Genomic DNA, 85,779 nt, shown 5'->3' on the forward strand with positions numbered 1-85,779 from the left:
CCAGCGACTTGTGGTAAATGTGTTACGGTAATAACTTGTGTTGATTCTCCAAGTTGCCTTAATAACTGCCCAACTTTAGCTGCAGTTGGTCCACTAATACCGACATCAATTTCATCAAAAATTAATGCTGGGGTATCCATTTTTTGCGCTGTTAGTACTTGAATTGCTAAGGCAATACGTGACAGTTCACCACCGGATGCAACTTTAGATAGCGGTTGTAAAACTTGACCTGCATTGGTGCTAACTAAAAAAGTAACTTGATCCGCCCCATTTTCACTTAGTCGATTTTCATCAAAAGTGATATCTATACTTAATTGCCCATTTGGCATAGAAAGTTCATGCATGATTATCGTTACCTTCTTAGCTAATGTTTTGCTTACTGTTACTCGTTTTTGGTGTAATTTAGTGGCAAGCTCTAGCGCAATTTTATGGTATTTGTTAATGTCTGCTTTTAACAGTTCTCCTTGTTCATCTTGTTGATTAATTTTTTTAAATTCATTAAGTAAATTTTGATGTAATTCTGGTAATGTCTCTGGTGCGATATGATGTTTGCGTGCTAAAGCAATTTGTTTCGATAACCGTTGTTCAAGTTTCATGACGTGCGCTGGGTCGATCTCTAAACTCTCGCTGTAGTGACGAAGTTCATAACTGGCTTCTTTTATTTGAATTGCTGCCTCTTCAAGCATATTAAGAATATTATTTAATGTTGGATCAAGATGGGATAACAGTTGCACACTGTTTTTAACGCTGCCAAGTAAATTAGTAACATTATATTCATCAGCTTCATCTAATATCATGATTGATTGTTGGCTGAGGTTAATCAATTGTTCACTATTAGATAACCGTTTATATTCTTCATCGATTTGTTGGTATTCACCTTCAATCGGCGAAAATTCGTTTAATTCTTTTAATTGATATTGTAAAAGTTGCAGATGAGCCTCACGATCTTGTCGTGTGGTTTCATATTGCTGATAAGCTTGGCAGGCGGTTTTCCAATGCTTATGGGCTTGGTGCATTTGCGCAAGTAGAGTTGGCTCATTCATATAATCATTCAACAATAGTTGCTGGTGGTCACTGCGTAATAGCCGTTGATGTTCATGTTGTCCATGAATTTGGATTAGCATTTGTCCTATATCTTTAAGTTGAGAGATGGGTACGGCTCGACCATTGATAAATGCTTTAGAACGACCATCTTGATTAATTACACGGCGTAAGATGCATTCATTACCTTCATCAAGTTGATTTTCTATCAACCATGCATATGCACCTGGCGTATCATCAAGTATAAAACTTGCTGAAATATCTACACGATCTGCCCCATTGCGAATAGATGAGGCATCAGAACGATTTCCTAAACATAGTCCTAGAGCATCAATCGCAATGGATTTCCCTGCTCCTGTTTCCCCCGTAATTGCAGTCATTCCTGTTGCAAAATCAACTAACAATTGATCGACAATAGCAAAATTATTAATAGTAAGTTGAGTTATCATAACAATTAAATAAATACATGTAGCTGATTAAAATTAAGACGAGTATATCAATAAAAACACTGTAAATAAATACAGTTTTTCAAATAAAATATTGATTTTTTTACTGTACCAGATGGAATTGTTGTGTTATCTAGATTTTATCTATTTTCAATGCTTATTTATATTGTTGAATAAATAAGCATATAGATAATAGTGAATGATTAATTAAAGACAAAGAAATTAAACAAGCCATGTATCAGAAAAATATTAATGGCTTTGATCGATAGTTAATAAAATAATGAACTAATTATTTCATAAATTAATTGTAGATTTAAAAATACAAGAGAAATGGTTGCTATCCAACCTAACATAATGGTTATTTTACTATTGACAAATTCCTTCATGATTTTTTTATTTGAGGTGACTAAAATTAAAGGGATCATTGATATTGGTAAGGCAATACTTAAAAAGACTTGGGTATAGATTAATAAATTCTCAACAATATTTTCTTTATCTCCCCAGATATAAATACATAAAATTACAGGAGTAACCGCTAATCCCCGACTAACTATTCGTCTGGCCCAGAGAGGAATAGATAAATGAATAAATCCTTCCATGACTATTTGTCCTGTTAATGTGCCTGTGATTGTTGCATTTTGACCTGATGCAAGTAAAGCTAATGCAAATAAAGTTGCCATCATTGAGCTTGCCACAGGACCAACCATATGAGGATCTTTCAAAGCATCATAAAGTTGGGTAAATCGACCAAGATCGTCGGGATTATTGCCATAAAAAAGGGATGCTCCAAGAATTAATAACAGACAATTTATGATAAATGAAAATGACAATTGTATATTTGAATCAATCGTTGCATATTTAATCGCCTCTTTTAGGCTCACTCTGTTTTGTCTATTGTATTTTCTTGTTTGAACGATAGATGAATGCAGATACAAATTATGTGGCATAACAGTTGCACCAACAATACCAAGTGCAATAACTAAGGCTGAATCATGTCCTTTGATTGAGGCAGTAAAAATATCCCTCCTAGGGATAAATCCATTTATAATATCACTAAGTTCGGGAGAAGCTCTTAAAACTTCATAAACGAAAATGATAAAGATTGTCGCAATTAAGCAAAAGACGATGGCTTCAATTTTCCTGAAACCAAATCTCATTAAAATTAAAAGGATAGCTACATCAAAAACCGTTAATAACACTCCGATTAATAATGGAATATCAAATAAAAGATTTAAGGCTACTGCGCTGCCAATGACTTCGGCAATTTCTGTGGCAATGATAGCTAATTCAGTCGAAAACCATAAACACAAAGATACTTTTTTTCCAACCATTGATTTCGTTGCTTGAGCAAGATCCATGCCTGTCACCACGCCTATTTTCACACACATTGCCTGAAGAAGCATTGCAATTAAGCTAGAAATGAGTATTACAGATAGTAATAAATAGCTATAAAGCGCACCACCTTGAATTGACGTGATCCAGTTTCCTGGATCCATATAACCAACCGCAACTAAAGCACCCGGACCAGAAAAAGCCCACAGTTTTCGGAGAAAACCCGCATTAGGATTGGGGATATGAATGGTATTATTGATCTCTTCTAAACTTACTGTGGATATTTTTAACATAATTCAACCTCTAAACTAACATAGTGGCATTATATATGGTAATGAGAATCATTATCAATTGAAAATAATTATTTCTGTAATGTGTATTATTTAGACTTAAAATTATATATTATTTATTTTATTTGAGTTTATATTTTGGTATGGCTATACCTATTATGATTGATTAAAATAGATACTATTTCATTTTTCAAAATTATATCAAAACAGGGTCATTTGTTTTCAACAAACAAAAAATTGTACAATGTATCCTATAGGTTTTAAGTAGAACTTATTTTATCTAATTTATTATGTATTCTCATTTAAAATTCTATTAAATAACTATTAAATATAGTAAGGAATCGCTCAAATGTTTGGAAATAAAATAAATCGTCAAATTATTATTTGGACTACTCTGATTGGTGGATTCATTAGCGCACTGGTTAAATGGGGTTCTGAAGTTAATATGCCTCCTCGTGTTCCTGGGGAAATTTCACCACCTGCGGCACACATTGATGCATGGCTCGGTTGGTTAGGCATTAATTCTCATTCACTTGATTATGTTTACCAAACGGCAATCGTTTCGGGCGCAGTAACACTTTATCACTGGTTGTTTAGTTTTGCCTTTGCCTTCGTTTATGTATTTATTGCCTACTTCTGGAATAATATTCGATTATGGTATGGTGCATTTTATGGCATTATCATTACCGTTATGATGCACGGTTTTTTAATCCCGCTATTAGGTTTTCGTCATCCCGCTTATGATCCGCAAGGCACCGTTGGTTGGTTATGGAACCTAAATGGTTATGAACTTTGGAGTGAAATTTTAGGGCATATCTATTGGGGTGTATCGATCGAAATCTGTATGATCGCTGTGCTTGCTCATTTTTCAAGACCAATCCGTGGCGAATGGCGCCAGTAGTTAATTTATTAATTTTCATCTGTTTCAATCCTTCTGTTGAAAAACAGAGGGATTTTTTTATACCTTTTGATATAGTTAAAAACTATATCTTTTGATAAAAAACTAGAATTATTCAATAACATTTTTTTTTGCTATCTTTTTAACCACTAAAGAAAAATGCTAAATAAAGGAAAAGAAAATGAATACTGCAGTTATTGGATATCCTCGTGTTGGTAAACTTCGTGAGCTTAAATTTGCAACCGAAGCTTATTTTAAAGGTAACAAAACCCAAGCTGAATTATTAAATGAAGCAAAAGCCCTACGTGCTGAACATCTACAACAACAAGCATCACATAAAATTGCTTTAATCTCATCTAATGACTTTTCATTTTATGATGCAGTATTAGATACGGCCTGTTTACTGAATGTTATCCCGAAACGTTATCAAGATTTAGGCTTACCTGAACTCGATCGTTATTTTGCCATGGCGCGTGGTTATCAAGGTGAAAAAGGTGATGTGCGAGCGCTGGCAATGAAAAAATGGTTTAACACTAATTACCACTACTTAGTGCCAGAAATTGAAGATTCACTACAAATAAAACTAGCCAGTACCAAACCTTTTGACGAATATCAAGAAGCCAAAGCATTAGGTATTCAAACCAAACCGGTTGTGATTGGCGCATTAACCTTTTTCAAATTAGCACAGTATTTAGGTAATAAACAGCTAGTTGATTTTAAAGCCGATATTATTAAAGCCTATCAAGAAATTATTCAGAAATTTACTGCACTTGGTGCGCAGTGGATACAAATTGATGAGCCAATTTTAGTGACGGATTTAACTCATGAAGATATCGCTCTATTCAATGAGCTTTATCAGTCAATTTTATCCGTTAAAGGTACAACCAAAGTGGTTTTACAAACTTACTTTGGCGATGTGCGTGATTGTTACCAACAATTAGTGGCGTTACCATTTGACGGTATCGGACTTGATTTTGTTGAAGGTAAACAATCCTTAGCATTACTTGAAAGTCATGGTTTCCCAGCTGATAAAGTGTTATTTGCTGGTGTGGTAAATGGTAAAAATATTTGGAAAAATAATTATAAAAAAACATTGGAATTAGTCGCAAAAATTAAGCAAAAAGCGGCAAACATTGTGATTAATACTTCCTGTTCGTTACTGCATGTACCTTATACATTACAAAACGAAACTAAATTAACGATTCAACAACGAGCTTATTTTGCTTTTGCCCAAGAAAAACTACAAGAGTTAGCTGAACTGGGTGAATTAGTCAAAGACTCGAATTTTGAAAATAGTCCGGCTTACAAAGCAAATCAAACCCTATTTACGCGTGAGCGTGAAGGAGCAAATCAAGCGGTACGTCAAAAAGTTTCGGCTTTAAAAGCGTCTGATTTTACTCGTCTACCGGAATTTTCAGTACGTGAAGCAGCACAGAAAAAAGCCTTTAATTTGCCATTATTACCTACAACAACGATTGGTTCATTTCCGCAAACACCTGATGTACGTTTAAACCGTGCAAAATTCAAGAAAGGTGAAATTTGCTTAAATGAATATACCGAGTTTAACAAACAAAAAATTGCAGAATGCATCAAGCTTCAAGAACAGATTGGTATTGATGTGTTAGTTCACGGCGAATTTGAACGTAATGACATGGTTGAGTATTTTGGTGAAAGCTTAAATGGTTTTGTCTTTACTGAAAAAGCATGGGTGCAATCTTATGGTACTCGTTGTGTTAAGCCGCCAATTGTATGGGGTGATATTTCACGCTCTAAACCAATTACCGTTGAATATTCACAATATGCACAAAGCCTAACTGACAAACCCGTTAAAGGTATGCTAACTGGCCCAGTGACGATCCTTAACTGGTCGTTCCCTCGTGAAGATATTTCACAAAAAGAGTCTGTATTCCAAATTGGTTTAGCAATCAGTGATGAAGTGTTAGATCTTGAAGCGGCCGGCATTAAAGTCATCCAAATTGATGAAGCGGCGTTAAAAGAGAAATTACCATTACGTAAAGCTGATTGGAATAGTGAATATCTGGATTGGGCTATTCCGGCATTTAGACTAGTGCACAGCAAAGTACAAGCTGATACACAAATTCATACACATATGTGTTATAGCGAATTTGCTGACATTATCAAAGATATCGATGCTATGGATGCTGATGTGATTTCATTTGAAGCATCACGTTCTAATCTACAATTGATTGATGTGCTTAAAGCCAATAATTTTAAAACTGAAGTTGGACCGGGTGTTTATGATATCCATTCACCACGTGTACCACCGGTTGCTGAAATCAAAGCAACAATTGAGAAGTTACTGGCAAAAATTGACAAGCAAAAACTTTGGATTAATCCGGATTGTGGTTTAAAAACTCGTGGTGAGAAAGAAGTTGTTGCAAGTTTAGAACATTTAGTTCAAGCAACATTAGAAGTTCGAAAAACACTTAATTAACAGCGTTAATTAATTTGCTTTACCTTAATTTCCGCCGCCGATTTTGGCGGCGGAAATGTCAGTAAGGATAATAGTAATCACACCAATGGATGATACAGATGAAAACAAATTTACTCTTTAATAAAAAAACCGTGTTCTCTTTTGAAGTTTTTCCCCCTAAAAAAACGTCACCTTTAGAGACAATCTATAGCACATTGCGTGAACTTGGTTACTTCAAACCTGATTTTATCAGTGTTACTTATGGCGCTGGTGGTAGTTTGAATGGTCAAACGACAATTGATATCGCCCACGCTGTCAAACATACTTATGGCATTGAAAGTGTTGCCCATTTGCCGGGAATTAATTTTGATAAAGCAGAAATGCAGAAAATTCTTCATGATCTTAAATGTGCCGGTATCGATAATGTGCTTGCTTTGCGTGGTGATATTAGCCCGACAGTTACACCTAAAGATGATTTTCGCTATGCCAGCGAGCTAGTTTCATTTATTAAAGAAAATGGTGATTTTAATGTGATTGGGGCCTGTTATCCTGAAGGACATCTTGAAGCATCAACGCTAAAACAAGATTTAATACATTTAAAAGAAAAGGTGAGTGCCGGAACAGATCAACTCATATCACAGCTATTTTTTGATAATGACTATTTTTATACTTTCTTAGACAAAGCGCGTGATATGGGGATTAATGTACCAATTGAAGCAGGGATTATGCCGGTAACGAACAAAAACCAAATTGAACGTATGGTATCGATGTGTGGCGTAAATCTACCGAAGAAATTCAAACAGATGATGGAGAAATACGAGCATCACCCTGATGCGTTCCGTGACGCCGGTATTGCTTATGCTATCGATCAGATTGTTGATTTAGTTTCACAAAATGTTGACGGTATCCATTTGTACACCATGAATAATAGCTATATCGCTAGAAGAATTAGTGAAGCGGTATCAACGCTACTTGCAGTACCAAAGTCAGAATAGTTTTATTAAGAATAATTTAAAATAGATTTTAGAAGAATTGGTTGCGGGGGCTGGATTTGAACCAACGACCTTCGGGTTATGAGCCCGACGAGCTACCAAGCTGCTCCACCCCGCGTCAAAGAGGTGGCTATATTATAGTAATAAAATAATAAAGCAATACCCTTCTAGCCTAAACGGCCTATTTTTACACATTCCTTAACAAATAAGGATGATTTTTGTACGAAACGGTATACACTCCTCAATATTTTTTACATTAATTATCGTTGATTATGCTCAAACTCTCCTAACTAGATAAAATAGTTCAAAAGAAAAAGAAATATTTTTTCAGGTGAATAAGAGATCTTATTTGTACGACACCGTAAACCAGATTAGTGAAAAGAGACGAGTTTTACTCGTCTCTATTGATAAAGTGCCTGTAATGGTTTCACGCTATGAGCTGGATCATAATCAAGCGCCGACGTTGTGGCATAAGCCGCATTCATCGTGGTATCGTAATGAACTTTATATTGAATAGCACTACGGCGTAGGATTTTCGATGCCTCAATAGCAGCCCGTCCAGATGTGGTATTGAGAATATAGCTATATTCGCCATTTTTAATATGGTCATGAATATTGGGGCGCCCTTCGTTCTCTTTTTTGACCATTTGGCAGGGTATGCCTGCTTGTTGTAATGCCTTAGCGGTGCCAAAAGTAGCATCAATACTAAAGCCATGCGCAATTAATCGTTTAGCTATCGCTAACAAGCGAGTTTTGTCTTGATCACGAACAGATAGCAAAGCTTTTCCCGATTTTTTCATACTTGATAAGCTACCAAGTTGTGCTTTGGCAAAGGCTTCGGCAAAGGTATTACCAATTCCCATCACTTCACCGGTTGAACGCATTTCAGGCCCCAAAATTGGGTCAACGCCACTAAATTTATTAAACGGTAATACCACCTCTTTTACTGAGTAATAAGGCGGTATGACTTCTTTGGTGATATTTTGTTTAGCCAGTGATTGCCCGGTCATAACTCGTGCAGCGATTTTCGCTAATGGCAAACCGGTAGCTTTCGACACAAATGGCACGGTGCGAGCAGCTCGAGGGTTGATTTCAATCAAATAAATTTGGTTATCTTTGACGGCAAATTGTCCATTCATAAGCCCTTTTACATTAAGTTCTAACGCTAATTGTTTAGCTTGCTTGCGCAATTGGTCTAAAATTTCTGGGCTTAAAGTATACGTTGGTAATGAACAAGCAGAATCACCCGAGTGAATACCCGCTTGTTCAATATGCTCCATAATGCCGCCAATTACGATTTGCTCGCCGTCGGCAATGACATCAATATCAACTTCAATAGCATCATCTAAAAAGTGATCAAGTAGTACTGGAGCATTATTCGATTCACTGACTGCGGTTTTAAAATAACGTCTTAAATCTTGCTCGTTATACACAATTTCCATTGCTCGACCACCAAGCACATAAGACGGTCTGACCACTAATGGATAGCCAATTTGTTCGGCTTTAATCACCGCATCTTCAATATCGGTAACCGTTGCATTAACTGGCTGTTTTAACTTTAACTTATCGACAATCGACTGAAAACGTTTGCGATCTTCAGCTTGATCTATCGCATCTGGCGAGGTACCAATAATCGGTAGCCCAGCGACTTCAAGCGCTCTGGCTAATTTTAATGGTGTTTGCCCGCCGTATTGTACGATTACGCCATTTGGTTTTTCCACATGAGCAATTTCAAGCACATCTTCCAGTGTGACTGGCTCAAAGTAGAGTCGATCTGAGGTATCATAATCGGTAGATACCGTTTCCGGATTACAGTTAACCATAATTGTTTCATAACCGTCTTCACGGAGCGCCAGCGCGGCATGTACACAACAGTAATCAAACTCAATACCTTGCCCAATCCGATTCGGTCCACCGCCTAATATCATAATCTTAGGGCGAATGAATTGTGGTTTAGCTTCGCATTCTTGTTCATAGGTTGAGTAAAGATAAGCTGTATCGGTCGAGAACTCCGCCGCGCAGGTATCAACTCGTTTATATACAGGATGAATATCGTATTGGTTTCGTCGATCACGAACGTCTTGTTCTTCAACATTCAGCAGTTTAGCAATACGTAAATCTGAAAAACCTTTGCGCTTAAGTTGCCATAACGATTCTGAATTCAGGCGAGCGAATGATTGCGATTTCAGTTGGTTTTCAAGGTTGATAAGTTCTTCAATCTGCACTAAAAACCAGCGATCGATATTCGTTAATGTGAAAATTTCATCTAAACTAAAGCCGGCTCGAAAAGCGTCAGCAATATACCAAATTCGTTCAGCGCCAACTTCTTGCAGTTCATAACGTATTTTGCTGAGATTTTTTTCATCATCATAATTGTCAATTTTCGGATCAAAACCACACGCACCGACTTCAAGCCCTCGTAGCGCTTTTTGTAATGATTCTTGAAAAGTCCGCCCAATAGCCATCACTTCACCCACTGATTTCATTTGGGTTGTTAGACGATCATTACACCCAGCAAACTTTTCGAAATTAAAGCGGGGTATTTTTGTCACCACATAGTCGATCGAAGGCTCAAATGACGCTGGCGTTTTACCTCCGGTAATATCATTAGATAGCTCATCAAGGGTATAGCCGACCGCAAGTTTGGCCGCAATTTTTGCGATTGGAAAACCGGTTGCTTTAGATGCTAATGCTGATGAACGTGATACCCTTGGATTCATTTCAATCACAATCAAGCGTCCGGTTTTAGGATCAACCGAAAATTGTACATTCGAACCACCTGTTTCAACGCCAATTTCACGAAGTACCGCTATCGATGCGTTACGCATGATTTGATACTCTTTATCCGTTAATGTTTGAGCTGGCGCAACGGTAATGGAATCCCCGGTATGAATGCCCATAGGGTCAACATTTTCAATCGAACAGACGATGATACAGTTATCATTTTTATCTCGTACCACTTCCATTTCGTACTCTTTCCAACCAATTAATGACTCATCAATGAGGAGTTCATTGGTGGGCGACAGATCAAGTCCTCGGGTACAAATTTCATCAAATTCTTGAGTGTTATAAGCAATCCCGCCACCGGTTCCCCCCATAGTAAAAGAAGGGCGGATAATGCAAGGAAAGCCAACTTGTTCAAGTACGGCATAAGCCTCTTTTAATGAGTGAGCAATGCCGGAACGGGCAGTATCAAGACCAATTTTTTTCATGGCTTGATCAAAACGTTTGCGATCTTCAGCTTTATCAATTGCATCAGCTGTGGCGCCGATCATCTCGACATTAAATTGTTTTAAAATGCCTCTTTTATCCAGTTCTAACGCACAATTGAGCGCTGTTTGTCCGCCCATGGTGGGCAAAATGGCATCGGGTCTTTCTTGTTCAATAATTTTACTCACCGTTGTCCAATCAATCGGCTCAATATAGGTGGCATCCGCCATTTCTGGATCGGTCATAATGGTGGCAGGGTTAGAATTGACTAAAATAACCCGATAACCTTCTTCACGCAGAGCCTTACAAGCTTGAGCGCCGGAATAATCAAATTCACAGGCTTGACCAATAACAATTGGGCCGGCGCCAATAATGAGAATGCTATGAATATCTGTTCGCTTAGGCATGTTATTGCTCCTGCTTATAAATTTTAATTAATTCGATAAAGTGATCAAATAGTGGGGCGGCATCGTGAGGCCCGGGACTCGCTTCGGGGTGACCTTGAAAGCTAAAAGCCGGTTTTTGATTATGATGAATACCTTGTAGCGAACCGTCGAACAGTGATTTATGCGTCACACGTAAGTGAGTCGGTAAACTCATTTCATCAACGGCAAAACCATGATTTTGGGCGGTAATCATGACTCGATTATTTTCAAGATCCTTAACCGGATGATTGCCACCATGGTGACCAAACTTCATTTTGACGGTTTTAGCGCCACATGCAAGAGCTAACAATTGATGACCTAAACAGATGCCAAATACTGGAATATCTGTCGTTAAAAACTGTTTTATAGCATCAATGGCATAAGTACAAGGTGCCGGATCACCTGGACCATTTGATAGGAATATACCGTCAGGATTTAATGCTAATACCTCCTGCGCAGAGGTTTTGGCCGGAACAATGGTCAATTTACAACCCCGTTCAACTAACATCCGTAAGATATTACGTTTTACGCCAAAATCATAAGCCACAACATGATAAGTCAAAGCGTTTTTTGCCGCTGGCTGTACTTGTTCTCTTGTCCATACACCTTGTGTCCACAAATAGCTTTTTGTACAGGTGACTTTTTGGGCTAAGTCCAGCCCAGATAATCCTTTAAAATCGATCGCCATTTGTTTAGCGGTATCGGCTTTTTCAAGTAAAGTCTTTCTATCGTTTGCGGTGATAATCACACCATGCTGAGCCCCTTTTTCACGCAAAATTCGAGTTAAACGGCGAGTATCGATATCGGCAATGGCAATAACATTATGCTGTTTTAAATAGCTCGATAGATCGAGCTCATTGCGATAATTGCTGGCTAATAGTGGTAAATCACGAATAATCAGCCCTTTTGCATAAACTTGATTAGATTCAGCATCGGCATTGTTAGTGCCGACATTACCTATATGGGGGTAAGTTAACGTGACCAATTGCTCGCAATAGGAAGGGTCGGTGAGTATTTCTTGATAACCGGTCATTGAGGTATTAAAAACAACCTCACCAACAGTTTCTCCATCAGCACCGATTGATTTACCGATAAATTGTGAACCGTCTTGTAATATAAGGAGGGCATAAGTTTGCATGATTAAAAAGACCTTTTGAATAAGTCGTCATTATTTATGAATAAAAATTCAATTTTACTTGTTTGTGAAGATACAGTAATTGGCATTTTATTACACTTTTTTATACAAAAAAAGCAATATTATAAAAATAATTTTAATGATTAAGTCTAATTTTTGAGATTTTCATAAAGAGAAGATAAAATGTGAGGGTTATTTTAATACTTAACTTGTATTTGCATAATTATTCAAATAGAATCGTGTAAATATTTACGATACTAGGAGCCATATTATGTACGGTTTTTATCAACGTCACTTTTTACGCTTACTTGATTTTACTCCTGATGAAATCAATCAATTAATAAATTTGGCTATTGAACTAAAACAAGCAAAGCAGCAAGGAAATGAAGAAAAATATTTAACGGGTAAAAATATTGTGCTTATTTTTGAAAAAGACTCCACCCGTACTCGCTGTGCATTCGAAGTTGGTGCTTTTGATCAAGGCGCACAAGTCACCTATTTAGGGCCAAGTGGTAGCCAAATTGGACATAAAGAGTCGATTGCCGACACAGCAAGAGTACTGGGTCGCATGTATGACGGGATTGAGTATCGAGGTTATGGGCAAAATATTGTTGAAACTTTAGCAAAATATGCCGGTGTGCCGGTTTGGAATGGTTTAACGACTGAAGCGCATCCAACGCAAATTTTAGCAGATTTTATGACCATGAAAGAGCATATCGGTGAGCGCCCACTTAATAGCGTTAAATTTGCTTATTTAGGCGATGCCCATAATAACATGAGCAATTCGTTAATGGAAGGCGCAGCCTTGATGGGTATGGAGATCCGACTCGTGGCGCCCAAAGCGTGCCAACCTGAATCAGAGCTTGTTCAAAAGTGCCAAGAGATAGCTAAAACAACAGGCGCTAAAATCGTTTTAACTGAAGATGTCGCTGAAGGTGTGAAAGGTGTTGATTTTCTTTATACCGATGTATGGGTTTCCATGGGCGAACCGAAAGAAGTGTGGGATGAGCGAGTGAAATTATTAACCCCATACCAAGTCAATCAAAATGTAGTCAAATTAACAGAGAATCCAAATGTTAAATTTATGCATTGCTTACCGGCTTTCCATGATATGAATACCACAGTAGGTCAACAAATGGCTGCCCAGTACGGTTTGAAAAATGGCTTAGAAGTGACAAATGAAGTCTTTGAATCTAAACATAGCATCGTTTTTGATGAAGCCGAAAACCGCCTGCACACGATCAAAGCAGTAATGGTTGCAACCTTAGCTAAAGACTAATAATATAGCTAAATATTATTAGTGCTAGCTAGAGTTAGCTAAGCAAACTTTTTGCCGACCTCAAGTCGGCATAATTTTATCAACCGATTATCATCAGAATGACGAAACAAGCACGCAATAAAGATTTTAAAAAATGCCTAAAACTCACTAATCCAATTCATTTTTTAGCGGTCGGATTGGGCAGTGGGCTATCACCCATTATGCCTGGTACTATGGGATCATTAATGGCGATACCACTGTGGCTTTTATTTTGGGGTTTACAACCGGTTTTATATTGGGTTTTTATTTTAGTGACGTTTGTGTTTGGTTGTTATCTTTGCCAAAAAACGTCGGATGATACCCATACTCATGATTCGGGTCATATTGTTTGGGATGAATTTGTCGGTATGTGGATAACGCTGTATTTCATTCCTCAATTTTCAATACTATGGGTGACGATTGCTTTTGTCGCATTTAGATTGTTTGATATGGCAAAACCCTGGCCTATTCGTTGGTTTGATAAGCGTGTGCCGGGCGGTTTTGGTATTATGGTCGATGATGTAATAGCAGCTATCTTTTCATCCATGACAGTTCACGTGATGGCATTGTTAATAAAAATATGATTTGTGGTGCCAATTTTAAAAACTTCTCTAAATAGGATCGCTTTTATATCCTACTTGAGTAGTGAGTGAAAACATTAATTAAAACATTTTTTGTGACCAGCCCAATTTAGTCGAAAGATTATTAAAATAGTCGTAATCTTTAGAGTGAATTAAATTAAATTCATATAAAGAACGGCGGATAATGACATCTTGCGAAGGCTTTACTGGTAAAATAATTTGGCTATCACAAGCAACATTTAAATCCAGAGCAGTAGTTGGAAATTTTAAATGAATAGGATTGTCTCCTTTTATCACTAATGGTCGGACCGCTAATGAATGTGGAAACATCGGCGTAATTATTAAGGCGTCTAGATGTGGTGCTAAAATAGGTCCTCCTGCTGATAGAGAATAAGCAGTAGAGCCCGTAGGTGTTGCTATAATTAACCCATCAGCGCGCTGTGAAAAAGCATTGCGCTCATTAATATATACATCATAATCAATCATATGGGCGACAGTATTAGGGGTGATGACAATCTCATTTACAGCAAAACCCGAGTTAATCATTTTGCCATTATCATAGATAGAGACTTCCAGTAAAAAACGAGGATCATCGTCATACTCACCGGCAATAACAGGGCTTAATTGTTCTATTACTTGTTCGTGAGAAATATCGGTTAAAAAGCCTAAATTGCCACGATTAACGCCAATTACTTTGATTTTATAGTGGGATAAATATCGTGCTGATCGTAACATATTGCCATCACCACCAACCACAATAGCCAAATCAGCTTGTTCACCAATTGTTTCTAATGAGGCATAATGACTCACTGGAAATTGGATATATTCGGCTAATCTATCTTCGACTAATACATGAATACCGAGTTTAATCAGCCAATCATAAAGCACTTGATGAGTTTCAATTGCTTCTAATTTACGTGGAAGTCCAATTAGGCCAATACATTTAAATGGTGTGTCCATAAAATATCCTTGCTTTATTTTTCATAAACACCTGTATTTTTTTCGGTAAAAAATAAAAAAATACATATCAATCTACTCATAAGCTTGTAATAATAAAAATTGTCCCCATAATAACCGTTATTCATTAAGTTTTCGACTACATTTGGAGTACCTTATGACAGAACAAGATAAAAATATGTCAGAAAATGATGCTAACATTGACACACAAACAGAAGAAATAACAGAACAACAAGCGTCAGATCAACCAGATTTTGAAGCGCAATTGAAAGCAAAAGATGTCCGAATTGCCGAGCTTGAACAAGCGTTACAATTAGCTAAAAAAAATGAAAGTGAAGCCATGATTCGTGCACGAGCTGAAATTGATAATGTCCGAAAACGTGTTGAGCAAGATGTCGATAAAGCTCGTAAGTTTGCTTTGGAAAAGTTTTCAAATGAACTATTGCCAGTTATCGATAATTTAGAACGTGCATTATTATCTACAGATAAAAATAATCCGGAACATCAAGCAACAGTTGAAGGATTAGAACTGACATTAAAATCATTCTTAGATACGGTCAAAAAATTCGGTATTGAAGTAGTCAGCACTGAAGATTCGCAATTAAATCCTGATGTTCACCAAGCCATTAGTATGGTTGAATCACCGGAACATCAATCAGGACAAATCGTTAATACTATCCAAAAAGGTTATACTTTAAATGGTCGGTTGATTCGCCCTGCGATGGTTATTGTTGCTAAATAATATCGTTGCTATACATTTGGTAGATGGTTTAACCGCCATTTATGGCGGTTAATTTTATTTATTACGTTGTTCTTCGCGCGTCAGTTTTTTCATCTTTTGTTCAATTCGTTGACGTTTTAATGGTGAAAGGTAATCCACAAATAATTTACCTTTTAAATGATCCATTTCGTGTTGGATACAGATTGCAAGTAGTTCATCGGCATCAATCTCATAAGGATTGCCATTACGATCAAGTGCTTTGATTTTAATTTTCTCCGCTCTTGGTACAAACCCACGACAATCCGGTATTGATAGGCAACCCTCCTCAATTCCTGTTTCTCCTTCTTTACTGATTACTTCAGGATTAATAATCACATAAAGTTGGCTTTTATCTTCAGATACATCAATCACAATAATTTGCTCATGAATATCTACTTGAGTTGATGCAAGGCCAATGCCTTTTTCGGCATACATAGTTTCAATCATATTATCTATGATTGTTTGTAACTCTGGTGAAAATTCGGTGACAGGTTTAGCAACTTTGCGGAGTCGCTCATCAGGGAAACGTAATACCGGTAAAATAGCCATAAATTCTTCGATTTACTCCTCAAAAATTAGGTTTGTTCAGTTTGTTAATCATTGTAAACATTTATCATGTCGTTGAATAGCCCTTGTTGGCTATTAGTAGTATTTATCTTATCGATTCAAAATATTAAATTTATCTAACAAGAGTGCAAAAAGTTATAATGAGTAAATATGAATTCTTATTGCGAATTTCAATGCTTGGACAAGGAAAGCTTGCTATATTAAAAAAAATTAGCCAGCTTTTTGAGTCAGGCTTACCTAATAAAATTAACAATCTTCCATTTTTACTTGAAAAATTAGCATTATCTGAAGCTCAACAAGCCAATTTTTTAGCGACTTCTTATTTACATTTTGAACCAATACTTGAGTGGTTAGATACATCTTATCCTAAAAAGGATTTGATTGCTTATTGTGATTTAGATTATCCAGTACTACTTAAGCAGATCAGTTCACCACCGCTATTTTTATTTGTTATGGGAAACCAGAAGCTATTACATTCCCCACAAATTGCTATGGTCGGTAGCCGTGAGTTTAGTGAATATGGCGCACAATGGGGTCGATATTTTGCTGGTGAATTAGCTATTAACGGCTTAACAGTCACTAGCGGACTAGCTCTGGGTTTGGATGCGATTTGTCATCGCGGTGCACTGGAGGTGTCAGGGCATACTATTGCAGTTTTGGGAAGTGGGCTTGCTCAGATTGCGCCGCGCTCAAATTTAAATTTAGCAAATGATATATTGGCTCAAGATGGTGCAATTGTGTCTGAATTTTTACCGTTTGAAAAAGCAAGAGCAGAATATTTTCCTCGACGTAACCGAATTATTAGTGGACTAAGTTTGGGTACTTTTGTCGTTGAAGCTTCAGAAAAAAGTGGCTCACTAATTACTGCCCGTTATGCACTTGAGCAAAATCGTGATGTATTTGCTTTGCCTGGTGATATTGATAATCAAAACTGTAGTGGAACGCATTATTTAATAAAGCAAGGAGCTTATTTAGTAACTGAGCCAATTGATATTTTAGAGCATTATAGTCGTTATTTATCAACAATTCATCGACAAGAACATAATCATGATGAGCACGATAACAGTATTTTATATCCTGAAATTTTTTCTGTAATTCATCATCAACCTATTGCTGTTGATACGATTGCAGCTTTGGTTGATTTAACGATTCCTGAACTTACTAGTAAATTATTAGATATGGAAATAGCAGGATTGATTATGACTGTAACTGGGGGATATATTCGCAAGCGAACGATCAAATAATGTATAAATTATTGTCAAAAAGTTTGAGGTAATGGGTGCGTTTGAGTATAAAGCCGCCGATATTTATCGGCGGTAAGAATAAATAATTATTCTTCAATTTCTAGTGCAATTTCAGACAAAATAATGCCAGTATTATCGGCATAAATAAAATCACCCGAAAAGAAGGTTACGCCACCAAAGTTAACCCGAATATCCACTTCGCCAATCCCTTGATTTTCAGCACCTACAGGAATTGCGGTAAGCGCTTGAATACCAATTTCAGCTTCTGCCAGATAATCAACTTGACGGACGGCACCATAGACAATAATTCCTTCCCATTGATTTTGTATAGCAATGTCAATTAATTCCGCATCAATTAACGCACGACGTACTGAACCACCGCCATCTATTACCAGAATTTTACCCGTACCGTCAGATTGTAGCGTTTCAAAGAGTAAACCGTTATCCTCAAAACATTTGACTGTCACAATTTGACCAGAAAAAGATGTCACGCCACCAAAATTACTAAATATAGGTTCCACTACGTTAACATCTTCTGGGTAGTAATCGCAAAGAATTGAAGTATCAAACTCCATTGTCAAGTCTCCTTTTGCTGTCGTATTTTAATACTATTAGTATAACGCTAACATCGAGTAAAACGATATTAAATTTAAATAAACGTGAACTAACTCATAATTATTCCCAAACAATAAAGTAAATTAATCAATAAAGCAAGTTTGACCATCTGTAATAGTAAAGGGAAGGCATCTTTTGCTGTTTTAAATTGAAAAACAGCATAAATATGTCTAATCAACCAAGGTAGACTGAACATAAATAGCCACCCCCAATAAGTTTGCAAGTAACTATAAGTGAACAAGCTAAATGAGCATATTGCGATCATCAATAGTAGCAGATGATAAAAGCGTCCAATCTCTTTACCAATTAATACTACTAGTGTTCGTTTATGATTCATTCTGTCGCTATCGATATCACGAAGATTATTGATATTTAATACAGCAACGGATAATAATCCACAGCCTAAAGCTGGTAAAATCATCGGCATTGATAATGCGTTAGTTTGTAAGTAATAGCTTCCTATTACACTAATTAGACCAAAAAAGATAAGTACAGATAGGTCTCCAAGACCTATATAACCATAAGGTTTTTTACCTACTGTATAAGTTATTGCTGCAATAATAGATAATAATCCTAATAATATAAAACTGAATAATTCATAAATATTATTACAAGCAAAAATAATTAAAATTAGTCCAAATAAAATACATAAAAAAATATTAATCCATAATGCTTTTTTTAATTGATTAAGCGTAATTAAACCTAGCTGTAAACCTCGTTTATGTCCAGCTAAATTCTGTTTATCACTGCCTTTAATGACATCGCCATAATCATTGGCTAGATTCGATAAAATTTGCAGTAACGATGCGGTAATCATCGATAATAACATAACCAATGGATCAAAAGATCCTTGCCAATATGCAAGTGCATTGCCCATCAAAATAGCGCAAAGTGATAAAACTAATGTTTTTGGGCGTAAACTAATAATCCATGGATAATATTTATTGGGCATACGACATATTACTTATTTTAAAAATTAAGCATTTATCATATCAGTAATCGATAATATATTCACGTTTTAGCATTAACTAATTGACAGTTTATTATTAACTTTTTAGTTTTTGTGGCGTAAAAAATTCTTCAGCTTTTTTAAATATCCTCTGACTTTTCCTTCTCGTAGTGCCGCAATAAAAAAGCCAAGTGAACCATACATTACACCGAGAAAGAGAATCATAAATATATTAGATACATTATCTAGCAGACCTAAACCCATCTGATTTACACCTGCAATCATATTCGTTGCCCATGTTGATGGTAGCATTCTCGATACTGTTTGAACCCATAAAGGCATAGCATCAAGTGGCCATATGGTACCAGATAAGTAAAATACTGGTGTTGTTAAAAATGCTAAAGTTAAATAGATCATCTCAGTTCGACGCAAACATTCAGTGAGCAATTTGCTTAAACCCAAAATTCCTAATAATAGAGGAAATGTCATGATAATGATTTCAGGTATGCTTGCTAATTGTCGATAGCCAAGTAGCCATGGCCATAATCCAAATAAGACGATAGACAAAAATAACCATATTGGAATAATCCCACATAAACTTCCGAATATAACAATCCTTGGTGGCTTGCCTTGTGGCAAGGAGTGTAAAGTGATATTGGTTCTCGTTGAGGCAATTAAAAAGGAGTGTTGCAGCAACATGACTAATAGTCCAGGAAAGGTTATCGCCGCAAAACTGATACCTGCATTATAAAGCGGCATCGTTTGCCCTTTTATTGGCGATAAAATGATATTAATCTGCGGATCAGAAAAACCACCATTACGCATTACCCGAGTATTATATTCGGTTAATATTTGTTGATATATTCCCTTAATATCGACTTGTATCAGACCATTAGCTAAACGGCTAGAGGCATCACCATAAGCAGGAATTGTTACCTCTTCACCGTTTAAAAGACGTTTTTCAAAATTTCTTGGAATGGTAAATACCGCAAATAATTTACGACTGTTAATATCATCATAAGCTTCTAATGAATTTTCATAAGTAACTACATCGATTTTAGAACTGGTATTCAAAGAACGAATTAAACTTCGACTCGTAGCAGTATGATCTTGATCGACTATGGCAACGGGTAAATTAGTGATAGTACCATTAAGATAAACTAAACTCATTAACGAGACAGACAATAACATCAATAACCACATTGGTCGCATTAGCATATAGAAAAACATTTTTACAGCTGAAGAAAAAAATAGCTTAAGCATCCAATATTGCCTCTTACTGTGAATGTAAACGCTTGACTAAACGTTTTCTAACTAACACTGTAATTATTATTGGATAGATCATCAAAATACTACAGGTTTTTAATACGGATAGATAACTTGAATGCCGTAAAAAGAGATCAAACAATTTATTGAGTGCATAGGTTAAAGGCTCAAGTGACGAAATAAATCTTGCTATCCAAGGCATCGACAATTCAGGCACCACGACACCTGAATAAGTTAATGCAAGTCCCACCAATACCCCAATATAGGTATAGGCATCTAATACTGTTTTGGTAAATGTATAAAGTAAAATACCAATACTTTGTGCTGCAATCACATAAAAGAAAACCACCATCATCATAGCGAATGGCGAACCAGATACGCGCGCATCAGAAAATAAAACCAGCATTGCTATTTCAAACATCAATAACATGGTATACCAGATGGTATAAGGAGCGAGTTTACCTAATACAAATGGATAATTAGGTCGAGTTCGTTTAGGTAATTGCGATAGAATATGAATTGTTGTAGTAACCACAAATAATTGTAATAGATGCACTACCGCAGAGAACTGCTGGAAGTACATAGAGTTACCACTGGCATTAAATAACCCATCATAATTGAAATTAACTTGTGCAAGTTTGGGCACAGGCAAACCAATACTGGTTGCCATGGTGGTTCGATATTGGGTATTTAATGATGCAATTAATCCCGAATAATCCATTATTGAATATAAACCTGCACTATAATATAGTGCATTATAATAAAGCATTGGTGTTGGTTGGCGACCAGCTAACACATCGGCTTCAAAATTAGGTGGTATATAAAGAACGGCATAAATCTTGGCTTTCTCTAAATCATGCTCAGCCATTTTTAGCTGATTATCATAATTAATCAGATTTGCATGTGCACCAGCGTTCAGATCCCGTACTATTTCACGAGATAAAGTACTTTTATCTTGATCAACATAGCCTACAGGTAGATCAAATAGTACACCTTTATGAAAGATACTACTAATTAAAACAAAAATAATTAGCGGTAAAATCCACATTAACCAATGGAAAGTAAATCGCTTAAATATAACTGGTATTTCATCGTTAAAAGCATTTTTAAAGCGATGCCAGAAGTCTAAAATTAGTTGTCTATTTTCCATAATGTACTCATACCTGCGCGTAAGCCTTCTACAGGTTTAGTTGGATAAAGTCTAATTTCAAACGTTTTTAAATCAAAATCACCTGTCGCACGAGTTGCACGTTTTGTTGCATAATCACCCATTGGTGAAATAAAACGAACTTCCGCTTCCACTTCTTTATTACCAAGAGCTGGAACTTCCAACTTAATATGATCACCCTTGTGAATATTAGGCATAATATTTTCACGAATATTAAACACAAAATAAGCTTGTGGTAATCGAATAACGGTTAATAGTGGGCTATTAGCATTGAATAATTCTCCCACTTCAGCTGGAATCGAACCTATCTCTCCATCTACTGGAGCTTTAACTTGTAAGTCATCAAATTGGATCTGTAATTGCTTAAGTTGTTCTTCAGCTTCTTTCAATTTGGCATCATAGATTTGTCGTTGTTCAACACGGTCACCATTTCGAGCTTGATCTAAATTGGCTTGGGCTGACAAAACTTGTTGATAAGCTGCATCACGAGTTTTCAGCGCACTATCTAATATTGATTGTGATACAAAACCTTTTGCCGAAATGGCTTTATTACGATTGTACTCTTTTGAAGCATTGTCATAAGCTACTTTAGCTTGTTCCAATAACGCTTCATAATATCGGATACTTTCTTCACGTGTACCATGCTCAGATAGTGCTACTTGTGCTTGTGCTTGATCTCGTGCTGCTTCTGCCGCTCGAACTTGTGCTAAAAGCTCCGGACTATCAAGCGTAATTAAGACATCATTTTGTTTGACATCATCGCCACGATTGACATGAATAACTTGCACTCGCCCCTTTGCTTTTGAGGAAATGCTGACATTAGGCGCATCAACTTCGCCTTGCAAAAGAAGCTCTCTATTATGAGCACGGATTAAGATCGTCATCGAAATTAATATAACAATCAATGCTATAACAATAAAAATTTTTTTATTCATAAATTTGTTTTGAGTGACAATTGTAAGATAAGGCCTAAAGAACTAGGATAATTGTATGCAATAAAGAATTAACATACGTCATCAATGATATACTATATCATACGATATAGTATTTTATTCAAACAATCAAAGCTAAATTTTTATTCCAAAATAAAGATTACATGGAATAATTTACAACTATATTGGTCTACATTCTATTTCACCCTTAAATAAATTTCAATAATTCTAAACCACCATTTTAATAGATTTTATTTATGAATGTTATCAGTCAAAAGAAATAGATAAAAACCTACTTATTTAGTATGATATTATGTAATTGAAATAATAAGGCTTGATATATGCAAAAAATAATTATTATTGGTGGTGGTGCCGGCGGTTTAGAACTCGCTACTGACCTAGGTGATAAGTTAGGCAAAACGGACAAAGCTCAAATTACCTTAATTGATAAAAACAGTTATCATTTATGGAAACCATTATTACATGAAGTAGCAACGGGTGTACTTGATGAGCAAGTTGATAATATTTATTATGCATCTCAAGGACAACAGCATAATTTTGAATTTATCCAAGGTACCTTTACTGACCTTAATCGGGACCAAAAACAAATCACGATTATCAATCATCTAGATGAATCATTAGCTATTGATTATGACATTTTAGTGATTGCCATTGGTAGTACTTCTAACGATTTTGGTACACCTGGTGTTAAAGAACACTGTATCTTCTTAGACGATCAAAATGCAGCGATTCGCTTGCGAGAAACCTTAGTTAATAAATTTACCAGTTTTTGTTCAATCATCGATAATGATCAAAGCACGGATGAAGACAAAATTCGGATTGCTATCGTTGGTGGTGGTGCAACTGGCGTTGAGTTAGCTTCTGAACTACCACATATGGTGCAAGCCTTTGGTGCCTGCGGTCGTAATAAGATGTGTTCCGATCTTCTAGATGTATCGGTTATTGAAGCAACAGATCGTATTTTACCAGCCCTCCCAGAAAAGACCGCGGCAAGTATTACTAAAACACTTGAAAAACAAGGTATCCATGTATTAACCAAGACCATGATTACTAAGGCTGAAAGTGATGGATTTTATCCAAAAGAAGGTGATACTATCAAAGCCGATATTATGATCTGGACTGCGGGTGTAAAAGCACCTGATTATTTGAAAGAAATTGCTGGGTTAGAGTCAAGTCGTTCAAATCAATTGGTGGTAAAACCAACATTGCAAACCTCTCGTGATGACAATATTTTTGTTATCGGCGATTGTGCTTACGCTATGCAAGACAATGGTCATGCTTCACCACCTACTGCTCAAGCCGCACATCAAATGGCAAAAATTTGTTACGAGAACATTATCAACATGCTCGATAATACACCATTAAAATCATTTAAATATACCGATAATGGCACAATCATTTCTTTACATGATACCGCGCAAGGTGTAGTTAAAATAGCCGGAAAAAGTGAAATGAGTGTTAAAGGATGGTTTGCGCTAATTATTCATCGAATGTTATATCGAATGCATCAAGCAAGTTTGTTAGGTATTTTCAAAACGATTCGTTTTGCTCGAGCCAGTAAATTTATGTACAAAACAAAATCGACATCCATTTTCTGCAATCGGGATTAGTTATTCAAAATACGATTTACAGCCTCTAAAACTTTTTAAGTGGCTGTTTTAGATTATATTAATATCGTAATCGATTAAATTTTATAGGTAGCAATTGAAGCGTTTTATTTTTGGTTTATCATTCGCTACCTACACTTCTTTAACAAATGATCAATCACCAAATTGGTTATATTATTTTTCAATTATCTCAATCAAACCAAACCAAAGCCTGAGCAAGCAACCAACTCACCTTATAACTATATGGAGATCATTTTTATTAAAAATGGTAAACTTCATGTTTTAAAGCAGCAAGTAAAGTTATTTAGATACAAGTTAGATAATTGGATAAATCTTTTAAAAAATCATACTTCATCACAGTAAGAGATCATTAATTTAAAAACGACTCACCCAAAAATTTGAAAACAAACCATACAATATTTGATTTGATGGGACTATAGTTATATTTACTTTTCAGAATTAGTTTAGAAAATTTATAATAAAGTATTTAAATTTAAAATTGTTTAAGTATAAACAATTAAAAATTTTTAACTTTTTATCACTATTTTAAAAAAATTAAAAGAGTACTATGGTAATAAAGAACCTATCAAGAATCGTAATTTCACTCTTAATTCACCATTATTAATCACTGTTGATAAGCGATAAGCACTAATAATTGATTTTAGCATTGCAGTAATTTTTTTATTGGTGCAAAGCTTTTACGATATAAATGGTTAACGCCATATTGTTCAATTGCGCTTAAATGGTCTTTTGTTGGATAACCCTTATGCTTGGCTAAACCATACTGCGGGTATAATCTATCAAGTTCGACCATTTCACGATCCCGAGTAACTTTAGCTAAAATTGATGCAGCACTGATTTCAGCAACTAATAGATCACCTTTAACGACTGATTGAGTTTGAATACCAAATTTAGGGCAACGATTACCATCGACTAAAACATAATTGGGTTTGATTTTTAAGCCAGACACCGCTCGCTGCATAGCCAGCATAGTGGCATGTAAAATATTTAATTGATCGATTTCAGCCACAGATGCTCTGGCAACACACCAAGCTAATGCATTGTCTTTTATTACTTCAAATAACTGTTCACGTTTTTTTTCAGTAAGTTTTTTTGAGTCTGTTAAACCAACGATAGGTTTAGTTGGATCTAAAATAACTGCTGCAGTAACAACATCGCCACATAACGGTCCTCTTCCAACTTCATCGACACCGGCTATTAACGTGGTATCAGGGTAAGTAAATTCCAATAACAATATAAATCCTCTAGCAGAGTTATTTTCAAACATTAATTCTTTAAAACATCTAATACTGCTTGTGCAGCTTGTTCATCAGCATTACAACGAATTTGTTTATGCAATGTGAGAAATGCATTTTTAACTTCTGTATTATCCCCTTCTAAAAAAGGGATAATATGATTGGCGATATTTTCTGGTGTGCAGTTATGCTGTAATAATTCAGGTACAAGCTCTTTACCCGCTAAAATATTAGGTAAAGAAACATAAGGCGTTTTGATTATTTTGTTAGCTAACCAAAAAGTGAAAGCTTTCATTTTATAACCTACCACCATTGGGCATTTGGCTAACATACATTCTAATGCTGCTGTTCCTGATGCCAATATAGCGGCATTACTTGAAATCATTGCTTCACGCGCTTGACCGTCTAATAGTTGTACTTTAAGATTGGGGGCGATTTTGGCTTTGATTTCTTCAAACTCTTTACGCCTTTTGGCATTTACTAAAGGTACCACAATATGCAAATTAGGATAACGCTGGCGTAATAATTGTGCCGCTTTTAGAAATGGTTCTGAAAGCAAAGAGACCTCAGCATGACGACTTCCTGGCAATAAAGCTAAACAAAGACAATCAAGAGGAATGCCTAATTGCTGACGCATTGTTTTTTGATCTGGATTTAGTGGGATATCATCAGCCATTTTATGACCAATAAAACGGCACGGAACATCAAATTTATCATAAAACGCTTTTTCAAACGGCAAGAAAGCTAAGATAAGGTTAGTATTACGTTTTATTTTAAAAACTCGTTTTTGCTTCCACGCCCAAACCGAAGGACTTACATAATGAATGGTTTTAATGCCAGCTTGTTTAAGTTTTCCTTCTAATGAAAGATTAAAATCAGGGGCATCAATACCGATAAAAATATCAGGTTTTAGCTCAATAAGTCGTTTAGTGATATCGCGACGAATAGCTAAAATACGACGTAGTCGACCTAATACTTCAATGACCCCCATAACCGAGAGTTCATCCATTTCGTACCAAGCTTTACATCCTTCAGCCTGCATTTGTGGTCCAGCAATTCCAATAAATTCAATATTGGGATAGTATTTTTTGAGTGCACGAATTAAACCAGCACCCAGAATGTCGCCAGAGGTTTCCCCAGCGACTAATGCAATTGTTAATGGTTTATTTATCATTAACGGATAATGCCACGAGTTGAACGTGAAAAGAAATCAATAAATAATTGAGCTTCAGGATATTGTTTCGCTATGGTTTCAATTTCTACTTTGGCATCGTCTAATGTTAAGCCATTTCGATAAAGAACTTTATAACTATTACGAATCGCTTGCAAAGCCTCTTTACTAAATCCTCGGCGTTTTAAACCTTCATAATTTACGCCGTGTGGGCTTGCATGATTACCTTGGGCAATAATATAAGGTGGCACATCTTGAGCAACACCAGAGCATCCACCAACCATAACATGTGAACCAATAACACAAAATTGATGTACAGCAGTCATACCACCTATAATTACATAATCATCTAATTGGACATGCCCACCAAGCGTTGCATTATTGGCTAAAATACAATTATTACCAATAACACAATCATGAGCAACATGTGCATTAATCATAAATAAATTATCATTGCCAATACGCGTTAATTCACCACCTTGTAAAGTGCCACGGTGAATGGTTACACTTTCGCGAATCATGTTGCGATCACCAATTTCAGTGCGCGTTGGTTCACCACGATATTTTAAATCTTGGTTAACTTCGCCTATTGAAGTAAATTGATAAATTTGATTTTCTTTACCAATTTTAGTGTGACCATTGATGACTACATGTGATTTTAAAAAAGTCCCATCACCAATTTCAACATTCTCACCAACAAAGCAAAAAGGCCCAATTTTAACATTATTGCCAATATTAGCCCCTTTTTCTATTACTGAACTTGGATGTATTTCCGTTGCCATAGCCTTTCCTTAATACTGTTTCTGGGATATTTAAAATCAATATTATTTACGAGCACACATCATTTCGGCTTCGCAAACTAAATTACCATCAACAGTGGCAACACCATGGAATAAAGCAATGCCTCGACGTTCTTTGATATATTCAACGTCTAATACGAGTTGATCGCCTGGCACAACAGGGCGTTTAAAACGCGCTTTATCAATTGAAGCAAAGTAATAAAGCTGTCCGGGAGACAGTTCTTCAATACTTTTGAAGGCCAAAATACCAGTTGCTTGCGCCATCGCTTCTAAAATTAATACACCGGGTAAAATAGGTTTAGTGGGAAAATGACCCTGAAAAAATGGTTCATTTACAGTAACATTTTTTATCGCTTTTAATGTTTTACCTTTTTCATAATTGATTACACGGTCAACCATTAAAAATGGATAACGATGAGGTAATAAACTGATAATTTCTTCAATATCAAGGGTATTAAGTTCGGTAGTCAAAATAGCTATCCTTTTACATTATTTGCTATAAATTGTACTCATTATAACTGAGGATGCGGCTTTCACTCAAGAATGATTTGAATAGTGCTTTTCTTTTATACGAATCTGCTTATGCTATGTTATTATAATTTATTTACATAAATGATTTGTAAATACTATATTATCTTACATTAAATCATTTATAATAATTTGAATAATAAATTGAGATATAAAAGTTTCTAACTCGGAGAAGTAGTATGAAATCATTGATTAAAATGACATTAGTAAGTAGTGCAATCGTATTAGCATTGGTTGGGTGTGATGATAAAAAAAATACAACTGATAACAATGCTAGCACCAATAAAGTGACCATTTCAACTGATGCACAAAAAGAGGCTTATGCATTAGGTTCTTCATTTGCTTCATACATGGCGACAAATTTAGAGCAAAATGAAATTAATCCAGATAAAGAATATTTAATTAGTGGTTTTAATGAAACTTTCCGCGGTGCTTCTCAACTTTCAAAAGATGAAGTTAAAGATGTTTTAGAAGCATTTGGTAAACGTATTCAAGAAGAAAGCAAAGCTCGTTTTGAAAAAGAAAAAACGGAAAACACCGCTGCTGGTGATAAATTCCGTGAAGAATTTGCTAAACAAAAAGATGTTAAACAAACTAAATCAGGATTACTTTATCAAGTTATTAAAGAAGGTTCGAATCGCCATCCAAAAGCTGATGATACTGTTATTGTTCATTATACCGGTACTTTGACAGATGGTCGTAAATTCGATAGTTCTTATGACCGAGGTGAAACTGCAACTTTCCCTCTTAATGCCGTAATTAAAGGTTGGACTGAAGGAATTCAATTAATTGGTGTTGGTGGTAAAATCAAACTTGTTGTACCACCAGATTTAGCTTATGGAGATCAAAGCTTTCCGGGTCAAGATGATAAAGTTGGGATTCAACCAGCATCAACATTAGTGTTTGAAGTTGAATTACTTGGTATTGACGGCGATAACAATGATAAAGCTGAACAATCAAAACCCGATCAAAATAAAGTCAATGATAACGCAAAATAAAATTTAACTGATTGATTTTGAAAGATTCATTAAGTTATACACTTGTTATTATGGGTCCTGCATATGGGACCCAATCTGCTTATTGTGCCTATCAATTTGCACAAACTTTGCTATCTAGAACTTCCCATACGATTAAAAATATCTTTTTTTATGCAGATGGTATTTATAATGGTAATCGGTTTACCGATCCTGCTAGTGATGAATTTGATTTAGTTACGGCATGGCAAACGCTAGCCAAAGAATATTCTTTAACGTTAACTATTTGTGTTGCCGCCGCTCAAAGACGAGGAATTATTGAAAAAAATCTTGCGGATAATTTCCAGTTAACAGGTCTTGGTGAATTAAGTGTATCTATTGCCGAAACAGATCGAACTATTCAATTTTAGTACTAAGGCTATCAAATGAAAAAAGTTGCAATTATTATTAGTTCTCCACCTCATGGTAATGCTAAAGGTCGAGAAGCGTTGGATATTGCGTTGGCTGCATCGGCAATTAATCATATTTCTGTCTTTTTTGTTGATGATGGTGTATTTCATCTGTTACCTAACCAATCTCCAGAACAAATTTTAATGCGTGATTATATTGCGACATTAAATATGCTTGAACTTTATGATATTGAAGATGTGTATGTCTGCAAATCTTCACTTAATGCGAGAAACCTTGCTAAGGTAACACATAATATTGCTTGTAAAGTTATTAATAACCAATCATTAAACCAATTATTAACTATTCAAGAAGTAATTTTAACATTCTAATTTTTATACTTAAACATATACATAACCTGAAATTTTTTTACATATAAGATTTATAAATAGTGATATTCAATGGATTAGGGTTAATGTTATTTTTATGAGATTGAAAAGGAATGAAATAAAAAATCCACGTATTTTTGACTATATAAAAACGTGGATTTTTTTATCAATATAATTTTATTAATTTTTTACTATACTAATTTTTTCATATGATCGGCGATGTTTTCAGCTTGCTGACCAACTACAATTTGTACACCTGTTTTCCCTAATTTAATTACTGCCATAGCACCAAGGGCTTTTGCTGATTCTTCATCAACGAGATCTGTGTCTTTCACACTTAAACGTAATCGTGTAATACAAGAATCAATATTCGTTAGGTTTTCTTTACCACCAACAATGACTAAATATTGTTCTGCAAGTGCCGATACATCACCAACCGCTTCTTTAGGTGAGGTGTTTTCAGTTGATGGATTAGTTTCCACATCGTCTTCACGACCCGGTGTTTTTAAATTGAATTTGACAATCACAAAACGGAAAACTACATAGTAAACAACAAAGAACACTAGACCTTGAAGAATTAGCATATACCAATGTACAGCTAATGGATTACGTGATTGCAGTAACATATCAAGTAAACCTGCGCTAAATGCAAAACCTGAAATCCATTGTAAACTAGCAGCAATAAACAAAGAAATACCCGTTAAAATAGCATGTATTACATAAAGTACTGGAGCTACAAACATAAAGGCAAATTCTAACGGTTCAGTAATACCTGTAAAAAAAGCTGCGAAAGAAGCAGCTAACATAATCGAAGCCGTTTTTTCTTTATTTCCTTTTTTTGCTGTATGGTACATAGCTAATGCTGCTCCTGGTAAACCAAACATCATAATTGGGAAGAAGCCAGCTTGATAACGACCAGTAATGCCTGCAATTGCTTTACCGCTATCAATGGCATTTTGTCCAGCTAAGAAGTTAGGGATATCATTAATATCAGCAACGTTAAACCAGAATACTGAATTAAGTGCATGATGCAAACCAATAGGAATAAGTAGACGATTAAAAAAGCCATAGATACCTGCACCAATTGCTCCTAATCCTTTAATTTCATTACCAAATGCAACTAAGGCTTGATAAATATTTGGCCAAATGTAAAGCATTACAAAAGCAACAAATAGCATTACAAATGAAACAAGGATAGGTACCAGACGTTTACCACTAAAAAATGCAAGCGCTCTATGTAACTCAATATTACTAAAACGGTTATATATTTCAGAAGAAATTACACCGACTAAAATACCAATAAATTGGTTTTGATTAATTTTATTAAAAGCTTTAGAAACGTTATCAATTGGTGTGTTAGTTAATAATGATACTGAATCTGGAGATAGTAATGTTGTGATGACTAAAAAACCAACTAAGCCACTTAGTGCAGCAGCGCCATCTTTATCTTTAGACATGCCATATGCGATACCAATGGCAAATAGTATCGCCATATTATCGATAATTGCACCACCAGATTTAATTAAAAAAGCAGCAACAATACTATTTTGTCCCCATCCTTGAGGATCAATCCAGTATCCAATGCCGAGTAGTATTGCAGCCGCAGGTAAAACTGCTACAGGCACCATAAGCGAGCGCCCGATACGTTGCAAATAAGCTAAAATTCCCATAAGTTTACCTCATATAATTTTGGGGGAAATCTTAAAGATGATATTATCATCTTTAAGTGAATATAAATGATTCAGTACTATTTCACTCTATATTATTTTACTTCGCAAATTAATTATGTGTTTAATGTGACTTATGTCACGATTTTTTTTGATTAATTTAGTTAATATAGTAAAATACTATTAACATATTTTACTTATAAAAAAAAGAAGTTATTTTATTATATCAAAAGAGGTATTATCTCATGAGGCTTATTCCTTTACAAAATGCACAAGAAGTTGGTGCTTGGGTGGCACAGCGCATTGTGAACAAAATTAATGATTTCAAACCGACAGCGGATCGTCCGTTTGTTTTAGGATTACCAACAGGAAGCTCACCGTTGGTCATGTATCAACAACTTATTAAACAATATAAAGCAGGTAAGGTAAGTTTTAAACATGTGGTTACGTTTAATATGGATGAATACGTAGGACTTCCTGAAGATCATCCAGAAAGTTATCACACATTTATGTATGAAAATTTCTTTAACCATATTGATATTGATAAAAACAACATCCATATATTAAATGGTAATGCAGTAGATATTGACGAAGAATGCCGTCAGTATGAAGAGAAAATTAAAACTTATGGTAAAATCAATGTGTTCGTTGGTGGCGTTGGTCAAGATGGACATATTGCTTTTAACGAACCAGGTTCTTCACTTTGCTCTCGTACTCGAATTAAAACATTAACCGAAGATACACGAATTGCTAACTCTCGTTTTTTTGATAATGATGTTAATCAAGTGCCAAAACATGCACTGACTATTGGCGTTGCAACGTTAATGGATGCACAAGAAGTGATTTTATTAGTTTGTGGTCATAACAAGAGTTTAGCACTGCAGGCTGGAGTTGAAGGATCAGTTAATCACCTTTGGACTGTCACTGCGTTACAAATGCATCCAGCATCCCTTATTGTTTGTGATGAGCCAAGTACTGATGATCTTAAAGTAAAAACCTTAAAATATTTTAAACAAATGGAAGCTGATAATCTAAAAGTGACCGTTTTATAAAGGATAAATCAATGTACGCATTAACAAATTGTCGTATCTATACAGGTTATGAAATTCTTGAAAATCACGCCGTTATTATCGACGGCGATAAGATTACCAAAATCTGTAAACAAGACGAACTATCTGCAAGTATCACTATTGAAGATTTACAAAATGCTATTGTTGCGCCTGGGTTTATTGATATTCAAGTCAATGGTTGTGGTGGCGTGCAATTTAATGAAACACTCGATGCATTAAGTATTGAAACATTAGAAAAAATGCAAGCGACTAATCTTGCTTATGGATGTACGAGCTATTTACCGACTTTAATTACATCGACGGATGAATTCATGATAAAAGCGGTAAATGTGATGCGTGAATATTTAATTAAACACCCTAATCAAGCACTTGGTTTACATCTTGAAGGACCCTATATTAATCCTGAAAAGAAAGGTATCCATGATGAAAATATCATCCGTCAACCATCGCAAGAAATGATCGACTTTCTTTGTGATAATGCTGATGTTATTAAAATTATTACTCTAGCACCAGAAAAAGTTGAAAATAATTTTATTAAACAACTGGTTAACGCAGGAATTCATGTATCGGTAGGTCATTCCAATGGTCATTATGATGATTGTCGACGAGGTTTTAATGCTGGTATTCGTCTAGGCACGCATTTATTCAATGCTATGCCTTATATCACTGGGCGAGAACCCGGTGTAGTGGGTGCAATTTATGATGAATCTGATGTTTATGTTGGCATTATTGCCGATGGGCAACATGTTAGCTGGGCAAATATTCGAAATAGTCATAAAATCAAACAAGATCACTTGATTTTAATTACTGATGCTATGTTATTAGCTGGTTCGAATTTATCCTCAGGAGTATTTGCAGGCAAAACCATTTATTATAAAGACGGTCGTTGTGTTGATGAAAAAGGTACATTAGGGGGATCAGCTTTAACGATGATTGATGCAGTGAAAAATGCAGTCGAACATGTTGGTATTGCATTGGATGAGGCATTAAGAATGGCAACGCTTTATCCTGCTAAAGCAATCGGTGTTGATAAAACTCTTGGTAGCGTTAGCGAAGGTAAAATAGCCAACTTAGTTGTTTTTGACCGTAACTTTACTATTATTAAAACGGTTGTTAATGGAGAGATCAACAGCTAAAATATAAGATAATTAATGAAATATTGAGATATCATATGACCTTTAATTATCTAAACTTAGTTGGAAATGCTGATCTTATCAAACAGCTAAATTATGCCATGATTTATCGTTTGATTGTTCAGCATGCTCCTATTTCTCGTATTCAATTGGCTGAAATTAGCCATTTAGCGCCAGCCAGCATTACTAAAATTACTCGCCAATTGATTAAGAAAAAACTGATTAGAGAGGTTGATGCACAACAATCAACGGGAGGTCGTCCTGCCGTTTCAATTGAAGCTAAATTCAACTATTATCAGACTATTGCTGTTCAGCTCAGCCGTTCACATGTAACAATTGAGCTTTATGATATTGGTGGTAATTGTTTAGCATCGAGTGTATGTCCATTAACGCACTTCACTCAGGAATTTACGCAAAAATATTTGATTGGATTAATTGAGCAATTTATCCAAGATAACAGTAAAAGAATTAAAAATCTTATAGCAATATCCGTAGTTCTTCCTGGATTGATTGATTCTGTACATGGTATTGTTCGTTATACTCCTCATATTCAAGTTAAAGAATGGTCATTAGCTGAAGAACTACAAAAACAATTCAATGTTTCAATCTTTTTAGGGAATGATATTCAAAGTTTAGCTTTAGCTGAAAGTTATTTTGGTACGACACAAAATGTGGATGATTCTATTCTCATTCGTGTCCATCGGGGGGTCGGATCAGGTGTTATTGTTAATCAACAATTACTGACAAATCATAATCAAAGTGGTTGTGAAGTTGGTCATATTCAAGTTGATGCGTTAGGTGATCGATGCCACTGTGGTAATTTTGGTTGCTTAGAAAATCGTGTAGTCAATGATGCTATTGAACATCGTGCAAAACAGATGATTGAACAAGGCTACCCAACCAGATTATCTCGGGACGAATGTAATATAGCTAATATTTGTCATTATGCAAATCAAGGTGATGAACTGGCAATAAAGTTAGTCAAAGATGCTGGTGAGAATCTTGGTCGTGCGGTTGCAATGATGGTAAATATTTTTAATCCGCAACGAATTGTGTTAGCGGGTGAATTAACTAAATCACCAGAAGTATTGTTAAATGCGGTAAACAGCGCATTAAATGCACAAAGTTTAGAGGAATTAAGAAAAAATCTTACTATCAATTGTTCATCACTTGATGACCGATCCGCAATTGGTGCATTTGCATTAGTACAACAAGCATTATTCAACGGTTCGCTCTTGATGTTGTTGTTAGAAAACACTGTGACAATCTAGTACATGTTTAATATAAAAAAGCCCATTAATTGGGCTTTTTTGTTAATTAAGCTAAAATACGAAGCATTCTTCTTAATGGTTCAGCCGCACCCCATAATAATTGATCACCAACAGTAAAGGCTGATAAATAATCTTTACCCATATTAAGTTTACGTAAACGCCCAACAGGTGTAGTTAATGTACCTGTAACAGCAGCAGGAGTCAGCTCACGCATTGAAAGATCTCGATCGTTTGGAATAACTTTAACCCAATCATTATGCGCAGCAAGTAATTTTTCAACTTCTGGAACACTGATGTCTTTTTTAAGCTTAATCGTAAACGATTGACTATGACAACGTAATGCACCAATACGAACACAAAGACCGTCAACTGGAATAATCTGGCTAGTATTTAAAATTTTATTGGTTTCAGCTTGGCCTTTCCATTCTTCTTTACTTTGACCATTGTCTAAAGCTTTATCAATCCAAGGAATTAAACTACCGGCTAATGGGACCCCAAAATTATCGGTTGGTAGGCTGCCATCTCGCATTTTTTGGGTAACTTTGCGTTCAATATCTAAAATAGATGAGCGAGGATCTTGAAGCTCTTTAGCTACTTCAGCATTAAGCATTCCCATTTGTGTTAATAACTCCCGCATATGGCGAGCTCCACCGCCAGAAGCGGCTTGGTAAGTCGAAACGGATATCCAATCAACTAAATTTTCAGCAAACAGCCCACCTAATGACATTAACATCAAACTTACCGTACAGTTCCCACCAACAAAGGTTTTGATACCTCTATCTAACGCTTTATGAATATTAGCTTTATTGACTGGATCAAGAACAATAATAGCCTCATCTTCCATTCGTAGAGTTGAAGCTGCATCAATCCAATAACCTTGCCAGCCCGTTGCACGCAATTTTTTATAAATTTCAGAAGTATAATCACCACCTTGGCAAGTCACAATCATATCTAATGATTTTAATGCATCAATATTATCTGCGCTTTGTAATGTTCCTGTTTTACCGTTAAAAGTAGGTGCAGCTTGACCAGCTTGTGATGTAGAAAAGAAAACAGGATTGATATAATCAAAATCATGTTCTTCAACCATACGTTGCATAAGAACAGAACCAACCATTCCACGCCAACCAACAAAACCAACATTTTTCATAGTTTATTTCCAATAAGTAGATGTTATATAGGTAAAGATTATCTACTATTAAAACAAAATATTGCCATAAAACAAGTAAGATAAGAATTATTTTTATAGGCACTGATAGGATAACGTGGTGTTATATACGTTAAGTTTAATTTAAATTGATTTATTCATGAATAAAGGCAAATCATATTTTTATTGCTTATAAAAAATTGATCTGCCTTTTCACAACAAGTTTTATGCTTTACTGTCAAATAGAATGTTTAAAAGTCCTCATCTTGGATATTATTGTTCATTATTGAAGCAATATTATACCGCTCAATGCCTTGTACCGATGCTTCAATGATTTCTGATAATAAGTCATTTAGACTAATTTCATCAGTTCTTAGCATAAAAGTTGTTAACAACATTGGTATATTAACACCAGTTATTACCTCTAAATTTTGGTGATCAGCCATTTGCTTAACCAATGTATTAAATGGTGTGCCACCTTTTAAATCAACTAAGCATAAAATTTGTGGACATTGCTTCGATAACAGCTTAATTTGATGCTCAATTTGCTGTTGAAAGTCATCTAATGATTGTCCCATTGAGAACGATACAGCTTCACATAGAGTTTGTTTACCACAGATCATTTCTGCTGATTCAACTAGGCTTTTAGCTGATGAACCATGGGTACTTACTAATACAGCAATCATTGTTAAGGTACTCCTTTAGTAATCAAGGCAACGATAATAACGACGAATCGTCATAGGATGACGATTTAAATATTCAACATAAGCATCAATACGATTATTAATGGTACGGAAGACAAACGGTGAAAGATTTCCACGATATTTTTCTGATATACCAGGTAATTCATAGTCTTTAGTATCGATTATGGTGTAATTACCACAGATTTGAGGTAAGAATTTAGCTACTCTTTCACTTAATGAGCGCTGTGTATCTTCACCAACATAAACAGTGACTGCTGTATCACGATCAATGACTTCTAACGTACCATGGAAAAATTCTGCTGATTCAATGGATTTTGAGCGTAACCAATGTTGTTCCTCCCAATAACACATAGCATGAGAATACGTTGCTCCCCATTGATTACCCGCACCAACAAAATAGTGCATAGTGTCGTTATGGTGTTTTTCAGCAACTTCTCGCCCAAATTTATCGGCTTTTTTGGCAACAGCAACAATATTTTTAGCAAAATGTTGATCCATTTCTTGATAAAACTCATCATAGTCAGGGAACTCACCGGCTAAATACATTAAACGATCAGCTGTCATAAAGAATTTTAATTGTTCATTCATTGGGTAAGTAATAACATGATGTGCCATTTTCCCTAATGGGGTATCGGCTTTATCCATAAAAGCTAATACGGTTGACCCAACTTCTTTTTGAATTTTTTCAATAGCTGCAACGACTTCCTGTGTGGTACCCGTGACAGATGAAATAATGATCAATGTGTCTTTAGTGATACGTTTGTTTCCTGTTACTAGATATTCAGCCGCATGTTGAACAAACGTTTCAATGGCTGTTTTTTCTTTCATATGAACAACTGCTTGCATTGATGATGCATACGTACCACCAATACCTAACCAGCAAACATTACTATAACCACGATCGTGGATTTTATCAATAAATTCATTAATTTGTGGTCTTAATGCTAAAGCACCATTCATGCTGTCTAATTCTTTCTTTTCGTCATATTTTCTCATTTTTAAATCCTCTTAATTTTAGAACTAGTTATTTCATCAAATTCTGGATAGGCCGATTTTTCAAGATTATGACCTTTTAATCTTGAAACTTGGTAACTTAATAGATGAATAGGAACAGTCATAAATAATGATGCGTATAGTTCATCTATATCAACATTAAGGCACAAGTCCTCTTCTTTAAGATTGTTACTACTATTGGCGTAAATGGTTGAAATATTTTTAACATGTTTATTTAAAAAGACTTTTAATAATTTCGCTCTCTGATCTAACTGACCATGGGGTTCAAGAAACACAATATGATCATCTTCATGTAATCCTAAATATGGACCATGCATGTATTCTTCGAGTTCTTTACCAAAAGCTGTATTGCGTACTGTTTCCGTAAATTTTGTTTCCGCTTCTCTAGCAACTCCATAAGTTGCACCATAACCAATAAATATCACTCTTTTAGCATGATAAAATTGATGTTGGCATTGATTAACCCATACTTGGGATTGTTCAATGACTTTAGGAAGTAAATGAGTAACTTTCTGAAATTGCTCTATATAGTGGTTAAATTGAACATCACTAACACTGTCATTTTTTTGAGCAATTACTAGAGAGATCAATATTAAATCTAGAATGGTTACGCTATAACCAGCACTGACATAAGGCATCTCCTCAACTGGAATTCCCATAGATAAGACATGATGACTAATTTTATACAGTGGGCTATTGGAATTGCTGGTAAGCGTATAGATGGTTTGGTTGTTTTTTATAAATTGTTCTACTAAATGAATGATTGAATAACTTTCTCCACCTTGCGAAACAGCAATATACAAAGTATTAGGATCACGGTAATGTAAATAATTAGCAGCGATAGAAGGATCTTCAATATAAACAGGTATCTTTAAGATTTTACTCATTAAAGGTCTTGCACCATAAGCTGCGTTGGAACTTGAACCTGTTGCAAATATAACAATTGAGCTAAGTTGTTTAATTTTACTCAGGTCAATATTTTGGGTGAATAGTGCTTGATAATTATCTAAAATGTTCTGATAATATTCAGGCTCTAAGGCAACATAATCAGCGATACTTTTCATTTTTTCTCCTTATTATCCTAATAATCCACTCCAAGCTCCAAAAATACCGATACCCGCTATAAGTAATAAAATCCAATGCGCTTTAAGCCCTTTTTTGTCTAATAAAAAGATGAATAAGGTAAATAACAGAGGTAATATTTGTGGCACAATACCATTAAAAATATCCTGTAATGATGTTGCATCGTCGCCTGATCCTATTGTTAGTGGCATATTTAATGTCACCATCGTTGCTACCATGGCACCAACAACAGATAGCCCCAAGATAGAAGCACCATACGATAATTTATCCATTAAACCAGTCTTTTGAACCTTTTCAATAAAAGAGGCACCAATGTTATAACCAATGAATAGACCAAAATAGCGAGCTAAAACAGCAGGAATATTGAAAATTAATAGAAACAAAAGTGGACCTAAAATATTACCTTGTATTGCTAATGAAGTACCAATACCAGTGGCTATAACCCGTAAGGTTCCCCAGAAAAATGAATCGCCCAAACCACTTAGTGGTCCCATTAATGCAACTTTAACATCATTAATTGAACTTTCATCAAAATCGTTATTCAAGGCATTTTGCTCTTCCATTGCAATAGAAATACCTAACGGAAAGGTAACTAACCAAGGTGTAACGTTATAAAACTCTAGATGTCTTTGATAAGCTTTGGTTAATTGTTCTGGTTTTTGACTATAGATTTTTTCTAAAGCAGGGCGGATTGCAAAAGAATAACCTAAATTCATTTGTCGCTCATAATTCCATGACCATTCGGCGGTAAAAGAACGCCAAAAGGTTCGCATTAAATCGTTTCTAGTTAATCGTTTAGAATTCTTCATTTTCATAGTTGATCTCCTGTCCTACTAAAGCACTGCCTGAAAGATTATTAACTTCTTGATTGTCTGAGGTTATTGATTTTTTGCCGGTAAAGGAAGAATAACCAGTAAGAATCAATGCCATACACGCACCAAAAATGGCAACACCAGTAACAGGTACTTTCATATATACTGCTACAGCAAAACCAAGAATAAAGAATGTTGCATTGGTTTTTTTTATCATAATTTTCATTAGCATAGCAAAACCAAATGCAGGTAATAAGCCAGTTGCGATGCCTAAACCATTAATAACAAACTCAGGAATAACTTCAAGCAAGTTTTTAATTGCTTCACTACCAAATAGATAAGAAAGCCCGACCACTAATCCAATTGGTAGGTTAATGGAAAAGAAACCACCCAAGATATTCATCCGATCAACGCCTTTACCATTTCCTTCACTAGCATACTTATCTGCTTTATGAACAAAGTAAGGTAAAATAAACAAGAAACATAAATTCTTAACTACTAGTACCAGAGAAGCAATTGGAATTCCCAAAGTTAGGGCAACAGCCGTACTTTTACCTGCACCAATAGCGAAAGCTGTTCCTAGAACACTACCTGATATAATTTCTGGCGGGATAGATGCCCCAATGGAAAATGAACCAACAAAGGCTAATTCTAACGTTGCTCCTATAATAATACCTTGGGTGATATCTCCCATTACTAGTCCCGCTAAAGTACAGGTAACTAAAGGTCTCGATAACATTGATGAACCTAAAAAGTATTCACCATTAGCTAACATAGCAATCAAGGCCAAAATAATTGCTGTAATAACAATACTCATTTTGTATTCCTTTTTGTCTATTTTTCGAATTTCTGCTTAGATTCATTTGGTATTTGTTGTATATATACTTCAACACCATCTCGTTGTAATTTAGCTAATAGATCTGCTTCTAAATTGGTTAAATTTATTGTTTTAGAGTAATTCTTCGTTCCGTCACGGGGTTTAGTTCCTCCTAAATTAAGACTAGTTATTTTTCCTTGAATGCCTCGGATTAATTTTTCAGCATCAGCCACGGACTCAACTACAATTAACATTTGATATTTATCCGTTACGCCAGAGTTAATCGCCTCAATACTGTCATCAACAGACTTCATTACTAATTTTGCGTTGTCAGGCTTAGCTAAACGAATTGCTGATTTACGCAGTTCATCACCCGCAACAGCATCATTGGCAACTAAAATTGTATTAGCGCCAACATTTTCAAACCATGAAACAACGACCTGACCGTGAACTAAACGGTGATCAACACGTAATAATTTAATCATTGGGTTACCTCCTAAGTGAAATCGACCACATATTTAGTATTACTAGCAAACTTATATTCAATAGCTATCGGTTCTCTATTAATATCAAAATAGTGATTAGAAATTTTAAATAATGGATCGTTAATGTTGCATCGTAACTGTTTTGCCAATTCAGCATTTGCCGCAATAAGCTGCAAATCCTGCTCTAATTTATCGACCTTTTTTTTGCCAGAATTAGTGATTTCGAGGGCTGATAAAACTTTGATGATAGATATTTGGAAATCGGGAAAATTATTAAGAGGTAAGAGAAAAATTTCTTTAACTGCACTGTTTTTTGCAATTTCTAAAAAACTAACGTAATAGATGAGCTCGGAGGGTTTTATTTTTAATAACAGACTATAGTAACTTCCTGCTTGTCTTAAATAGGTATCTTTAATAATTTTTTTATGATTTTGGTAAACAAAGGGTTTAATAATTCCAGTCATTTCTAAAATATTTTGGGTAGATAAGGTTGGTGCAACAAATAAACCAACTCCTTTTTTCCTAACCACCATATTTTTATCAACCAGCAGATCAATTGCTTTTCGAACAGTTGTTCTACTGACATTATAATCCTTTTGCAATTGCCCTTCAGGGGGTAATTTAGATCCAACTCTATAATGTCCAGTATTTATCTTATCCATAAAATGAGTGGCTATTTTTTCAAATAACTTCATTGATGCGTTACCTCATAATTGAAGATATTTTTAGCCGATAAATGATACCGAAATCGATTGCCAACTAAATACTGATCGGTGTGTTCAAATGGTTCGAAATGATTATCAAAACTATAGCTTGATACTTTATAAATTGGTGTACCTTCAGCAACTTGTAAATGTTTTGCTTTATCATCAGTTGCTGCTTCATAAGTAATCTCTTCTCTACCGTGGTTTGGGGTAAAATGGTAATGTTCTTTTAAAAATTGATAAAGAGAAATACCATTTAAATCTATCTGATTTAAATCTTTAAATTTTAGCGATGATAAATATGTAATTTCATAAGAAAGGGGATCTTGGTTTAAAAAGCGTTGTCGAATAATTCTAATTAACGGATCATTTGAACCAAAGAATGCTCTTAATTCAGCAGGCATTTTAATTATTTGGTTGGAAAGTACTTTTATTTTGATTTGTATATCATCATGTTTTTGGACCTCTTCACTAAATGAAGACATCTTCAGCATATTAATTTCAAAAATTTTATGGCATGGTAAGTTTTTATCATTTTGAAAAACATATCCTTCTATCGCTAAATCATTCAATGCGTTGCGTACAGTAGTTCGACTGACACCAAAGTATTTGGCAAGTCCTCTTTCTGTCGATTGATCGCTAATTATGTTGAGATTGGCTCGAATTTTTTCTTCAACATCTGTTTTTGCCGCAATATCACGATATTCCAAAGGTCACACTCCATTTGTGGGCTTTTTTATCCATCAGATATATCTTAATCCATATAAGATTGTTTAAAAAATATTAAAAAAAATACATGTTGTCAATTTTGAGTACCAAAATTGATATAGAGATCACATTTTTTATCGTAATCTAATAAAATTATTCAGATAAAGTGAATTGCGCTAATTAATCTATTTAATTCAGAGGATTAATTTTAATTAATGAAAAGCGATTATGTATAAATGAGGGAATAAAACGATAAACAGATAATAAAAAAGCCTACTCAATTGAGCAGGCTTTTTTTTTAAATTGGTCGGCGAGAGAGGATTCGAACCTCCGACCCACTGGTCCCAAACCAGTTGCGCTACCAAGCTGCGCTACTCGCCGTTAGATTTTTTCTATAAAATGGGGTGGCTAATGGGATTCGAACCCACGACAACTGGAATCACAATCCAGGGCTCTACCAACTGAGCTATAGCCACCATAGAAGTAGGACGAGATATTACGCATAAAAAATAACATTGTCCAGTATAATTTTTCAAAAATGTTCTGACTGCTTATATTAAAAGCGTTAAAAGCTTAATATTTTATCATTACTGATGTGATTAAGCTTTATGTGACATAATATTAATGATTTGTGTGTCGGTTGCTTTCATACTATTGCTAACAATGGCTCCAAGATTATCAATTGAAGCCTCGACGCTATCACAAACTATCCCTTCTTTACCTGTCACTCGAATACGATTTAATGCCATTAAAACAGCTTTAAAACTCGAAGATACCGAAGTTGACACTTTCATTGCACAACTATTGGAGGCTCCATCACAAATAATACCAGATAAATCACCAATCATACTACAAATAGCCATATCTACTGGTTCATATTGTCCTTTACCAAGTAACCATGCCATACCAGCGGCAGAGCCCATTGCTGCGGTTGATGCAGCACAAAGTGCCGATAAAGGCGGGAATTTACTATGAATATAAATTGCAATAGTATGAGATAAAATGAGTGCTCTAGCCAATTGTTCTGTTGTTGCTTTTAAATAATCGGCAACCACCACCACGGGCATAGTTGCGGTAATACCTTGATTTCCAGAACCAGAATTGCTCATCGCAGGTAAAGTTGCACCACCCATTCGAGCATCGGATGCTGCAGTTGTGCGAATAATCACTTTAGATAACAGGTCATCAGCCAACAAGCCAGTTTTTGTTTGTTCATTTAGTGTAGCGGCAATACTTAAGCCATAATCTCGCCTTAATCCTTCTTGAGATAATGCATCGTTTAATTCAGCAGAATGTAAAATAAATTCGATATCATCAAAATTACAGCGTGTTGCAAATTCATATATCTGTTTGACTGACATCTGAGTTATGATTGAATCTTTTTTAGACTCGTCTTGTGTTTTATTCTCTGCTTTGAAAATGATTTCACCATTTTTTTCTATTAACACTATGTTTGTGTGTGATTTTTCGATACATACTCTAACATGATCGGTCTTAGTGTAAATATTGGCTTCAGAATAAATAGCTGCATTATTATTAGCAATGTGTACAGTGACTTTTTGCTCTTTAAGTAGCGTTTTAGCTTGGTTAATTTGTTTCGGTGTAATTTTTTTTAGTACTTCAAGACCTGCTTTGGCATCACCACCTATTGCGCCAATAGCTGCTGCAATAGGTAACCCAACCATCCCTGTACCAGGCACTGTCACTGCCATACCATTTTTCATTAAATTTGGTGAAACATAAGCATCAATGTGACGGATACTGTTTTTATCAATATATTTAGTAGCAACCGCTGATGCCAAAGCAAGAGATATGGGCTCTGTACAACCTAATGCAGGTAAAACTTCATGTTTCACTAATTGAATTAATTTTTTCCACACTACTTGTTGTTCCATTTTTTATCTCCATATCATTGCACTATGATAAATAGTGCTAGATGGTAAAACATTTTATAAAAGATAAATATAATAGTTAGTTTAAATTTTAATGTTAAGATTGCAAAGTAAATAATTAAATATGTTGCACTGGAATAAATAAAGTTTATTATTTAAATTATTTTTAGCAAAAAATTATGTTAATCTTTTTAAAAAAATATGTTGCAATTTTAGCATGAATCTAAACTTTTATTTGGTTAAACAGTGAATTAAATAATCAAGAATTGTTCAAAATATGTAATATTTTAGTAAAATTACCTGACTTTTTTTTTATTATTGTAATAATGTAACTACATAAAATTAAATAATAATGGCGATATATGATAAATATTTTGTTAATTGATGATGATGTCGAATTATCACAGATGCTTAGTGAATATCTAACCAATGAAGGTTTTAATATCAAAAGTGTTTATTTGGGTAAAGATGCTATTGATGAAGCATTATCGGGGAAATATCGTGCTGCAATTCTAGATGTTATGTTGCCTGATATTAATGGTATTGACGTTCTTAAAAGTATACGTCAACAGTGTAATATGCCCGTTATCATGTTAACAGCTAAAGGCGACAATATTGATCGTGTGTTAGGTTTAGAATTAGGCGCAGACGATTATATCCCTAAGCCGTGTTATCCTCGTGAACTACTAGCCAGATTACGCGCAGTATTGCGTCGTTTTGATGAACGAACAGTTGAGTTAGTGGATGATAAAAAATACCATTTTAATGGCTTGACATTAGATTTACCTCAACGATTATGTACATGGAATGGACAAGTTATTGACTTAACATCGACTGAATTTAATTTATTAGTTTTACTCGTAAAAAATAGTGAACGAGTTGTGACTAAAGAAGAATTATCTGAAGTTGGACTTGGTCGCGCTAGAGAGCTTTATGATCGTAGTGTTGATGTCCATATCAGTAATATTCGTCAAAAATTATATCAAGTTGCCCAAAATGACGTGACAATTGAAACCATCAGAGCTGTAGGTTATCGTATTCGTTAATGACAGTAGGTTTGCTATGAATCGTCGATTATTTTGGAAAATACTTGTTATATTTTGTGTGATGTTTTTTCTTACCTTTCAGTTAACATGGATTGCTTTTTCGCTCTATGTAGAAGACAAAAATAGACAAGTTCTCAATCATATGCCGACTAAAGTCGATATGATTGCGCAATTATTGCATGTGGCTGGTGAAGAAGATACACTTAATTTTATTGCACATTTACCCGAACGAGAGCGAGTATTGCTGTCAATAAAATTGGTTTCTCCTCAAAATGATCAAGTTAATATCCTAAATGATGAATTAGAATCTCCGAATTATATGTACCAACGTTCGGCCGTTGCTCCTGATGGAACACTGTATTCTGTTTCGTTTAAAAAAGAAGAAATAAATACTCAGTTCCAAAAAATACTGTTTAATATGCCAATGCCTATTACACTAACGGGAGTTTTAGTTGGACTCACGTTAAGTCTTACTTTAGCCTGGAATTTAACTAAACCAATGCGGTTATTAAGACAGGGTTTTTTTCGAGTATCACAAGGTGATCTTTCGGTTCGATTATTTGATAAATTAGAATATCGGCATGATGAGATAAGCGAAGTAGGTAAAGATTTTGATATGATGGTTGAACAACTCAATATCTTAATCTCAGATCGTCAAGCATTGTTGCATGATGTATCGCACGAACTTAGAACGCCGCTGGCGCGTTTGCAGTTAGCTATTGGGCTTGCTCAGCAGAATAAACAAAATATCGATACTTGTTTAGCAAGAATTGAGCTGGAATCCGAACGATTAGATCAGTTAATTGGCGAAATATTAAAATATTCCCGTTCCGAAATGAACAATCGTAATGATGAATATTTTGACTTGAAAGATTTATTAAGTGTAGTGATCAATGACGCTAACTATGAAGCAAATCATCAATCAATTGATGTGCATTTTATCCCTTCAACCATTAATCATTCGATAGTCAAAGGCAATTCAGAACAGATACGTCGCGCGATTGAAAATATTATTCGTAATGCGATTCGCTTTTCACAATCTGGGCAAGCTATTGAGGTCTCGTTAAAAGAAACGAACAAATATTTACAAATAGAAGTTAAAGATCGCGGACCAGGTGTTGAATGGAATAAATTATCCAGTATTTTTGAACCATTTGTTCGTATTCAGTCACCACAACTTGGTAAGGGTTATGGATTGGGATTAGCTATTGCTCGAAAAACCGTCGTTATGCACAACGGTACTATTAAAGCAGCTAATCGAGAAGGAGGTGGACTTGTTGTGACTATATATTTACCGTATTGGCGTAAATTACAAACAATTGCACCTAGTAACACTCGCTATTAACGGACAATACGTATTCTTTAATTAAGTCCCGTAATTTAATTTTATCATGCCCTGTAAAGGTCAGGGTTTGGATAATTTTATTCGGTTCACTGTCTAATATCTGTTTATACTGAGCAATATATTGACTGGCAATAGGTTGGTATGACCAATGCCACTCTTCAGGAAGATAGCCACCTTTACGACCTTCGTTAAAGGCTTGGCAAAAACCGTACTTAGGCATATTTTCTTGCAACCATTTATAGAGAATAATGCCTTTTTTATCCTGCCTAAAAAAATCGGATGACACACTAGTGATATCAATGTCTGTACCCCAATGGTGTCTCGAAGTACCAGGCATTGATGAAAATTTTAAAATTTCCGTTGCAATGTTTTGTGGATCATTGATTTTTTTTAACAATGCATCCCATTTACGTTGCCAAATGCCATTTTGATACGTGTAATTACGAGTTGCACTTACCACAATAAAAGGAATATCTGGATGTCTCTTCTTAAAATCATTATAAGCTTTGATTAGTTGCTCTGTAGGCTCTTTTTGTAGATACATTCCGTTTTTGTTAACAGGTAAAACGGTTGAATCTAATGATATAAAATCTCTGTCTTTTTTTTCGTCAAATTGCCCTGTAAGTTTATTTAATGGAATTGAATGTGCCATAGTGATTGTCAAATCTAAAAATAGAGTTAATATCAATATAATATTGAGAATTAATTTTAATTTTATTGTTTTTATTATCATTTTGAGTTTCTATAATATTCTATTAGCCAGATAAGGTGAAAACCAGTATAATCCTTTCCCTAAAAATTGAAATAGCCATAATGTGTAAAAACGAGGCCTTATGTTAAAATCTGCTACATCTAACACGTCTGTAATTAATTCAGATGCTGCTAATACAATTAATGTTCATTCAACACAAGAAAAAATAAATCTACTCAATTTTACGCGTCAGCAATTGCGTGATTTTTTTATATCGCTTGGGGAAAAGCCCTTTAGAGCTGATCAAGTGATGAAATGGATCTATCATTTTGGGATAGATGATTTTGATCTGATGACCGACATCAACAAAAAGCTCCGTGAACAACTAAAAAAATTAGCTGAAATTAAAGCGCCTAAAATTGCTCTTGAACAGCGATCATCGGATGGTACCATTAAATGGGCATTAGATGTGGGTAATAATCAGATGATTGAATCGGTTTATATCCCTGAACGTGATCGAGCAACTTTGTGCGTATCATCACAAGTGGGCTGTGCGCTGGAATGCAAATTTTGTTCAACTGCTCAGCAAGGTTTTAATCGCAATTTAACCGTTTCTGAAATTATTGGTCAGGTTTGGCGAGCATCAAATGCGATTGGTGTCACAGGCAAATTAGCCGATCGGCCGATCACGAATGTTGTTATGATGGGTATGGGTGAACCTTTACTTAATTTATCTAATGTTGCACCAGCCATGGAAATCATGTTAGATGATTTTGGTTATGGTTTATCAAAAAGACGCGTCACACTTTCAACCTCTGGTGTAGTACCGGCATTAGATAAATTGGCAGGAATGATTGATGTTGCCTTAGCGATTTCACTTCATGCTCCAAATGATGAAATCCGCAGTGAAATTATGCCAATCAACCAAAAATATAATATGGCCATGCTGCGTGATTCAATTTTACGTTATCTATCAACATCAAATGCTAATCACGGTAAGGTGACAATCGAATACGTTTTACTCAATCAAATCAATGATAGTGTTGAACATGCGCATGAGCTGGCAAAGTTCTTAAAAAATGTGCCAAGTAAAATCAATTTAATTCCATGGAATCCATTCCCTGGCGCACCTTATTCTCGTTGTTCAAATACCCGAATTGATCGCTTTATGAAAACATTAATGGGGTATGGATTTACGGTTATTGTTCGCAAAACCCGCGGTGATGATATTGATGCCGCTTGCGGGCAGCTTGCTGGTGAAGTGGTTGATCGAACTAAACGAACCTTGTATAAAAAGCAAAACCTTGTTCAGAAAACAGCATAAATCTTCTAATATAAAAAAGGAAGTGTAAATGAAAAGATCGTTAATAGTGTTCAGCTGTTTTTCTATGCTAATGCTTGCAGGTTGTCAAACTAATAATAGAGAAGAGTTTGACCCAGAAACTGCTGCATTAGCAAGAATGCGATTAGGGTTAGGTTATTTAGCTAAAGCCAATGAATCCGAAGATAATATTAAGGCTGCACATTATAATCTAAAATTAGCTTCCCAGTATTCGCCCAATAATCCACAAGTGATGCTAGCAATGGCAATGTTTGATCAGCATGTTGGCGAGTATAACGAAGCAGAAATGATCTACAAACGTATTACATTAATGCAACCTGGTAATGGTTTATATCATGTTCATTATGGTTCTTTTTTATGTGGTAGAGATCGTTATCAAGAAGCCCAAAAACAATTTAAACAAAGCCTAGATCTCGACAAACATCATTGGAAAGCTGATGCCTACGAGCAGTATGGTTATTGTGCGATTCAAAATGGCGATACAAAAACAGCAGATCTTATGTTCAAGCAACTTTTTGAATATGATTCAAGTCGCCGAAGTAGTGTAATAAAAACAGCGGAAATTTATAAAAACAAAGGCGATGAAAGTGTCTCTAACTATCTGTTATTAATATCCAAAAAAATAAATTACAAGAATTAGAATAAATATCATTAGAAGCAAGAGTAACAATCATGAGTTTTTGGGCTATTTTATTACTAGCATTAGCCATGTCGACGGATGCATTTGCGGTAGCGATTTGTCGTGGCGTATCGCTCAAATCAACACCGTTTTTAGGGGCATTAAAAGTGGGGATCTTATTTGGCATTGTTGAAGCCATTACCCCAATACTAGGCTGGTTAATTGGCTATATTGCCTTGCAATATATCGAAAAATGGGATCATTGGGTAGTGTTTATTATCATGTTATTTTTAGGTATAAACATGATTTATAACAGCCTAACATCATTAGATGAAAACGATCAGGAAGAAGAACTAGTATCAGCAAATAATAAAAAATCTTTTTTTATGTTAATCTTTACCGCTATATCAACTAGCATTGATGCATTTGCCGTTGGGGTCGGTTTAGCAATGGCGAATGTTAATATCTATTTTACGGCATCAATGATTGGGTTAGCAACGTGTGTGATGGTGACAACAGGTCTATTACTAGGAAAAAAATTAGGCTGTGTTGTAGGCAAAAACGCGGAGCTTTTAGGCGGATTAGTGCTGATTACAATTGGTATAATTACACTTTATCAACATTTAACAACCTAATTTTAATATGTTATAAAAAATTTCTTTAGGTATAAAAAAACCACTCACATATCGGAGTGGTTTTTATTAGGAGAAACAGCAGAATTACATCATTCCGCCCATTCCACCCATGCCGCCCATACCTGCAGCAGCACCTAAATCAGCTTTATCATCTTTAGGTAAATCAGTAACCATACATTCAGTTGTGATCATAAGACCCGCAACAGATGCCGCATATTGTAATGCGCTACGCGTTACTTTAGTTGGATCTAAGATACCCATTGCGATCATATCGCCGTACTCTTCAGTTGAAGCATTGTAACCATAGTTACCTTTGCCACCTTTAACTGCGTTAACCACAACCGATGCTTCTTCACCACAGTTAGTCACGATTTGACGTAATGGCGCTTCCATTGCACGAAGGGCAACTTTAATACCAACGTTTTGATCTTCGTTTGCACCTTTAAGGTCTAAAATTGCAGATGCAGCACGAACTAACGCAACACCACCACCGGCAACCACACCTTCTTCAACCGCTGCGCGAGTAGCATGTAATGCATCTTCAACACGTGCTTTTTTCTCTTTCATTTCAACTTCAGTTGCTGCACCAACTTTAATTACTGCAACACCACCAGCTAATTTAGCTACACGTTCTTGAAGTTTTTCTTTATCGTAATCAGAAGTTGATTCTTCGATTTGTTTACGAATTTGTTCAACACGTGCACTGATTAAAGACTCTTCACCCACACCATCGATGATAGTGGTATTGTCTTTATTGATAACAACACGTTTAGCTTGACCTAGGTCTTCTAAAGTAGCTTTTTCAAGCTCTAAACCGATTTCTTCTGAAATTACCGTACCAGCTGTTAAAATCGCGATGTCTTGTAACATAGCTTTACGACGATCACCAAAGCCAGGTGCTTTAACTGCGGCAACTTTAACAATACCACGCATAGTATTCACAACTAAAGTGGCTAATGCTTCGCCTTCAACATCTTCAGCAATGATTAGTAGTGATTTACCTGCTTTAGCCACTGCTTCTAATACTGGTAATAATTCACGGATGTTAGAGATTTTTTTATCCGCTAATAAAATGTATGGGCTATCTAATTCAACAGTAGCTGTTTCTGGTTTATTGATGAAATATGGTGATAAATAACCACGATCAAATTGCATACCTTCAACAACATCAAGCTCGTCTTGTAAACCAGTACCATCTTCAACAGTGATAACACCTTCTTTACCCACTTTTTCCATTGCTTGAGCAATTAAAGTACCCACAGTTTCATCTGAGTTAGCAGAGATTGTACCTACTTGAGCAATCGCTTTAGAGTCTGCACAAGGTGAAGATAATTTTTTAAGCTCTTCAACTGCTGCAACAACTGCTTTATCGATACCACGTTTTAAATCCATTGGATTCATGCCAGCCGCAACCGCTTTTAAACCTTCGTTAACAATTGCTTGCGCAAGGACTGTTGCGGTAGTTGTACCGTCACCAGCGGCATCGTTTGCTTTTGAAGCCACTTCTTTAACCATTTGTGCACCCATGTTTTCGAATTTGTCTTCTAATTCGATTTCACGAGCAACTGACACACCATCTTTAGTAATAGTTGGTGCACCAAATGATTTATCTAATACTACATTACGTCCTTTTGGACCTAAAGTGACTTTAACTGCATCAGCTAATACATTCACACCCTTAAGCATTTTAGTACGGGCATCATTACCAAATTTTACATCTTTAGCTGCCATTTTGTATTTCTCCTAAATTCTGTCTATAAATTAAATTATTTGCCAATTACGCTTGAACAATGGCTAAAATATCGCTTTCAGATAAGATAAGTACTTCTTCATTATCAATTTTTTCTGTTTTAACGCCATATCCTTCATTGAAAATTACGATATCACCAACTTTAACATCGAGTGGTTGAACTTGACCATTTTCCAAAATGCGACCATTACCAACCGCTAAAACTTCACCACGTGTTGATTTACCCGCAGCTGAGCCTGTTAAAACAATACCGCCAGCTGATTTTGATTCTACTTCTTTGCGTTTAATGATCACACGATCATGCAATGGACGAATTTTCATTAGTTATCTCCTAGCACTAATTTAAATTAAATAATTATTAACAATAAATCATAAAATTATGATCTATATAATATAGTGAACATTACATGGGGTTTATTTTAAATTCTTCAAGATAATAAAATTAAAAAATTTTCTAATTGATTAATTATTAATCATCTTTACGCTCAAATTCCCCCTCAATTACATCATTAAGTTGCACATTGCTGCTAGAAGAAAATGAGCGAACTTTGAAAGGAAATTTTTTAACAATAAAGCGAACAATATAATCTTGAATGCGTGGAATTAACAAAATCGCGCCAAGCATATCGGTTAAAAAACCCGGAATTAGCAATAAAAAACCCGCAAAGAGTAAGGACACGCTCTTAATAATTTCATCTTTAGGGCTTTGATGATTAGCAATTTTTTGTTGCATAATACTTAGGTTATTTAAACCCTGCTTTTTAATTAAAGAAAACCCAATAATCGAAGTGGCAATAATGCCAATTAAAGCAAGAAAAACACCTATTGAATCTGCAACGTTTATAAAGAAACTGAGTTCAAAATAAGCATAGATAAAAAAAATAATAAATCCAAAGACTCGCATATAAAATTCCTCTAAATATAGAGTGATATTATGTCATAATAAGTTATTAATATAGTGATAACTAGTTAAATTTCAACCAAACAGTAGAGTTTTTTTAAAATATCTTATAAAAAGGATTGACGGATAATCGGGAATCGTGTTTAATACACCTCCATTGTTGCCCGGATAGCTCAGTCGGTAGAGCAGGGGATTGAAAATCCCCGTGTCCGTGGTTCGATTCCGCGTCCGGGCACCAATTCTAAAAGAACACCAGCGAAAGCTGGTTTTTTTGTGTCTGAAATTCCGCTAAATATATTCTCTATCTTTTTTAAGCATTTTCGTTGTAATACCAGTGATAGTTATGATGCTAGATAGCTTGCTTTTATAAATCAATTAAAAAAGTATATGAATTAAGAACTGTCTTGAGCTGATTATAAACTCCAAATAATAGATTTTGTTTGTAATATGATAGTTTGAAAGATTGTGTAACGACGATTTACAATCGTTGTATCGTAATACAATGGCACATCTAAGATCTGCTTAAAGAATATTTGCTTGAACTGTTTTTTTATACCCAAAACCTCGACACTCTCATCACCCTCCACACCTATATATCTATTTTTGTTATAACTAAATGCAAAATAATCGTTTTCGCATCTCACCATAATTTGGTCTAATTATTTCATATTTTTATCATTACTAATCCAATACATTAGTCGTGTAGCGTGAGGTGTCGAGTGAAAAATTTACCTTTTTTTCAAAAGTTATATAGGCATGGGATCAGCTTAATCTTATTGGCAATTTGCACTTTTATACATCAAGCGCAAGCAATTGAATTACTCAATGTCTCTTATGATCCCACGCGAGAACTTTATAAAACATATAATCAGGCTTTTATCGAGTATTGGCAGCAGCAAACCGGTGAACGGTTGACGATAAATAATTCGCATGGTGGGTCTGGTAAACAGGCGCGTTCGGTCATTGATGGTTTGCAAGCTGATGTGGTTACCCTTGCTTTAGCGAGTGATATTGATGCATTAAATCGTTATCAAACTAACATATCACCTGATTGGCAAGCTAGGTTGCCAAATAATAGTGCGCCTTACCATTCAACTATTGTTTTTTTAGTGCGTAAAGGTAACCCAAAACAGATTTATGATTGGGGTGATCTCATAAAAGATGATGTTGAGGTAATAACACCCAATCCCAAAACCTCGGGTGGGGCTCGTTGGAATTTTTTGGCGGCTTGGGCTTATGCTAAAAGTACCTATGGTAACGATGAACAAGCTCAAGATTTTGTCACCAAATTATATCAACATGTTCCGGTTTTAGACACTGGTGCCAGAGGCGCAACCATTAGCTTTGTACAGCGAGGCTTAGGTGATGTTTTAATTTCTTGGGAAAATGAGGCTTATTTGGCGTTAAGAGAGCAAGGTGGCGAACAATTAGAAATTATTATGCCCTCATTATCCATTTTAGCTGAGCCGACTGTGGCTTTAGTCGATAAAGTTGTTGATAGCAAAGGTACACGTAAGCAAGCGCAAGCTTATTTGGAATACTTATATAGCGAGCCGGCACAACATATTATTGCCAAGCATTTTTATCGTCCTGTTAATCCTGATGTCCTTAAACAATATGCTGATCAGTTTCCTACTATTAAGTTAGTTACGGTTGATAACGATTTTGGTGGATGGCAAACAGTGCAAAAAAAATTTTTTAGTGATGGGGCCATCTTTGATGCAATTTATGCTGAGATAAACTAATTACTGCTTATTCTGGCGATGTTAAGTGTGTGCTCACTTAGCTTTGCGGTATAAAGGTGAATGTTATGAAAGTTGCAAGCATTAAACAACAACGGATCATCCCAGGTTTTAACTTAACGTTAGGTTATACTTTAACCTTTCTTAGTTTGATTGTGCTTATTCCGTTATTAGGTTTGTTTCTTTATTCAACAAAGCTGTCTTTTGAGGAGTGGCATCGGTTATTAGTCAGCAAACAGTTTTTATTGGCATTAACGCTTTCATTAAGTACCGCATTTATCAGCGCCGGTTTAAACAGCTTTATTGGTTTATTATTGGCTTGGGTACTGGTACGTTATCGATTTCCGGGACGGAAGATAATGGATATCTGTATTGATATCCCGTTTGCCTTACCAACAGCCGTTGCTGGCATTGCGTTAACCGCAATTTATGCCAAAAATGGGCCAATTGGGCAATGGTTCAGTTTTAAAATTGCTTATACCCCCATTGGCATTACCTTAGCGCTGTTATTTGTTACATTGCCGTTTGTTGTGCGTACTTTACAACCGGTAATGGCTGATTTACCACGTGAACAAGAAGAAGCGGCGAGTTTGCTTGGTGCATCGCCTAGGCAAATTTTTATGCATATTATTTTACCGGCCATTTTACCTGCTTGGCTAACGGGGTTTACCCTCGCTTTTGCTCGTGCTATTGGCGAATATGGTTCAGTGGTCTTTATTGCCGGTAATATTCCATTTAAGACCGAAATATTACCGTTATTAATTGTCTCAAAACTTGACCAATATGCTTATGATGCCGCTGCCGCGATTGGTGTAACGATGTTACTGATTGCTTTTGTATTGTTATTAATTATGAACAGTTTACAGCGAAAACTTAACCGTAAGATTAATAAAAACCATTAATATAAGATTATGCAGATATTACAATCAATAACAGAAAAAAAGAGAGTAACCCGTTTACAGCTATTGCTAATCTTATTGGCGGTATTGCTGTTTTTCGGACTTTTGGTGTTGCCGCTGGTTGTGGTGCTCGCGCAGGGGCTAGCTAATGGTGTAAATGCATTTTGGCAAGTGATTATTGAGCCAGATACCTTATCCGCTTTTAAATTAACACTGATTGCCGTTGGTGTAGCGGTGCCATTAAATGTGATATTTGGTGTATGTGCAGCTTGGGTCATAACTAAATATCAGTTCAAAGGCAAACAAATATTAGTCACATTAATTGATTTACCGTTCTCGATTTCCCCCATTGTGGCAGGTTTAATCTATGTATTGCTATTTGGCGCACAAAGTGCGTTGTATCCGTTTTTGCAGGCGTGGAATATTCAAATTGTCTATGCGATTCCAGGAATTATCTTAGCAACGATTTTTGTATCCGTTCCTTTTGTGGCAAGAGAACTCATTCCGATAATGGCGCTACAAGGTACTCATGAAGAAGAGGCCGCCAGCGTCCTTGGTGCAAATGGCTGGCAAATTTTTTTCCACATTACTTTACCCAATATTAAATGGGCCTTAATGCATGGTGTTGTTCTTTGCACCGCTCGCTCACTCGGTGAGTTTGGCGCGGTATCGGTTGTTTCTGGGCATATTCGTGGTTACACCAATACCTTACCGCTTCATGTTGAGATTTTATACAATGAATACAATATTGTTGCTGCATTCAGTGTCGCTATTTTGCTATTAATGATGTCGCTTGCGTTACTCTTGATTCGTCAATGGATTGAAAGGCGCTTAGCCAATGAATGTCATTACGGGAACTAAGAGGTAGATATGAGTATTACACTACACAATATCAATAAAAGTTTTGAACACGTTAATGTCTTAGAAAATATCAATTTCAGCATAAAACAAGGTGAATTAGTTGCACTATTAGGCCCATCTGGTTGTGGAAAAACAACTTTACTGCGCATTATAGCCGGTTTAGAAACAGCCAGTTCAGGACAAATCTATTTTGCTGATAGGGAAGTAACAAAGCTGAGCGCCAAGCAACGAGATATTGGTTTTGTCTTTCAAAATTACGCGTTATTTCGGCATATGAATGTAGCTGAAAATGTGGCATTTGGACTAAAAATGAAACCAAGATCAGTACGATTAAATAAAACAGCAATTGATGAACGCGTTAATCAATTACTCGAATTAGTGCAACTTGACCATTTTGCCAAACGTTATCCAGACCAACTGTCAGGTGGTCAGCGTCAGCGAGTTGCGTTAGCGCGTGCGTTGGCTTCGAAACCTAATGTATTGTTGCTTGATGAACCCTTTAGTGCTTTAGATGCTAAAGTCCGTAAAGATTTAAGACGTTGGTTACGTGATTTTCATCATGAACTCAATGTTACCAGCATCTTTGTTACCCATGATCAAGAAGAAGCACTGGAAGTTGCTGATAGAATAATTTTAATGAATCAAGGTCACATCGAGCAAATAGGTACCCCTGCCGAAGTCTATAAGCAACCCAAAACCGCCTTTGTTGCGCATTTTCTAGGGGATGTTAACCTTTTATATGGTTACATTGAAAATAATACATTAATTATTGGTGATTTTCACAAAGATATGAGGGAACAAGGTACCTGGTCTGATCAGTCTGCTCTTGCTTATGTTCGACCTCACGAAATCAGTATTGCTAAAATGGCCCGAAAAAATGATATCCAAGGAGAAGTTGTACGTATACATACGGCTGGTCCAACCGTCTTTCTGGAAATTGCTGTAGCCGGACAACCAAAGCATATTGATGTATCTATTAGCTATCGACAATATGAACAACAGCAAGTTGAAATTGGTGATACTGTCTACTGGCAACCCTCACTCGTTAATATTTTTATGCAAGATGAGCTATTAGAGTTTATGATTTAAGGAGAATGATTCCTATAAATTAAATCTGATAATCAAGTATTTTAGAGTGTGATTGCTCAAATAATGCATGGCTTTTGATGTCTTCCAGTGATAGTTCTTGATTGCATAATTGGATAAAGCGCCAAATATAATTGCGTTGTAATTTATGTCGCTTTAATCCGAGCCATGTAATATGTGACTCAAACAGATGTTTCGCATCCAATTCAACTAAATTGATATCATGATCAGGGTTATACATTTTATTGCCTAAAATACCAATCCCTAATCCTAACTCAACATAGGTTTTAATAACATCAGGCTCTTGAACATTGAGCGAGATATTGGGCGTTAATCCAGTAGCTGAAAAGGCTTTATCGATACTGTTACGAGGAAAGATTCCTTGACGATAAGTGATGATAGGTAACGGTTGCAACATATCTAATGTCACTTTATCGGCTTTAGTCAAAGGGTGATCTTTGGGGGTAACTATCGAGTAATGCCAGCGATAAAAAGGGTAGGTAGCAAGTGAATTGTTATCCACTCTTTCATTATCAATACCGATATCCGCTTCGCCGGAAAGGAGCTGGGAGATAATTTCACTGGATGAACCCTGATTGATAATGATATGGACTTTAGGAAAAAGCATTCTAAAAGATTTTATAATGTTCGGAAGAATATAACGAGCCTGCGAATGAGTGGTCGCTATCACTAATGAACCTTCATCAGTATTAGAAAAAATGGTTGATAACCGCTGAATATTATTAATTTCATTTAAAATGCGCTCGGCAATAACCACCAATTCCAAACCAGGTTCAGTCATATTAATCAGCCGTTTACCTTGGCGAATAAAAAGATCAATATTCAGCTCCTCTTCGAGCTCTTTGATATGACGGCTTACTCCTGACTGAGATGTATATAAAGAATTTGCGACTTCGGTTAAATTATAATTACAACGCGCAGCTTCCCGAATAATCCTTAATTGTTGTAAGTTCATAGCGATCTTTCCAGTAAAAATTACTTTATTTTCATTGATATAGTTTTATTATTTATGTGTAATTTGCTGTATATAATTAATAACGCGTATTAAAAAGTAAATTATTTAAAAATTTCAGACCGCCAGCGAACATAAGCAATATCCTAAAATAGGTTATAGGTATTTTATCTCATTTATAAATTATGTTTATTCCTAATTTTATTAATAAAATTACGTGTTTCGATAAGTAATTTCAGTATAAAAGAACGTATAAAAAAGACAAATATGATAAAGTAATAACCATATGAATTATGGCTATATATGCCTACAGTCAATAAACATAGTTTAAAATTATCAATCAACAACTTTTATACTCATCTCAATTCGCCTCCTGATAAAAATCAATTGCTGAATTGAGTACCGGTTTCACAATCTCATGACGAATAACAAAATCACCAAATCCTTCTTCTTTATTACGATGAATGGACCATGCGGCAATAAGTGGTTCGAGTGCTAATAAAATCTCTTCTACATTCACGTTTTCTTTGTATAACCGCGGAATTCGTGTGCCTTCTCGATTACCGCCGAGATATAAATTGTAGCGCCCCGGTGCTTTACCCACCATGCCCACTTCCGCCAACATGGCTCTGGCGCAACCGTTAGGGCAACCGGTTACACGCAAAATAATATAATCATCGGATAAGTGATGCTGAGTTAACATCTGTTCTATTTTAGTTACAAACGTCGGTAAAAACCGTTCTGCTTCAGCCATAGCAAGTGGGCAAGTTGGGTAAGACACACAGGCCATGGAATATTTACGTTGTAATGTGACAGTATCGTCAAGCAAACCATATTGTCGTGCAATTTGTTCAATGGCTGCTTTTTGTTCTGCTGGCACGTTAGCAATAATTAAGTTTTGATTGGCGGTTATACGCAGATCACCTTGATGAATTTTGGCAATTTCTGCAACGCCGGTTTTTAATGGTTTATTGGGATAATCAAGTAACCGACCATTTTCAATAAATAACGTTAAATGCCAGTTATCATCAATACCTTTATACCAACCAAATTGATCACCACGTTGACTGAATTTATAAGGTTTACTACTTAGAAATTTACTTCCAGCACGTAGTTCAACCTCTTTTTTGAAGTTTTCCACGCCAACGCGTTCAAGCGTATATTTGGTTTTGGCATTTTTGCGATTATGGCGGTTGCCCCAGTCACGTTGGGTGGTCACAACGGCCTCAGCAAACGTCAGTACTTTTTCGACAGGAATAAAACCAAAATCGTCGGCTTTGCGTGGGTAAGTTGTTTTATCACCATGCGTCATTGCCAAACCACCACCAACTAATACATTAAAGCCGATCAGTTCGCCTTTTTCTGCGATCGCCACAAAGCTAAGATCATTAGCATGAACATCCACATCATTAATCGGGGGGATGACAACGGCAGTTTTAAATTTACGCGGTAAATAAGTCGAACTTAAAATTGGCTCACTATCGGGGGTAGAAAGCTTTTCACCATCCAGCCATATTTCAACGTAAGCACGGGTTTTCGGTAAAAGATGTTCTGAGATTTTACTTGCCCAATGATAAGCTTGTTGATGAACTTTTGATTCCACAGGATTTGAAGTACATAAAACGTTACGATTCACATCACCGGCCGTGGCGATCGAATCCAGTCCTATCTTATGCAACAGCTGATGAGCAGATTTAAGGCTGCGTTTAAACAGTCCGTGAAATTGGAAAGTTTGTCGAGTCGTGAGTCGAATACTGCCATATTTTGTTGCTTCAGTAGCAAATTTATCGATAGTCAGCCACTGTTTCGGGGTGATGATACCACCGGGCAGGCGGCAACGTAACATCATGGAGATCAGTGGCTCGAGTTTTTGTTCTGTGCGTTCTTTACGAATATCGCGATCATCTTGCTGATACATGCCATGTAAGCGAATTAGCTGAGAATTATCGCTGTTAAAGCCACCCGTTAAACCGTTATTAAGATCATCAACGATAGTGCCTCGCAAATAATTACTTTCTCGCTTAAATCGTTCAGAATCCGATAAAGGCAGATCAGAGACATCATTTTGTGGCGGTGTTAAATTGACGGTTTGAGTCAGGGTAACGGTTTTAGATTTATTGTTGCTCATATTACATCACTCGATAAATTAAAATTAGTTGTGGTATCTGTTTATCATTAGTAAACATCTCGTTGATAGCGTTTTTGACTTCTTAATTCATCCAAATAACTGATAGCTTGTTCTTGACGATATTGTGCTTGAGTCATTAAAATTTGTTGAAGCGCTAAATCAACCGCTTTTGCCATACGTTTAGCATCCCCACAAACATAGATAAAGGCACCTTCTTGTAGCCATTGCCAAATATTACTGGCTTGAGCCATTAATTTATCTTGTACATAGATTTTCTCGGCTTGATCTCGTGACCAAGCAAGATCGATGTGAGTTAACAGACCTTCTTTAACATAGCTCTGCCATTCCACTTGATAGAGAAAATCGGATATAAAATGTGGATTACCAAAGAATAACCAATTCTTACCGGTAGCACCTTGACTCGCACGCTGTTGTAAGAACGCCCGAAACGGGGCAATGCCTGTACCGGCAGCAATCATAATGATTGGTGCATGAGTATCATCAGGTAATCGGAAATTATCATTATGCTCAATAAAAATTTTGACTTGATCTTGATCAGCAATTTGATTTGCTAAGAATCCAGATGCGCCGCCCATACGGATCTTATCGTCGACCTGATAACGCACTACATTCACGGTAAGATGAACTTCTGAGCCAACTTCATCTTGCGCAGAAGCAATGGAATAGAAACGCGGAGTAAGAGGTCGAAGCAATTCAACAAAAGTCTGTGCCGCTATCTTGCCACGATAGCGGTTAAGCATATCAACCAGTGGTAATGTTTGACTCATTTCCAATAAGGCTTCTCGATCCCCCATTAAGGTAAGAAGTTCGGGGTGTTGAACGGCTTGAGCGTATTTTTCAATAATGATCGGCGTATTTTGAGTCAATTCAACATATTCAGTCAGAACCGTTTTTAAAGCGATCTGTTGTCCATGATGTTCAACTGGCATTTCACCTGCAAGCTGGGTGATACTTAGTATCTCCTCCACAAGTTCATTACTATTTTGATACCAAACACCTACCGCATCACCAGGTTGATAATGAAGATCCGAATCGGACAGGTCAAGCTCAATATGACGAATATCGCGATCTGAATCGCATGAGGTGATTTTTTGATTAACGTTAACGGCGGCAATAAATGGATTATCGCGGTGATAAAGGCTACTGTTAACGGCTATACTGGTTGAATTTTCTGTTGGCGATTGTGTGTTTGATGGTTGTAATTGACTAAGTTTATCAATCACTGCCTGTCGCCAAGTGGTACTTACGGTTTGAAAATCTGTATCAGCATCTACGCGTACTAGCAGGCGCTGAGCCTCTAATTCAGCGAATCGTTGATCAAAGTCTTTAGCGGCTTGACAAAATTTTGGATAAGAAGCGTCGCCTAAGCCAAAAACCGCAAACTGTAAATGAGTTAATTTAGGCGCTTTAGCGGCAAACAGATATTTATAGAGTGACAGCGCTTCTTCCGGTGGCTCACCCTCACCTTGGGTTGAGGTCACCAATATTAATATCTCTTCCTGACTGAGTTTTTTAGCTTTATATTCTCCTGCCGGCAGATGAGTCACCACAATACCCAAACGTTCAATATCCTGACTTAACTCGTTAGCGACTCGGCGGGCATTACCGGTTTGTGATGCCGATAGGATTGTGACTTTTTTCGGTTGCTCCGCTTGTGTCATATTGGAGGGGAGGGTGGTACTCGGTAAAGCTTGTTCGATGGAACTTTTTTCTGCCACTCCCCATAAATAACCCGATAACCAAGCTAGCTGCTTATCGTTGCAATTTTTAATAATTTTTTTTAACTCATCACAATTAAAAGGAAAATGTTGTGTACTCATATGATGACCTTATCTGATAGCGTTTAGGCTATCGTTAAATTGCTATTGGCTCGCAACCTTAACGAGTTAGGGTAAATCTAACCAATATTGTTTTACTCATCTTCTGTTGGTAAAGTCCAATGTGGATCGATCCTAAAAATCAAAAAGTTATTTTATGTAAACCGCACTCTCTACCTTGTGGTCCTTTGGTTGGATCGACGTAGTCCATTTCGTTAGGCAAATTAAGCTTTTCGATATAATTCTGCATATCTTGACTTGTCCAATCGAGTAGTGGGGCGATCTTAAATAAATTGTCCCCTGCTTTTGTTACAATATTGAGTTCTTGCCTTAGCGCAGATTGTTCACGGCGTAGTGCAGTAAACCACAATGTGGGTTTGAGTGTGGACAAAGCACGGTTAAACGGTTCAATTTTAACAATTTGTGTAAACTCGGTGTGTTCCGGCGTATCAAGTTCAGGTAGCCCACCATATCGCACATTTAAATAAGCGGTCGTCCTTTGTGGGACAAAAATATGCAGATTAAGATTAAGTTGCTTAGTAATTTCATTGGCTACGCGATAAGTTGCATTGGTGGCATAGCCGTTATCGACCCAAACAACCTTAATATTTGGATCGATTTGGGTAACAAGGTGCAAAAGTACGGTCTCATAAGGGCCAAAATGGGTACTGATAATACTTTTAACGGGAATATCTTGTTGTTTTTTCAGTGCCCATTCAATAATGGTTAACGGTGACTGATTTTGCAATTTTTGGTTAACTTTAGTTAAATCTAGCATGGCTTTTCCCTTTATTGATTTATGAATGATTAACTATTTAACAGATTACTGATTTACCCATTGATATAACTCAGCAACGACTTCTGGTCGGCTAAATGTTTCTGGTATCGGCTCTTTGGCTTGTAAACGTCGTCTGACCTCTGTGCCTGAAATAAGAACGCGATCAGCACTACCGTGTGGACAAGTTTTCGTTGATGCCATACCGTCACATTTATGGCAATAAAATGTCCAGTCAATCTTAATTGGCTTAATGAGTAAATCGTCATCCTGCAAATGGCTAAAGATCTCTTGTGCAGCAAACGGTGAGTAAAAATCCCCAACCCCAGCATGATCGCGGCCTACGATAAGATGACTACAACCATAATTTTGTCTAAAAAGGGCATGCAGTAACGCCTCTTTCGGCCCAGCGTAGCGCATATCTAAAGGGTAACCGGAATGAATAACGGAATCTGGCACAAAGTAATTGTGAATTAAACTATTAATTGCTTTAAGACGAATGTTGGTCGGTACATCGCCGGGTTTTAAGTTACCAAATAATGAATGGATAAGCACACCATCAAAAAGTTCTAACACGGTTTTAACTAAATATTCGTGTGAACGATGCATTGGATTACGAGTTTGAAAGGCCGCTATTTTTTTCCAACCTAATTGATTAAAGCGTTCCCGTGTCTGTTGTGGCGTTAAAGCATATTGACCAAACTGTGCTTTAAAGCCATTATCGTGCAGAACCCGGACTTTACCACCTAAATTAACCGGTGGTTGAGCCATCAGCATTGCAACACCAGGATGACTTGGATCTGTCGTTGTAAACACCTGATTAGCTTCATATTGTTTATCTGGACGATAAATACTATCCACATTCAAAATACCGATTATCTGCCCATCTGGTGTTTTTAAAGCGATTTCATCACCTAATTTTAGGGTATCAGCTTGAGCATCGGTCACCGATACGGTTATGGGAATTGGCCAAAAAACCCCGTTCGCTAAATGCATATTATCGCACACGCTACGCCAGTCCTCTTCTCGCATAAAGCCATACAGAGGTGTAAAACCCCCGACGCCTAACATCACTAAATCCCCTGTTTCACGACTGGATAAGGTGATGGCTGGTAAATTTTTTGCATATTGTTGCAGGGCTAGCCGTTCATCGTCATTAACCTGTAAAGGTTGTAAACTGTCACTAGCATGAGGCGCGATCAATCCCATAATGATTCCTTACCTATCTCGTTATTTTTATTATGTCTAATTAAAAGCGATTATCGACAAATAAGGAAATATCAATTTTATATACCATTATGCGATTTGTGCATATTCATTGGTTAACGTTGATTGAAGATGCTATCACTACAATAAGATGAAAGTTATCGGGAGCCCAAAGCTAAAGTGTTATAATCAATTTGTCTGCATCAAGTTGACTGTACTCAACAAAATAAAAGTATTGTTAAATTTCAATATATATTTTTTATTCTCTTTTCCGATAACAAATTGTGATGTTGAGAGTTTTGTGCTAGTTTCATTATTCATTACTGGCTATGCCATCGTTATTGCTCAATCCAAGGTTTACTTATGTCAAATTCATCTGCAAAAAAAGTGGCGTTTGCTGCTTTTATTGGTACTACTATTGAATGGTATGATTTTTATATCTATGCGTTAGCATCGGTATTGATTTTTGGTCAGCTATTTTTTCCGTCTGATAACGAGTTTGTACAAATTTTAGGGGCATTTGCTACCTTTGCAGTAGGTTTTTTATCCCGTCCTTTCGGTGCGATGTTATTTGGGCATATTGGTGATCGCTTAGGGCGCAAAAAGTCGTTAATTATTACGTTAGTGTTAATGGGCGTAGCCACAACCTGTGTCGGGTTATTGCCCTCTTACCAACAAGCTGGAGTGATATCGCCAATTTTATTGGTTGCATTGCGAATTTTACAAGGTGTTGCCGTTGGTGGTGAGTGGGGGGGTGCCGTGTTGATGACGAATGAACATGCGCCGAAAGGATTGAAAAACTTCTTTTCATCCTTTGCTCAGTGGGGAAGCCCAGCAGGCAATATTTTAGCATTACTGGTTTTTTCTTATATTATTCGTTTACCTGTTAATGAACTGATTGATAGTGGTTATTGGCGTATTCCTTTTTTAGCCAGTGCGATTTTGTTAATTATTGGCATTATTGCTAGAGTGACGTTAACCGAATCGCCGGTTTTTGTTGAAGCATCTAAAAAACAAGCAGACTTAAAGCAAGAGTCAGCACCGATTATTGAAGTATTTAAAAAAGCATTGCCATTATTAATATTAGCGATTGGTGCTAATGTGCTGTCATTTAGCGGTATCTTTTCCAATACCTTAATGATTGGTTATACGACTTTGGTACTTGGTGTCGAAAAATCAGTGATAGTTGATGCACTGTTTTGGATTGCTATTGTCCATTTTGTTGCTCAACCGTTTATCTCTTATTGGTCTGAAAAATTCTCGGCAACTCGCTTTTTGATTTGTACAGCAATGTTGGCAATGGCATCGGTATTCTTGTTATTCCCGATTATAAATTCAGGCACAAAAACCAGTTTTATTATTGGGATTTCGTTAAATGTGATTTGTTACAGCGGTTTTTATGGTGTGATAGCTGGGTATTTAAGTCGTATTTTCCCTGCCAGAATGCGCTATACCGGGTTATCAATGAGTTATCAAGGATGTGCGGCTATTTTTGGTAGCTTAATTCCGATGATAGGGGGTTATGTTATTTATACCTTCAAAAGTTTTTGGTTACCATTAGCCTTGTTTTATTGCGGTTTAGCACTGATATCCATTATCTGCATCTACTTGTTAAGCAAATATCGTTATTATGATGAATAATAAGGTCTATATATGAAAACTGTTTTATCAATTCAGTCCAATGTTGTTTATGGTTATGCCGGTAATAAAGTGGCGACACTAGCGATGCAATTGCAAGGTGTCGAAGTGATGCCAATTCACACCGTTCAGTTATCGAGTAATACGGTTTATCCACATTATGACGGCATTGTGCTGGGCGCTCAGCAAATCACTCGAATCGTCAATAGTTTAGAAAAAATTGGTGTATTGTCATCCATTGATGCCATTATTTCGGGCTATATTGGACTTGCCGAACAAGGTGAAGAGATCCTTGAAGCCGTAAAAAAGATTAAATTTTATAATCCTAATGCGATTTATGTTTGCGATCCGGTGATGGGGGGCGACATCAATAAAGGCAGTTCCTTGCCACAAAATATTATTGATTTCTTCACTAAGCAAGCAATCAAATACGCTGACTATATCACACCAAATTTATTGGAGTTACAGATATTATCGAATCTGGAAATCAAAACCTTTAACGATGTGCTTAACGCGATAAAAACACTGCAAAATAAGCCGATTCAAGCCATATTGGTTAAAAATCTGCTGCATGCCGGTAAAACGACGGAATTATTTGAAATGATTTTAGCCACACCATCGCAAAGCTATCATCTGGCTCGACCATTATATGATTTTCCACACCGTCCATTAGGCGTTGGCGATTTAATTTGTAGTCTGTTTACTGCCCATTTAGTCAATGGGAAATCCCAATTAACCGCCTTTGAACTGGCCGCCAATGCCGCCAATCACGTGCTTGACATCACCAAACAACAAAATGCCCGAGAGCTGGCGATTATTGATGCTCAGCAGTGGATTAAACAGCCGGATTTGAAGTATCGTGCGACACCGCTAGCATTATAAGGCAATTCAGATCGGTATTATCGTTATTGGTGATAATCATTTTAGCTGCAAAATTTAAATAGTTTATTCTTGGCACAGAAAATGCATTCCTCAAAATGTTACGGTTAACAATTGAGGAACATCTAAAATGTGGAAAAGATACCCAATATTAATAAGTTTATTGCTTATTAGTCATTTATCTGGCGCTGTTGATATACCGCTATCAGAGACAGGAAAGTACTGTGATACCCCTTCGCGTTGTCTTAACCCGATAACGACCAATGTTATGGTAACGTCCCCCAATTATTTAGCGACTCAAGCTGGAATTGATGTATTACGCAAAGGAGGCAATGCGGTTGATGCAGCGATTGCCGTAGCCTCAACGCTTGCTGTTGTTTATCCTCAAATGAATACCATTGGTGGCGATAACTTTTGGTTAATTTACAACGCTAAAATCAAAGAACTAAAAGGGCTAAATGCCAGCGGTCGTTCTGGTAGTTTGGCCACGATAGACTATTATAAAAATCAAGGTTTCCATAAAATTCCGTCGCGAGGCTATCTGGCAGCCAATACCGTTCCAGGGGTGGTTTCCGGTTGGGATGAGGCGTACCAATATGCCTCTAAAAATATGAAAAATGCACTACCGTGGCACACGTTATTCGCATCAGCAATTGATTATGCCGAACATGGATTTTCGGTTTCACCTAGCTTAAATTATTGGACAACAATCAATATTGATCCAAAAGACAAAGAGTTTCGGGAGTTACAGCGTTTTTCGGAGTTTAAAAAAGTATTCTTAAAAGACGATGGGCAAGCTTACCAAATTGGCGAAATCCTTAAACAACCCGATTTAGCTAACACATTAAAAACCATAGCAAATGAAGGAGCTAAGGAATTTTATCAGGGTGATATTGCTAAAAATATTGTCAACGATCTGCAAAGCCATGGTGGTGTATTGACTTTAGATGATTTTGCTAAGCATCGTGCTACATGGGTAGCCCCGATCCATGTTAATTATCGACAATATACCGCCTATAATCTACCACCCAATACACAAGGTATGGCATCGTTAGAGATTCTAAATATACTCAATAATTTTGATATAAAATCCTTGGGTGAAGGTAGCGTTGATTATTACCATTTAATAATTGAAGCAACAAAACAAGCATTTGCTGATCGAGATAAATATCTTACTGATCCCGATTTTAATCAGATTCCGCTTGATCTCTTATTATCTACCCAACATGGTCAGCAACAAGCAAAACAGATTGATATGCAAAAGGCACGTGTAGAGACAAAGCCATTAGATCCTAAAGGTGATACCGTTTGGTTTGGTGTTGTTGATGCAGAAGGAAATGCGGTATCTATTATTCAAAGTATTTATCATGATTTTGGTTCTGGCATTGTTGCTAAAGATACAGGAATTTTATTGCAAAATCGTGGTAGTTTTTTCTCCTTAGATCCTAACCATATTAATCGTTTAGAGCCAAATAAACGCACCTTTCATACGTTAAATCCAGCCATGCTTTTAAAAGATAATAAACCTTATCTGGTTTATGGCACCATGGGCGGAGAAGGACAACCACAAACGCAAGCGGCAATTGTGACACGAATTGTTGATTATGGCATGACACCACAAGATGCCATTAATGCACCAAGATGGTTACATGGCCGCACATGGGGTGCATCATCCAATAATCTTAAAGTGGAAGGGCGCATACCTAACGATGTAATTCATTCCCTCAAATTACGTGGGCATGATGTGCAAATTGTTGATGATTACACCGATACCATGGGTCATGCCGGTGCCATTCTTATCGATACCAATCATCATCTACTAATGGGCGCCACCGACCCGAGAGGGGATGGTTTAGCGGCTGGGTATTGATACTATTTGGGTAATGAATTGATAGCGGTTAAATAAAGTTGCTCAATGCAGAAAAATCCCTTTTAAACTATAACATTATATAATCTTGTTAAGGTTTCCACCGTTAAATGTTGGAAGCCTTAAACGAGATAATGGTATAGACTCCTCAATAATTTTTACAGAATTTAATTTTAATAAGCAACAACTATTAGCTTGATATTATTTGCTATAAACAAGTTGTTGTGAGTTTTTTGCTTTATTTATTAATCTCTTTGTCTGATTTATACTTAATCAGTTTTATAATGCTAATAAATTAATCTTACAAATATTAGGAATCTGTAATAAGAAGTTTTATTATTAATTGTCGAGCATGATTCTAGTACAATATTATCATTTAATATGAGAGTTTTTGAATGGAAACCAATTTAATAAAAGCTATTTTATACTTAGTAAAATCGCCAGTATCTCAAATACTGCAAATGAATAGTGGAAGAAATAGAATAAATAATCAAGGTAAAGGACTTGAAGAATTTATTATTGATCTCTTTTGTGGAACTGTTGGTGAAATAGATGAACAACTACGTATTAGAAGGCGAAATGAATTGTTTAGTTATCTAGGGAATCAAAATAATCCGCCTGACGCCATGATATATGCTGGTGATGCGATCGAAATTAAAAAAATTGAAACTACAAATGCTGCTATTGCTTTGAATTCGTCTTATCCAAAAGCGAAATTATTTTCAAATAGTCCAATGCTTGTCAAATCTTGTGTTTCTTGTGAGGATTGGATTGAAAAAGATATGATTTATGCAATAGGTCAGATAAATAATCAGAATTTACTTCATTCCTTATGCTTTGTTTATGGCGTAGATTATGCGGCCAGTTTAGATATTTACGAAAGAATTAAATTAAAAATTAAACAAGGAATTCTAACCATAGAGGGTGTTGAATTTTCTGAAACAAAAGAATTAGGTAGAGTAAATAAAGTCGACCCTTTAGGAATTACAAATTTAAGAATTCGTGGTATGTGGCATATTGATAACCCTATTAAGGTATTTAATTATATTTATGAACCTCAAAAAAGTGCTTCTTTCAACATGATGGCACTAATTAATATTGAAAAATATTTAACATTTAGTGATGAAGATCGCAATGAATTAGAAAAAAATGAAAAAGAATTAGAAAATCTAGTGATAAAAGACGTAAAGATTAAATGTCCAGATAATCCAGCAAAACTTAAAGATGCTAAACTAATCACCTTTTTCTTATAGTCAAAAGAGTCGTATATATGAATATTATTTCTTTATTTTCGGGAGCTGGCGGACTTGATTTAGGTTTCAAAAATGCAGGTTTTCAAATAGTTGTTGCTAACGAATATGATAAATCCATTTGGGAAACTTATGAAAAAAACCACTCTACACCATTAATTAAAGGTGACATTCGAAATATAAACTCAGATATTTTTTTAAAAAATACAAATAAAATTGATGGAATCATTGGCGGTCCACCATGTCAAAGTTGGTCTGAAGCTGGTGCACTCAGGGGAATTAGAGACGAAAGAGGAAAATTATTTTTTGAATTTATTCGACTTTTAGAGGATTTACAACCTAAATTTTTTGTTGCTGAAAATGTTTCTGGGATGATGTCAAAAAGACATTTAGAAGCCGTTCAAAATATAATTTATTTATTTGATCAAGCAGGATTAGGTTATGATGTTTCTATTCAAACATTAAATGCCAGTGATTACGGTGTTCCACAAGACCGAAAACGTGTATTTTATGTTGGTTTTAGGAAAGATCTTGAAGTTAAATTTGAATTTCCAACACCTTTAAAAACAAAAGTATCATTGAAAGATTCTATTTTTGATTTACAAAATTCTGCTGTTCCCGCATTAGAAAAAAATAAATCTCATGGGGATAAATTATCTATACTAAATCATGAATATTTTACGGGTGATTTTTCAACAATCTTTATGTCTCGTAACAGAGTAAGGACATGGGATCAGCAGAGTTTTACTATTCAAGCTGGAGCTCGGCATGCGCCTATCCATCCTCAAGCCCCGATTATGATTAATGTCGGTAAAGATAAATTTCAATTTGTTGAAGGTAAGGAAAAATTATATCGACGATTGTCAGTTAGGGAGTGTGCAAGAATTCAAACTTTTCCTGATGATTTTAAATTTTATTATAACTCACTTGCCGATGCGTATAAAATGATTGGAAATGCTGTACCAGTAAAGTTAGCAGAAGCTGTAGCTAATCAAATTAAAGTATTTTTACGGTAAATAAAAATTTTTCTTAAATTCTGTGTTCTTTTAGTAACAATTCGAAATAACACAGAAAATAAGAATCTTTATCAAAAATTAATTTATTTATGTAATCCTCTCCACTGCCTTCACCGTTATCCCCAAATCTTAGCAAATTCATCAACCGAAACTCCTTTTCCAACAATGCATTAATCAATATTTTCTTTTCAGACTTTGCTCTAACTTGCCCATAAGATTAGTACTGCGAAAGCTAATATAGGGTTTAGGAGTGATGATTAGGTGGTCGATTAGGTCGATGTTTAAAATACGACCGACTGGAATTAGGCGATCAGTAATATCTTTATCCGCTTCGGATAGTGGAGGATGATACTGGGATTTTATTGCAAAATCGTGGTAGTTTTTTCTCGTTAGATCCTAACCATATTAATCGTTTAGAGCCAAATAAACGCACCTTTCATACGTTAAATCCAGCCATGCTTTTAAAAGATAATAAACCTTATCTGGTTTATGGCACCATGGGCGGAGAAGGACAACCACAAACGCAAGCGGCAATTGTGACACGAATTGTTGATTTTGGCATGACACCACAAGATGCCATTAATGCACCAAGATGGTTACATGGCCGCACATGGGGTGCATCTTCCAATAATCTTAAAGTGGAAGGGCGCATACCTAACGATGTAATTCATTCCCTCAAATTACGTGGGCATGATGTGCAAATTGTTGATGATTACACCGATACCATGGGTCATGCCGGTGCCATTCGTATCGATACCAATCATCATCGACTAATAGGCGCAACCGACCCGAGAGGGGATGGTTTAGCGGCTGGGTATTGATACTATTTGGCGAGTGAGTTTATCTTTATAATATAATAGGACTGCCGAATATCACAAACAAGGTTGTACTTAAGATGTGATGATAAAAACAATGGCTATATGATTTAACACAGCAAATTGATTAATGAAATAGGGTTTTTGTGTTATTGAATAATAAAGAGCTACATTACTATCATTTAAAGTTGAACGATTAATTTAAATAAAATTTCAATCTGTTAAGAAGGAAGTTATTCCTCAGTTGGATCTGACTTTATTAAGAGGAACTTTCCTTTCTATAATCGTTGTAAATTACTACTAAAGATAAAACTAGAGTTAATAAAACAAACTTCTAGTTTTATCTTTAGTAATTATAGTTTTGTTAAAAATTTTAAATTTAAGGCATTTTATTTATTTTTGGTGATTTTAGTATGCTAACTAAATCAATTATCCACCAAATAAAAAGTCCAATTAATATAAGAATACCGATTATTATAGGGATAGTAATAAAGCCAATTATTGTTAATACAAGCATTAAAATACCTGTTCCGACTTTACCTAAATACATCCTATAAACACCAAATGTACCGAAGAAAAACCACAATAAAAGAGTTACAACGACAGAACGGTTACTCCCTACAAACTCAGATTTAGTTTCCATGAAAATTCCTTTTTTTAATTAGATGATTAAAAAAATACAAATAAAAGAATAAAAATTTATTGATTGTGTAGCGCAAAAAATAACTACGCAACAATTTTATTTTTAATGCTGTAAACAGTTAATACTATGAAAAAATATTCGATTTTATTGCAATTTTAAACTCTACTTCATTATTTTCCTGTAGTAGTATTATACAGGAAAGTGGATGAATTCTATACGCTGATTATTTATTTGTAAAGGATAAATTGATGAATTTTATTTAAATCTTAAAAGGTGTTATTGATGGTCAACCTTGGCAGATTGATATTCAAAAGCAGCAGATCATTTTGGGTGATGATTTGTATTTTTCAATCCAAATATTGGGAAGGTTTTCCTATGCTTCCGAAACTTTGTTTTGGGCTTGGGCAAGTGTTAACACACTATTTGCTTGCTAAAGATTAGCACGTGACTTTTAATGACGGTTCGAAGCTAATTGCAGTAAAAGAAAAACATCAAATCACTGCTGAATCTGATCATTTATCGCAATGAGTTAAACTCAATGGCTAGAGGGCTCACTCGTGCTAATTCAAAGTAAAATAGACAAATAGGGTGATTAAATGGACAAAAAAGCAAAAAAGATTCTGTTTCAAACCTATTGGAAAAATGGCTGGAAAGACAGAAAGGAGATAAAAACAGAGCCGAGCGACTTCGCGTATGCGAAAGAAAAAGGATTAATGTTTGATCCCATTACCATATCACACGATGATTGTGTCAATAAAATCATAGACATCGTCTCCACAATCACACTTGAACACGTTGCCAAAGCATTTTTGAGCAGCTTATCAACGCGACGACTTGATTGGCGCTCAGGTATTGCGTCATACTTTATCGCCAAATTAATGACAGCGCATCAATATACGCCAGTCGTGTCTGGTCAATCTTATCAAGATGGCCAAATGATTCATTCATCCTATACGTGTCAGGTCTGCCGTGATCTCAAATATGGCATGATAGGTAATGAAAACTACGTCAAAGCAGATTTAAATATCTTAAACTTTGAACGAATAAAGTGGGGAGGAGTGCGTCATGGTGATTTACTTTATACCTACTTTGATCTCATGCAATTCTCTAAACAGGCAATCTCTGAACCGACCAAAGATGATATAGCTATTTTAAAAGGGATATTAGCCATTATTGCATCCTGTCAGCAAGATGATTACCCGGGTTCACTGAGTGATAAACTGACGGATGTACCTAACTTTAAATCCAATCAGGATGAACGTAACACCATTATTGAGATTTTGGCTTGTGTGGGGATTTTACAACCCGCTTCTTATGAGCGCCCAACAAGGGGAAAACACGATTGGGTATATGCCACTTATTGGCGTGGTCAGGATAAATACAATCAACAAATGGTGAAGCAATTATTTGGTCTTTAATGCGTAATCTCTAATTTGCTCTAGGGGCTGTTGAATCTCATCCCAACTCAGCCCACCAAATATTTTTTCAGCCTGTCGGCATCATTACTATTCTGTTTTTTGGTTCTCGAAATCGCAAAAAGCTATATTTAACAATGATTGGTCAAAGCAGATAGTTTTTTTCATATTGTGTAGTGAGTGATAAGCCCAACAGCGACGAGAAACAGATTTACCATTAAAGATCAAATCAAAGCAACGGCACATGTTGAATGTCGAAAAGATGCTAATGTGATTAATGAAATCCCAATGGCAAACAAAGATATTGATGCAGTGATGACCGCACAAAATGAATTAGTTGAGATAGTGCAATCAATTAAGGTACTGGTGTGTGTGAAGAGGTAAAAATTATCGAGGCGCGATCCTCAATATTTATTTAATCTTTACTACTATCAACATTAAATTGCCAAACTTACTAAGCGTCGTAATTGCATTAGTTTTCTCTTCAATAAGATTCTTACAGATCCTCCCTTTAGGTTATTGCAATGGGGTTCGCCTTGAAAGCCGCCGTGCAATATTTAAGTTCAGGTGTTCAGGCGAACGAAGGTTTCCAACGAAACCCTCCGGCTTCCTATTCCACTATGCGTGGGGCGTAAGGGCGAATATTTGATAGATTTGGGGGAATTAGTTGGCTTATATGTTAATGGGCTTGTTATTTTTTGCGAGTTGGATCATAGATTTTACTAAATAAAATTGTGATTAATATCACAAATATTTTATTGAGTTCTAAAAATCTGACAAACAAATACAAAAAAAACTGATATTATTCTTCTTATATATGGTTTTATATCTTAAATAAGGATTGTTTTGAGAACGCAACTACAAGAATTAATTAAGGAAACATTATCAAAAAAATATCAATTGCCAAATGAGAGTCTTGGTTTAGATCAACCAAATATTAGTAATCATAATGATCATGTTTTTATCTGCCATTCAAATGAAAAACTAATAGATCTCATTTATAATTCGATTATTGATTATTCATTTAATCAATTCGAAATTAATAAGTATTCATATGAAAATCTTTTAGATAAGGCTATACAGAAAAAAATTAAGTATTCACCAGATCAGGATCTAGATACAAAGATAAGGTATGGTTTTTATGGTGAAGTTTTGCTGTACTCAGTTTTATATTATTTTTTCCAAGCAAAGCCTATTATATCAAGAGGTTATTTTTATAGTCCTCTTGCAAAAGCGGAAACGTCAGGTTATGACTCCTATCATTTAGCCGAACATAAGGATAATATTTATTTATGGTTTGGAGAAGTTAAATTTAGAGAATCACTAGCTTCATGCGTGAAAAGCGCCTTAAAGGGATTAAATAAAGCTCTTTCAGATGATTATTTATCAACAAATGTTTTAGAATTTGATGATTATAGTGAAAAGTTTAGTATAAAAGGTTCTAAAATTGAAGCTATTCTTAATAGCTGGCGAGATAATCCTTCTATTAAAATTATTGATGAAATAAAGAAATACAATATGACGCTTGTTTATCCTATCTTATTAATTTATTCAGATAAAAAATCTAATTTTGAACAAAAAATCATTAAAGCAATTGATTGTATTAATAAAAATTCTAAGGATAAAAAATTTTCATTATCGATTGATTATAAATTATTTTTTATATTAATGCCTTTAGATCAAATAAAGCAGATTAAACAAAAGGTGATTGAATGTATCGAATCGAGAAAACCGCTAATTTAATAAAAAGTCTTAATGGCTATAGGGCTAAAAAGTTAAAAGCATACGATTTTATTACAGAAGTGTGTAATTACTTTGATTATATTAAAGATGAACAACTGTCATCATCTGATTTAGAATTTCTGAAATATATATCCAATGCTGCTGGTATACCACATTATTATGATTTGTTAGAAAAATTTAATCATGATAATAAATTATCAGATATAAGCCTTAATACACTATCCTCTCTATTGTATGAATCGTCATTATATATTGATGAAAATATTAAAGTACATAAATATCAGCAAGAAATATTAAATCAATTTTTAACAGATAAAACAAACCGTTATTTTCTATCTGCAACTACATCTTTTGGAAAAACTTTTTTAGTATATGAAATAATACGTAAACTTAAATATAAAAATGTTGCACTAATATTTCCAACAATAGCGCTTTTGTCTGAAAATTATGAAAAATTGATTTCAGATTCTCAGTATAATTATTTTAGTAACTTTTCTATTCATACTCTTAGCGATGTCCCTATGTTAGGTGATCAAAACCTATTTATCTATACACCCGAACGATATTTATCTTTTATTGATAAACATAGAAATTTTTCATTAGATTTTGTTTTTATTGATGAAATATATAAAATCGATAATGAATATTTGATTGATTCAGAGAATAAAGAAAACGAAAGAGATATAGCTTATCGTATTGCTTTACATGAAATTTTGCCTAAAACGAGTGATATTTTATTAGTTGGTCCCTATATTGAATTTCCAGAAGAGAAAAATAACAATATTAATCAATCGTTTAATATTTTTTTAAAAGAGAATAGGTTTAAAGTAATTGATTTTAATAAATATGAAATAGTCTCAAAGAAAATAATTTCATTGACAAATGGGTTAAATAAAATTGCTGAAGAATTAGAAATAACCATAAAAAGTACGGATAAAAGTAATGAAAAAGTATGCTCTATTATAGCTTCTATTTTATATATTCAAGAAAATGCTCTTTTATATACCAGTGGTCCCGCAAAAGCAGAAAAAACAATCAATAACCTTTTGAAATTATCATCTTTTCAAAAAAATAATCACAAATCAAAGAGGTTACAAAGATTTATTTTACATTTAGAAAAAAATTATAATTTAAGAGATAAAGAAAATAATACTTGGATATTAATTAAAGCGTTAAAAAATAAAATAGGTATTCATCATGGCCATATTCCTAAATATATCCAAAAAGAAATTGTTGATCTTTTTAATGAAGGCTCATTGAATGTATTGATATCAACGACAACAATTACTGAAGGGGTTAATACTTCTGCAAAAAATCTTGTTGTTTTAAGTGCCTATAAAGGAAAAAAAACATTAAAATCATTTGATGCAAAAAATATCGTTGGTAGAGCTGGACGGTTTTTACATCACTATAGTGGTAGAGTATTAATTTTATCACCAGAATTTGAGGATATTCTAAAAAGTAAGGGAGATGTTATAAAGTACAAAAACTATGATGAAGAAGCTAGAAAAGATGATATAGATTTATTTATAACTGATAATAAATTTTTAAATTTGCATGAGAAAATGCGTAAATTAAAAATTTTAGCAGAATTAAAAAATGAAAATATTCCAAATGAAATTATATCGATGTTCAAGGCTATGTCTTATCAAGATAAATTATATATTTATAAACGAATTAAAAAATTAAATACTTTAGAAACGAAAAATATAAAGCTACTAATTCAATATATTAATTCTCCAAAATTAAATATCCATTATGATGGATTAAAAACTATTTTATATATAATAAAACCTATTATAACTAACCCTCAACTGAAACGTATTGTAGAAACAGAAACTAAAATAGAGTCTGGTACTTACCCTATTATTACGTATATGTTATCTGCCTACATTAATAATGGTTTTTTAGGATGTGTAAAATATCAGTTAGAGAAGAGGAGCAAGCAGATTGATGAAGCTATTAGAATAACGGCTGATGTAATCTTTAACCAATTTAAATATCAGTTAGTTAAATATTTAGGAGTGTTTAATATCATGTATAAATATCATCAAACAACTTTAAACAACACAAATATAGATGAAGAACATGGTATTGATAAACTTTTAATTAAACTTGAATATAATGCACTTACCGAAAAAGGCAGATTAGCAAGTGATTACGGTGCACCACAAAAAATCATTGAATATTATGAAAAGGAAGAAAATAAGAATATTAGAAATAATTTTGATGAATTTGAGAAAGAAAAGTTTGAACAAATATCAAAAATATTAGATTAATATTTTTAATATGGTCAGGAAATTGGTATATTACTATGTCGTTGATACAATTTATAATGAAAAAATACTGATTTTATCTCATACAAATATTGTATTTCTCAATTGATTATCTATTTAATTTTTATAAACAATCGTATCAACAGCTTTATTTTCTCTAGATCGCTAATATAATATATAGCTTATAGAATAAATATTAAACTTATATATAATAATTTATATTTTCTGTTCTTTTTCTGCACCTGCAATAGTAACTTTAAATCCTTTTTGAGTTAAATTCTGATATGTATCTGCCAAATTTACTTTGCTAAAAAATGGTAAATTATTTTTTAATGTTGAAGAATTCTCTCCTAAAATTAAAAGTATGACTTCAACACCATCACTTTTGAATTGGTTAATGGGAATAATTTCTTTTAATTTTGGAAAAGAAATTTTTAATTCTTTAGAAACAGCTTTTCTAAATTCTTTATCCCCTAATAAGACCTCTGATGAGACTTTAGCTTGGGAAAATAAATGGCTTAATCCTGCTGAACCACCTTTTCGATGTTTTACATGGATAAACTTCTTATCTTTAGTCAATAAATCACACACTTCAATTGGAGTTGTAGTTCTATTACTTTTTATTAATCTTTTATCTAATAAATAACAATCAAGTTCTTTGGCGGTTCTTTTATTGTATTCTTGTTCTGCCTCAAGTTTTGGTTTATTACCATTTGACCAGTCGTACACAGTAGGAAATTGAAGTTCTGATATATCGATTTGATTCAATACACTATTAATTCTTTTTATAAAATTATTATCAATTTCATACCATTGTCCAGAAAAAAGAACAAAAGTCTTACTTCCTTTTTTATGTTCAAAATAAATACAATTATAAATTGGATATTCTGTTTCATTTTCATTTATATCAAAAACATGAAGCCGATCTCGTTTAATTGATTTTATATTAACCGCTGATGGATCAATATTATCAAGATATTCTTTTGTTTCAATTGTGGGTTTAATTATGTGTTTTGATCTGGTAAAGCTAAACCCATATACAGAATCCCATTGAATTATCTCAGGAATTGTAATCATAATCTCCGTAGATTTTTGTTGTATATTTTCTAGTAATTTGTTATCGAGGGCGTCTACACGTGTTTTTTCTTTTATTTTTCTTATATTGTCAACCCACGAAAACTCAACTTTATATGAGTCATTATTATAATGTGTAAATAATTTTGTAACTAAATTGGGAATTTCTTCTATGTTTATCTCGACACTAAAAGAATAAACGGCATCTCCTCCTGATATATTTTTAAAATTAATACCTTTTTTAGCAGTGCCTGTAACTGCACGTAAAACATCTTTTGATATATCTATACCGAATGCGGTAACACCAGAATTTCTTGATGCTTGAGATCTCTTTTGGATAGATTGGTCATCTAATGTATGTAAATCAATACTTCGTAAACTATCATGTTTAAGTGTGTTTAAAGCAGTTTTGATACCAAAATCTTGTACAAAATATTTTGTATCAATTAAAAAAAGTCCATATCCGAATGTAAAAGCAATAATGACATCTTGGTTTTTTATAAATAAAACTGCCGAGCTAGATCTGTTCATTAATTCATCTAGCGATTTTCCTGTAATATTTTCTGTAAATTTATGCCATTCTGGTTTCTTGTCGGTTGAGATTTTGACGTAAAACTTACCATCTAATTTATATTTATCATCTAAATCATAGCTATTTATTTTGATTTCTGTTTTAAGAAAATTACTGAAATCTAATGTATTGTATTTTTTTTCTACTAGCATAGCATTAAGACATAGATATGGCTTATTTATTTTAGAGGCATTATTCATGACAATTCTACTTCCTTTTTGTGTCGATATTTATATCTGTTCTGATTATCTGTTTTTATTTATAATTCTTTTTGATTTTAGGCTAGTTAGATCGCAAAACTTAAATTAAAAACATAAAAAATGCGAGTTACTTCACATTTTATAAATCTAATTATTCTTTAATTTTAACTATTTTTCTTTTTCAAAATCTTTTGAACCTCTTTTACACCAATTTTCATGATGATCGCAATTTGTTCAACGGATACTTCTTTTTGGACTAAAGCTTGAACCAATCGTTCTTTTTGTTCTCTTTCTTTTTTCTCTCCCAATTTTGCTATCTTCGCTTTGCTGTTAGCTACCGCCAACTTCTCTTTAGCAATCAACTTTTCTTCCTTACGGATGCGTTCAACCACTTGATAAGTTGGGACGTATTTTAGGCTTTGTTCTAACTCATCCATAAGCTTAGTACTGCGAAAGCTGATATAGGTTTTTGGGGTGATGATTAGGTGGTCGATTAGATTGATATTTAGAATACGGCCAACTTGAATGAGGCGATCAGTGATATCTTTATCCGCCTCGGACGGCATCAGCGATCCTGATGGATGGTTGTGAACTAATATCACGCGTGAGGCGTTTTTCATTACCGCAACACGAAATACATTCATCGGTTCAACGTCGACCGATTTATAACTGCCAAGCGCAATCAGTTCGATGTACAGAATATAACCAGCTTGATTCATCCCAATCATCCAAAGATGTTCTTTTTCTTGGTCGATTTGGTTATCACGCAATAACACACGTTGCATAATGCTGTAGACATCGTCTGTGCCTTCAATATAGCGTTTGTCATGCTTAGTCAGTTTAATATCCATCGTATCACCTTGTAAAATCAGTTAAAAAATAATATAGCATATTCTGTTTAGGCTGGGCAGTCGTTAATTAAACAATTCCAAGAGTTTACTTTTTAGGTTATAGTGTTTGTAAAAATTATTGAGGAGTCTATACCGTTATAAGGAGCGTAATAATGTATCATGCAATTTTACCGAGTAAGCAACAGCCTGCTGCTGAGCGATTTTTGCAACAGTTGCCCAATTTCGTTGCAGCAAATCCTTTATACCAGCGCCTTAAACCGACATCATTGCTGATTGATATTGCTCCGTACACCTTAACGGCTCAGCCCCACAGTTTTATTGCAGCTCAGTTCAACCTGTCACCACGAGCAGCTCGTAGACGGGATAATGTTATTCGGCAATTGCTGGAACAGCATGAGCCTGACCTTTATCAAGCGGTATTAGACCTTGAGCAAACCACCCCTAACCAGGTCAGTCAGCAAGCGCAAGCATTTAAATCATGGCTTAAAGATTTGCTCAGTACATCCGTCATGCCTTGCGATTATTGCCAATCACCTCTGACGGTTCGTATTGGTCACCGCCTTAATTTTCGTTGCCGAAGCTGTCGACATACGTTTAATCCGCTCAAAAAATATCAATTAAATCATTTATCTCATTGCGAACTGTGGTTGCCTTTTGTTGACTTATTGCTACAAGGTGAAACCCTTAAAACCGCCAATCAACAATTAGGGATTAGCCCCAATACCGCTGCTAAATGGCAGTCCTGTTTTCTGTGGATAATGGAAAAGCAAGGGTTTTCCATATTGGCGAATTATTGCCGAGTAAAGCGACGCCAACGTTATCGGGTGGGCAATCACAATTTTGTGTGATCGCTCATGTCTATCGACAAAGGTAATGAACGCTTTTTTAGTTAAGTTAATAATCACATTGAACAGAGTAGCTTGTCACATAATATCCCTTATAAATCACTTCTTATTGGTAATAAATCCGCATCGCGCAATCTTAAATCAATCCGATTGATTGTTTTCACATCTTCGGTGTTTTCAATACTTGGTAAATGATCAAGCGATACAATCACAGTTCCCACCTGTTTATCGTCTTTATCAATCGGGATCACTTGATGGGCTTCGGGATAGTCGCTAGCTTTTAAGGGACTTGGAATATAAGCAATTAACGAGACACCAATCCGTTTTACAAATAGTGCATTCACTTTCGAAAAGGTCTGCATCAAATCGATTTCAATATAGCTATCGGTAAAGACTTTTGCCAGCTCGGTAACAAAAAACGTGATTTGTTTTAAAATTTGAGGCTCGTTGGGTTCAGTGAAAAAAAAGTCAATATTAGATTGAACAAACGAGTTATCTAAGGATTTAGATGCACTATAACTAATTAATTTTCCAAAGGTATTGTGTTCACCATCAATAAATGAAATGAGCGTATCACCCTCTTTATCGATTTTTTTGTGAGCGAAAGAGAGTTTTTTTAAACCAAACTCAGTAAAACCATCGGGACTATGGACTAACGCCTCGGGTTTTACTTTCACCGTATTTTTGAGCAAATACCAAGTCATTTTGGGGTCAAAACAGTGTTGATAAACCTTTAAGGCCTTTTCCAAACGGTGACAAAAATCAGCATAGGTAACTAATGTCACTTTAGGTAAATAGATAAGTATTCGAAACTGAACATTTAATATCTCTCGCATAAAATATCCTCTATAACTAGGGTAAGGGAACCCAAGTACGCCCATGGTGTCATAAAAATCCAACAACATTTTGCAGGAGGATTAAAATCGCATACCCTATTTTGCCGTGCTGCTTGATCTATTAATCTTTTGTAATAATTTGAAGCCCATTTATTTAACACAGGCTTTCCTAACCCTTTTTGAAATAAAAAATCATAACGCGCTTTAACCTCTAAAAATAGACAAAACCGCGGAAGCCATCCATCAAAATCCACTGGCGGATCACCCGGCCCCTGAAAATAGACCCACTCAGGAATTAAATTTGATTTTTCTTCCCTCTAACTCAGAATAAATAGTTTACATGTCTGTATACAATGGCAATAGATCTAACTCACGTAGCCGAATATCAACTCGATTTACCGCTTTAATATCATCTGCATTTTCTTCATCAAAAAAATGAGGCATCGTTACCACCAGCGTTCCGGTTACCAGTCCATCCTCATTTTTGACACTTACCACATCCGACGACTCGGGCACCATTTCGTGCGTTAATTGAGTCTTGGGTAGGTATATCATCCAGCCTGCAGATAGTCTGTCGGGAAAAACAGCTTTTTGGGGTAAATAATTTCCATTAACCATAATATAGGCACTATTAAATTTCTGAACTAAGGCTAAAATAAACGCAGTGACTGTTTGAGATTTAGTAATCGTTATATCTATTGTAAAACTTAAATAAATTTTAAGGAAAAATCTTTTCTCAAAAGTTTTCTCATATAAAAAATAACTTAGAGCTGCCTCTTCAGTATCTTTATCCCAAACAGCCAAATCAAAACTATTATGTTCTTTTTTATACCCAAGAGTCAGCTTTTTCAAACCAACTTCGGTTATACCATTTTCATCAAATATCTGATAAATGGATGATTTTTTCTTAGAGGCGCCACATAAGTACCAATTTTCACTTTTATGAAGATAGTTATGCTGGATTTTTAATATCTGTTCAATTTGCGCAATACACACAGAGAGTGGTAAATAGGCTTCAGGTTTAAAATACATCTCAACAGCTAATTCTTTTTTCATAATGGCTTCCTAATAGAAAGATAATGGAACAAAAATAGACAAAACCGCGGAAGCCATCCATCAAAATCCACTGGCGGATCACCCGGTCCCTGAAAATAGACCCACTCAGGAATTAAATTTGATTTTTCTTCCCTCTAATTCAGAATAAATAGTTTACATGTCTGTATACAATGGCAATAGATCTAACTCACGTAGCCGAATATCAACTCGATTTACCGCTTTAATATCATCTGCATTTTCTTTATCAAAAAAATGAGGCATCGTTACCACCAGCGTTCCGGTTACCAATCCATCCTCATTTTTGACACTTACCACATCCGACGACTCGGGCACCATTTCGTGCGTTAATTGAGCCTTGGGTAGGTATATCATCCAGCCTGCAGATAGTCTGTCGGGAAAAACAGCTTTTTGGGGTAAATAATTTCCATTAACCATAATATAGGCACTATTAAATTTCTGAACTAAGGCTAAAATAAATGCAGTGACTGTTTGAGATTTAGTAATCGTTATATCTATTGTAAAACTTAAATAAATTTTAAGGAAAAATCTTTTCTCAAAAGTTTTCTCATATAAAAAATAACTTAGAGCTGCCTCTTCAGTATCTTTATCCCAAATCGCTTCACTAAAAGAATTCTTATTTTTCTTATATTTTTGAGTTAATTTTTCCAATCCAACTTTAGTTACGCCATTTTTATTAAATAGCTGATAAATGGATGACTTTTTCTTAGAGGCACCACATAAGTACCAATTTTCACTTTTATGAAGATAGTTATGCTGGATTTTTAATATCTGTTCAATTTGCGCAATACACACAGAGAGTGGTAAATAGGCTTCAGGTTTAAGATACATCTCAACAGTTAATTGTTTTTTCATAATGGTTTCCTAATAAAAAGATAATGGAACAAAAATAGACAACAAATGTGGAAAATCACGCTTTACCATTTCAAAGTGAAGATACGCTTTTGGTGTCATCCACACCCAACAACATTTTGCAGGAGGATTAAAATCGCAAACCCTATTTTGCCGTGCTGCTTGATCTATTAATCTTTCGTAATAACCTAGAGCCCAATTATTTAACTCAGGGTCTCCTAACCCTTTTTGAAATAAAAAATCATAACGCGCTTTAACCTCTAAAAATAGACAAAACCGCGGAAGCCATCCATCAAAATCCACTGGCGGATCACCCGGTCCCTGAAAATAGACCCACTCAGGAATTAAATTTGATTTTTTATTACCTTCCTCAATGTACCACTCAACATCACAAATCGCTGATTGATAATCGAGTGACAGTAAGCTCATACCTCGACGTATTGGTTTTAACTTAACCCGCTTATAGGTATCGGGTGGGCAATCACAATTTTGCGAGGTTACTAATGTCGTTATAAGTGCTAAGGTTTCTGCTCGTAGCCGTGCTTTTTCATCATAGCTAATTCGACTGTACTCTTGTTCAAGGCCAATTGATTGCGAATGCAGCTCTCGTTCAATAATTTCGTCTATTGAAGCGTCAGCACTGTAGTTAAATAAATCGCTTTGTGTAGTTTCACCGCTTTTTGAAGAATCCGTTTCAGAACTATTAGGCCAAGTTGGCTTTGAATCAGTCCTAGTACCGGATTCTTTATTCATTGTTTGATCTGCATAAATAATCGCTGCACCAGTAGCTATAATATATAAAGCCAACTCTTCTAACGCAATACCAATCACAATAGGTACTACCATATTTTCTCCTTATTGCCATGATTGAATTTTACTGGCTATTCTTAATAAATCTTCAAATTGATTTTCAGGAATTCCGTTAGGCTTTTCTATCCAAGCTTTGAATTTTGGATTATCTCTAAAACCAGGCGTTGTTGTTTCGGCACATAAAAATGTTTCTATGAGCACCTTTTTATCAAACCCCAACTCCATAAGATAGTTATATGTTTCTTTTAATCGTTTAAACAGATCGTCAATTTGTTCATCAGGTAATTTCAAACGTTTATCATTTTTAAATTTATGTATCAGATCCCAAAGATATTCATCTTTTTCTTGCTCTAAAATTTTGTTAATTTGTTCTGTACTAAATTTCATGATAATCGTCCTGTCATCAATGAATAATAATGATTGTTAAGGTAAAAGATCCACTCATTAATTTGTAACGTAAAGAGTTTAAATTGTTCCGGTGTGAATACGCTAGGGAGTCTATTTAATACTCGTGGATCGTAATAACGAAGTAACGCATAACGATTCTCTTCCAAGGTTAAATGCAATCTTCTTTCTAAATGATTCAATAAATGGTTAAAAGATAACGATGAGATTATCCATGACACCGAGGGATACGTTTGTTCAAGTTTAATGACTTGGCTTTTTAAATCATCACTCAATTGCGAAACATTGAAAATCCAAGGCCCTGCAAAAGCAACATCTTGATTATTAGGTTGAATGAATAACGGAGCCACTCCTTCACTTTCAACGATTTCATCTCGAAATAAACGCTCATATCCAAGGCCATCGATTAAAGCATAAAGGTGTAATTTATATCGTGACTGTTTTTGGCGTTCTAATTTTATTTGATTGACAATATGGGTGTTTAACATGACGAATTAACTCCCACTAACTACAAACATTTCACCATTCTCAGCAGCTTGAATTAAACAGCGTAAACAAATACGGTTTGTCGTGGCAGATAATGGGCTAGGCAGAGAAGAGGGCGATACATTGATGGTCGCCGGTCCCATTTTTTGCAGAGCATTGCTTTTTATATACACATTATCCGCTGTGCCCAGCTCAATGCCCTCACGGCTGATTTTGA

79 protein-coding genes, 4 tRNA genes and 3 pseudogenes (1 of these 86 cut by a window edge) are annotated in these 85,779 nt (G+C 35.3%); 36 read left to right on the forward strand and 50 right to left on the reverse strand.

Annotation, left to right across the window (positions count from 1 at the left end):
* Together recN and J3U13_RS07040 are read right to left on the reverse strand one after the other, a co-directional pair.
* Window positions 1-1,490 carry the 5' portion of a DNA repair protein RecN gene (gene recN, locus J3U13_RS07035; RefSeq protein ID WP_267341072.1) on the reverse strand. Its footprint begins 172 nt before the window's first position, so only the first 1,490 of its 1,662 coding nucleotides appear in the window; it begins with the start codon at window positions 1,488-1,490; its stop codon lies beyond the left edge, outside the window.
* Between the two features lie 266 nt (window positions 1,491-1,756).
* Window positions 1,757-3,112, reverse strand: a complete 1,356-nt coding sequence (locus J3U13_RS07040) for an Nramp family divalent metal transporter (protein ID WP_267341073.1) — start codon at window positions 3,110-3,112, stop codon at window positions 1,757-1,759.
* A gap of 346 nt (window positions 3,113-3,458) precedes the next feature.
* Here J3U13_RS07040 and J3U13_RS07045 point away from each other — a divergent pair, with 346 nt between their 5' ends.
* From J3U13_RS07045 to metF, 3 genes are all read left to right on the forward strand, one after another.
* Window positions 3,459-4,010, forward strand: a complete 552-nt coding sequence (locus J3U13_RS07045) for a YagU family protein (RefSeq protein WP_267341075.1) — start codon at window positions 3,459-3,461, stop codon at window positions 4,008-4,010.
* Between the two features lie 178 nt (window positions 4,011-4,188).
* A complete protein-coding gene (gene metE / locus J3U13_RS07050; RefSeq protein ID WP_267330787.1) occupies window positions 4,189-6,462 on the forward strand; it encodes a 5-methyltetrahydropteroyltriglutamate--homocysteine S-methyltransferase in 2,274 nt (757 codons plus the stop codon).
* 98 nt (window positions 6,463-6,560) lie between these two features.
* Window positions 6,561-7,436, forward strand: a complete 876-nt coding sequence (gene metF / locus J3U13_RS07055; protein WP_065562711.1) for a methylenetetrahydrofolate reductase [NAD(P)H] — start codon at window positions 6,561-6,563, stop codon at window positions 7,434-7,436.
* A gap of 38 nt (window positions 7,437-7,474) precedes the next feature.
* Here the strand turns inward: metF and J3U13_RS07060 are convergent.
* The 3 genes from J3U13_RS07060 to carA form a co-directional block, all read right to left on the reverse strand.
* Window positions 7,475-7,551: transfer RNA gene (locus tag J3U13_RS07060), tRNA-Met, on the reverse strand.
* 283 nt (window positions 7,552-7,834) lie between these two features.
* Complete coding sequence (gene carB, locus J3U13_RS07065; protein WP_267341076.1) at window positions 7,835-11,050, reverse strand: carbamoyl-phosphate synthase large subunit; 3,216 nt, start codon at window positions 11,048-11,050, stop codon at window positions 7,835-7,837.
* Between the two features lies 1 nt (window position 11,051).
* The gene (gene carA, locus J3U13_RS07070; RefSeq protein WP_267341077.1) at window positions 11,052-12,206 is read right to left on the reverse strand and encodes a glutamine-hydrolyzing carbamoyl-phosphate synthase small subunit; all 1,155 of its coding nucleotides are present in this window, start codon (window positions 12,204-12,206) and stop codon (window positions 11,052-11,054) included.
* Window positions 12,207-12,474: 268 nt separating this feature from the next.
* On the opposite strand from carA, the gene argF reads away from it, so the two are divergent.
* Window positions 12,475-13,482 carry an ornithine carbamoyltransferase gene (gene argF / locus J3U13_RS07075; RefSeq protein WP_267341078.1) on the forward strand — a complete coding sequence of 336 codons (1,008 nt, stop codon included), beginning with the start codon at window positions 12,475-12,477 and terminating at the stop codon, window positions 13,480-13,482.
* 98 nt (window positions 13,483-13,580) lie between these two features.
* Window positions 13,581-14,084, forward strand: coding sequence for a phosphatidylglycerophosphatase A (locus tag J3U13_RS07080; protein ID WP_267341080.1), 504 nt, complete (start codon window positions 13,581-13,583; stop codon window positions 14,082-14,084).
* A gap of 78 nt (window positions 14,085-14,162) precedes the next feature.
* Here the strand turns inward: J3U13_RS07080 and nadK are convergent, their stop codons facing one another.
* A complete protein-coding gene (nadK, locus tag J3U13_RS07085) occupies window positions 14,163-15,041 on the reverse strand; it encodes an NAD(+) kinase (RefSeq protein WP_267341082.1) in 879 nt (292 codons plus the stop codon).
* Between the two features lie 154 nt (window positions 15,042-15,195).
* On the opposite strand from nadK, the gene grpE reads away from it, so the two are divergent.
* Window positions 15,196-15,780 (forward strand): nucleotide exchange factor GrpE, encoded by a 585-nt coding sequence (grpE, locus tag J3U13_RS07090; protein WP_267341083.1) that lies wholly within the window; start codon window positions 15,196-15,198, stop codon window positions 15,778-15,780.
* A 54-nt stretch (window positions 15,781-15,834) separates the two neighbouring features.
* On the opposite strand, the gene def is transcribed toward grpE, so the two are convergent.
* Window positions 15,835-16,347: a peptide deformylase gene (def, locus tag J3U13_RS07095; protein WP_267341084.1), complete on the reverse strand. Its 513-nt coding sequence runs from the start codon at window positions 16,345-16,347 to the stop codon at window positions 15,835-15,837.
* A gap of 158 nt (window positions 16,348-16,505) precedes the next feature.
* Here def and dprA point away from each other — a divergent pair, with 158 nt between their 5' ends.
* Window positions 16,506-17,609 carry a DNA-processing protein DprA gene (gene dprA / locus J3U13_RS07100; RefSeq protein WP_267341085.1) on the forward strand — a complete coding sequence of 368 codons (1,104 nt, stop codon included), beginning with the start codon at window positions 16,506-16,508 and terminating at the stop codon, window positions 17,607-17,609.
* An 86-nt stretch (window positions 17,610-17,695) separates the two neighbouring features.
* Here the strand turns inward: dprA and rraA are convergent, their stop codons facing one another.
* From rraA to J3U13_RS07125, 5 genes are all read right to left on the reverse strand, one after another.
* Window positions 17,696-18,184: a ribonuclease E activity regulator RraA gene (gene rraA, locus J3U13_RS07105; RefSeq protein WP_267341087.1), complete on the reverse strand. Its 489-nt coding sequence runs from the start codon at window positions 18,182-18,184 to the stop codon at window positions 17,696-17,698.
* An 89-nt stretch (window positions 18,185-18,273) separates the two neighbouring features.
* On the reverse strand, window positions 18,274-19,176 hold the full coding sequence (locus J3U13_RS07110; RefSeq protein ID WP_267341089.1) for a 1,4-dihydroxy-2-naphthoate polyprenyltransferase: 903 nt from the start codon (window positions 19,174-19,176) through the stop codon (window positions 18,274-18,276).
* A gap of 102 nt (window positions 19,177-19,278) precedes the next feature.
* Window positions 19,279-20,436: an ABC transporter permease gene (locus J3U13_RS07115; RefSeq protein WP_267341090.1), complete on the reverse strand. Its 1,158-nt coding sequence runs from the start codon at window positions 20,434-20,436 to the stop codon at window positions 19,279-19,281.
* Window positions 20,437-20,449: 13 nt separating this feature from the next.
* Window positions 20,450-21,589: an ABC transporter permease gene (locus J3U13_RS07120; protein WP_267341091.1), complete on the reverse strand. Its 1,140-nt coding sequence runs from the start codon at window positions 21,587-21,589 to the stop codon at window positions 20,450-20,452.
* Window positions 21,571-22,542 carry an HlyD family secretion protein gene (locus J3U13_RS07125; protein WP_267341092.1) on the reverse strand — a complete coding sequence of 324 codons (972 nt, stop codon included), beginning with the start codon at window positions 22,540-22,542 and terminating at the stop codon, window positions 21,571-21,573. The genes J3U13_RS07120 and J3U13_RS07125 overlap by 19 nt, the downstream gene beginning before the upstream one ends.
* A gap of 338 nt (window positions 22,543-22,880) precedes the next feature.
* Between J3U13_RS07125 and J3U13_RS07130 the strand changes: the two genes are divergently transcribed.
* Window positions 22,881-24,170, forward strand: a complete 1,290-nt coding sequence (locus J3U13_RS07130; protein ID WP_267341093.1) for an NAD(P)/FAD-dependent oxidoreductase — start codon at window positions 22,881-22,883, stop codon at window positions 24,168-24,170.
* 658 nt (window positions 24,171-24,828) lie between these two features.
* Here the strand turns inward: J3U13_RS07130 and rnhB are convergent.
* From rnhB to fabZ, 4 genes are read right to left on the reverse strand one after another with little or no spacing between them, the layout of a single operon-like run.
* Complete coding sequence (gene rnhB / locus J3U13_RS07135; protein ID WP_416380263.1) at window positions 24,829-25,416, reverse strand: ribonuclease HII; 588 nt, start codon at window positions 25,414-25,416, stop codon at window positions 24,829-24,831.
* 38 nt (window positions 25,417-25,454) lie between these two features.
* On the reverse strand, window positions 25,455-26,597 hold the full coding sequence (gene lpxB / locus J3U13_RS07140; protein WP_267341096.1) for a lipid-A-disaccharide synthase: 1,143 nt from the start codon (window positions 26,595-26,597) through the stop codon (window positions 25,455-25,457).
* Window positions 26,597-27,376, reverse strand: a complete 780-nt coding sequence (lpxA, locus tag J3U13_RS07145) for an acyl-ACP--UDP-N-acetylglucosamine O-acyltransferase (protein WP_267341097.1) — start codon at window positions 27,374-27,376, stop codon at window positions 26,597-26,599. Before lpxA ends, lpxB begins: the two co-directional genes overlap by 1 nt.
* 42 nt (window positions 27,377-27,418) lie before the next feature.
* Complete coding sequence (fabZ, locus tag J3U13_RS07150; protein WP_267341098.1) at window positions 27,419-27,865, reverse strand: 3-hydroxyacyl-ACP dehydratase FabZ; 447 nt, start codon at window positions 27,863-27,865, stop codon at window positions 27,419-27,421.
* A 236-nt stretch (window positions 27,866-28,101) separates the two neighbouring features.
* Between fabZ and fkpA the strand changes: the two genes are divergently transcribed.
* From fkpA to tusC, 3 genes are read left to right on the forward strand one after another with little or no spacing between them, the layout of a single operon-like run.
* Window positions 28,102-28,920: an FKBP-type peptidyl-prolyl cis-trans isomerase gene (gene fkpA / locus J3U13_RS07155; protein WP_267341099.1), complete on the forward strand. Its 819-nt coding sequence runs from the start codon at window positions 28,102-28,104 to the stop codon at window positions 28,918-28,920.
* A 17-nt stretch (window positions 28,921-28,937) separates the two neighbouring features.
* Window positions 28,938-29,306: a sulfurtransferase complex subunit TusD gene (gene tusD / locus J3U13_RS07160; protein WP_267341101.1), complete on the forward strand. Its 369-nt coding sequence runs from the start codon at window positions 28,938-28,940 to the stop codon at window positions 29,304-29,306.
* A gap of 15 nt (window positions 29,307-29,321) precedes the next feature.
* The gene (gene tusC / locus J3U13_RS07165) at window positions 29,322-29,675 is read left to right on the forward strand and encodes a sulfurtransferase complex subunit TusC (protein WP_267341103.1); all 354 of its coding nucleotides are present in this window, start codon (window positions 29,322-29,324) and stop codon (window positions 29,673-29,675) included.
* 188 nt (window positions 29,676-29,863) lie between these two features.
* On the opposite strand, the gene nagE is transcribed toward tusC, so the two are convergent.
* A complete protein-coding gene (nagE, locus tag J3U13_RS07170; protein ID WP_267341104.1) occupies window positions 29,864-31,342 on the reverse strand; it encodes an N-acetylglucosamine-specific PTS transporter subunit IIBC in 1,479 nt (492 codons plus the stop codon).
* A 242-nt stretch (window positions 31,343-31,584) separates the two neighbouring features.
* On the opposite strand from nagE, the gene nagB reads away from it, so the two are divergent.
* The 3 genes from nagB to J3U13_RS07185 are packed head-to-tail and all read left to right on the forward strand — an operon-like array spanning window position 31,585 to window position 34,813.
* Entirely contained in the window at window positions 31,585-32,391 is an 807-nt protein-coding gene (nagB, locus tag J3U13_RS07175) for a glucosamine-6-phosphate deaminase (RefSeq protein WP_267341105.1), read from the forward strand.
* An 11-nt stretch (window positions 32,392-32,402) separates the two neighbouring features.
* A complete protein-coding gene (gene nagA, locus J3U13_RS07180; protein WP_267341106.1) occupies window positions 32,403-33,545 on the forward strand; it encodes an N-acetylglucosamine-6-phosphate deacetylase in 1,143 nt (380 codons plus the stop codon).
* 35 nt (window positions 33,546-33,580) lie between these two features.
* Window positions 33,581-34,813: an ROK family protein gene (locus J3U13_RS07185; protein WP_267341108.1), complete on the forward strand. Its 1,233-nt coding sequence runs from the start codon at window positions 33,581-33,583 to the stop codon at window positions 34,811-34,813.
* Window positions 34,814-34,859: 46 nt separating this feature from the next.
* On the opposite strand, the gene asd is transcribed toward J3U13_RS07185, so the two are convergent.
* From asd to J3U13_RS07245, 12 genes are all read right to left on the reverse strand, one after another.
* Window positions 34,860-35,963, reverse strand: a complete 1,104-nt coding sequence (gene asd / locus J3U13_RS07190) for an aspartate-semialdehyde dehydrogenase (RefSeq protein WP_267341109.1) — start codon at window positions 35,961-35,963, stop codon at window positions 34,860-34,862.
* Between the two features lie 248 nt (window positions 35,964-36,211).
* Complete coding sequence (locus tag J3U13_RS07195; protein ID WP_267341110.1) at window positions 36,212-36,646, reverse strand: PTS sugar transporter subunit IIA; 435 nt, start codon at window positions 36,644-36,646, stop codon at window positions 36,212-36,214.
* A 15-nt stretch (window positions 36,647-36,661) separates the two neighbouring features.
* Window positions 36,662-37,660: an SIS domain-containing protein gene (locus tag J3U13_RS07200; RefSeq protein ID WP_267341112.1), complete on the reverse strand. Its 999-nt coding sequence runs from the start codon at window positions 37,658-37,660 to the stop codon at window positions 36,662-36,664.
* A 2-nt stretch (window positions 37,661-37,662) separates the two neighbouring features.
* Window positions 37,663-38,742 (reverse strand): SIS domain-containing protein, encoded by a 1,080-nt coding sequence (locus tag J3U13_RS07205; protein WP_267341114.1) that lies wholly within the window; start codon window positions 38,740-38,742, stop codon window positions 37,663-37,665.
* A gap of 12 nt (window positions 38,743-38,754) precedes the next feature.
* Window positions 38,755-39,576: a PTS system mannose/fructose/sorbose family transporter subunit IID gene (locus J3U13_RS07210; RefSeq protein WP_267341116.1), complete on the reverse strand. Its 822-nt coding sequence runs from the start codon at window positions 39,574-39,576 to the stop codon at window positions 38,755-38,757.
* Window positions 39,557-40,390, reverse strand: coding sequence for a PTS mannose/fructose/sorbose/N-acetylgalactosamine transporter subunit IIC (locus J3U13_RS07215; protein WP_267341118.1), 834 nt, complete (start codon window positions 40,388-40,390; stop codon window positions 39,557-39,559). The genes J3U13_RS07210 and J3U13_RS07215 overlap by 20 nt, the downstream gene beginning before the upstream one ends.
* Window positions 40,391-40,407: 17 nt before the next feature.
* On the reverse strand, window positions 40,408-40,875 hold the full coding sequence (locus tag J3U13_RS07220) for a PTS sugar transporter subunit IIB (protein WP_267341119.1): 468 nt from the start codon (window positions 40,873-40,875) through the stop codon (window positions 40,408-40,410).
* A gap of 11 nt (window positions 40,876-40,886) precedes the next feature.
* The gene (locus tag J3U13_RS07225; protein WP_267341120.1) at window positions 40,887-41,570 is read right to left on the reverse strand and encodes a GntR family transcriptional regulator; all 684 of its coding nucleotides are present in this window, start codon (window positions 41,568-41,570) and stop codon (window positions 40,887-40,889) included.
* Window positions 41,567-42,289, reverse strand: coding sequence for a GntR family transcriptional regulator (locus J3U13_RS07230; protein ID WP_267341122.1), 723 nt, complete (start codon window positions 42,287-42,289; stop codon window positions 41,567-41,569). Before J3U13_RS07230 ends, J3U13_RS07225 begins: the two co-directional genes overlap by 4 nt.
* Before the next feature lie 302 nt (window positions 42,290-42,591).
* Window positions 42,592-42,668, reverse strand: a tRNA-Pro gene (locus tag J3U13_RS07235).
* Window positions 42,669-42,687: 19 nt separating this feature from the next.
* A tRNA-His gene (locus J3U13_RS07240) sits at window positions 42,688-42,763 on the reverse strand.
* 123 nt (window positions 42,764-42,886) lie between these two features.
* A complete protein-coding gene (locus J3U13_RS07245) occupies window positions 42,887-44,182 on the reverse strand; it encodes a serine dehydratase subunit alpha family protein (protein WP_267341123.1) in 1,296 nt (431 codons plus the stop codon).
* A 362-nt stretch (window positions 44,183-44,544) separates the two neighbouring features.
* Here J3U13_RS07245 and J3U13_RS07250 point away from each other — a divergent pair, with 362 nt between their 5' ends.
* Window positions 44,545-45,225: a response regulator transcription factor gene (locus J3U13_RS07250; protein WP_416380266.1), complete on the forward strand. Its 681-nt coding sequence runs from the start codon at window positions 44,545-44,547 to the stop codon at window positions 45,223-45,225.
* A gap of 16 nt (window positions 45,226-45,241) precedes the next feature.
* Window positions 45,242-46,570, forward strand: coding sequence for an ATP-binding protein (locus tag J3U13_RS07255; RefSeq protein WP_267341126.1), 1,329 nt, complete (start codon window positions 45,242-45,244; stop codon window positions 46,568-46,570).
* Here J3U13_RS07255 and J3U13_RS07260 read toward each other — a convergent pair.
* Window positions 46,551-47,222, reverse strand: a complete 672-nt coding sequence (locus J3U13_RS07260) for a M15 family metallopeptidase (RefSeq protein ID WP_267341128.1) — start codon at window positions 47,220-47,222, stop codon at window positions 46,551-46,553. The two genes, J3U13_RS07255 and J3U13_RS07260, sit on opposite strands and share 20 nt — an antisense overlap.
* 181 nt (window positions 47,223-47,403) lie before the next feature.
* On the opposite strand from J3U13_RS07260, the gene J3U13_RS07265 reads away from it, so the two are divergent.
* Genes J3U13_RS07265 through J3U13_RS07275 form a run of 3 tightly spaced genes read left to right on the forward strand, consistent with a single transcriptional unit; the run spans window position 47,404 to window position 49,857 of the window.
* Complete coding sequence (locus J3U13_RS07265) at window positions 47,404-48,585, forward strand: bifunctional tRNA (adenosine(37)-C2)-methyltransferase TrmG/ribosomal RNA large subunit methyltransferase RlmN (RefSeq protein WP_267341129.1); 1,182 nt, start codon at window positions 47,404-47,406, stop codon at window positions 48,583-48,585.
* Window positions 48,586-48,613: 28 nt separating this feature from the next.
* A complete protein-coding gene (locus J3U13_RS07270; protein ID WP_267341130.1) occupies window positions 48,614-49,243 on the forward strand; it encodes a hypothetical protein in 630 nt (209 codons plus the stop codon).
* A gap of 32 nt (window positions 49,244-49,275) precedes the next feature.
* Window positions 49,276-49,857: a manganese efflux pump MntP family protein gene (locus tag J3U13_RS07275; RefSeq protein WP_267341131.1), complete on the forward strand. Its 582-nt coding sequence runs from the start codon at window positions 49,276-49,278 to the stop codon at window positions 49,855-49,857.
* An 84-nt stretch (window positions 49,858-49,941) separates the two neighbouring features.
* Here the strand turns inward: J3U13_RS07275 and groL are convergent, their stop codons facing one another.
* The 3 genes from groL to J3U13_RS07290 form a co-directional block, all read right to left on the reverse strand.
* The gene (gene groL, locus J3U13_RS07280; RefSeq protein WP_267341132.1) at window positions 49,942-51,588 is read right to left on the reverse strand and encodes a chaperonin GroEL; all 1,647 of its coding nucleotides are present in this window, start codon (window positions 51,586-51,588) and stop codon (window positions 49,942-49,944) included.
* A gap of 46 nt (window positions 51,589-51,634) precedes the next feature.
* Window positions 51,635-51,928 carry a co-chaperone GroES gene (locus tag J3U13_RS07285; RefSeq protein ID WP_034915350.1) on the reverse strand — a complete coding sequence of 98 codons (294 nt, stop codon included), beginning with the start codon at window positions 51,926-51,928 and terminating at the stop codon, window positions 51,635-51,637.
* Between the two features lie 148 nt (window positions 51,929-52,076).
* A complete protein-coding gene (locus J3U13_RS07290; RefSeq protein ID WP_267341133.1) occupies window positions 52,077-52,511 on the reverse strand; it encodes an FxsA family protein in 435 nt (144 codons plus the stop codon).
* A gap of 159 nt (window positions 52,512-52,670) precedes the next feature.
* Between J3U13_RS07290 and J3U13_RS07295 the strand changes: the two genes are divergently transcribed.
* From J3U13_RS07295 to J3U13_RS07315, 5 genes are all read left to right on the forward strand, one after another.
* Window positions 52,671-52,746: transfer RNA gene (locus tag J3U13_RS07295), tRNA-Phe, on the forward strand.
* A 523-nt stretch (window positions 52,747-53,269) separates the two neighbouring features.
* On the forward strand, window positions 53,270-54,253 hold the full coding sequence (locus J3U13_RS07300) for a sulfate ABC transporter substrate-binding protein (RefSeq protein ID WP_267341175.1): 984 nt from the start codon (window positions 53,270-53,272) through the stop codon (window positions 54,251-54,253).
* An 80-nt stretch (window positions 54,254-54,333) separates the two neighbouring features.
* Window positions 54,334-55,152 (forward strand): sulfate ABC transporter permease subunit CysT, encoded by an 819-nt coding sequence (cysT, locus tag J3U13_RS07305; RefSeq protein WP_370632644.1) that lies wholly within the window; start codon window positions 54,334-54,336, stop codon window positions 55,150-55,152.
* Between the two features lie 9 nt (window positions 55,153-55,161).
* Window positions 55,162-56,010 carry a sulfate ABC transporter permease subunit CysW gene (gene cysW, locus J3U13_RS07310; RefSeq protein WP_267341134.1) on the forward strand — a complete coding sequence of 283 codons (849 nt, stop codon included), beginning with the start codon at window positions 55,162-55,164 and terminating at the stop codon, window positions 56,008-56,010.
* Between the two features lie 9 nt (window positions 56,011-56,019).
* Complete coding sequence (locus J3U13_RS07315) at window positions 56,020-57,099, forward strand: sulfate/molybdate ABC transporter ATP-binding protein (RefSeq protein WP_267341135.1); 1,080 nt, start codon at window positions 56,020-56,022, stop codon at window positions 57,097-57,099.
* A gap of 19 nt (window positions 57,100-57,118) precedes the next feature.
* On the opposite strand, the gene J3U13_RS07320 is transcribed toward J3U13_RS07315, so the two are convergent.
* The 5 genes from J3U13_RS07320 to sat all read right to left on the reverse strand — a co-directional run bounded on the left by J3U13_RS07320 (window position 57,119) and on the right by sat (window position 64,019).
* Window positions 57,119-58,072 (reverse strand): LysR substrate-binding domain-containing protein, encoded by a 954-nt coding sequence (locus J3U13_RS07320; protein ID WP_267341136.1) that lies wholly within the window; start codon window positions 58,070-58,072, stop codon window positions 57,119-57,121.
* 358 nt (window positions 58,073-58,430) lie between these two features.
* Window positions 58,431-60,197 carry an assimilatory sulfite reductase (NADPH) hemoprotein subunit gene (cysI, locus tag J3U13_RS07325; RefSeq protein WP_267341137.1) on the reverse strand — a complete coding sequence of 589 codons (1,767 nt, stop codon included), beginning with the start codon at window positions 60,195-60,197 and terminating at the stop codon, window positions 58,431-58,433.
* Window positions 60,198-60,244: 47 nt separating this feature from the next.
* Entirely contained in the window at window positions 60,245-62,038 is a 1,794-nt protein-coding gene (locus J3U13_RS07330; RefSeq protein WP_267341139.1) for an assimilatory sulfite reductase (NADPH) flavoprotein subunit, read from the reverse strand.
* A 139-nt stretch (window positions 62,039-62,177) separates the two neighbouring features.
* Window positions 62,178-62,813, reverse strand: coding sequence for a phosphoadenosine phosphosulfate reductase family protein (locus J3U13_RS07335; protein ID WP_267341141.1), 636 nt, complete (start codon window positions 62,811-62,813; stop codon window positions 62,178-62,180).
* A 45-nt stretch (window positions 62,814-62,858) separates the two neighbouring features.
* A complete protein-coding gene (gene sat / locus J3U13_RS07340; protein WP_267341142.1) occupies window positions 62,859-64,019 on the reverse strand; it encodes a sulfate adenylyltransferase in 1,161 nt (386 codons plus the stop codon).
* 360 nt (window positions 64,020-64,379) lie between these two features.
* Between sat and J3U13_RS07345 the strand changes: the two genes are divergently transcribed.
* The 5 genes from J3U13_RS07345 (at window position 64,380) to J3U13_RS07365 (ending at window position 70,666) form a co-directional block, all read left to right on the forward strand.
* Window positions 64,380-65,657, forward strand: coding sequence for an MFS transporter (locus J3U13_RS07345; protein WP_267341143.1), 1,278 nt, complete (start codon window positions 64,380-64,382; stop codon window positions 65,655-65,657).
* A gap of 12 nt (window positions 65,658-65,669) precedes the next feature.
* Window positions 65,670-66,536 (forward strand): pyridoxal kinase PdxY, encoded by an 867-nt coding sequence (pdxY, locus tag J3U13_RS07350; RefSeq protein WP_267341144.1) that lies wholly within the window; start codon window positions 65,670-65,672, stop codon window positions 66,534-66,536.
* A gap of 127 nt (window positions 66,537-66,663) precedes the next feature.
* Window positions 66,664-68,403 carry a gamma-glutamyltransferase gene (gene ggt, locus J3U13_RS07355; RefSeq protein WP_267341146.1) on the forward strand — a complete coding sequence of 580 codons (1,740 nt, stop codon included), beginning with the start codon at window positions 66,664-66,666 and terminating at the stop codon, window positions 68,401-68,403.
* 392 nt (window positions 68,404-68,795) lie between these two features.
* Window positions 68,796-69,653 (forward strand): NgoPII family restriction endonuclease, encoded by an 858-nt coding sequence (locus J3U13_RS07360; protein WP_267341148.1) that lies wholly within the window; start codon window positions 68,796-68,798, stop codon window positions 69,651-69,653.
* A gap of 17 nt (window positions 69,654-69,670) precedes the next feature.
* Window positions 69,671-70,666 (forward strand): DNA cytosine methyltransferase, encoded by a 996-nt coding sequence (locus J3U13_RS07365; protein WP_065562764.1) that lies wholly within the window; start codon window positions 69,671-69,673, stop codon window positions 70,664-70,666.
* Between the two features lie 174 nt (window positions 70,667-70,840).
* On the opposite strand, the gene J3U13_RS11510 is transcribed toward J3U13_RS07365, so the two are convergent.
* Window positions 70,841-71,029: a JAB domain-containing protein gene (locus tag J3U13_RS11510; protein ID WP_081299508.1), complete on the reverse strand. Its 189-nt coding sequence runs from the start codon at window positions 71,027-71,029 to the stop codon at window positions 70,841-70,843.
* Here J3U13_RS11510 and J3U13_RS07370 point away from each other — a divergent pair.
* A pseudogene (locus tag J3U13_RS07370) lies at window positions 71,002-71,487 on the forward strand (gamma-glutamyltransferase); the annotation flags it as partial. The gene J3U13_RS11510 and the pseudogene J3U13_RS07370 sit on opposite strands and share 28 nt — an antisense overlap.
* 373 nt (window positions 71,488-71,860) lie before the next feature.
* Here the strand turns inward: J3U13_RS07370 and J3U13_RS07375 are convergent.
* Entirely contained in the window at window positions 71,861-72,124 is a 264-nt protein-coding gene (locus J3U13_RS07375; RefSeq protein WP_267341151.1) for a TM2 domain-containing protein, read from the reverse strand.
* A 278-nt stretch (window positions 72,125-72,402) separates the two neighbouring features.
* Here J3U13_RS07375 and J3U13_RS11515 point away from each other — a divergent pair, with 278 nt between their 5' ends.
* From J3U13_RS11515 to J3U13_RS07395, 5 genes and pseudogenes are all read left to right on the forward strand, one after another.
* Window positions 72,403-72,558: a DUF6882 domain-containing protein gene (locus J3U13_RS11515; protein ID WP_416380655.1), complete on the forward strand. Its 156-nt coding sequence runs from the start codon at window positions 72,403-72,405 to the stop codon at window positions 72,556-72,558.
* 162 nt (window positions 72,559-72,720) lie between these two features.
* Window positions 72,721-73,542, forward strand: a complete 822-nt coding sequence (locus tag J3U13_RS07380; protein WP_267341152.1) for a hypothetical protein — start codon at window positions 72,721-72,723, stop codon at window positions 73,540-73,542.
* A 180-nt stretch (window positions 73,543-73,722) separates the two neighbouring features.
* Window positions 73,723-73,923: pseudogene (locus J3U13_RS07385) on the forward strand (RtcB family protein); the annotation flags it as partial.
* A 462-nt stretch (window positions 73,924-74,385) separates the two neighbouring features.
* Complete coding sequence (locus J3U13_RS07390; RefSeq protein WP_267341155.1) at window positions 74,386-75,282, forward strand: DUF1837 domain-containing protein; 897 nt, start codon at window positions 74,386-74,388, stop codon at window positions 75,280-75,282.
* Window positions 75,252-77,561 (forward strand): helicase-related protein, encoded by a 2,310-nt coding sequence (locus J3U13_RS07395; RefSeq protein ID WP_267341156.1) that lies wholly within the window; start codon window positions 75,252-75,254, stop codon window positions 77,559-77,561. The genes J3U13_RS07390 and J3U13_RS07395 overlap by 31 nt, the downstream gene beginning before the upstream one ends.
* Before the next feature lie 213 nt (window positions 77,562-77,774).
* Here J3U13_RS07395 and J3U13_RS07400 read toward each other — a convergent pair whose 3' ends face one another.
* Both J3U13_RS07400 and J3U13_RS07405 read right to left on the reverse strand, forming a co-directional pair.
* Window positions 77,775-79,403 carry a TIGR04141 family sporadically distributed protein gene (locus tag J3U13_RS07400; RefSeq protein WP_267341157.1) on the reverse strand — a complete coding sequence of 543 codons (1,629 nt, stop codon included), beginning with the start codon at window positions 79,401-79,403 and terminating at the stop codon, window positions 77,775-77,777.
* Window positions 79,404-79,567: 164 nt separating this feature from the next.
* A complete protein-coding gene (locus J3U13_RS07405) occupies window positions 79,568-80,254 on the reverse strand; it encodes a JAB domain-containing protein (RefSeq protein ID WP_267341159.1) in 687 nt (228 codons plus the stop codon).
* A 152-nt stretch (window positions 80,255-80,406) separates the two neighbouring features.
* Between J3U13_RS07405 and J3U13_RS07410 the strand changes: the two genes are divergently transcribed.
* Window positions 80,407-81,102, forward strand: a complete 696-nt coding sequence (locus tag J3U13_RS07410; protein ID WP_267341160.1) for a hypothetical protein — start codon at window positions 80,407-80,409, stop codon at window positions 81,100-81,102.
* 89 nt (window positions 81,103-81,191) lie between these two features.
* On the opposite strand, the gene J3U13_RS07415 is transcribed toward J3U13_RS07410, so the two are convergent.
* From J3U13_RS07415 to J3U13_RS07445, 8 genes and pseudogenes are all read right to left on the reverse strand, one after another.
* Entirely contained in the window at window positions 81,192-81,935 is a 744-nt protein-coding gene (locus J3U13_RS07415; protein ID WP_267341162.1) for an Imm52 family immunity protein, read from the reverse strand.
* On the reverse strand, window positions 81,920-82,189 hold the full coding sequence (locus J3U13_RS11520; protein ID WP_416380653.1) for a Tox-REase-5 domain-containing protein: 270 nt from the start codon (window positions 82,187-82,189) through the stop codon (window positions 81,920-81,922). Before J3U13_RS11520 ends, J3U13_RS07415 begins: the two co-directional genes overlap by 16 nt.
* 82 nt (window positions 82,190-82,271) lie before the next feature.
* Window positions 82,272-82,991, reverse strand: coding sequence for an Imm52 family immunity protein (locus J3U13_RS07420; RefSeq protein ID WP_267341164.1), 720 nt, complete (start codon window positions 82,989-82,991; stop codon window positions 82,272-82,274).
* 153 nt (window positions 82,992-83,144) lie between these two features.
* Window positions 83,145-83,864, reverse strand: coding sequence for an Imm52 family immunity protein (locus tag J3U13_RS07425; protein ID WP_267341165.1), 720 nt, complete (start codon window positions 83,862-83,864; stop codon window positions 83,145-83,147).
* A 9-nt stretch (window positions 83,865-83,873) separates the two neighbouring features.
* Window positions 83,874-84,707: a Tox-REase-5 domain-containing protein gene (locus tag J3U13_RS07430; RefSeq protein WP_267341167.1), complete on the reverse strand. Its 834-nt coding sequence runs from the start codon at window positions 84,705-84,707 to the stop codon at window positions 83,874-83,876.
* 9 nt (window positions 84,708-84,716) lie between these two features.
* The gene (locus J3U13_RS07435; protein WP_267341168.1) at window positions 84,717-85,058 is read right to left on the reverse strand and encodes a hypothetical protein; all 342 of its coding nucleotides are present in this window, start codon (window positions 85,056-85,058) and stop codon (window positions 84,717-84,719) included.
* Complete coding sequence (locus J3U13_RS07440; RefSeq protein ID WP_267341169.1) at window positions 85,055-85,564, reverse strand: DUF4123 domain-containing protein; 510 nt, start codon at window positions 85,562-85,564, stop codon at window positions 85,055-85,057. Before J3U13_RS07440 ends, J3U13_RS07435 begins: the two co-directional genes overlap by 4 nt.
* Window positions 85,565-85,570: 6 nt before the next feature.
* A pseudogene (locus tag J3U13_RS07445) lies at window positions 85,571-85,779 on the reverse strand (hypothetical protein); the annotation flags it as partial.

Origin of the sequence: Gilliamella sp. B2887 (assembly GCF_026537015.1) — a bacterium.
GTDB lineage: Bacteria > Pseudomonadota > Gammaproteobacteria > Enterobacterales > Orbaceae > Gilliamella.

What these genes read in the sequence shown, in the direction of transcription:
- J3U13_RS07040 (WP_267341073.1), bottom strand. Translation starts at nt 3,112, where the DNA reads ATGTTAAAAATATCCACAGTAAGTTTAGAAGAGATCAATAATACCATT.
- J3U13_RS07045 (WP_267341075.1), top strand. Translation starts at nt 3,459, where the DNA reads ATGTTTGGAAATAAAATAAATCGTCAAATTATTATTTGGACTACTCTG.
- metE (WP_267330787.1), top strand. Translation starts at nt 4,189, where the DNA reads ATGAATACTGCAGTTATTGGATATCCTCGTGTTGGTAAACTTCGTGAG.
- metF (WP_065562711.1), top strand. Translation starts at nt 6,561, where the DNA reads ATGAAAACAAATTTACTCTTTAATAAAAAAACCGTGTTCTCTTTTGAA.
- carB (WP_267341076.1), bottom strand. Translation starts at nt 11,050, where the DNA reads ATGCCTAAGCGAACAGATATTCATAGCATTCTCATTATTGGCGCCGGC.
- carA (WP_267341077.1), bottom strand. Translation starts at nt 12,206, where the DNA reads ATGCAAACTTATGCCCTCCTTATATTACAAGACGGTTCACAATTTATC.
- argF (WP_267341078.1), top strand. Translation starts at nt 12,475, where the DNA reads ATGTACGGTTTTTATCAACGTCACTTTTTACGCTTACTTGATTTTACT.
- J3U13_RS07080 (WP_267341080.1), top strand. Translation starts at nt 13,581, where the DNA reads ATGACGAAACAAGCACGCAATAAAGATTTTAAAAAATGCCTAAAACTC.
- nadK (WP_267341082.1), bottom strand. Translation starts at nt 15,041, where the DNA reads ATGGACACACCATTTAAATGTATTGGCCTAATTGGACTTCCACGTAAA.
- grpE (WP_267341083.1), top strand. Translation starts at nt 15,196, where the DNA reads ATGACAGAACAAGATAAAAATATGTCAGAAAATGATGCTAACATTGAC.
- def (WP_267341084.1), bottom strand. Translation starts at nt 16,347, where the DNA reads ATGGCTATTTTACCGGTATTACGTTTCCCTGATGAGCGACTCCGCAAA.
- dprA (WP_267341085.1), top strand. Translation starts at nt 16,506, where the DNA reads ATGAGTAAATATGAATTCTTATTGCGAATTTCAATGCTTGGACAAGGA.
- rraA (WP_267341087.1), bottom strand. Translation starts at nt 18,184, where the DNA reads ATGGAGTTTGATACTTCAATTCTTTGCGATTACTACCCAGAAGATGTT.
- J3U13_RS07110 (WP_267341089.1), bottom strand. Translation starts at nt 19,176, where the DNA reads ATGCCCAATAAATATTATCCATGGATTATTAGTTTACGCCCAAAAACA.
- J3U13_RS07115 (WP_267341090.1), bottom strand. Translation starts at nt 20,436, where the DNA reads ATGCTTAAGCTATTTTTTTCTTCAGCTGTAAAAATGTTTTTCTATATG.
- J3U13_RS07120 (WP_267341091.1), bottom strand. Translation starts at nt 21,589, where the DNA reads ATGGAAAATAGACAACTAATTTTAGACTTCTGGCATCGCTTTAAAAAT.
- J3U13_RS07125 (WP_267341092.1), bottom strand. Translation starts at nt 22,542, where the DNA reads ATGAATAAAAAAATTTTTATTGTTATAGCATTGATTGTTATATTAATT.
- J3U13_RS07130 (WP_267341093.1), top strand. Translation starts at nt 22,881, where the DNA reads ATGCAAAAAATAATTATTATTGGTGGTGGTGCCGGCGGTTTAGAACTC.
- lpxB (WP_267341096.1), bottom strand. Translation starts at nt 26,597, where the DNA reads ATGATAAATAAACCATTAACAATTGCATTAGTCGCTGGGGAAACCTCT.
- lpxA (WP_267341097.1), bottom strand. Translation starts at nt 27,376, where the DNA reads ATGGCAACGGAAATACATCCAAGTTCAGTAATAGAAAAAGGGGCTAAT.
- fkpA (WP_267341099.1), top strand. Translation starts at nt 28,102, where the DNA reads ATGAAATCATTGATTAAAATGACATTAGTAAGTAGTGCAATCGTATTA.
- tusC (WP_267341103.1), top strand. Translation starts at nt 29,322, where the DNA reads ATGAAAAAAGTTGCAATTATTATTAGTTCTCCACCTCATGGTAATGCT.
- nagE (WP_267341104.1), bottom strand. Translation starts at nt 31,342, where the DNA reads ATGGGAATTTTAGCTTATTTGCAACGTATCGGGCGCTCGCTTATGGTG.
- nagB (WP_267341105.1), top strand. Translation starts at nt 31,585, where the DNA reads ATGAGGCTTATTCCTTTACAAAATGCACAAGAAGTTGGTGCTTGGGTG.
- nagA (WP_267341106.1), top strand. Translation starts at nt 32,403, where the DNA reads ATGTACGCATTAACAAATTGTCGTATCTATACAGGTTATGAAATTCTT.
- J3U13_RS07185 (WP_267341108.1), top strand. Translation starts at nt 33,581, where the DNA reads ATGACCTTTAATTATCTAAACTTAGTTGGAAATGCTGATCTTATCAAA.
- asd (WP_267341109.1), bottom strand. Translation starts at nt 35,963, where the DNA reads ATGAAAAATGTTGGTTTTGTTGGTTGGCGTGGAATGGTTGGTTCTGTT.
- J3U13_RS07195 (WP_267341110.1), bottom strand. Translation starts at nt 36,646, where the DNA reads ATGATTGCTGTATTAGTAAGTACCCATGGTTCATCAGCTAAAAGCCTA.
- J3U13_RS07200 (WP_267341112.1), bottom strand. Translation starts at nt 37,660, where the DNA reads ATGAGAAAATATGACGAAAAGAAAGAATTAGACAGCATGAATGGTGCT.
- J3U13_RS07205 (WP_267341114.1), bottom strand. Translation starts at nt 38,742, where the DNA reads ATGAAAAGTATCGCTGATTATGTTGCCTTAGAGCCTGAATATTATCAG.
- J3U13_RS07210 (WP_267341116.1), bottom strand. Translation starts at nt 39,576, where the DNA reads ATGAAAATGAAGAATTCTAAACGATTAACTAGAAACGATTTAATGCGA.
- J3U13_RS07215 (WP_267341118.1), bottom strand. Translation starts at nt 40,390, where the DNA reads ATGAGTATTGTTATTACAGCAATTATTTTGGCCTTGATTGCTATGTTA.
- J3U13_RS07220 (WP_267341119.1), bottom strand. Translation starts at nt 40,875, where the DNA reads ATGATTAAATTATTACGTGTTGATCACCGTTTAGTTCACGGTCAGGTC.
- J3U13_RS07225 (WP_267341120.1), bottom strand. Translation starts at nt 41,570, where the DNA reads ATGAAGTTATTTGAAAAAATAGCCACTCATTTTATGGATAAGATAAAT.
- J3U13_RS07245 (WP_267341123.1), bottom strand. Translation starts at nt 44,182, where the DNA reads ATGGAACAACAAGTAGTGTGGAAAAAATTAATTCAATTAGTGAAACAT.
- J3U13_RS07255 (WP_267341126.1), top strand. Translation starts at nt 45,242, where the DNA reads ATGAATCGTCGATTATTTTGGAAAATACTTGTTATATTTTGTGTGATG.
- J3U13_RS07260 (WP_267341128.1), bottom strand. Translation starts at nt 47,222, where the DNA reads ATGGCACATTCAATTCCATTAAATAAACTTACAGGGCAATTTGACGAA.
- J3U13_RS07265 (WP_267341129.1), top strand. Translation starts at nt 47,404, where the DNA reads ATGTTAAAATCTGCTACATCTAACACGTCTGTAATTAATTCAGATGCT.
- J3U13_RS07270 (WP_267341130.1), top strand. Translation starts at nt 48,614, where the DNA reads ATGAAAAGATCGTTAATAGTGTTCAGCTGTTTTTCTATGCTAATGCTT.
- J3U13_RS07275 (WP_267341131.1), top strand. Translation starts at nt 49,276, where the DNA reads ATGAGTTTTTGGGCTATTTTATTACTAGCATTAGCCATGTCGACGGAT.
- groL (WP_267341132.1), bottom strand. Translation starts at nt 51,588, where the DNA reads ATGGCAGCTAAAGATGTAAAATTTGGTAATGATGCCCGTACTAAAATG.
- J3U13_RS07285 (WP_034915350.1), bottom strand. Translation starts at nt 51,928, where the DNA reads ATGAAAATTCGTCCATTGCATGATCGTGTGATCATTAAACGCAAAGAA.
- J3U13_RS07290 (WP_267341133.1), bottom strand. Translation starts at nt 52,511, where the DNA reads ATGCGAGTCTTTGGATTTATTATTTTTTTTATCTATGCTTATTTTGAA.
- cysW (WP_267341134.1), top strand. Translation starts at nt 55,162, where the DNA reads ATGCAGATATTACAATCAATAACAGAAAAAAAGAGAGTAACCCGTTTA.
- J3U13_RS07315 (WP_267341135.1), top strand. Translation starts at nt 56,020, where the DNA reads ATGAGTATTACACTACACAATATCAATAAAAGTTTTGAACACGTTAAT.
- J3U13_RS07320 (WP_267341136.1), bottom strand. Translation starts at nt 58,072, where the DNA reads ATGAACTTACAACAATTAAGGATTATTCGGGAAGCTGCGCGTTGTAAT.
- cysI (WP_267341137.1), bottom strand. Translation starts at nt 60,197, where the DNA reads ATGAGCAACAATAAATCTAAAACCGTTACCCTGACTCAAACCGTCAAT.
- J3U13_RS07330 (WP_267341139.1), bottom strand. Translation starts at nt 62,038, where the DNA reads ATGAGTACACAACATTTTCCTTTTAATTGTGATGAGTTAAAAAAAATT.
- J3U13_RS07335 (WP_267341141.1), bottom strand. Translation starts at nt 62,813, where the DNA reads ATGCTAGATTTAACTAAAGTTAACCAAAAATTGCAAAATCAGTCACCG.
- sat (WP_267341142.1), bottom strand. Translation starts at nt 64,019, where the DNA reads ATGGGATTGATCGCGCCTCATGCTAGTGACAGTTTACAACCTTTACAG.
- J3U13_RS07345 (WP_267341143.1), top strand. Translation starts at nt 64,380, where the DNA reads ATGTCAAATTCATCTGCAAAAAAAGTGGCGTTTGCTGCTTTTATTGGT.
- pdxY (WP_267341144.1), top strand. Translation starts at nt 65,670, where the DNA reads ATGAAAACTGTTTTATCAATTCAGTCCAATGTTGTTTATGGTTATGCC.
- ggt (WP_267341146.1), top strand. Translation starts at nt 66,664, where the DNA reads ATGTGGAAAAGATACCCAATATTAATAAGTTTATTGCTTATTAGTCAT.
- J3U13_RS07360 (WP_267341148.1), top strand. Translation starts at nt 68,796, where the DNA reads ATGGAAACCAATTTAATAAAAGCTATTTTATACTTAGTAAAATCGCCA.
- J3U13_RS07365 (WP_065562764.1), top strand. Translation starts at nt 69,671, where the DNA reads ATGAATATTATTTCTTTATTTTCGGGAGCTGGCGGACTTGATTTAGGT.
- J3U13_RS07375 (WP_267341151.1), bottom strand. Translation starts at nt 72,124, where the DNA reads ATGGAAACTAAATCTGAGTTTGTAGGGAGTAACCGTTCTGTCGTTGTA.
- J3U13_RS07380 (WP_267341152.1), top strand. Translation starts at nt 72,721, where the DNA reads ATGGACAAAAAAGCAAAAAAGATTCTGTTTCAAACCTATTGGAAAAAT.
- J3U13_RS07395 (WP_267341156.1), top strand. Translation starts at nt 75,252, where the DNA reads ATGTATCGAATCGAGAAAACCGCTAATTTAATAAAAAGTCTTAATGGC.
- J3U13_RS07400 (WP_267341157.1), bottom strand. Translation starts at nt 79,403, where the DNA reads ATGAATAATGCCTCTAAAATAAATAAGCCATATCTATGTCTTAATGCT.
- J3U13_RS07405 (WP_267341159.1), bottom strand. Translation starts at nt 80,254, where the DNA reads ATGGATATTAAACTGACTAAGCATGACAAACGCTATATTGAAGGCACA.
- J3U13_RS07410 (WP_267341160.1), top strand. Translation starts at nt 80,407, where the DNA reads ATGTATCATGCAATTTTACCGAGTAAGCAACAGCCTGCTGCTGAGCGA.
- J3U13_RS07415 (WP_267341162.1), bottom strand. Translation starts at nt 81,935, where the DNA reads ATGCGAGAGATATTAAATGTTCAGTTTCGAATACTTATCTATTTACCT.
- J3U13_RS07420 (WP_267341164.1), bottom strand. Translation starts at nt 82,991, where the DNA reads ATGAAAAAAGAATTAGCTGTTGAGATGTATTTTAAACCTGAAGCCTAT.
- J3U13_RS07425 (WP_267341165.1), bottom strand. Translation starts at nt 83,864, where the DNA reads ATGAAAAAACAATTAACTGTTGAGATGTATCTTAAACCTGAAGCCTAT.
- J3U13_RS07430 (WP_267341167.1), bottom strand. Translation starts at nt 84,707, where the DNA reads ATGGTAGTACCTATTGTGATTGGTATTGCGTTAGAAGAGTTGGCTTTA.
- J3U13_RS07435 (WP_267341168.1), bottom strand. Translation starts at nt 85,058, where the DNA reads ATGAAATTTAGTACAGAACAAATTAACAAAATTTTAGAGCAAGAAAAA.
- J3U13_RS07440 (WP_267341169.1), bottom strand. Translation starts at nt 85,564, where the DNA reads ATGTTAAACACCCATATTGTCAATCAAATAAAATTAGAACGCCAAAAA.